108 protein-coding genes and 1 tRNA gene (2 of these 109 cut by a window edge) are annotated in these 111881 nt (G+C 64.0%); 46 read left to right on the top strand and 63 right to left on the bottom strand.

The window, feature by feature from the left end; translation table 11 throughout:
- On the bottom strand, nucleotides 1–84 hold the 5' portion of the coding sequence (locus N7E70_RS23020) for a hypothetical protein (RefSeq protein ID WP_269441419.1). The gene continues 150 nt to the left of window position 1, outside the view; the window shows 84 of its 234 coding nt (coding positions 1–84); it begins with the start codon at nucleotides 82–84; its stop codon lies off the left edge, out of view.
- 481 nt (nucleotides 85–565) lie between these two features.
- Here N7E70_RS23020 and N7E70_RS23025 point away from each other — a divergent pair, with 481 nt between their 5' ends.
- Nucleotides 566–1096, top strand: a complete 531-nt coding sequence (locus N7E70_RS23025) for a GNAT family N-acetyltransferase (protein WP_154385022.1) — start codon at nucleotides 566–568, stop codon at nucleotides 1094–1096.
- Between the two features lie 100 nt (nucleotides 1097–1196).
- Here N7E70_RS23025 and N7E70_RS23030 read toward each other — a convergent pair whose 3' ends face one another.
- A complete protein-coding gene (locus tag N7E70_RS23030) occupies nucleotides 1197–1940 on the bottom strand; it encodes an SDR family oxidoreductase (protein WP_263007753.1) in 744 nt (247 codons plus the stop codon).
- 98 nt (nucleotides 1941–2038) lie between these two features.
- On the opposite strand from N7E70_RS23030, the gene N7E70_RS23035 reads away from it, so the two are divergent.
- The gene (locus tag N7E70_RS23035) at nucleotides 2039–2956 is read left to right on the top strand and encodes an AraC family transcriptional regulator (protein WP_067964227.1); all 918 of its coding nucleotides are present in this window, start codon (nucleotides 2039–2041) and stop codon (nucleotides 2954–2956) included.
- 292 nt (nucleotides 2957–3248) lie between these two features.
- Nucleotides 3249–3554: a hypothetical protein gene (locus N7E70_RS23040; RefSeq protein WP_115732927.1), complete on the top strand. Its 306-nt coding sequence runs from the start codon at nucleotides 3249–3251 to the stop codon at nucleotides 3552–3554.
- A 27-nt stretch (nucleotides 3555–3581) separates the two neighbouring features.
- Here the strand turns inward: N7E70_RS23040 and era are convergent, their stop codons facing one another.
- The 7 genes from era to rpoZ all read right to left on the bottom strand — a co-directional run bounded on the left by era (nucleotide 3582) and on the right by rpoZ (nucleotide 10126).
- The gene (era, locus tag N7E70_RS23045; RefSeq protein ID WP_067964230.1) at nucleotides 3582–4511 is read right to left on the bottom strand and encodes a GTPase Era; all 930 of its coding nucleotides are present in this window, start codon (nucleotides 4509–4511) and stop codon (nucleotides 3582–3584) included.
- A complete protein-coding gene (gene rnc, locus N7E70_RS23050) occupies nucleotides 4508–5230 on the bottom strand; it encodes a ribonuclease III (protein WP_067964232.1) in 723 nt (240 codons plus the stop codon). The genes era and rnc overlap by 4 nt, the downstream gene beginning before the upstream one ends.
- A 2-nt stretch (nucleotides 5231–5232) precedes the next feature.
- Nucleotides 5233–5979, bottom strand: coding sequence for a signal peptidase I (gene lepB / locus N7E70_RS23055; RefSeq protein ID WP_263007754.1), 747 nt, complete (start codon nucleotides 5977–5979; stop codon nucleotides 5233–5235).
- Between the two features lie 103 nt (nucleotides 5980–6082).
- On the bottom strand, nucleotides 6083–6499 hold the full coding sequence (gene acpS / locus N7E70_RS23060) for a holo-ACP synthase (RefSeq protein ID WP_154385018.1): 417 nt from the start codon (nucleotides 6497–6499) through the stop codon (nucleotides 6083–6085).
- Nucleotides 6500–6599: 100 nt separating this feature from the next.
- On the bottom strand, nucleotides 6600–7178 hold the full coding sequence (pyrE, locus tag N7E70_RS23065) for an orotate phosphoribosyltransferase (protein WP_263007755.1): 579 nt from the start codon (nucleotides 7176–7178) through the stop codon (nucleotides 6600–6602).
- A gap of 48 nt (nucleotides 7179–7226) precedes the next feature.
- Complete coding sequence (locus tag N7E70_RS23070; protein ID WP_067964235.1) at nucleotides 7227–9461, bottom strand: RelA/SpoT family protein; 2235 nt, start codon at nucleotides 9459–9461, stop codon at nucleotides 7227–7229.
- A 269-nt stretch (nucleotides 9462–9730) separates the two neighbouring features.
- Nucleotides 9731–10126, bottom strand: a complete 396-nt coding sequence (gene rpoZ / locus N7E70_RS23075; RefSeq protein ID WP_067964237.1) for a DNA-directed RNA polymerase subunit omega — start codon at nucleotides 10124–10126, stop codon at nucleotides 9731–9733.
- A gap of 276 nt (nucleotides 10127–10402) precedes the next feature.
- Between rpoZ and N7E70_RS23080 the strand changes: the two genes are divergently transcribed.
- Together N7E70_RS23080 and N7E70_RS23085 are read left to right on the top strand one after the other, a co-directional pair.
- Nucleotides 10403–10984: a LabA-like NYN domain-containing protein gene (locus N7E70_RS23080; protein WP_182574381.1), complete on the top strand. Its 582-nt coding sequence runs from the start codon at nucleotides 10403–10405 to the stop codon at nucleotides 10982–10984.
- Nucleotides 10984–11664: a uracil-DNA glycosylase gene (locus N7E70_RS23085; protein WP_182574380.1), complete on the top strand. Its 681-nt coding sequence runs from the start codon at nucleotides 10984–10986 to the stop codon at nucleotides 11662–11664. Before N7E70_RS23080 ends, N7E70_RS23085 begins: the two co-directional genes overlap by 1 nt.
- A 168-nt stretch (nucleotides 11665–11832) precedes the next feature.
- On the opposite strand, the gene N7E70_RS23090 is transcribed toward N7E70_RS23085, so the two are convergent.
- The 4 genes from N7E70_RS23090 to dapA form a co-directional block, all read right to left on the bottom strand.
- Nucleotides 11833–12054, bottom strand: a complete 222-nt coding sequence (locus N7E70_RS23090; protein WP_263007756.1) for a hypothetical protein — start codon at nucleotides 12052–12054, stop codon at nucleotides 11833–11835.
- A 475-nt stretch (nucleotides 12055–12529) separates the two neighbouring features.
- Entirely contained in the window at nucleotides 12530–12883 is a 354-nt protein-coding gene (locus N7E70_RS23095; RefSeq protein ID WP_263007757.1) for a hypothetical protein, read from the bottom strand.
- An 85-nt stretch (nucleotides 12884–12968) separates the two neighbouring features.
- Nucleotides 12969–13448 (bottom strand): SsrA-binding protein SmpB, encoded by a 480-nt coding sequence (gene smpB / locus N7E70_RS23100; protein ID WP_067964246.1) that lies wholly within the window; start codon nucleotides 13446–13448, stop codon nucleotides 12969–12971.
- Between the two features lie 232 nt (nucleotides 13449–13680).
- Entirely contained in the window at nucleotides 13681–14562 is an 882-nt protein-coding gene (gene dapA / locus N7E70_RS23105) for a 4-hydroxy-tetrahydrodipicolinate synthase (protein ID WP_192317847.1), read from the bottom strand.
- 231 nt (nucleotides 14563–14793) lie between these two features.
- Here dapA and N7E70_RS23110 point away from each other — a divergent pair, with 231 nt between their 5' ends.
- On the top strand, nucleotides 14794–16836 hold the full coding sequence (locus N7E70_RS23110; protein ID WP_263007758.1) for a lytic transglycosylase domain-containing protein: 2043 nt from the start codon (nucleotides 14794–14796) through the stop codon (nucleotides 16834–16836).
- A 142-nt stretch (nucleotides 16837–16978) separates the two neighbouring features.
- Nucleotides 16979–17899, top strand: a complete 921-nt coding sequence (locus tag N7E70_RS23115) for an alpha/beta fold hydrolase (protein WP_263007759.1) — start codon at nucleotides 16979–16981, stop codon at nucleotides 17897–17899.
- Nucleotides 17900–18104: 205 nt separating this feature from the next.
- Here N7E70_RS23115 and N7E70_RS23120 read toward each other — a convergent pair whose 3' ends face one another.
- Both N7E70_RS23120 and N7E70_RS23125 read right to left on the bottom strand, forming a co-directional pair.
- The gene (locus N7E70_RS23120) at nucleotides 18105–19076 is read right to left on the bottom strand and encodes a porin (RefSeq protein WP_067964249.1); all 972 of its coding nucleotides are present in this window, start codon (nucleotides 19074–19076) and stop codon (nucleotides 18105–18107) included.
- Between the two features lie 147 nt (nucleotides 19077–19223).
- Nucleotides 19224–19314, bottom strand: a tRNA-Ser gene (locus N7E70_RS23125).
- A 451-nt stretch (nucleotides 19315–19765) separates the two neighbouring features.
- Between N7E70_RS23125 and N7E70_RS23130 the strand changes: the two genes are divergently transcribed.
- From N7E70_RS23130 to N7E70_RS23165, 8 genes are all read left to right on the top strand, one after another.
- Nucleotides 19766–20821 carry a porin gene (locus tag N7E70_RS23130; protein WP_263007760.1) on the top strand — a complete coding sequence of 352 codons (1056 nt, stop codon included), beginning with the start codon at nucleotides 19766–19768 and terminating at the stop codon, nucleotides 20819–20821.
- 295 nt (nucleotides 20822–21116) lie between these two features.
- Nucleotides 21117–21992, top strand: a complete 876-nt coding sequence (locus tag N7E70_RS23135; RefSeq protein WP_067966886.1) for a tyrosine-type recombinase/integrase — start codon at nucleotides 21117–21119, stop codon at nucleotides 21990–21992.
- A gap of 282 nt (nucleotides 21993–22274) precedes the next feature.
- Nucleotides 22275–23384: a pyridoxal phosphate-dependent aminotransferase gene (locus tag N7E70_RS23140; RefSeq protein WP_263007761.1), complete on the top strand. Its 1110-nt coding sequence runs from the start codon at nucleotides 22275–22277 to the stop codon at nucleotides 23382–23384.
- 195 nt (nucleotides 23385–23579) lie between these two features.
- Complete coding sequence (locus N7E70_RS23145) at nucleotides 23580–24809, top strand: CAP domain-containing protein (RefSeq protein ID WP_067964254.1); 1230 nt, start codon at nucleotides 23580–23582, stop codon at nucleotides 24807–24809.
- 83 nt (nucleotides 24810–24892) lie between these two features.
- Nucleotides 24893–26632, top strand: coding sequence for a type I secretion system permease/ATPase (locus N7E70_RS23150; protein WP_067964256.1), 1740 nt, complete (start codon nucleotides 24893–24895; stop codon nucleotides 26630–26632).
- A gap of 2 nt (nucleotides 26633–26634) precedes the next feature.
- Nucleotides 26635–28062 (top strand): HlyD family type I secretion periplasmic adaptor subunit, encoded by a 1428-nt coding sequence (locus N7E70_RS23155; protein ID WP_263007762.1) that lies wholly within the window; start codon nucleotides 26635–26637, stop codon nucleotides 28060–28062.
- Nucleotides 28063–28153: 91 nt separating this feature from the next.
- Nucleotides 28154–28798 carry a TetR/AcrR family transcriptional regulator gene (locus tag N7E70_RS23160; protein WP_263007763.1) on the top strand — a complete coding sequence of 215 codons (645 nt, stop codon included), beginning with the start codon at nucleotides 28154–28156 and terminating at the stop codon, nucleotides 28796–28798.
- Nucleotides 28764–29924: an isovaleryl-CoA dehydrogenase gene (locus N7E70_RS23165; protein WP_067964260.1), complete on the top strand. Its 1161-nt coding sequence runs from the start codon at nucleotides 28764–28766 to the stop codon at nucleotides 29922–29924. The genes N7E70_RS23160 and N7E70_RS23165 overlap by 35 nt, the downstream gene beginning before the upstream one ends.
- Nucleotides 29925–29941: 17 nt before the next feature.
- Here the strand turns inward: N7E70_RS23165 and N7E70_RS23170 are convergent, their stop codons facing one another.
- Nucleotides 29942–30334 (bottom strand): hypothetical protein, encoded by a 393-nt coding sequence (locus N7E70_RS23170; protein WP_067964261.1) that lies wholly within the window; start codon nucleotides 30332–30334, stop codon nucleotides 29942–29944.
- Nucleotides 30335–30675: 341 nt separating this feature from the next.
- On the opposite strand from N7E70_RS23170, the gene N7E70_RS23175 reads away from it, so the two are divergent.
- The 6 genes from N7E70_RS23175 to N7E70_RS23200 all read left to right on the top strand — a co-directional run bounded on the left by N7E70_RS23175 (nucleotide 30676) and on the right by N7E70_RS23200 (nucleotide 36353).
- The gene (locus N7E70_RS23175) at nucleotides 30676–31014 is read left to right on the top strand and encodes an AbrB/MazE/SpoVT family DNA-binding domain-containing protein (RefSeq protein WP_067964264.1); all 339 of its coding nucleotides are present in this window, start codon (nucleotides 30676–30678) and stop codon (nucleotides 31012–31014) included.
- Nucleotides 31011–31388 carry a type II toxin-antitoxin system VapC family toxin gene (locus N7E70_RS23180; RefSeq protein WP_246786995.1) on the top strand — a complete coding sequence of 126 codons (378 nt, stop codon included), beginning with the start codon at nucleotides 31011–31013 and terminating at the stop codon, nucleotides 31386–31388. The genes N7E70_RS23175 and N7E70_RS23180 overlap by 4 nt, the downstream gene beginning before the upstream one ends.
- Nucleotides 31389–31540: 152 nt before the next feature.
- Complete coding sequence (locus tag N7E70_RS23185) at nucleotides 31541–33148, top strand: carboxyl transferase domain-containing protein (RefSeq protein WP_263007764.1); 1608 nt, start codon at nucleotides 31541–31543, stop codon at nucleotides 33146–33148.
- A gap of 14 nt (nucleotides 33149–33162) precedes the next feature.
- On the top strand, nucleotides 33163–35118 hold the full coding sequence (locus tag N7E70_RS23190; protein WP_263007765.1) for an acetyl-CoA carboxylase biotin carboxylase subunit: 1956 nt from the start codon (nucleotides 33163–33165) through the stop codon (nucleotides 35116–35118).
- A gap of 206 nt (nucleotides 35119–35324) precedes the next feature.
- Nucleotides 35325–35945 (top strand): YitT family protein, encoded by a 621-nt coding sequence (locus N7E70_RS23195; RefSeq protein ID WP_182575500.1) that lies wholly within the window; start codon nucleotides 35325–35327, stop codon nucleotides 35943–35945.
- Between the two features lie 243 nt (nucleotides 35946–36188).
- Nucleotides 36189–36353, top strand: a complete 165-nt coding sequence (locus N7E70_RS23200; RefSeq protein WP_263007766.1) for a hypothetical protein — start codon at nucleotides 36189–36191, stop codon at nucleotides 36351–36353.
- A gap of 268 nt (nucleotides 36354–36621) precedes the next feature.
- On the opposite strand, the gene N7E70_RS23205 is transcribed toward N7E70_RS23200, so the two are convergent.
- The 3 genes from N7E70_RS23205 to N7E70_RS23215 form a co-directional block, all read right to left on the bottom strand.
- On the bottom strand, nucleotides 36622–37284 hold the full coding sequence (locus N7E70_RS23205) for a peroxiredoxin (RefSeq protein ID WP_263007767.1): 663 nt from the start codon (nucleotides 37282–37284) through the stop codon (nucleotides 36622–36624).
- 254 nt (nucleotides 37285–37538) lie between these two features.
- Entirely contained in the window at nucleotides 37539–38660 is a 1122-nt protein-coding gene (locus N7E70_RS23210) for an ABC transporter substrate-binding protein (protein ID WP_067964270.1), read from the bottom strand.
- A 411-nt stretch (nucleotides 38661–39071) separates the two neighbouring features.
- Nucleotides 39072–39338 (bottom strand): sel1 repeat family protein, encoded by a 267-nt coding sequence (locus tag N7E70_RS23215; RefSeq protein ID WP_067964272.1) that lies wholly within the window; start codon nucleotides 39336–39338, stop codon nucleotides 39072–39074.
- 438 nt (nucleotides 39339–39776) lie between these two features.
- Between N7E70_RS23215 and N7E70_RS23220 the strand changes: the two genes are divergently transcribed.
- The gene (locus N7E70_RS23220) at nucleotides 39777–40118 is read left to right on the top strand and encodes a DUF2147 domain-containing protein (protein WP_067964273.1); all 342 of its coding nucleotides are present in this window, start codon (nucleotides 39777–39779) and stop codon (nucleotides 40116–40118) included.
- A gap of 87 nt (nucleotides 40119–40205) precedes the next feature.
- On the opposite strand, the gene N7E70_RS23225 is transcribed toward N7E70_RS23220, so the two are convergent.
- Nucleotides 40206–40928 carry a glutathione S-transferase family protein gene (locus N7E70_RS23225; RefSeq protein ID WP_182575501.1) on the bottom strand — a complete coding sequence of 241 codons (723 nt, stop codon included), beginning with the start codon at nucleotides 40926–40928 and terminating at the stop codon, nucleotides 40206–40208.
- Nucleotides 40929–41255: 327 nt separating this feature from the next.
- Here N7E70_RS23225 and N7E70_RS23230 point away from each other — a divergent pair, with 327 nt between their 5' ends.
- Nucleotides 41256–41450 carry a hypothetical protein gene (locus N7E70_RS23230; RefSeq protein ID WP_067964277.1) on the top strand — a complete coding sequence of 65 codons (195 nt, stop codon included), beginning with the start codon at nucleotides 41256–41258 and terminating at the stop codon, nucleotides 41448–41450.
- A 64-nt stretch (nucleotides 41451–41514) separates the two neighbouring features.
- Nucleotides 41515–43017: an AMP nucleosidase gene (locus N7E70_RS23235; RefSeq protein WP_067964278.1), complete on the top strand. Its 1503-nt coding sequence runs from the start codon at nucleotides 41515–41517 to the stop codon at nucleotides 43015–43017.
- 26 nt (nucleotides 43018–43043) lie between these two features.
- Here the strand turns inward: N7E70_RS23235 and N7E70_RS23240 are convergent, their stop codons facing one another.
- Together N7E70_RS23240 and N7E70_RS23245 are read right to left on the bottom strand one after the other, a co-directional pair.
- Nucleotides 43044–44204: a hypothetical protein gene (locus tag N7E70_RS23240; protein WP_263007768.1), complete on the bottom strand. Its 1161-nt coding sequence runs from the start codon at nucleotides 44202–44204 to the stop codon at nucleotides 43044–43046.
- A gap of 127 nt (nucleotides 44205–44331) precedes the next feature.
- Nucleotides 44332–44934, bottom strand: a complete 603-nt coding sequence (locus tag N7E70_RS23245) for a DUF922 domain-containing Zn-dependent protease (protein ID WP_067964284.1) — start codon at nucleotides 44932–44934, stop codon at nucleotides 44332–44334.
- Between the two features lie 210 nt (nucleotides 44935–45144).
- Here N7E70_RS23245 and N7E70_RS23250 point away from each other — a divergent pair, with 210 nt between their 5' ends.
- Nucleotides 45145–46179 (top strand): endonuclease/exonuclease/phosphatase family protein, encoded by a 1035-nt coding sequence (locus N7E70_RS23250; RefSeq protein WP_263007769.1) that lies wholly within the window; start codon nucleotides 45145–45147, stop codon nucleotides 46177–46179.
- A gap of 85 nt (nucleotides 46180–46264) precedes the next feature.
- Here the strand turns inward: N7E70_RS23250 and N7E70_RS23255 are convergent, their stop codons facing one another.
- A complete protein-coding gene (locus N7E70_RS23255; RefSeq protein ID WP_263007770.1) occupies nucleotides 46265–47947 on the bottom strand; it encodes an electron transfer flavoprotein-ubiquinone oxidoreductase in 1683 nt (560 codons plus the stop codon).
- A 290-nt stretch (nucleotides 47948–48237) separates the two neighbouring features.
- On the opposite strand from N7E70_RS23255, the gene N7E70_RS23260 reads away from it, so the two are divergent.
- Together N7E70_RS23260 and N7E70_RS23265 are read left to right on the top strand one after the other, a co-directional pair.
- Nucleotides 48238–48852, top strand: a complete 615-nt coding sequence (locus N7E70_RS23260; RefSeq protein ID WP_246340960.1) for a hypothetical protein — start codon at nucleotides 48238–48240, stop codon at nucleotides 48850–48852.
- Between the two features lie 37 nt (nucleotides 48853–48889).
- Entirely contained in the window at nucleotides 48890–49747 is an 858-nt protein-coding gene (locus N7E70_RS23265) for a uracil-DNA glycosylase (RefSeq protein ID WP_182575504.1), read from the top strand.
- Nucleotides 49748–49760: 13 nt separating this feature from the next.
- Here N7E70_RS23265 and N7E70_RS23270 read toward each other — a convergent pair whose 3' ends face one another.
- A complete protein-coding gene (locus tag N7E70_RS23270; RefSeq protein WP_263007771.1) occupies nucleotides 49761–50165 on the bottom strand; it encodes a hypothetical protein in 405 nt (134 codons plus the stop codon).
- A 132-nt stretch (nucleotides 50166–50297) separates the two neighbouring features.
- Here N7E70_RS23270 and N7E70_RS23275 point away from each other — a divergent pair, with 132 nt between their 5' ends.
- The gene (locus N7E70_RS23275; RefSeq protein ID WP_182575506.1) at nucleotides 50298–51092 is read left to right on the top strand and encodes a helix-turn-helix domain-containing protein; all 795 of its coding nucleotides are present in this window, start codon (nucleotides 50298–50300) and stop codon (nucleotides 51090–51092) included.
- Here N7E70_RS23275 and N7E70_RS23280 read toward each other — a convergent pair.
- From N7E70_RS23280 to N7E70_RS23290, 3 genes are all read right to left on the bottom strand, one after another.
- A complete protein-coding gene (locus N7E70_RS23280) occupies nucleotides 51070–52077 on the bottom strand; it encodes a Stealth CR1 domain-containing protein (protein ID WP_182575507.1) in 1008 nt (335 codons plus the stop codon). The two genes, N7E70_RS23275 and N7E70_RS23280, sit on opposite strands and share 23 nt — an antisense overlap.
- 80 nt (nucleotides 52078–52157) lie before the next feature.
- On the bottom strand, nucleotides 52158–53105 hold the full coding sequence (locus tag N7E70_RS23285) for a DMT family transporter (RefSeq protein ID WP_182575508.1): 948 nt from the start codon (nucleotides 53103–53105) through the stop codon (nucleotides 52158–52160).
- Nucleotides 53102–55411, bottom strand: a complete 2310-nt coding sequence (locus N7E70_RS23290; protein ID WP_263007773.1) for a xanthine dehydrogenase family protein molybdopterin-binding subunit — start codon at nucleotides 55409–55411, stop codon at nucleotides 53102–53104. The genes N7E70_RS23285 and N7E70_RS23290 overlap by 4 nt, the downstream gene beginning before the upstream one ends.
- A 149-nt stretch (nucleotides 55412–55560) precedes the next feature.
- Between N7E70_RS23290 and pepN the strand changes: the two genes are divergently transcribed.
- Nucleotides 55561–58206 carry an aminopeptidase N gene (pepN, locus tag N7E70_RS23295; protein WP_263007774.1) on the top strand — a complete coding sequence of 882 codons (2646 nt, stop codon included), beginning with the start codon at nucleotides 55561–55563 and terminating at the stop codon, nucleotides 58204–58206.
- 234 nt (nucleotides 58207–58440) lie between these two features.
- Entirely contained in the window at nucleotides 58441–60771 is a 2331-nt protein-coding gene (locus tag N7E70_RS23300) for a PAS domain-containing sensor histidine kinase (RefSeq protein ID WP_263007775.1), read from the top strand.
- Between the two features lie 3 nt (nucleotides 60772–60774).
- On the opposite strand, the gene N7E70_RS23305 is transcribed toward N7E70_RS23300, so the two are convergent.
- From N7E70_RS23305 to N7E70_RS23370, 14 genes are all read right to left on the bottom strand, one after another.
- Entirely contained in the window at nucleotides 60775–62163 is a 1389-nt protein-coding gene (locus N7E70_RS23305) for a serine hydrolase domain-containing protein (RefSeq protein ID WP_263007776.1), read from the bottom strand.
- 138 nt (nucleotides 62164–62301) lie between these two features.
- Nucleotides 62302–62754, bottom strand: coding sequence for an EF-hand domain-containing protein (locus N7E70_RS23310; protein WP_263007777.1), 453 nt, complete (start codon nucleotides 62752–62754; stop codon nucleotides 62302–62304).
- A 66-nt stretch (nucleotides 62755–62820) separates the two neighbouring features.
- Nucleotides 62821–65784 (bottom strand): bifunctional [glutamine synthetase] adenylyltransferase/[glutamine synthetase]-adenylyl-L-tyrosine phosphorylase, encoded by a 2964-nt coding sequence (locus N7E70_RS23315; RefSeq protein WP_331461844.1) that lies wholly within the window; start codon nucleotides 65782–65784, stop codon nucleotides 62821–62823.
- Nucleotides 65785–67221, bottom strand: a complete 1437-nt coding sequence (locus N7E70_RS23320; protein ID WP_067964314.1) for a sensor histidine kinase — start codon at nucleotides 67219–67221, stop codon at nucleotides 65785–65787.
- Nucleotides 67221–67895, bottom strand: a complete 675-nt coding sequence (locus N7E70_RS23325; protein ID WP_067964316.1) for a response regulator transcription factor — start codon at nucleotides 67893–67895, stop codon at nucleotides 67221–67223. Before N7E70_RS23325 ends, N7E70_RS23320 begins: the two co-directional genes overlap by 1 nt.
- Before the next feature lie 186 nt (nucleotides 67896–68081).
- Nucleotides 68082–69611, bottom strand: coding sequence for a Do family serine endopeptidase (locus tag N7E70_RS23330; RefSeq protein ID WP_263007778.1), 1530 nt, complete (start codon nucleotides 69609–69611; stop codon nucleotides 68082–68084).
- Between the two features lie 117 nt (nucleotides 69612–69728).
- A complete protein-coding gene (locus N7E70_RS23335; RefSeq protein ID WP_263007779.1) occupies nucleotides 69729–70196 on the bottom strand; it encodes a cytochrome c-type biogenesis protein in 468 nt (155 codons plus the stop codon).
- Nucleotides 70193–72178, bottom strand: a complete 1986-nt coding sequence (locus N7E70_RS23340) for a heme lyase CcmF/NrfE family subunit (protein WP_269441420.1) — start codon at nucleotides 72176–72178, stop codon at nucleotides 70193–70195. Before N7E70_RS23340 ends, N7E70_RS23335 begins: the two co-directional genes overlap by 4 nt.
- Nucleotides 72179–72194: 16 nt before the next feature.
- Nucleotides 72195–72635: a cytochrome c maturation protein CcmE gene (ccmE, locus tag N7E70_RS23345; RefSeq protein WP_067964325.1), complete on the bottom strand. Its 441-nt coding sequence runs from the start codon at nucleotides 72633–72635 to the stop codon at nucleotides 72195–72197.
- A gap of 3 nt (nucleotides 72636–72638) precedes the next feature.
- Nucleotides 72639–73775, bottom strand: coding sequence for a c-type cytochrome biogenesis protein CcmI (gene ccmI / locus N7E70_RS23350; protein ID WP_154384991.1), 1137 nt, complete (start codon nucleotides 73773–73775; stop codon nucleotides 72639–72641).
- A gap of 99 nt (nucleotides 73776–73874) precedes the next feature.
- A complete protein-coding gene (locus N7E70_RS23355; protein ID WP_331461845.1) occupies nucleotides 73875–74318 on the bottom strand; it encodes a hypothetical protein in 444 nt (147 codons plus the stop codon).
- Nucleotides 74319–74423: 105 nt separating this feature from the next.
- Complete coding sequence (locus N7E70_RS23360) at nucleotides 74424–75824, bottom strand: ATP-binding protein (RefSeq protein ID WP_067964329.1); 1401 nt, start codon at nucleotides 75822–75824, stop codon at nucleotides 74424–74426.
- A 22-nt stretch (nucleotides 75825–75846) separates the two neighbouring features.
- Nucleotides 75847–76512 carry a response regulator transcription factor gene (locus N7E70_RS23365; protein ID WP_067964332.1) on the bottom strand — a complete coding sequence of 222 codons (666 nt, stop codon included), beginning with the start codon at nucleotides 76510–76512 and terminating at the stop codon, nucleotides 75847–75849.
- Nucleotides 76513–76578: 66 nt separating this feature from the next.
- Nucleotides 76579–76875, bottom strand: a complete 297-nt coding sequence (locus N7E70_RS23370; RefSeq protein ID WP_067964334.1) for a hypothetical protein — start codon at nucleotides 76873–76875, stop codon at nucleotides 76579–76581.
- Nucleotides 76876–76910: 35 nt separating this feature from the next.
- On the opposite strand from N7E70_RS23370, the gene N7E70_RS23375 reads away from it, so the two are divergent.
- From N7E70_RS23375 to N7E70_RS23390, 4 genes are all read left to right on the top strand, one after another.
- Nucleotides 76911–77291, top strand: a complete 381-nt coding sequence (locus tag N7E70_RS23375) for a hypothetical protein (RefSeq protein ID WP_263007781.1) — start codon at nucleotides 76911–76913, stop codon at nucleotides 77289–77291.
- Nucleotides 77292–77320: 29 nt separating this feature from the next.
- Nucleotides 77321–79474 carry a transglycosylase domain-containing protein gene (locus N7E70_RS23380; protein WP_263007782.1) on the top strand — a complete coding sequence of 718 codons (2154 nt, stop codon included), beginning with the start codon at nucleotides 77321–77323 and terminating at the stop codon, nucleotides 79472–79474.
- A 115-nt stretch (nucleotides 79475–79589) separates the two neighbouring features.
- On the top strand, nucleotides 79590–80174 hold the full coding sequence (locus tag N7E70_RS23385; RefSeq protein WP_182575519.1) for a DUF1214 domain-containing protein: 585 nt from the start codon (nucleotides 79590–79592) through the stop codon (nucleotides 80172–80174).
- Nucleotides 80167–80709: a DUF1254 domain-containing protein gene (locus N7E70_RS23390; RefSeq protein WP_067964339.1), complete on the top strand. Its 543-nt coding sequence runs from the start codon at nucleotides 80167–80169 to the stop codon at nucleotides 80707–80709. The genes N7E70_RS23385 and N7E70_RS23390 overlap by 8 nt, the downstream gene beginning before the upstream one ends.
- A 60-nt stretch (nucleotides 80710–80769) precedes the next feature.
- On the opposite strand, the gene N7E70_RS23395 is transcribed toward N7E70_RS23390, so the two are convergent.
- Nucleotides 80770–80958, bottom strand: a complete 189-nt coding sequence (locus N7E70_RS23395) for a hypothetical protein (RefSeq protein ID WP_067964341.1) — start codon at nucleotides 80956–80958, stop codon at nucleotides 80770–80772.
- A gap of 393 nt (nucleotides 80959–81351) precedes the next feature.
- On the opposite strand from N7E70_RS23395, the gene N7E70_RS23400 reads away from it, so the two are divergent.
- Nucleotides 81352–82359 (top strand): DUF2336 domain-containing protein, encoded by a 1008-nt coding sequence (locus tag N7E70_RS23400; RefSeq protein ID WP_182575521.1) that lies wholly within the window; start codon nucleotides 81352–81354, stop codon nucleotides 82357–82359.
- Here the strand turns inward: N7E70_RS23400 and N7E70_RS23405 are convergent.
- From N7E70_RS23405 to N7E70_RS23415, 3 genes are all read right to left on the bottom strand, one after another.
- On the bottom strand, nucleotides 82346–82693 hold the full coding sequence (locus N7E70_RS23405) for a DUF1491 family protein (RefSeq protein WP_067964346.1): 348 nt from the start codon (nucleotides 82691–82693) through the stop codon (nucleotides 82346–82348). The genes N7E70_RS23400 and N7E70_RS23405 overlap by 14 nt on opposite strands.
- A gap of 83 nt (nucleotides 82694–82776) precedes the next feature.
- Nucleotides 82777–83571 carry a peptidoglycan-binding domain-containing protein gene (locus N7E70_RS23410; RefSeq protein WP_263007783.1) on the bottom strand — a complete coding sequence of 265 codons (795 nt, stop codon included), beginning with the start codon at nucleotides 83569–83571 and terminating at the stop codon, nucleotides 82777–82779.
- A complete protein-coding gene (locus N7E70_RS23415; protein WP_263007784.1) occupies nucleotides 83546–85321 on the bottom strand; it encodes a sensor histidine kinase in 1776 nt (591 codons plus the stop codon). Before N7E70_RS23415 ends, N7E70_RS23410 begins: the two co-directional genes overlap by 26 nt.
- Nucleotides 85322–85773: 452 nt before the next feature.
- Between N7E70_RS23415 and N7E70_RS23420 the strand changes: the two genes are divergently transcribed.
- Entirely contained in the window at nucleotides 85774–86175 is a 402-nt protein-coding gene (locus N7E70_RS23420) for a DUF5330 domain-containing protein (RefSeq protein WP_263007785.1), read from the top strand.
- Between the two features lie 212 nt (nucleotides 86176–86387).
- Nucleotides 86388–86816: a SufE family protein gene (locus N7E70_RS23425; RefSeq protein WP_182575523.1), complete on the top strand. Its 429-nt coding sequence runs from the start codon at nucleotides 86388–86390 to the stop codon at nucleotides 86814–86816.
- Nucleotides 86817–87143: 327 nt separating this feature from the next.
- Here N7E70_RS23425 and N7E70_RS23430 read toward each other — a convergent pair whose 3' ends face one another.
- From N7E70_RS23430 to N7E70_RS23470, 9 genes are all read right to left on the bottom strand, one after another.
- Nucleotides 87144–87569, bottom strand: coding sequence for a MucR family transcriptional regulator (locus tag N7E70_RS23430; protein WP_154384984.1), 426 nt, complete (start codon nucleotides 87567–87569; stop codon nucleotides 87144–87146).
- A 266-nt stretch (nucleotides 87570–87835) separates the two neighbouring features.
- Nucleotides 87836–88210 carry a monovalent cation/H(+) antiporter subunit G gene (gene mnhG / locus N7E70_RS23435; protein WP_154384983.1) on the bottom strand — a complete coding sequence of 125 codons (375 nt, stop codon included), beginning with the start codon at nucleotides 88208–88210 and terminating at the stop codon, nucleotides 87836–87838.
- A complete protein-coding gene (locus N7E70_RS23440; protein WP_083948784.1) occupies nucleotides 88207–88521 on the bottom strand; it encodes a cation:proton antiporter in 315 nt (104 codons plus the stop codon). The genes mnhG and N7E70_RS23440 overlap by 4 nt, the downstream gene beginning before the upstream one ends.
- The gene (locus tag N7E70_RS23445; RefSeq protein WP_067964359.1) at nucleotides 88521–88994 is read right to left on the bottom strand and encodes a Na+/H+ antiporter subunit E; all 474 of its coding nucleotides are present in this window, start codon (nucleotides 88992–88994) and stop codon (nucleotides 88521–88523) included. The genes N7E70_RS23440 and N7E70_RS23445 overlap by 1 nt, the downstream gene beginning before the upstream one ends.
- Complete coding sequence (locus tag N7E70_RS23450; RefSeq protein WP_263007786.1) at nucleotides 88991–90565, bottom strand: Na+/H+ antiporter subunit D; 1575 nt, start codon at nucleotides 90563–90565, stop codon at nucleotides 88991–88993. Before N7E70_RS23450 ends, N7E70_RS23445 begins: the two co-directional genes overlap by 4 nt.
- Nucleotides 90566–90569: 4 nt before the next feature.
- Complete coding sequence (locus N7E70_RS23455; protein WP_067964363.1) at nucleotides 90570–90947, bottom strand: Na+/H+ antiporter subunit C; 378 nt, start codon at nucleotides 90945–90947, stop codon at nucleotides 90570–90572.
- Nucleotides 90947–91366 (bottom strand): Na+/H+ antiporter subunit B, encoded by a 420-nt coding sequence (locus N7E70_RS23460; RefSeq protein WP_067964367.1) that lies wholly within the window; start codon nucleotides 91364–91366, stop codon nucleotides 90947–90949. The genes N7E70_RS23455 and N7E70_RS23460 overlap by 1 nt, the downstream gene beginning before the upstream one ends.
- Nucleotide 91367: 1 nt before the next feature.
- Nucleotides 91368–93680 (bottom strand): putative monovalent cation/H+ antiporter subunit A, encoded by a 2313-nt coding sequence (locus tag N7E70_RS23465; protein WP_269441421.1) that lies wholly within the window; start codon nucleotides 93678–93680, stop codon nucleotides 91368–91370.
- Nucleotides 93681–93840: 160 nt separating this feature from the next.
- Nucleotides 93841–94203: an SH3 domain-containing protein gene (locus N7E70_RS23470; RefSeq protein ID WP_067966909.1), complete on the bottom strand. Its 363-nt coding sequence runs from the start codon at nucleotides 94201–94203 to the stop codon at nucleotides 93841–93843.
- A 125-nt stretch (nucleotides 94204–94328) separates the two neighbouring features.
- Between N7E70_RS23470 and N7E70_RS23475 the strand changes: the two genes are divergently transcribed.
- Nucleotides 94329–96428 (top strand): S9 family peptidase, encoded by a 2100-nt coding sequence (locus tag N7E70_RS23475; RefSeq protein WP_154384979.1) that lies wholly within the window; start codon nucleotides 94329–94331, stop codon nucleotides 96426–96428.
- Between the two features lie 43 nt (nucleotides 96429–96471).
- On the opposite strand, the gene N7E70_RS23480 is transcribed toward N7E70_RS23475, so the two are convergent.
- The 4 genes from N7E70_RS23480 to N7E70_RS23495 all read right to left on the bottom strand — a co-directional run bounded on the left by N7E70_RS23480 (nucleotide 96472) and on the right by N7E70_RS23495 (nucleotide 99662).
- Complete coding sequence (locus N7E70_RS23480; RefSeq protein WP_192317927.1) at nucleotides 96472–97425, bottom strand: cytochrome c; 954 nt, start codon at nucleotides 97423–97425, stop codon at nucleotides 96472–96474.
- A 10-nt stretch (nucleotides 97426–97435) separates the two neighbouring features.
- Entirely contained in the window at nucleotides 97436–97873 is a 438-nt protein-coding gene (locus N7E70_RS23485) for a c-type cytochrome (protein ID WP_067964374.1), read from the bottom strand.
- Nucleotides 97874–98079: 206 nt separating this feature from the next.
- Nucleotides 98080–98676 carry a superoxide dismutase gene (locus N7E70_RS23490; RefSeq protein ID WP_067964376.1) on the bottom strand — a complete coding sequence of 199 codons (597 nt, stop codon included), beginning with the start codon at nucleotides 98674–98676 and terminating at the stop codon, nucleotides 98080–98082.
- 107 nt (nucleotides 98677–98783) lie between these two features.
- A complete protein-coding gene (locus N7E70_RS23495) occupies nucleotides 98784–99662 on the bottom strand; it encodes a branched-chain amino acid aminotransferase (RefSeq protein ID WP_067966913.1) in 879 nt (292 codons plus the stop codon).
- Nucleotides 99663–99802: 140 nt separating this feature from the next.
- Between N7E70_RS23495 and N7E70_RS23500 the strand changes: the two genes are divergently transcribed.
- The gene (locus N7E70_RS23500) at nucleotides 99803–100465 is read left to right on the top strand and encodes a haloacid dehalogenase type II (RefSeq protein ID WP_263007787.1); all 663 of its coding nucleotides are present in this window, start codon (nucleotides 99803–99805) and stop codon (nucleotides 100463–100465) included.
- A gap of 178 nt (nucleotides 100466–100643) precedes the next feature.
- The gene (locus N7E70_RS23505; RefSeq protein ID WP_067964380.1) at nucleotides 100644–101384 is read left to right on the top strand and encodes a L,D-transpeptidase; all 741 of its coding nucleotides are present in this window, start codon (nucleotides 100644–100646) and stop codon (nucleotides 101382–101384) included.
- Nucleotides 101385–101459: 75 nt separating this feature from the next.
- Here N7E70_RS23505 and N7E70_RS23510 read toward each other — a convergent pair whose 3' ends face one another.
- A complete protein-coding gene (locus N7E70_RS23510) occupies nucleotides 101460–103016 on the bottom strand; it encodes a helicase HerA-like C-terminal domain-containing protein (RefSeq protein WP_263007788.1) in 1557 nt (518 codons plus the stop codon).
- A 158-nt stretch (nucleotides 103017–103174) separates the two neighbouring features.
- On the opposite strand from N7E70_RS23510, the gene N7E70_RS23515 reads away from it, so the two are divergent.
- Together N7E70_RS23515 and N7E70_RS23520 are read left to right on the top strand one after the other, a co-directional pair.
- Nucleotides 103175–103396 carry an AbrB/MazE/SpoVT family DNA-binding domain-containing protein gene (locus N7E70_RS23515; protein ID WP_263007789.1) on the top strand — a complete coding sequence of 74 codons (222 nt, stop codon included), beginning with the start codon at nucleotides 103175–103177 and terminating at the stop codon, nucleotides 103394–103396.
- Complete coding sequence (locus tag N7E70_RS23520) at nucleotides 103393–103779, top strand: type II toxin-antitoxin system death-on-curing family toxin (RefSeq protein ID WP_263007790.1); 387 nt, start codon at nucleotides 103393–103395, stop codon at nucleotides 103777–103779. Before N7E70_RS23515 ends, N7E70_RS23520 begins: the two co-directional genes overlap by 4 nt.
- Here N7E70_RS23520 and N7E70_RS23525 read toward each other — a convergent pair.
- The 4 genes from N7E70_RS23525 to N7E70_RS23540 all read right to left on the bottom strand — a co-directional run bounded on the left by N7E70_RS23525 (nucleotide 103776) and on the right by N7E70_RS23540 (nucleotide 107280).
- Nucleotides 103776–104246, bottom strand: coding sequence for a GreA/GreB family elongation factor (locus tag N7E70_RS23525; RefSeq protein WP_263007791.1), 471 nt, complete (start codon nucleotides 104244–104246; stop codon nucleotides 103776–103778). The genes N7E70_RS23520 and N7E70_RS23525 overlap by 4 nt on opposite strands.
- A gap of 65 nt (nucleotides 104247–104311) precedes the next feature.
- The gene (locus N7E70_RS23530) at nucleotides 104312–105316 is read right to left on the bottom strand and encodes an asparaginase (RefSeq protein ID WP_263007792.1); all 1005 of its coding nucleotides are present in this window, start codon (nucleotides 105314–105316) and stop codon (nucleotides 104312–104314) included.
- 72 nt (nucleotides 105317–105388) lie between these two features.
- Entirely contained in the window at nucleotides 105389–106120 is a 732-nt protein-coding gene (locus tag N7E70_RS23535) for an SDR family NAD(P)-dependent oxidoreductase (RefSeq protein WP_263007793.1), read from the bottom strand.
- Nucleotides 106117–107280, bottom strand: a complete 1164-nt coding sequence (locus N7E70_RS23540; protein ID WP_263007794.1) for an acetyl-CoA acetyltransferase — start codon at nucleotides 107278–107280, stop codon at nucleotides 106117–106119. The genes N7E70_RS23535 and N7E70_RS23540 overlap by 4 nt, the downstream gene beginning before the upstream one ends.
- Nucleotides 107281–107481: 201 nt before the next feature.
- On the opposite strand from N7E70_RS23540, the gene betI reads away from it, so the two are divergent.
- The 4 genes in view from betI to betA are tightly spaced (each overlapping or abutting the next) and all read left to right on the top strand, a layout consistent with a single transcriptional unit that may run on beyond the window.
- Nucleotides 107482–108072, top strand: a complete 591-nt coding sequence (gene betI / locus N7E70_RS23545) for a transcriptional regulator BetI (protein WP_154384975.1) — start codon at nucleotides 107482–107484, stop codon at nucleotides 108070–108072.
- A complete protein-coding gene (gene betC / locus N7E70_RS23550) occupies nucleotides 108069–109598 on the top strand; it encodes a choline-sulfatase (RefSeq protein ID WP_263007795.1) in 1530 nt (509 codons plus the stop codon). The genes betI and betC overlap by 4 nt, the downstream gene beginning before the upstream one ends.
- Nucleotides 109598–110596, top strand: a complete 999-nt coding sequence (locus N7E70_RS23555; RefSeq protein WP_442866526.1) for a threonine/serine dehydratase — start codon at nucleotides 109598–109600, stop codon at nucleotides 110594–110596. The genes betC and N7E70_RS23555 overlap by 1 nt, the downstream gene beginning before the upstream one ends.
- Nucleotides 110589–111881, top strand: the 5' portion of a protein-coding gene (betA, locus tag N7E70_RS23560; protein ID WP_154384973.1) for a choline dehydrogenase. Its footprint extends 360 nt past the window's final position; the window shows 1293 of its 1653 coding nt (coding positions 1–1293); it begins with the start codon at nucleotides 110589–110591; its stop codon lies beyond the right edge, outside the window. The genes N7E70_RS23555 and betA overlap by 8 nt, the downstream gene beginning before the upstream one ends.

A 111881-nucleotide genomic window follows, 5' to 3' on the forward strand; every position in this document is an offset into this window, starting at 1 on the left:
AAACGGTCCGAGATCCCTCCGAAAGCTTTCGACTTCAGCTCCGGCGACCTTTTGGCCTTCGGATTTGACTACTGGTTCAGCCATGCCTCAACTTCATTCGATTGGCGGCAGGCAGCAGCTAACGGGCAACGTTTGGAGCCGTGCGGAGTTATTGATGCGAGTGCGAGCACGAGGCTATGACCTGCGTCGCTGACGTCTTGCCGAACAAGAAGCGCAAAATTACCGCCACGCCCGCTCTTGAAAGCGTTGATTAATACCAGCGACCGCGGCCAAACCAGCCGCCGCCCAGCAGAACAAGTACGATAAGGATGATGAGAAGAGTGGTGGTATCCATGTCAGTCTCCTGGGAGTGCTCGTGCACCTCACGGAGCGGTGCATTGCCCGCTCATCGCACTCCAACACTAAACAACGTTTCACATGCTTTCTTGTTCCAACGAAACAGCGACTCTGGCGCTCTATTCGCGCGAACATTTTTATCGTTCAACCGGCAACATTGAGTTTTAAGGATCACACCTTCCAAAACATCAAAGCATCCTTTATTCGCTGCTTGCTCTTAGCGGACAGAATGGATCGAGACGTGATCAGGCCGGCCAACTTGACGGATGCCTCCAGCCTCGCAGCACTCGGGCTGGAAGTCTGGCTGAACACCTACATCCGCAACGGTGTCAGTGCCTTCTTCGCCGACTATGCGCTCGAGCATTTCACCGCCGCCGGTTTCGAGGAGATCTTGGCGCGGACAGACCAGACAATCCTGGTCTCGCAGAACACCGTCGGGATCGACGGCTTCATCCAGATCACATCGGGCGCCCCCTCCCCTGTGCCCGGCTGTTCCGATCTCGAAATCGCCAAGCTCTATGTCCAGCCCCGCCACCAGGGCTCGGGCGCCGGCGGCAGGCTGCTTGAGGCGGCACTGCGCATCTGCGCCGGCACCGGCCGGCCCGACGTCTGGCTTGCGGTCAATGCCGAAAACCAGCGCGCCACCGACTTCTATCTGAGGAAGGGTTTTGCCAAGGCCGGCGAAACCCGCTTCCAGATCGACGACCAGTTCTACCCCAACCACGTGCTGCGCTACGATCTGACTCTTGTTGGAGCATGATCTTTTCCGAAAACCGGCACCCACTTTTCGGGATCATGCTCTTGTCGCAGCATGATCTTTTCCGAAAACCGGCACCCACTTTTCGGGATCATGCTCTGACTCAGCCCGCCTGCGCCAGGGCCACCGCGTCGGGTCCCGCCGGAAAGCGCAGCTGCCCCGACACATCGTTCGCGGCCAACCACACGGCTTCGGCGACGTCGGTTTCCTTCGTCACCATTTCAGGTGTCGCAAACCCGGCGAAGATCGGCCCGGCAAAGCCGGCATAGGCTTCGGGAATGAGATCCTCGACCCGCAGCTCGGTGTTGTGGGCAAAACGCGTGCTTGGCGCATAGCCCGGCTCGACCAGCTTGACCCTGACATCGAAGGCGCCGAGCTCATGCGCCAGCGAGCCGGTGAACCCCTCGATCGCCATCTTGCTTGCGGTGTAGGCGGCGGCCAGCGGCATCGGCGCCAGCGTCACACTCGACGTCACGTTGACGACGACGCCCGACCGGCGCGCGCGAAACTGCGGGATGACCGCCTGGGTCATCGCCATCACGCCAAAGGTGTTGGTCTCGAACAGCTTGCGCACATGCACCATCGGCATCGCCTCGAAGGCGCCGACGAGGCCGATGCCGGCATTGTTGACCAGCACGTCGATCGGGCCGCAGGCGGCGAGCGCCGCAGCGATGCTGTCCTCATTGGTAACGTCGAGCGCAACCACCCGCATCCGCTCCGAGCGCGGCAGGATGTCCTGGCGTGGGCTGCGCATGGTGGCAACGACGTTCCAGCCCCCGGCATGGAAGTGACGGGCGGTCTCCAGGCCATAACCCGAGGAGCATCCGGTGATCAGTACGGTTTTCATGACATTTTCCCTTGATGATGTTGACGCCACGAAAATACCGTCCAATATCAGGACTATCATCAATCCATAGTCCGTATTTTATTGGCAACAGTCCTGAAATGGCAGACACTCTCACCACCGACCCGCTCGCCCAGGTCATCGAGCTGCTGCAGCCGCGCACCGTGTTCTCGAAGGGGATCAGCGGCGCCGGCGCGTGGGGCGTGCGTTATTCGGAATTCGGCCAGCCCGGCTTCTGCGCCGTGCTCGAAGGCCGATGCCGCCTCGCCGTCGATGGGGAAGCACAGGTTGTACTCGAACAGGGCGATTTCGTGCTGTTGCCGGCCACCCCTGCCTTCACCATGTGCGGTTTCGAGCCGGTGACGCCACGGCGCATCGATCCAAAGACTGCACCGGCGCCGACGGAGGAGGTTCGCCACGGCCGGCAGGACGGCCCCGCCGATGTCCGCCTGCTCGGCGGCTATTTCGTCTTCGGCTCGCCCGATGCGGCACTTTTGGTGTCGCTGCTGCCAGCCATGATCCATATCAGCGGTGTCGAGCGGCTTTCGACGCTGGTGCGGCTCGTCGGCGAGGAGGCGAGCCGGGACAATGCCGGCCGCGAGCTGGTGCTCGGCCGCCTCGTCGAGATCCTGCTGATCGAAGCGCTCAGGGCAAGCCGGGCCAAGGGCTCGGCCCCCGGCTTCCTCAGCGGACTTGCGGATGCCAGGATTTCAGCGGCGATCAGGCGGATGCATGGCGATCCGCAGCGGCCGTGGACGGTGGCCGACCTGGCCGGCGCGGCCGGCCTGTCGCGCTCGGCCTTCTTCGACCGCTTCACCCGCACGGTCGGTATCAGGCCGATGGAATATCTGCAGGCCTGGCGCATGGCGCTGGCCAAGAACCTGCTCGCCGGCAAGGACATCGCGCTCGACGAAGTCGCCCGCCAGGTCGGCTACGGCTCGGCCAGCACCTTCAGCACCGCCTTCAGCCGCCATGTCGGGCAATCGCCGGGCCGCTACGCGCGCGGCGATCGGGAGTGATGAAAGGGCGGTCATGTGCATGTCGCACCACCTCGCCCCGATTCAGAAAAAGCATTGCGAGAGCGATAGTTCCAGATCGGTAACCAGCCCAAGCTGAACTTGTTGCTCCAACACGAACTTGTTCCTTAGACTGTCTTGCGTGGAAAAGCCTGCGAGGTTTGGCCAAAATGAGCCTGTCCATGCGAACAACAGAGCAGGCTCCGCGGTGAGGCGAGCCCTGGTATCCTGCGCAACATATACTCTGCTGACGATAGGGTTTTACTTGGCCCTACGGGCGGGCGACAGGCTTGGCATGTGGGGCATCATGGCTTGGCCGCTGCTGCTCGCGCCGATCATTTTTTGCGCCTATTCACTTGTGAAATGGCGGACAATCCAGCGCCTTGGAACCCGTGGCTCGATCATTGCAGCGGTTTCGGCGGCGATATGGACGGGCGCAGCGCTCGTGGTCGCCGCCCTCATGGCGTTGGGCCTGCTGATCGCAGGCGAACATCCTCTGTTCGCCATCGCCATGCTGCTCATGGCCGCCCCATCTGCGGCGGCCATTCCGATCAGCGCCCTGGCGGGCTTTGCAGCCCACAGGATCGCAGGGCTGAACTGATCGTGCCTTGCTGCGCAAGAAAATGCGCTAGCGCGGGAAATCCAGCCCCATCTCGCGATAACGCTCGGGGTCGTCGCCCCAGTTTTCGCGCACCTTGACGAACAGGAACAGGTGCACCTTCTGCTCGAGGATGCCGCCGATTTCCATGCGCGAGGCCTGGCCGATGGCGCGGATGGTCTCGCCCTTGTGGCCGAGCACGATCTTCTTCTGGCTGTCGCGCTCGACATAGATGACCTGCTCGATGCGCACCGAGCCGTCGGGCTTTTCTTCCCACTTCTCGGTCTCGACATGCGAGGAGTAAGGCAATTCCTGGTGCAGCCTGAGATAGAGCTTTTCGCGGGTGATCTCGGCCGCCAGCTGGCGCATCGGCAGGTCGGAGATCTGGTCTTCCGGGTAATACCACGGCCCCTCGGGCAGCCGCCTGGCGAGATAGTCGAGCAGATCCTTGCAGCCTGAGCCGGTCAGCGCCGACACCATGAAGGTGCGCTCGAAGTCGACGCGCTCATTGGCGGTTGCGGTCAGCTTCAACAGCTTTTCGGGATCGACCCGATCGACCTTGTTGAGGATCAGCACCTTGGGTTGACGCACATCCTTGAGCCGTTCGAGGATGGCGTCGGCATCGCCCTTGATGCCACGCTCGGCATCGATCAGCACCAGGATCAGGTCGGCATCCTTGGCGCCGCCCCAGGCAGTCGTCACCATCGCGGTGTCGAGGCGGCGCTTCGGCTTGAAGATGCCCGGCGTGTCGATGAACACGATCTGGGCGGTGTCGTGAGTGGCGATGCCGCGCACGATGGCGCGGGTGGTCTGCACCTTGTGGGTGACGATCGACACCTTGGCGCCGACGAGCTGGTTGACCAGCGTCGACTTGCCGGCATTCGGCGCACCCAGCAGGGCGACGAAACCCGAGCGGGTGCCGCCCGTTGCGGGCAGTGTGGTTTCAGGGGCATCGGTCACGATGCGGTCTCCTCATTCTTCCATACGCCCTCGCGCACCAGCAAGGCTGCGGCAGCGCTCTGCTCGGCCTCGCGCTTGGAGCGTCCGGTGCCGGTGGCGGGCAAAAATTGTCCGACCCGCACGATCACCGAAAAGACGGGGTCGTGATCAGGGCCGGTGCGGCTTTCGATCTCGTAGGCAGGCACTGAAGTCGACGCCTGGTGCGCCCATTCCTGCAGTTCGGTCTTGGGGTCGCGGCGTGCCGCCCCCACGGCCTTGGCGCGCGGCTTCCAGAATTTGTGGATGAAGCGCTTGGCCGCGTCCAGCCCGCCGTCGAGATAGATGACGGCGATCAGCGATTCCAGCGCGTCGGCACGCAGGTTGACGCGTTTGCGCTCGGCCAGATTGCGCACTTCCGAGCCGGCGCGGATCAGTTCGGCAAGGCCGATCTCGTCGGCGATCTGGGCCAGCGCCTCGGCGTTGACCAGCGCGTTGAGACGGACCGACAGCTCGCCTTCGGGCGCATCGGGAAAATCCGACACAAGCATGTCGGCAACGGCGAGGCCGAGCACCCGGTCGCCCAGGAACTCGAAACGCTCGTAGTCGACGCCGGCATTGGCGCTGCGCGCGCTGCCATGCGTCAGCGCCCGTTGCAGGCGCTGATGGTCGCGGAAATTATGGCCGGTGCGGAGTTGCAGCGCGTCGGCGAGTTCCGTGGCGGTGAGCCGTTTGCCTGCCATGCCTATCGGACGAAGTTGAACAGGCGCGAGGCGCGCATCTCGGTCGGCCACTTCCAGATCTCGAGCGGGCTTGCGCCGCTGGCGATCGAGAAGAAGACGATGTTGGCGCGGCCGACGAGGTGATCGGCAGGCACGAAGCCGACATTGAAGCGGCTGTCGGTCGAGTTGTCGCGGTTGTCGCCCATCATGAAGAAGTGGCCTTCGGGCACGACGAATTCACGCGTGTTGTCGCCGATCGCATCCGGCGTCAGGTCGAGCGTGTCGTAGGAGACGCCGTTCGGCAGCGTCTCGCGATAGACGTCGACCGGACGGTTGACCTCGGTGATATCGGGGTTGTCGATCTGGCCGACCTTCTCGCGCGGCACGGCGGTGCCGTTGATGTAGAGCTGGCCGTCCTTCATCTGGATGCGGTCGCCGGGCAGGCCGACGACGCGCTTGATGTAGTCGAGCGACGGATTGGGCGGGAACTTGAAGACGACGACGTCGCCGCGCTCGGGATCCGAGCCGAAGAGGCGGCCCGAGAACAGGTCCGGTGAGAACGGCAGCGAATAGCGCGAATAGCCATAGGCCCACTTGGTGACGAACAGATAGTCGCCCTCGAGCAGCGTCGGCCGCATCGAGCCCGACGGAATCGAGAACGGCTGGAACAGCAGCGACCGGATCACCAAAGCGAGCAGCAGCGCCTGGACGATGACGCTCACGGTCTCGCCGAGCCCGCCGGACTTCTTCTGTTTTTCAGCCACGCTCATGTCGTCCTCGTTTTCAACCACGCCCTTGTCGTCACCGATTGGGGGCGCGATGGGTATAAGGGCTCACCGCCCCAGGAGCAATGTCCAAGCCGGTGCCAAAAGCCTAAGATAGTGGCGGTTGTTCGACCGGCAGCGCCTCGATGATCACAAAGGCTTGCGCAAGCGGAAAATCATCCGTGATGGTCAGGTGCACCACCGCGCGATGGCCTTCGGGCAACATCGTCGCCAGCCGGTGCGCGGCGCCGCCGGTCAGCTCCATCGTCGGCCGCCCGCCCGGCAGGTTGACCACGCCCATGTCGCGCCAGAACACACCTTCTGATATACCGCAGCCGAGCGCCTTGGAACAGGCCTCCTTGGCGGCGAAACGCTTGGCATAAGACGCGATCCGCCCCCGCCGCCCCTCGGCGCGCGCCTGCTCGGCATCGGTGAAGATACGCTGGATGAAGCGCTCGCCATGACGGACGATCGATTTCTCGATCCGCCTGATGTCGACAAGATCGCTGCCGATGCCGAGGATCATATTTTCCCTCTCGGGGCAATTGGCCCAAGCTGCTGATCTCCCCCCTTGCGGGGGAGATGGCCGGCAGGCCAGAGGGGGGTGACCGGGCTCAACTGAAGCCTCAGATATTCCGGCTGCCCGGCTTGATCGCCGGGATCGCCGCCAGTTCCGGCGGCAGCTGGTCGGCCGGATAGGCCGGCACTTCATATTCGGCAAGGGCTACCAGCGGCACGCCGACATCGGTCTTGCCGCCCGAGCGGTCGATGATGCAGGCGGCGGCCACCACCTCGGCGCCGAGTTCGTTCAGGCAAGCGATGGTCTCGCGGATCGACAGGCCCGTCGTGACGATGTCCTCGACGATGACGACACGCGCGCCTTTCTCGATCTCGAAGCGGCGCAGGCGGAAGGTGCCCTGCTCGCGCTCGACCCAGATCGCCGGCACCTTGAGGTGCCTGGAGGTCTCATAGGCCGGGATCAGCCCGCCGATCGCCGGGCCCACGACATAGTCGATGTCGCCCTTGACCTCGGTGCGGATCTTCTCGGCCAGCGCCTTGCACAACGCCTCGGTCTTGTCGGCATGCATGAAGACGCGTGCCTTCTGCAGGAACACCGGGCTGCGCAGGCCCGAGGTCAGGATGAAATGGCCTTCGAGCACGGCGCCGGCCGAGCGGAAAATGTCGAGAACGTCTTGTGTCTGCATCGTCGTCTTTCCTGTCTTCAGTCCAGCGCGCCTGCCTCAGCCCCTGCCTCAGCCGTTAACGCGGCGGGCATCGCTGACGCTGGAGTTGTCCTTGAGCTGGGAGATCAGCCGGTTCAGGTGCTTCAGATCCCAGACTTCGAGATCGAGCAGCATTTCGGTGAAGTCGGGTGCGGTGCGGATCATCGACAGCGTATGGATGTTGGCGTCGTTGGCCGCCACCACCTGGGCGATGTCGGCGAGCGAGCCCGGCGCATTGATCGCGGTCACCGAAAGCCGGGCCGGGAAACGCTCCTTCGAGCCCTCGTCGAGGTCCCAGCGCACGTCGATCCAGCGCTCCGGCTGGTCGTCAAAGGCCATCAGCGACGGCGACTGGATCGGGTAGATGGTGATGCCGGAGCCCGGCTGCATGATGCCGACGATGCGGTCGCCCGGCACCGCCCCCTCGGGGGCGAAACGAACCGGCAGGTCGCCGCTGACGCCGCGGATCGGCACGGCACTGCCTTGCGCCTTCTGTTCCTTGCGCGACGGCGCGGTCGAGCGGCCGGGAATCTGGAACAGCATGCCGGCGGCGTTGCGGATCTTCGACCAGCCCTCCTCGCGCGGCTTGGCCGGATGGGTGGCGCGCTCTTCCTTGTAGTCGGGGAAGACGGCGCGGACGACGTCGTTGGACGACAGCTCGCCACGACCGACGGACGCCAGCACGTCCTCGATGTCCTTGCGCGCCAGGCGGTGCAGCACCGACTTCAGGCTGTCCTTGGAGAACTTCTTGCCGGCGCGCTCGAAGGCGCGTTCGAGGATGCGGGCGCCGAGGCCGGAATATTGCTTGCGGATGGCGTTCTTGGTCGCCCGCCGGATCGCCGAGCGCGCCTTGCCGGTGACGACGATCGATTCCCACGCCGCCGGCGGCACCTGCGCCTTGGAGCGGATGATCTCGACCTCGTCGCCATTCTTGAGCTCGGTCATCAAAGGCATCACCCGGCCGTTGACCTTGGCGCCGACGCAGGTGTCGCCAACGTCGGTATGCACCGCGTAGGCGAAGTCGATCGGGGTCGCCCCCCTGGGCAGCGCGATCAGCATGCCCTTGGGCGTGAAGCAGAAGACCTGGTCCTGGAACAGCTCGAGCTTGGTGTTTTCGAGGAAATCCTCGGGATTGTCGCCGTCGGCGAGCTGCTCGATGGTGCGCCTGAGCCAGCCATAGGCATTGGTTTCCTTGGAGATGGTGTGGCCGGCGCCATTGGTGGCCTTGCCGGCATTGTCCTTGTAGATCGAGTGCGCGGCGACGCCATATTCGGCGATCTTGTTCATCTCGCGGGTGCGGATCTGCAGCTCGATGCGCTGGCGCGACGGACCGACGATGGTGGTGTGGATCGAGCGGTAGTCGTTCTGCTTCGGCGTCGAGATGTAGTCCTTGAACCGCCCCGGCACCATCGACCATGTCGTGTGGATCGAGCCGAGCGCACGATAACAATCCTCGACGGAATCGACGACGACGCGGAAGCCGAAGATGTCGGACAGTTGCTCGAACGACAGCGCCTTGGTCTCCATCTTGCGGAACACCGACCACGGCTTCTTCTGCCGGCTCTTCACCTCGGCCTTGATGGCGTATTTCTCGAACTGCGCCGACAGCGCCTTCTCGATGTCGCCGAGCACGCCCTTCGAGCGCTCCGACATCTCGGCCAGCCGTTCGGTGACGGTGCGGTAGGCCTCGGGATTGATGTAGCGGAAGGCGAGCTCCTCGAGCTCCTCGCGCATGCCCTGCATGCCCATGCGCCCGGCGAGCGGCGCATAGATGTCCATCGTCTCCTCGGCGATGCGCAGGCGCTTGCTCTCGGGCACGTGGTGCAGCGTGCGCATGTTGTGCAGCCGGTCGGCGAGCTTGACCAGGAGCACGCGCACGTCCTCGGAGATGGCCAGCAGAAGCTTGCGCAGGTTTTCCGCCTGCTCGGCCTTCTTGGAGACGAGGTCGAGCTTCTTGAGCTTGGTCAGGCCCTCGACAAGCTTGCCGATGTCGGGACCGAACAGCTCGTCGATCTCGGCGCGGGTCGCCGAGGTGTCCTCGATGGTGTCATGCAGCAGGGCGACCGCGATGGTCGCCTCGTCGAGATGCATGTCGGTGAGGATCGCCGCCACTTCGAGCGGATGCGAGAAATAAGGATCGCCAGAGGCGCGGCGCTGATGGCCATGCTTCTGCATGGCGTAGACATAGGCCTTGTTGAGCAGCGCTTCGTTGACGTCAGGCTTGTAGCGCTGCACGCGCTCGACAAGCTCATACTGACGCATCATGGGCGGCTTCCCGGAATTCGAAATGAATCATGCGCCGCAAGGGCTTGCGACGCATGTCATAGATAAACACAGATATGGCGGCGCGGAAGTGCCGATAAGCCGGTTTGGCAGCGTTTTGGCACGCCGCGAGACCTTTTTGAGAATTCGCCCTGCCGAGTCAGATGGCGTGGCTTTCGAGAACCGGAGCGGAGCGGACTTTCGGGTCCGTGAGCACCGGAAGCGGTGAAAGCCGCGTCAGGTGGCCGGCAGGGTAGAATTCTCGATAGGTCTCAGTAGTCGTCGCTCTTTTCGGGAGCGACCAGGCTCTCGATGCCGGCGAGCAGGTCTTCTTCCGACATGCGGTCGAAGTTGATGTTCTCTTCCGGCTCGTCCGCGTCGATCGCCGAGGCGGTCGTCTGGTCGGCGGGCTCCGGTGCCTCGGGCTCCGGCTCGTCGACTTCGACATGCTTCTGCAGCGAGTGGATCAGGTCTTCCTTGAGATCGTCGGGCGACAGCATCTCGTCGGCGATTTCGCGCAGTGCCACGACGGGGTTCTTGTCGTTGTCGCGCGGCAGGGTAATCTGCGCGCCCTGCGAGATCTGGCGGGCGCGGTGGCCGGCGAGCAGCACCAGCTCAAAGCGGTTGTCGACCTTGTCAATGCAGTCTTCAACGGTTACGCGGGCCATGAAGTGCCCCTTTCATGCATGGATTTGACGGAAAGCTGACGCGTGCCATAACCTGAACGGCCGCGCAATTCAAGCATCAAGCCGGCTTTGCCACCGACGCGTCGGATTTCGGACAGCCATCCACCCACAATTAATTTACCGCTCCGCGACCCTGCCCCCTTGGAATGAACCATCGCGAGCGATATTTGCCGCAGTGGGGTAAGTCATTGATTTGGGGGAACGGGCGCTCGGTTCAGCGCATGTGGCGTCAGCCTATTTCAACAAGGAAATTTTCCTATGTTTGATCCTCGCGAGAAAATCGCACTTTTTATCGACGGAGCTAATCTCTACGCAACCTCCCGCTCCCTCGGCTTCGACATCGACTATCGCAAACTGCTTTCCAGCTTCCAGAAGCGCGGCTATCTGTTGCGCGCCTATTATTACACTGCACTCGTCGAGGACCAGGAATACTCCTCGATCCGCCCGCTGATCGACTGGCTCGACTATAACGGCTTCAAGGTCGTCACCAAGCCGGCCAAGGAATTCACCGACGCCTCGGGCCGGCGCAAGATCAAGGGCAACATGGACATCGAACTGACAGTCGATGCCCTGGAACTAGCCGATGTCGTCGACCACTACGTCATCTTCTCCGGTGACGGCGATTTCCGCACGCTTGTCGAAGCGCTGCAGCGCCGCGGCCGCAAGGTCTCGGTCATTTCGACGATGGCCTCCCAGCCGCCGATGATCTCGGACGATCTGCGCCGCCAGGCCGACCACTTCATCGACCTGATGACGCTGAAATCCGAGATCGGCCGCGAGCCGTCGGAGCGTCCGGTGCGCAAACCCGACCCCGTCGATCCGACCACCGACGACGCTTGATGTCCGGCACCACGCTTCAAGCCGGCCGCCCGGCCTTGCCGGTCGATCCCGACCGGGACTGCCCGCTCTGCCCGCGCCTGCACGACTTCATCGCCAGTTGGCGCGCCCGCGAGCCGGGCTGGTACAACGGACCCGTCCGCTCCTTCCTTCCTCCCGAAGGCGAAGCGGCGGTGCGTTTCCTGATCGTCGGGCTGGCGCCGGGCGTGCGCGGGGCCAACCGCACCGGTCGCCCCTTCACCGGCGACTATGCCGGCGAACTGCTCTACTCGACGCTCAAGCGCTTCGGCATGGCCCGCGGCGTGTTCGAGGCGCGGCCCGACGACAGCCTGGAACTGATCGGCACGGCGATCACCAATGCCGTGCGCTGCGTGCCGCCCGACAACAAGCCGGTGGGCGCCGAGATCAACACCTGCCGTTCCTTCCTGGTGCCGACGATCGCGCGCTTTCCCAACCTCAAAGCCATCCTGACGCTGGGCTCGATCGGCCACCAGTCGACGGTCAGGGCGCTCGGCGCGCGTGTCGCGGCCGTGCCCTTCAAGCACGGCGCGCGATGCGATGTCGGCAACATCGCGGTGTTTTCGAGCTATCACTGCTCGCGCTACAACACCAATACGGGCGTGCTGACCGAAGAGATGTTCGTCAACGTCTTCCGTGACGTGGCCGAATTCCTGCAGCAATAGACGGCCCATATAGACCGCCTTTCCACCGCGCATGAAAAAAAGCCCGGTTGCGCTGAGAGCACAACCGGTCAAGGGGCACTTGCAAATGGAACGGCTGGCTACTGCGCCAGCCGGTAGATGGTGCGGTCGCTGGCGCGGGGGCCTGCCTTGGCCCCGCCCGCGACAGGATCAGCCGAAGCCGAAACCGCGGCCCGGAATGAGGCCGTTGCTCCTAGGCAATCCGATGCTTCCGGACCTGTTGCGGCCGGCGGCCAGTTGGACTGCCTCGTCCTTGGTCGCCTGCGCGCTGATTGCGGCCTCTCCACCGTCCTCATTCGCCACCGGCGCTGCGGCATAAGCCGTCGGCACCAGCAGCAGCGACACCGCCGCCGCCGTCATGATCGTCTTCATTTCTGCTCCTTTCACCGGTTATCCGGCCTCAAGGCGCTCAGGCACCGCCCCCGGTGCCAAACCACGCCGCGCCGCTCGTGGTCTGCGTAGAGAAGTGGCAGCAATGCGCTGACTTGTGCATACGGCAAATGGCGTATTTCGACGGGACGTCGGCAGGGGAATCAGCGCGTTGGTTAAGCGATTTTGCGCCGAGCTTCGCACCCAAGGATGGCGCCGGTCGCGCTCATTCGCACCCCCCTCTGGCCTGCCGGCCATCTCCCCCACAAGGAGGGAGATTAGTCACTCCGCCGGTGCCGCCCATCCTGCAACGTCGTAGTGATAAGCCTTGCAACGTTGGTGATTGGGCGAGGCGGCGACGAGACTAATCTCCCTCCTTGTGGGGGAGATGGCCGGCAGGCCAGAGGGGGGTGCGAAGGATCGGGACACAGAATGTTGGCATCGCAAGACACCACGCGATCCTCGATCGCTGCCGGGCTTAGACGCCTATTGCCAGCTGCACTTGAAATTGGGATGCCCCAATCGATTTAGGGACATTCTTCACCCGCGGCAAATTCGCGAAGGCCTGAGAGATAAACCTGCCCAGTTCAACCGAGACGTTGCCCTTGACGACCTTTACGTTGGTGATCGAGCCGTCGGAATTGATTCGAAATGTGACGGTGGCGATCTTCGGATCGCTCGATGGCCGGGCCGCTGCCTGAACGACAATCCTGTCGTAACGAACCGCGTCAACGTGCTCGCGCACACGCTTGATGTAATCCGCCTTCGATTCTTCAGAAAAGCCGGAAACAACACTTAACAGCAGGAAGAAAAACGCAAAAATTGCACGCATTCCATGTCTCCGATCTTCGCTCGGCAGAAAACTGGAAACGCACTTGCTGTCAATCTACCGCCAAGGGAGAAGGCAGCGCAGCCCCCTACCCCCGCTCCTTCAGCAGCCGGCCCTTTTCGCGGTTCCAGTCGCGCTGCTTTTCGCTTTCGCGCTTGTCGTGCAGCTTCTTGCCGCGGCTGACGGCGAGCAGCATCTTGGCCATGCCGCGATCGTTGAAATAGATCTTGAGCGGGATCAGCGTCATGCCTTCGCGCTCGATGTTCTGGGCGAGCCTGGCCATTTCGCGCTTGCTGACCAGAAGCTTGCGGCGGCGGCGTGTCTCGTGGTTGAAGCGGTTGGCCTGCAGATATTCCGGGATGTAGGAATTGATCAGCCACAATTCCCCACCCTCGAACGAGGCGTAGGAATCCTGGATATTGGCCTGGCCCAGGCGCAGCGCCTTGACCTCGGTGCCGCTCAGCACGATGCCGGTCTCGAGCGTGTCGAGAACCTCATAGTTGAAGCGCGCCTTGCGGTTTTCCGCGGCGATCTTGTTGTTGGGGTCGGATTTCTTGCCCTGGCTCATGACGTCGCTACTTTTCTGGTGCGTCCACCGATGCTCGGCCGCCGGGCACGCATCTCAGGATGGGAAAGCACTGCGCGCCCACAACCCTGCGCCAACAGCGCATCAGATCCCGGACGCCATGTGCTGACTGCCCCTCTCCCGAGGCACGAGCTCAACAGCAAGCCTCGAAGGACGCACAATTCGAAGAGCGCTTACATGGCTGCGAAGCGGCTGTTTCGCAACCCTTGGGCACTCAGTTGATGAGGCCGGCAAATTTCATTGCCGCGTCGATCTTGTCGGCCGTCGACTGCTCGATCGTCACCAGCGGCGAACGCAGCACGTTCTCGATGCGGCCGAGACGCGACAGCGCATATTTCGCGCCCGAAGCGCCCGGCTCGATGAAGATCGCCTTGTGCAGCGGCATCAGGCGGTCCTGCAGCTCGAGCGCCTTGGCGTTGTCGCCCGACAGGCTGGCGTTCTGGAACTCGGCGCAAAGGCGCGGCGCGACATTCGAGGTCACCGAAATGGCGCCGACACCGCCATGGGCGTTGAAGCCGAGCGCCGAGGCATCCTCGCCCGACAGCTGGATGAAATCGGTGCCGCAGGTGATGCGCTGCTCGGAGACACGCTCGACCTTGCCGGTCGCGTCCTTGACGCCGGCGATGTTCTTGAAGTCATGGGCCAGCCGGCCCATCGTCTCCGGCGTCATGTCGATGATCGAGCGCGGCGGGATGTTGTAGATGATGACGGGCAGCGTCGTTGCCTGGGCAACGGCTGCGAAATGCGCATAAAGGCCGCGCTGCGTCGGCTTGTTGTAATAGGGCGTAACCACGAGCACGGCGTCCGCGCCAACGCTCTGGGCATACTTGACCAGACCGACGGCCTCTTCGGTGTTGTTCGAGCCGGCGCCGGCAATGACCGGCACGCGGCCGCGCGCAACCTCGACGCACATCTTCACGACATGGCGGTGCTCGTCATGGGTCAGCGTCGGCGACTCGCCCGTGGTGCCGACCGGCACGAGGCCCGTGGTGCCCTCGGCGATCTGCCATTCGACGAGTTCGCGAAAGGCTTTCTCGTCGAGACGGCCATTCTTTTCGAATGGTGTCACGAGCGCGGTAAGTGAGCCTCTCAGCATGTCGTCCAACTCCGGGAATCCTACGGTTTCACAGCCTTTTCAATGCCGCCGGCTTTCTAGCCGAAAGCAGGGCCGGGCACCATAGTCTCGACACCAATTTGCGGCAAGTGTGGCTGCACCCCATATCCGACCGAATCGAACGACCGCGCTAACCTTTCATTAACCCGCTCTTCACCACATGAACCTAGGCTCGAAAGCCCTGCTCCCGATCGTCACCCGCAAGGATAAGGAATGACTAGGATCATTCCGGCTGCCAGGCCGCATCATATCGCGCTGTTGAGCGCCTTCATCGCCCTGGCGCCCGTCCCCGCCGGCAGTTCGGCGCTCGACCCGCAGGCAACCTCGGCCATCCCCTTCGCCAGCATCGGCAAGGGTGACGCCGCACGCGCCGCCTTCGGCACCATCGACCAGCTCAAGAGTGGGCTCGACGCGCTGTCGAGCGGCGATCTGGCGCAGGCGCGCGCGGTTCGTGACGCCCTGCCCGCGACAGCGCTCGACCGCCACATATTGATGTGGGCGATCGCCATCAATGGCGGCGACCAGGTGCCGAGTGCCGATATCGCCGCCGCAGCCCAGGCCATGCCGGGCTGGCCGGGCCTTGCCACATTGCGCCGCAACAGCGAGCGCGCCATGGCGCGCGAAACGCCTGGGCCCAATATCGTGGTTTCGGCCTTTGCCGGCAGCGAACCGCAAACCATCGAAGGTGCGCTTTTGCTCGCCCGCGCCCACAAGGAGCTCGGAAATGCAAAGGCGGCACTTGCCGTACTCCAGCCCTTTTGGCGCACCGAAAAACTGGATGCCAAATATGAGGTGGCGATCCTCCAGGATTTCGGCAGCCTGATCCCGGCCGCCGACCACCGCATCCGCATGGAACGCATGCTTTATGCCGACCGGGTCAATTCCGCCGCGCGTGTCGCCGAGTTCGCCGGGGCAAAGCCGCTGGCCGACGCCTGGGCTGCCGTCATCAAGGGCGACAAGAAGGCACAAGCGCTGCTCGATGCGGTGCCCGCAAGCCAGCGTTCGGCCGGCTATGTCTTTGCCAAGGCGCGCCTCTTGCGCAAGCAGGAGAAGTTCACCGAAGCCGCAGCCGTCATGCTGAAGGCGCCTGGGGATCGCGCCAGCCTGATCGACCCCGACACATGGTGGGTAGAACGCCGCGTGCTGTCGCGCGAACTGCTCGACGAGGGCGACGTCAAGACCGCCTACCGGATTGCCGCGGCCCATTCGGCCGAAAACGCGACGAATGCCGCCGACGCCGAATTCCACGCCGGCTGGTATGCGCTGCGCGGCCTCAACGACGCCAAGCTGGCATCAGGCCATTTCGAGCGCATCGCCAAGATCGCCGGCAGCCCGATCTCGCTGTCGCGCGCCTATTATTGGCTCGGCCGCAGCGCCGAAGCCGGCGGTCCCGGCAATGCCAAGGACTATTTCGCCCGCGCCGCCACTTATGGCACGACCTTCTACGGCCAGCTTGCCGCCGAACGAATCGGCCGCAAGGCGCTCAATGTCGTTTATCCTGCGCCGACTTCGGCCGACCGCCAGGCCTTTGCGCAGCGTGAGGCGGTCAGCGCGATCACCCGGCTCGAAAGCGCGGGTTATGCCGCTTACGCCGAGATGCTTTATCGCGACCTCGCCTCGCAGTTGAACAGCCCGGGCGAACTCGCGCTGCTCGCCGTCATGGCCGAGAAGCAGGACAACCATTATCTGGCGCTGCGCGTCGGCAAGATCGCCGCCCAGCGCGGGCTCGACGTCGGCGCCCTGTCGCATCCGATCGGGGTCATCCCCGGCTCGGCCAACATTTCGGGCTCCGGCAAGGCGCTCGCCTATGCGATCGCGCGGCAGGAAAGCGAGTTCAAGGTCTCGGCCGTCTCGAGCGCCGGGGCGCGCGGCCTGCTGCAACTGATGCCGGGTACAGCAAGGGATCTGGCGAAGAAAGCCGGCATGGCGTTTTCGCAGGAGCGCCTGACGTCGGATGCCGGCTACAACGCCACATTGGGCGCGAGCTTCCTCGGCGAGCAGCTCGGCCGCTTCAACGGCTCCTATGTGCTGACCTTCGCCGGCTACAATGCCGGCCCGCGCCGTGCCGACCAGTGGATATCAAGATATGGCGATCCTCGTGGCAAGGATGTCGACACCGTCGTCGACTGGATCGAGCGTATCCCCTATGCGGAGACGCGCAGCTACGTCCAGCGCGTGATGGAGAACTATCAGGTCTACAAGATGCGGCTGTCGGGCAGCTACGACATCAATGGCGACCTGGTGAATGGCCGCTAGGCTTGCCCAGGCAGGTCTCGGTGCATCCAGCCACATTGCGGCGTCGCCCCCGCAGATCGGCGGCGGGTTTGACCGCGCCCCATGGCTTCGTTAGCTAGGTCGGGCCGACACGAGGTCGTGTCGGGAGCGGAGAGGCAGCCTGATGACCGATGCGCAAGGCTTTGCGGACTTCTTCTACACCTCGCAGGACGGGCTCAGGCTGCACGCGCGACTTTATGGCGCCGAGGCTGGTCACGAAGATACCGCTCGCCGCGGCAACCGCCCGGTCGTCTGCCTGCCTGGCCTGACCCGCAACGCCAGGGACTTTCACGAGCTGGCACTGCATCTTGCCAACGACGTCGAAAACCCTCGCCGAATCATATGCTTCGACTATCGCGGCCGGGGACGGTCGGCCTATGACCCGAACTGGCAGAACTATAATGTCGGCATCGAAGCGACCGACGTCATCGCCGGCCTCGACGCCCTTGGCGTCACTGAAGCAGCCTTCGTCGGGACGTCGCGCGGCGGGCTCATCATCCATGTGCTGGCGATGATGCGCCCTGCCCTGATCAAGGCGGTCGTGCTCAACGACATCGGCCCGGTGATCGAGACGGCAGGTCTTGCCCATATCAGGTCCTATCTGGAAAACGCCCCTCGCCCCGTTGATTTCACCGATGCCGTCCAGATTCAGAAGGCGGTCCATGGCGAGGCGTTTCCGGCGCTGTCTGATACCGACTGGCACCGCTTCGTCCACGCCATCTATCGCAACGAGGCGGGTGTGCCCGTCGCCGATTACGACCCGGCCTTGCTCAACACCGTGCGGGCGCTGGATCTCAGCCAGCCGCTGCCGGATCTCTGGCCGCAGTTCGAAGCGCTTGCGTCCGTGCCGGTGCTGACGATCCGCGGCGCCAACTCGCGGCTGCTGACGGCAGAAACCATTGATGAAATGGGCCGACGCCATCCGCGCCTTGAAGCGGTCACCGTCGACGGACAGGGCCACGCGCCGGCGCTGGAGACGGGAAACCTGCCGGCGACAATCACTGGCTTTCTGCGACAAGCAGAGGCGAAGGCTGTGAAAGCCTGATCGGCGGCGGGGCCGACCGAATATCGGGCTGGCTTCGCCGCCAGATTGTCGACTTGCCATAGAGCACACAACGAACAGGCATGGTTGGAGCAAACTGGCAACGGTTCGCCCTGCACGCTGTGATGCGTCACCCGACCACCGCGACAAAACGAAAAAACCCGGCGGTTGCCCGCCGGGTTTTCCCTGGATCAGCCTTGTGAGCTGATTAGAACGAAGCGTCGAGACGCAGGAAGCCCGAGAACGAGCCGTCTGCATAGTTGTCGCCATCGTCGTAGTTGACGGCGAGCTTGGCGTTCAGGTTCTCGACGACCTTGTAGTCGACCACAGCGCCGATAGCCCAGTCGTCCTGGCTGTTGACGAAGTCGTCGCCGAAGAACTGACCACCAGCACCAATGCTCAGACGGTCATTGACGGTGTACTTGGCGTAACCGCCGACCGACCACTCGTAGCCGAAGCTGTAGAAGCTGGGGCCGGAGTTGTAGGTTGCCAGAGCTTCCAGGGTCAGAGCGTCGGTTGCCTTGAACTTGGCGACGGCCTTCAGGCCGTACTCTTCAGCGGTCGCATCGTAAGCGGCGAACAGGTCGACCGAACCCCAACCCTGGGCGATCGACAGCTTGCCGGCGACGTTCGGGGTGTAGTCGTAGTCGTAGTCGGCCTCTTCAAGTGCCACCGACGCTGCGATGCCGTTGCCGGCGTCGAAGGTGTAGCGAATCGAGTTGATGAAGTCGCCGCCGCCGCTGTCGAACTCGCCCGAAAGCGCGCCATCCCACAGGGTGTCGTTACGACCGATCATCAGGCCGCCGAGTTCGAAGTAGGCGTAGCGAATCCACACAGCCGTATCATCGTATGCCGACTGGTTCTGGAAGTGCAGCTCGATGAAACGACGGAACGTGCCGTATTCGGTCTCCGAACGCGCGTCGAGGTTCAGACGAGCAGCAGCCGTCTTGCGCCAGCCATCATCGTTGTCGTCCCAGTCGATCTGGTAACGAACGAGGCCGCCGACCTTAAGGCAGGTCTCGGTGCCGGGGATGTAGTAGAAGCCCGCGCCGTAAACGTCGCAGATGCGGACATATTCCATGGGTTCCGGCTCAGCGACGACGACAGCGTCGGCCGCACGAGCGCCGGAGACTGCGAACAGAGCCGCAGCGGAGCCGAGAAGAAGGCTCTTAATGTTCATTTTCTGACCTCCAGTCAGAATCGCGGCTGGAGATCGAGGAATTCAGGCGGAAAGCCATGAAAATCAGGCTTCACCGCGCGCAATGGCGCCGCAAGCGATTGAAATGTCTAGGCATTTTGAGATCTGAAAGGGAAGGTAGCCTGAGGCTGGCGGAGAGGATGGGATTCGAACCCACGAGAAGCTTTTGACCTCTACTCCCTTAGCAGGGGAGCGCCTTCGACCACTCGGCCACCTCTCCGTTGCGCCGCTGGATAAAGAAAAGGCGCGGCACAATCAATAAGCCATTCTACATATCGGCATGAAAAAGCACCGCCTGGCGAGCTCGGCGCACGAATCGTCCGCTTAGCCGGGCTCCCGAAGAATCGGATCACCCACGATTCTGCGGAAAGAGACCTCGATCAGGATCTGTGCCAGGCGCAAAAGCTGCGCTGGAATGGCTCCATTTCTTAATGACTTCTTTATGGGGGGTATCAAATCGTGTCATTTGTGCAACATGCCCCGGCGATCCAGCGTTGCGGGAGGCTTGCGGGCCGTGTTGGCTGTTGAACCGCGAACGCTCATGGGTAATGTCGGGGTCGAAGAGGGAGCGCGGTGCGCATCTTTTTCAAACGGGGATGGGGCAGGGAACGCTGTCCTTCAGCAAAAAATACCCAGACCCTCTTTTGAAACTTTTGACTGGAGGTCAGAAAATGAACATTAAGAGCCTTCTTCTCGGCTCCGCTGCGGCTCTGCTCGCAGTCTCCGGCGCTCGTGCGGCCGACGCTGTCGTCGTCGCTGAGCCGGAACCCATGGAATATGTCCGCATCTGCGACGTCTATGGCGCGGGCTTCTACTACATCCCCGGCACCGAGACCTGCCTCAAGATCGGCGGCCTCGTTCGCTACCAGATCGACTGGGACGACCAGGATGAAGGTTGGCGCAAGACCGCTGCTGCGCGCGTGAACCTGGATGCTCGCTCGGAAACCGAATACGGCACCTTCCGCCGCTTCATCGAGCTGCACTTCCAGCACAACGGCCAGGAATACATCGTTAACACGCCCGATGGCTCGTCCGAGTGGTCAGACACCCAGGGCTCCTGGATTCGTTATGCCTTCTTCGAACTCGGCGGCCTGATGATCGGTCGTAACGACACCCTGTTCGACGGCGCCCTGTCGGGTGAATTCGACGCCGGCGGCGGCGACTTCATCAACTCGATCCGCTACACCTTCGACGCCGGCAACGGCATCGCAGTGTCGGTGGCTCTCGAAGAAGAAGACAACAACTTCGACTACGTCCCGCTCGTCGTCGGCAAGGTTTCGGTTGCCCAGGGCTGGGGTTCGGTCGACCTGTTCGCCGCTTATGACGACCGCTTCTCGGAGTTCGCTCTGAAGGGTGTCGCCAAGATCAAGGCAACCGATGCTCTGACGCTCGAGCTGCTCGCAGCTTATGAGTCGGGCGCCACCTGGTTCGGTCTGGCTGACTTCTATGCCGGCTACGAATGGTCGGTCGGCGGTTACCTGAAGTATGCCGTCAACGATCGCCTGACCGTCGGCGCCGGTGGTCAGTACTTCGCTGACAGCCACTTCGGCAACTTCCTCACCAACACCACGACCGAAGTCGGCAACGACGACTGGTCGATCGGCGCGGTCATCGACTACAAGATCGTCGAGAACCTGAACGCCAAGCTGGCTGTCAACTACGACGACGGCGACAGCTTCACGGACGGCTCGTTCAACGGCTTCCTCCGTCTCGACGCATCGTTCTAATCGACTGACGTCTTAAGCATAAGCGGCCCGGGTTTAGACCCGGGCCGTTTTTCTACCAGCGGAAAGCGGCTGGGACATCGAACCGAAAGGGAGAAGCACGACGCTGTCAGGCGATTGAAGCCGAGCCCGGGTCGATCTGCCCCCTGCCCGTTCAACAGCCCGAAGCTTGATCCATTAGTCCCCTTGCCTTGGCGGCCCGAGTGCGTAACTTTGCGCGCGGGGGAGTTGCCGAGGACTTATGAAAAAAGCAACTTCAAAGGACGATATTGTGAGCGGCCACATTTCAGCCGCCCTGATGACTGATTGCAAGGTAACTTACAATTTCAATACAATTAAAGAAGTAAAGTCATTCAGGGTCATAGACCTTTTTAATTCTTACAAAGACATTCTCTGGGACGACGGCAAGCACAAATACAACGTCAGCTCCTTCATCGGCGAGATCGACGAGATTCTTCTAGGCGAGCGCTTCAGCGCTTTCTCCCAGGAGACACTCGACGGCCTGATAGGCTCCCTGCGCCAACGCGGTAACAGCAACGCGACCATCAATCGGAAGATGGCCGCTTTGAGCAAACTGCTGCGCAAGGCCTACAAGATGGGAGATGTCCATAGCCTGCCCGAGTTCCGCCGCCAGAAGGAGCGGGCGGGACGAATCCGTTTTCTCGAGCTCGAGGAAGAGGACAGGCTGTTTGCTGCCATCCGGGCCAAGAGTGAAGACGCCTACCGGCTTTCCGTTTTCCTGGTCGATACCGGTTGCCGCCTCGGCGAGGCGATCGGATTGATCTGGAACGACATCCAGGACACACGCGTCAGCTTCTGGATCACCAAATCCGGGCGCAGCCGGACGATTCCCCTGACCGCACGCGCCAGAGAAACGGCCAAATGGCCGGCTGATCGTGGGCCGCGTCCGAAAGGACCGTTCGCCATGCTGACGCAGCCGCAGTTCCGGGCCATCTGGAACGAGGCCAAGGCGGAAGTGGGTCTCGGCGCCGACGATCAGGTGGTGCCGCATATCCTGCGCCACACCTGCGCCTCGCGCCTGGTCCAGGGCGGCATCGACATCCGCCGCGTCCAGATGTGGCTCGGCCACCAGACGCTGTCGATGACGATGCGTTACGCGCATCTCGCGACCAACGATCTCGATCGCTGCGTCGTGGTGCTGGAGCGGCACTGAATCAGGCCAATGATTCGTACGATGCGCCCGGTTTCGGGCCGCATCTGCACGCCCGCCGGCAGCAACGTGGTCGTGACGGCTCGCGGGCTTGCTCATTGTCACACTGAGACGACCGTTCGGGCTTTGCCGGATCGCCACGTCGCGGTGGCGTGAAGCCGGTCGGCTGGCGCGCAAATAGGCTCACAAAGCATATCCCTGCCCGGCTGCTTTTGTCGTATAGGCAAAACATCCAGAGATTGCCGCGCCCGGCCAGGGCCGGATGACGCCATCGAGTATGCTGCCATGACCAACCGCCCTGCCCTCACCCCCGTCATCGACGCCCTGCCTGTTACCGTGCCGTTTGTCGGGCCGGAGGCGCAGGAGCGCGACCGCGGCGCGCCGTTTCGGGCCCGAATCGGCGCCAATGAGAGCGGCTTTGGTCCTTCGCCGCGCGTGATCGCGCGGATGGCCGAGGCGACAGCCGAGATGTGGAAATATTGCGACCCAGACAATTACGAACTGAAAGTCGCGCTGGCGCGTCATCTCGGCATAGGCATCGAGAACGTCGTCGTCGGCGAAGGCATTGACGGCCTTTTGAACCTCGTCGTGCGCATGTATGCCCGCGAGGGTACACCAGTGGTGACCTCGCTCGGCGCCTATCCGACCTTCAATTTCCACGTCGCCAGCGTCGGCGCGCGCCTGGTGCCGGTGCCGTTCCGCAACGACAAGGAAGATCTCCAGGGCCTGCTCGACGCGGTGAAGCGCGAGAATGCGCCTGTCGTCTATCTGTCCAACCCGGACAATCCGATGGGCAGTTGGTGGGAAGCGGAGGAGATTCTTCGCTTTGCCGAGGCCTTGCCCGAGACGACGATGCTGGTGCTCGACGAAGCCTATGGCGAGACGGCGCCAGCCTCGGCGCTGCCGCCGGTCGACATTGCGCGCCTCAATGTCGTGCGCATGCGCACCTTCTCCAAAGCCTATGGGCTTGCCGGCATCCGCTGCGGTTATGCCTTTGGCGATGCCGAGGTGATCGCGAACTTTGAAAAGGTGCGGAACCACTATGGCGTCAGCCGGATGGCGCAGATCGCGGGCGAGGAAGCGCTCGCGGACCAGGCCTATCTTGCCGAGGTCGTCGCCAAGGTCGACGCCGGACGCAAGCGGATCGCTGGAATCGCTGCGGACAACGGGCTGAAGCCGCTGCCGTCGGCGACAAACTTCGTCACCATCGACTGCGGCGGCGATGCTGCCTTCGCGCTTGCCGTGATGCGCAACATGCTTGCCCGCGACGTCTTCATCCGCAAACCGATGGCGCCGGCGCTCGACCGCTGCATCCGGGTGAGCGTCGGGCTCGACCATGAGCTCGACATCTTCGCCGAAGAACTGCCCAAGGCGATCGCTGCCGCCCGCGGCTGATCACGACACGGGATTTTCAACCGTCGATAGACGGCGCATCCGCGCCCTGTCGTCTCGCGCGAAGATATATGCGTATATCCTAATTTATTCATTTCAGCGCCGCATCATCAACACACTTCCTGCCTAGGCCGGACGTGGGACGGACGGGACATTTGGGGGTTCATCAGCAATCAAGAACCAAACCGGGGAGACCCTATGCCTCAGCACAGCGCCAACGAGCAGTATTTGCTCGAGCTCATCAACGCGGAGCGCGCCAAAGTCGGCGCCCAGCCTCTGGCATTCGACAACGACCTAAGCGAAGCCGCCGAAAACCACGACAAGTGGATGCTCTCGGCAGATGTCTTTTCACACACAGGCTCCGGCGGCTCGTCGCCGACGACACGCATGAAGGCGGCCGGCTACACGCTCAGCGGCTCCTGGGCGACGGGCGAGAACATCGCCTGGGCCACGACCCGCGCGCCGACCGGCTATGTCGACGAAGTGAAGCTGCTTCACACCAACCTGATGAACTCCTCCGGACATCGGGCGAACATTCTCAACCCGAACTTCCGCGAGGTCGGCCTCGGCTTCGAGGTCGGTGACTACAAGGGCCGTTCATCCGCCTTCGTGACCGAAGATTTCGGCAAGACCGGTTCCGACCTGTTCCTGACCGGCGTGACCTTCGACGACAAGGACGGCGACCGCTTCTACGATCCCGGCGAAGGGCTTGGCGCGATCACCGTGACAGCCAAGAACGCCGCCGGCCAGACCTTCAAGACCACGACCTCGGCGGCAGGCGGCTACGACCTGGTGCTGAAGCCCGGCACTTACACGGTGACCTTCACTGGCGCCAACATCGCGACCTCGACGCAGACGGTCACGATCGGCACCAAGAACGTCAAGAAGGACCTGATCGACCCGGTGATGAAGTCGGGCACGCTGGCAGCCACCGCTTCGGTCGACGATGCCGGCGCAACAGCACCGACGACGCCGACCAAGACGGTCGACGTCGCCGACACCACCGATACCGGCGGCGACAATACCGGCGCAAACCTTGCGAACAACTGGCTCGCCGACTTCTTCAAGAAGATGGACCATTTCGGCCAGGACCAGGGTACGCGTAGCGACCCGGGTACGCGTGGCGTACGCGAGGTGGCCGGCTCCACTGAGACTTCTGCCAAGAAGACGGTGGCGTTCGATGGCGACCACTTCAACTTCAGCTCGAAGGTGGCAGCACATGTGAATGCCGATCATGTCAACGACATCGTCGATGGCGGCCATGTGCAGCAGGCCATCGACCACGTTGTCGCGACGCTGCAGGCCCATCTGCCGGCGGATGGTCACGCGGTGGCAGATGCGGGCGACGCAGCCCAGGCGGCGGTCGCCAAGATCCTGGCGCAGATGGCCGCCCATTCGAGCCATCAGAATGCCGACGTCGTCGCCTGATTTTCTGGCGATTCCAAAAAGGCGGGCTTCGTTCGGCGAGGCCCGCCGTATTGCAGTCAATCAATTGACCGCCATCAAGGGGAATGACCCTGTCTCACCCGTCCACTGACCTGAACCGCACGTCAGAGCTTTTCAAGGCGCTGCATTCGTTCAAGGGCGCCTTCGTCGCCGTTGCCGGCTTCAGCGGCCTGATCAACATCCTGATGCTGTCGGGCTCGCTGTTCATGCTGCAGGTCTATGACCGGGTGCTGCCGAGCCGCAGCGTGCCGACGCTTGTCGCGCTGATCATCCTGGTGGCCGTGCTCTATGCCTTCCAGGGCGTGCTCGAAGCCGTCAGGGCACGGGTGCTGACGCGGATCGGCGCCGGCATCGACGAAATCATCAGCGGCCGCGTGTTCAACTGCATCGTCAGGCTGCCGCTGCGCACGCGCGACCGCGGCGAAGGCCTGCAGGCGCTGCGCGACCTCGATCAGGTCAGCGGTTTTCTCTCCGGCGCGGGACCGGCAGCCTTGTTCGACCTGCCGTGGATCCCGATCTATGTCGGCATCTGTTTTCTATTCCATCCCTGGATCGGCGTTGCCGCACTTGCCGGTGCTGTGCTGCTTGTCGCGCTCACCGTCCTGACCGACCGCCTGGTGCGCGGGCCGACCAAGGCGATGTCGGGCTTCAGCACACGGCGCAGCGCGATCGCCCAGGCCGGCGCCCGCAATGCCGAGGTGCTGGCCGCGATGGGCATGGGCGACCGGCTGGCGCAGCGCTGGGCTAAGGCGAATGGCGACTTCCGCGAGGCGCAGGAACGCGCCAGCGACCTGACCAGCGGCTTTGGTGCCGTGTCGCGCATCCTGCGCATGATGCTGCAGTCGATGGTGCTGGCGCTCGGCGCCTATCTCGTCATCTACCAGCAGGCGACGCCCGGCATCATCATTGCCAGCTCGATCCTGACGTCGCGCGCATTGGCGCCGATCGAACTCGCCATCGCGCATTGGAAAGGCTTTCTCAACGCACGCCAGAGCTGGCACCGGCTCGACGCATTGTTCGCAGCAATGCCGGCGTCGGAAGGCGGCATGGAGCTGCCGGCGCCGACAGACGAACTCACTGTCGAGGGCATCAGCGTGGTCGCGCCCGGCGATCGGCGATTTGTGCTGCAGGACGTCGAATTCTCGCTTCGGGCGGGAGCCGGCATGGGCGTCATCGGCCCCAGCGGCTCCGGAAAATCCTCGCTGGCGCGCGCGCTGGTCGGCGTCTGGCCGCTGATGCGTGGCAAGGTGCGGCTCGATGGTGCGGCGCTGGAGCAGTGGCCGGCGCTGGCGCTCGGCCGCCATGTCGGCTACCTGCCGCAGGATGTCGAACTGTTTGCCGGAACCGTCGGCCAGAACATTTCGCGTTTCGAGGATAGCGCTCCTTCCGAGACGATCATCGCGGCGGCGAAGGCTGCGGGTGTGCACGACATGATCCTGCGTCTGCCCGAGGGCTACCAGACCGAGATCGGCGAGAGCGGTGCTGCCCTGTCCGCCGGCCAGCGCCAGCGCGTGGCGCTGGCCCGCGCGCTCTACCGCGATCCGTTCCTGGTCGTGCTCGACGAACCCAATTCCAATCTCGACGCATCGGGCGACCAGGCGCTGACGCAGGCCATCGAGCGCATCAAGGCGCGCGGCGGCATCGTCATCGTGGTGGCGCACCGGCCGAGCGCGCTGGCGGCACTCGACCATCTGCTGGTCCTCGGCGGCGGCAAGCAGCAGGCCTTCGGCCTGAAGAGCGAGATTGCAAGGCAGGCACTGCAACCGGTGCCGGTGCCGCTGCATGCGGTGGGAACGGCGGGCTGACCATGACACTGGTGACCAACCATTTTTCGGCAGACCGGCTGAAGGCAGCGAGAGATCTTGCGACCTCGGCAAAGACGCAAATGCTCGCCCTGCTCGACAAGGGCGCGATGCCGGTTGCCGGCGCCACTCCGCAACAGCAGCGGCTCCGCAAGGACATCAGGCGCAACGTCCGCCTGGGCGGCTTCGCCGCGCTGGCGCTTGTCGGCGGCCTCGGCCTGTGGGCGGCAACAAGCAGCCTGTCGGGCGCGGTGGTGGCGGCGGGTCACCTTGTCGTCGATTCCAACGTCAAGGCGGTCCAGCATCCGCAGGGCGGCGTCGTCGGCGCGCTCAACGTGCACAATGGCAGCATGGTGTCGGCCGGCGAGGTGCTGGTGCGGCTCGACGACACCGTCGCCAAGGCCAATCTCGCCATCGTCGACAACGGCCTGGACGAGCTGATGGCGCGACGCGCCCGGCTGATCGCCGAGCGCGACGGAACCGAGGCGGTCGCCTATCCGGCCGAACTCACGGCCCGCGCCGCCGATCCGGCGATCGCGCAACTGATCGAGGGCGAGAACAAGCTTTTTGCGCTGAGGCGGCAGGCCCGCGACGGGCAGGTGTCGCAATTGCGCGAACGCATCGCCCAGTTCCGCGAGGAGATTTCCGGCGTCGAGGCCCAGCAGAAAAGCAAGAAGCAGGAGATCGCCCTGATCAAGGTCGAGCTCGCGGGCATGGAAGAGCTGTGGAAGAAGAAGCTGGTGCCGATCTCGCGGCTGGCCGACCGGCAGCGGGCCCAGGCGCAGCTTGACGGCGAGGACGGCCAGCTGACGGCGGCGGCGGCGCAGACGCGCGGACGGATCAGCGAGACCGAGCTCGCCATCATCCAGATCGACCAGGACATGCGCAGCCAGGTGGCCGGCGAGCTGCGCGAGATCGACGCCAAGGCCGGCGAACTCAGGGAACGGCAGGTCGCCGCCGAGCAGTCGCTGAAGCAGATCGACATCCGCGCGCCGCAGGCCGGCCGGGTCCACCAGCTGGCGATCCACACCGTCGGCGGCGTGGTCACGCCGGGCGAAGCGATCATGCAGATCGTGCCGACGGCGGATGCGCTGGTGGTCGAGGCGCGCGTTGCGCCACAGGATATCGACCAGGTGCGCATCGGCCAACCGGCGACGCTCAGGCTGTCGGCCTTCAACCAGCAGACCACACCTGAGGTGGAAGGCACGGTCGACCGGGTTTCGCCCGATATGATCGAGGACCAGAAGGCCGGGCTGTCCTACTATGGGGTGCGCATCACCCTGTCGGCCAAGAGCCTGGAACAGGCGGGCTCGCCGGAACTCAAGCCGGGCATGCCGGCCGAGGTGTTCCTCAAGACCACCGACCGGACGGTGCTGTCCTATCTGTTCAAGCCTTTGACCGACCAGGCCAGCCGCGCCTTCCGCAGCGACTGACGCCGGCCGTCATCCACAGACGGCGTTTCGTACCCCTTGAATTAATTAAACGTTCGTTTTATTAATCCAGCCATTCGGGAGGAATGGCTGGATGGCGCGAACGGCGGGTTCGGACGGCGGCAGGACGGAAGCGGCGATCCGCGAGGCGGCGGTGCAGTTGATCGCGCGCCACGGCTTCGAGGCGGTGACGATGCGCCAGCTCGCCGCCGAAGTCGGCGTCCAGGCTGCCGCGCTGTACCGCTATTTCCCGACCAAGGAAGACCTGCTCCACACGCTCATGCGCGAGCATATGGAGGCGCTGCTCGGCGCCTGGGAGGCGGCGCGCCCCGACAATGACGATCCGTTGGCGCGGCTGACCAGCTTCGTCGCCAACCACATCCGTTTCCATGTCGAACGCCGGCACGCCACCCATGTCTCCAACATGGAGCTGCGCAGCCTTTCGCGCGATAATCTGACCAGCATCCTCAAGCTCCGCTCGGCTTACGAGAAGGAGCTCAGGACCATCCTGCGCGACGGCGCGGATGCCGGCCTGCTTGAGGTCGACGACACCGGCCTGACGGCGATGGCGATCATCCAGATGATCACCGGCGTCATCGTCTGGTTTCGCCCCGATGAGAGACTGTCGGTCGATGAAGTCACCGCGACCTACCTTGCCATGACGATGCGCCTGACCGGCGCCAGGACCAATGCGGAGGACCGCCATGTACGACAAGACGCTGAACTTCGGGCTCGGTGAGGACATAGACAGCCTGCGCGAGATGGTCCGGCGCTTCGCCCAGGAGCGCATTGCCCCCATCGCCGCCGACATCGACCGCAGCAATGAATTTCCCGCCCATCTGTGGCAGGAGCTGGGTGCGCTCGGCCTGCTCGGCATCACTGCCGAGGGCGAATATGGCGGCTCGGAAATGGGCTATGTCGCCCATGTCGTGGCGGTCGAGGAACTCTCCCGCGCCTCGGCCTCGGTCGGCCTGTCCTATGGCGCGCATTCGAACCTCTGCGTCAACCAGATCAAGCGCTGGGGCACGCCGGAGCAGAAGGCGAAATATCTGCCCAAATTGTGCTCGGGCGAGAATGTCGGCGCGCTCGCCATGTCTGAAAGCGGCTCCGGCTCCGACGTCGTGTCGCTGCGCCTCAGGGCCGAGAAGCGCAACGACGTCTATGTGCTCAACGGCTCCAAGATGTGGATCACCAACGGGCCCGACGCCGACACGCTGGTGGTCTATGCCAAGACCGATCCCGAGCGCAAATCGCGCGGCATCACCGCCTTCATCATCGAGAAGACGATGAAGGGCTTTTCGGTGGCGCAGAAGCTCGACAAGCTCGGCATGCGCGGCTCCAACACCGGCGAGCTGGTGTTCGAAAATGTCGAGGTGCCGTTCGAGAACGTGCTGCACGAGGAAGGCCGAGGCGTCGAAGTGCTGATGTCAGGCCTCGACTATGAGCGCGTGGTGCTGGCCGGCGGGCCGATCGGCATCATGGCGGCGTGTCTGGATGTCGCCGTGCCTTACGTGCACGACCGCAAGCAGTTCGGCCAGCCGATCGGCGAGTTCCAGCTGGTGCAGGGCAAGCTTGCCGACATGTATTCGACGATGAATGCCGCGCGCGCCTATGTCTATGCCGTGGCCGCTGCCTGCGACCGCGGCCAGACGACCCGCAAGGACGCCGCCGGCTGCGTGCTGTTTGCGGCGGAGAAGGCAACCTTGATGGCGCTCGATGCGCTGCAGCTGCTCGGCGGCAACGGCTACATCAACGACTATCCCACCGGCCGGCTGCTGCGCGACGCCAAGCTCTACGAGATCGGCGCCGGCACCAGCGAGATCAGGCGCTGGCTGATCGGCCGCGAGATCATGGCGGAAGGCTGATGAAGCCTCCCGCCCGGTCACTGGAAAGCCCTTGGCAGATCGGCCGTCGGCTTCGACACGATCTGATGGGCGTCGCGCCAGATGACCTCGCGCTGACCGGCCGTCTTGATCGTGCGCACGGGCAGACCGCCCTCTCCGATCAGCCAGGCGCAGTAGCGCGCACGGCTGATCGCCTCGGCGGCGTGCGGGTCGAACCAGCAGATGCCCCAGATCGAGTTACGCCGCTTGAAGTGGCGACCGATCCTGCCGGGTATCGGCAAATGCTCGTTGAACCAGTCGAACTGCTCACGCAATTCGGCCAGGATCCAGTCCGGGCAGCCATTCCTGTAGAGATACCAGGACGCGCGGAAGAAGCCGGCCTCCACCCGGCTGTTCGGGTGGATGAGCGGCGTAACGAAACGCACATACATGATGACAACCGCGCGGCCTCGACGGCGGCGCGCTCCCCTGCAACTTCGGTGAATTCAAGCTGTGAAAGTGCCGCCCTTCGGCGGCCTCAGCCTTTTGCCGAAGGGAGACGGAATGTCAGGCGCATGTCGATGCGTCTCATCGGTCGTCTCCAAGAGGACGGGTTGCGGAGCATGCGGACGAGCCAGCGGCTCGTCCAATCGGGAGCGGGCAATTACACGCAATCCGGATCGATATCAAGCCAAAACAATCAGAGGTTTCCGCAACTGCCTGGCAGCCTGTTTGCCGCAAATGGTCATTCATGGCACAATCTCTCTTTCTGCCACAGATCGGGGTTTGCGCCATGACTGAGCCAGAGACGCCCAAAGGCTTCGCCGAGGAGCCGCAGAAGCCATACAACTCCAGGATCCGGGCCGAGTTGCTGCGCAAGCCGCCGAAGTTCGAGCGCTTGCGCGTGGGCGACGGCGGCCGCGTCGTCATCCCCGCCGCCATGCGTGAGGAAATGGGCATCAAGCCCGGCGACGATCTCGTCGCCCATGTCGAGAACGGAGAGCTGAGGCTGATCTCGCACCAGATGGCCCTCACCCGTGTGCAGCAAGAGATGGCCAAGTACAAGAAGCCGGGAGAAAGCGTTGTCGACGAGTTCCTGGCCGAACGCCGCGCGATGTGGGGTGAAGAGTGATCGTGCTCGACGCCTCGGCCGTGCTGGCGGCGATGTTGCAGGAGCCCGGAGCCGACCGGGTCCATGCGCTCGTCGACAAGAGCGTGATCTGCGCCGTCAATGTCACGGAGGTCATCTCGAAGCTGACCGACAAGGGCTACGACGAAGTTGACGTACGCCAGCAGTACGAGAACTTGAGTCTCGATGTGGTGTCGTTCGACCAACACCTGGCGCTGGTCGCCGGGCACCTGCGCGCATCGACGCGCCACAAGGGCTTGTCGCTGGGTGACCGCGCCTGCCTGGCGCTGGCGATACTGACGGAACGAACGGCCGTCACCGCCGACAGGAAATGGGCCGACCTGGATGTCGGCTGCAAGATAGAGGTCATTCGCTGAGAGGCGATCGAGAGCGGAGATGGCTCGACAGCAACAAACCGACGTCTGGACTTCGCCGAAATTACGAGGCTAGTGCGTTAGATTCGCCACCCACCATGACTGCTTCGCGCTCTTGCGCGCTGCATCGCATGGGTATCACTCCAAGAGGAAAAATGCCGACGCTTCATTCCCAGCTTTCCCCCTCCTCCGAAAGCTTCAAGGCCAATGCGGCGCGCCTGCGAACGCTGGTGGCCGACATCAGCGAGAAAGCTGCGACGGTGGAGCGCGGCGGTTCGGAGGATGCGCGCAAGCGGCATGTGTCGCGCGGCAAGCTGTTGCCGCGTGAAAGGTTGGCGCAACTGCTCGACGCCGGCTCGCCCTTCCTCGAGGTCGGCCAGTTCGCCGCATTCGGCCTCTATGGCGGCGACATCGCCTCGGCCGGCGTGATCGCCGGCATCGGCCGCGTCGAGGGCACCGAGGTGATGGTGGTGGTCAACGACGCCACGGTGAAGGGCGGCACCTATTATCCGATGACGGTGAAGAAGCATCTGAGGGCGCAGGAGATCGCGCTGCAGAACAATCTGCCCTGCATCTATCTCGTCGATTCCGGCGGCGCCAACCTGCCCAACCAGGACGAGGTGTTTCCCGACCGCGATCATTTCGGCCGCATCTTCTTCAACCAGGCCAACATGTCGGCGGCGGGCATTCCGCAGATCGCCTGCGTCATGGGCTCGTGCACGGCGGGCGGCGCCTATGTGCCGGCGATGTCCGACGAGACCGTCATGGTGCGCAACCAGGCGACCATCTTTCTCGCCGGCCCGCCGCTGGTCAAGGCGGCGACGGGCGAAGATGTCAGCGCAGAAGAACTGGGCGGCGCCGACCTGCACACGCGGGTGTCGGGTGTCGCCGACCACTATGCCGTCGACGACGAACACGCTTTGGCGATCGTCCGGCGCATCGTCAAAAACCTGAATCGGAAGAAGGACATCGGGCTGGTCCTGAAGACATCGATTCCGCCCGTTCATGCGCCGGAAGAGGTCTATGGCGTCATCCCGGCCGACCTGCGCCAGCCCTATGACGTGCGCGAGGTGATCGCGCGCGTCGTCGACGGCTCCGAATTCGACGAGTTCAAGCAGAACTACGGCACCACACTGGTGACGGGCTTTGCCCATGTCCACGGCATGCCGGTCGGCATCATCGCCAACAATGGCGTGCTGTTTTCGGAGAGCGCGCTGAAGGGCGCACATTTCATCGAGCTGTGCTGCCAGCGCAAGATCCCGCTTGTCTTTCTGCAGAACATCACCGGCTTCATGGTCGGCGCCAAATACGAGGCCGGCGGCATTGCCAAGGACGGCGCCAAGCTGGTGACGGCGGTGGCGACCGCCCAGGTGCCGAAGGTCACCATCATCATCGGCGGTTCGTTCGGCGCCGGCAATTACGGCATGTGCGGCCGCGCCTACTCGCCACGTTTCCTGTGGATGTGGCCGAACGCGCGCATCTCGGTGATGGGCGGCGAGCAGGCAGCGACAGTGCTTGCCATGGTCAAGCGCGAAGGCATCGAGCGCAAGGGCGGCAACTGGAGCAAGGAAGAAGAGGCCGAGTTCCGCGCGCCGATCCTCGAGAAATACGAGCGCGAGGGACACCCGCTCTATTCGTCGGCCAGGCTGTGGGACGACGGCATCATCGACCCGGCCAGGACGCGCGAGGTGCTGGCGCTCAGCCTGTCGGCAGCGCTCAACGCGCCTGTGCCAGACACCAAATTCGGCGTGTTCAGGATGTGATGGGGGATCAAGGAATGTTTTCAAAAATCCTCATCGCCAATCGCGGCGAGATCGCCTGCCGCGTCATCCGCACCGCCCGCAGGATGGGCGTTAAGACGGTGGCGGTCTATTCGGACGCCGATGCGCGCGCGCTGCATGTCGCCATGGCCGACGAGGCCGTGCATATTGGCGGCTCGCCTGTCGCCGAGAGTTATCTGCGCGGCGACGTCATCATCGCGGCGGCCAAGGCGACCGGCGCCGAGGCGATCCATCCCGGTTACGGCTTCCTGTCCGAGAACCCCGGTTTCGTCGACCATGTGACGCAGGCAGGCCTCGTCTTCATCGGCCCGTCGGCAGATTCGATCCGCGCCATGGGGCTCAAGGATGCCGCCAAGCGGCTGATGGAAAAGGCCGGCGTGCCGGTCGTTCCAGGCTATCACGGCGAGGCGCAGGAGATCGTCATCCTCGCCAGCAAGGCGCGTGAGATCGGCTATCCCGTACTGATCAAGGCGCGTGCCGGCGGCGGCGGCAAGGGCATGCGCCGCGTCGACCACCCCGACGAATTCGCCGACGCGTTGTCCGGCGCACGGCGCGAGGCCAAGGCCGCCTTCGGCGACGACCGCGTGCTGGTCGAGAAATATGTCGACAAGCCGCGCCACATCGAAGTGCAGGTGTTCGGCGACAATTTCGGCAATGCCGTGCATCTGTTCGAACGCGACTGCTCGGCGCAACGCCGCCACCAGAAGGTGATCGAGGAAGCCCCTGCCCCCGGCATGACCGCCGAATTGCGCGCGGCGATGACCGTTGCCGCCGTCAAGGCCGCCAAGGCGATCCAATATTCCGGCGCCGGCACGATCGAGTTCATCGTCGATGCCTCGGACGGGCTGAAGCCGGATCGCTTCTGGTTCATGGAAATGAACACGCGGCTGCAGGTCGAGCACCCGGTGACCGAGATGATATCGGGCGTCGACCTTGTCGAATGGCAGCTTCGGGTCGCCTCGGGCGAGCCGATACCGCTGGCGCAGGAGGACATCACGCTATCAGGCCATGCCTTCGAGGCACGGCTCTATGCCGAGGATCCCGCCAAGGGTTTCCTCCCGGCGATCGGCACGCTGCATCATCTCAGCTTCCCCGGGGAAGCCGCGGCGGGCACCGAACTCCGCATCGAGACCGGCGTGCGCCAGGGCGATGCGATCTCGCCCTTCTACGATCCGATGATCGCCAAGGTGGTGACGCACGGGCCTGATCGCACAACCGCGCTCGCAGCACTCGCCGACGCAGTCACCCGCACCGAAGTGGCGGGCTCGACGACAAATGCGGCGTTCCTGGCTGCCCTTGCCCGTGACCCCGACTTCGCCTCAGGAGATGTCGACACCGGTCTGATCGGGCGCAAGCAGGACGAGCTGACGGTGACCGCGCCGCCGAGCAGCCGGGCCGTGGCGCTTGCCGCACTGGCTGCCACCGGAGCCATGGCATCTGCTGCCTCTGACGATCCGTGGTCCAGCCTCACCGGCTATGCCCATTTCAACCCGCTGGCGCGGCGGGCGACTTTGTCGTTCGGCGGCGCCGACATTGTCGCCCACATCACGGCGCGGCCGGACGGGCGTTTCCAGGTCAGGCCGGAGGGCGGCGAGGCCTTCGTGCTAAGCGCGGGCGCGGGCGAGGCGGGTGCGACCGTCGCCGCCTGGCCCGGCCATGTCACGGTGTTCGAAAATGGCCGCTCCTTCGACTTCGCCATCAGCGATCCGTTCGCACGCGCTGCCGAAATCGGCGAAGGCACATCAAGCATGCGCGCGCCGATGCCGGGCCTGGTCAAGCTCGTTCGCGCGACAAAGGGCGACAAGGTGGCAAAGGGCCAGCCGCTGCTGGTGCTGGAAGCGATGAAGATGGAGCACACCATCACCGCCACCCATGACGGGGTGATCAGCGAGATCGCCGTCGAGGGCGCGCAGGTGACCGACGGAACGGTGCTGGTGCGCTTCGAGGAGTAGTCAGTCTCCGCTTTTCTTCGAAACGCGGAAGCGCTCCATCTTCTTGTTTTGCGCAATTCCCGGGAAAACCACTGCACAGTTCTCCCGGGAATTGCCCTTACGCGAGCCTTGCTGTTTGCGCATGCCAGACCAGCCCGAAAATCTGTATCGGATTCCGGGCTGGTGCCGTATTGCTGCGATGCAGCAAACATGGACAGGCACGCGCAGTGACCAATATCAGCAACAGTGATGCCCTCCCGCATCGCCAGTACGAGGACGTGCTGGCACTGCTCACCGGTACCATGATGGTGGCGCTCGGGCTGGTGCTCTACACCAATGCCGGGCTGATCACCGGCAGTTCGGCCGGACTGGCGCTGCTTGTCCAATACGCCACCGGCTACGGCTTCGGCGCCATCTTCTTCGTCATCAACCTGCCGTTCTATTATCTCGCCGTGAAGCGCATGGGCTGGCCGTTCGCGCTGCGCACCTTTGCCGCCGTGGCGCTGATTTCGCTGCTGTCGCGGCTAGTGCCCGACTGGATCGGCATCGGCCACCTCAACCCGCTCTATGCAGCGATAGCGGGCGGCGGCCTGATGGGCATGGGCCTACTGGTGCTGTTCCGCCATCGCGCCGGGCTCGGCGGCTTCAACATCCTGGCCTTGTACCTGCAGGACAATCATGGCATCCGCGCCGGCTATTTCCAGCTCGCGGTCGACCTTGTCATCCTTGTCGTGTCGCTGTTTTACCTTGAGCTCGACAAGGTCGCACTTTCGGTGCTGGGTGCCGCGGTGCTCAACCTGATCATCGCCATCAACCATCGCCCCGGCCGTTATGTCGGCATGAGCTGAACAGGCACATGAAGCATCGACGCCGGCGCAATGTTCGTGCGCTGTGGCAAGCAAACGCGCGTCATCCCGGGCACGCAGACGCGCGTCATCCCGGCCGAGCGCAGCGAGAGCCGGGACCTATTGGTCGCAGCATCGTGTGGCACGGCCGGGTCCTCGCCTCGGCAATCGTCATGAACGTCTCGGCAAACCCGGAACCCGGCCGCGCCAGTCAATAGGTCCCGGGTCTCGCTGCGCTCGCCCGGGATGACGTCGGTTGGTTCTCAGCTGGCGGTCGGTCTCGTCATCCTGGTCGTGTCGCTGTTCTGTCTCGACCTCGACAAGGTCGCACTTTCGGTTCTGGGTGCTGCGGTGCTCAACCTGATCATCGCCATCAACCATCGCCCCGGCCGTTATGTCGGCATGAACTGAGCGGCGCGATGAAGCGGCGACGCCGGCGCAATGTTCGTGCGCTGTGGCAAGCAAACGCGCGTCATCCCGGGCAAGCAAACGCGCGTCATCCCGGCCGAGCGCAGCGAGAGCCGGGACCTATTGGTCGCAGCATCGTGTGGCACGGCCGGGTCCTCGCCTCGGCAATCGTCATGAACGTCTCGGCGAACCCGGAACCCGGCCGCGCCAGTCAATAGGTCCCGGGTCTCGCTGCGCTCGCCCGGGATGACGAAGCTTGGTTGGCCTCTTCTCAACTGGCGGTCGGCTGCTTGGTCTTCCTGAGATAGGGCAGGACGCGCTCGAACGAGCCGAAGCGCTTGATCGCGTCCTCGTCGGAGACGGCTGCGGTGACGATGACATCGTCGCCCTGCTTCCACTGCACCGGCGTTGCCACCTGGTATTTGGCGGTCAGCTGGATCGAATCCAGCGCGCGCAGGATCTCGTCGAAGTTGCGGCCGGTCGACATCGGATAGGTCAGGGTCAGCTTGACCTTCTTGTCGGGGCCGATGACAAACACCGAACGCACCGTGGCATTGTCTGCCGGGGTGCGGCCTTCCGAGCTGTCGCCGGCCGTCGCCGGCAGCATGTCGAAAAGCTTGGCAATGGCAAGCGTCGGGTCACCGATCATCGGATAGTCGACCTTGTTGCCGGAGAGCGTCTCGATGTCGGCCTTCCATTTGTGGTGGTTCTCGACCGGATCGACCGAAATGCCGATGATCTTGGCATTGCGCTTGGCAAAGTCGGCCTTCAGCCCGGCCATGTAGCCGAGTTCGGTGGTGCAGACGGGCGTAAAATCCTTGGGGTGCGAAAACAGCACGGCATAGCCGTCACCGATCCAGTCGTGGAAGCTGATCGCGCCTTCCGTCGTGTCGGCCTTGAAATCCGGGGCAGTGTCATTGATGCGAAGGCTCATGGTCGGTTCCTCCTGAATGCGACGCACACGGCTTGCGCCGGCCAGAACGGCCTGATTTCGGCGTCCACGTGCGAAAATCTCATTTTGCGCCAAGCGCGTGAAAACGACAATGGCCGGGACGTGCCCGGCCATCGAATGCATCTCTGTGGCTTACTGCCACAATGGCCGGGACGTGCCCGGCCATTGAATGCATCTCTGTGGCTTACTGCCACAATGGCCGGGACGTGCCCGGCCATTGAATGCGTCCAGACGGCTTACTGCTTGATCGGCGCGTATTTGCCGTCGTGCCACTGGTTGATGTCATAGCTGGCGTTCTTGAGATCGCCCTTCTCGTCGAAGACGACATCGCCGACGACGGTGCTGATCGGCTTGCCGTCCTTGAGCGCCTCGGCGACCTTCATCGGATCATCCGTGCCGGCACGCTCGATGCCCTGCGCGAAAGCCTGGATGGTGGCGTAGGAGAACAGCGTGAAGCCTTCCGGCACGAAACCGCCGGCTTTGATCTTCTCGACAGCTTCCTTGGCCTCGGGCTTGGCCTGCGGGTCGGAGGGGAACACGAACAGCGTGCCCTCGCCGGCCGGGCCGGCGATCTGCCAGAACTCGGGCGAAGCGATCGAGTCGGGCATGATCAGCTGATACTTGAAGTTCTGCTCGGCCGACTGGCGCAGGATGAGGCCGGCCTCTGGGTGGTAGCCGCCGAAATAGACGACGTCGGCCTTGAGCTCCTTGAGCTTGGTGACCAGCGCCGAATAATCCTTCTCGCCGGCATTGATGCCTTCGTAGAGAACTTCGGTCAGGCCACCGGCATTCATCGTCGCCTTGACGGCGTCGGCGACACCCTGGCCGTAGGCGCTCTTGTCGTGCAGCACGACGACGTTCTTGCCCTTGTACGTCTCGGCGATCCACGGGCCGATGAAGGCGCCCTGGGCGTCGTCACGCGTGTAGAGACGCATGATCGTCGGCCAGCCCTTCTTGGCGGCGTCGTCGGTCAAGACCGGGTTCGAGGATGCCGGCGACATCATCAGCGCGCCGCTCTCGGCATAGACGGCGGAGGCCGGAATGCTCGAACCCGAGCAGGCGTGGCCGTCGATGAACTTGATGCCGTTGGCAACGATGCGGTTGGCGACCGAAACCGCCTGCTTGGGATCGCAGACGTCGTCTTCGATCGACAGCTTGAGCTGGCGCCCGAGAACGCCGCCCTTTTCGTTGATCGCCTTGACGGCGGCTTCCGCACCTTGCTTGAACTGGTCGCCGATATTGGCGAGCTGGCCGGTCATCGGGCCGGCGACCGCAATGCCGATATCCTGCGCATAGGCAGCGCCGGCGCTGAGCGACAGGCCGACCAGTGCCGCGCCGAATGTACGTTTCAAATGCATTGTTACCCTCCCTGGGACGCTCCGAATTTCCCGGATCGCGTCATGCGTGCAATCGCCGAAAGCTGTCATTGCGACCGGGGCTTGTCTTGGCGCATCGGCGTCAGGATGTTGTGCCTGCAAACGCGGGTGCGGGCAATGCGGTGGCCGAACGATGCTGCCACGCTTGGCCTCGCCAAAACAAAAAGGCCGCGCCGATCTTATGCGATCGGTCACGGCCTTTTTCGTGGAGAGCGCCCGCGAGCATCTTCGGCCCGTCGGACATTCGCCTGCCCTGTCTAACTCGGTTCAGCTGGTGATGAGACATGCTGGAGGTCATGTCCCTGGCACATCTTGCTCGTCCTTCAAGCAGTGCGCTCTTGGAATTGGGGGCTGCCATCCCGGCGCCCCGGCTCTTCCCCCGAAGAAGCTTGGTCAGTGCATCGTCATCCATTCGCGCGCTTCGCGCAGCGCCTTGACGATGTCGAGCTTGGACATCGTGCCGGAGAGCTCCGAGCGCAGGGCGGCCGCCCGGGCCGAACCCTTGATCGCGGCGATGTTGAACCATTTGTGGGCGGCAACCACGTCGACCTCGCAGTCGCGGCCGGTCGCATACATCATGCCGAGTTCGAGAAGAATGTCGGCCTGAGCGGTGGTTCCCATCGCGCCGAAGCCAGCGTCAAAGATTTCGAAACGTGCCATTTTCTTATCCCCTGCCTGTCTCCTGAGAGCCGGCCCGGTGGTGTTCCGGAGCTGCCCTTTCGATGCTTCCGAGAATGCCGGGGAGCCTTGAATCCGCCGTTAAATGGCTTGCTTAACTCGAAGAAAACAAACTGAAAACAAAGGGTAAAGCTCGGAATTCATTAAGGATAGGAGTCCTTGCGGCAGCTGGAATTTGCAGAAAATGCGATGAAAATTCTCAAGTCGCCGGATAAGTCTTTGATAACCACGCGGCACATTGATCGATAGCCAGGGATGAACTTCGGCACCCGGATGGCGCTTTTCGGCGGTCTCAAAAAGGCTCAAAACTTACCCAGCGGCACCACTTTCGTTTTGCCGACGGCTGCATTACGCTTACGTTTGCGTAAACGTCAGGCAGGGAGAGTGCCTGTGAGCGACAATTCAACCGGGAGGACTTCAATGCTTCGCAAGATGAGCCTGGCCATCGCGGCCACCCTGATGATGGCGGGTGCGGCCTATGCCGATCCGATCGAAGGCAACTGGAAGACGGAAGCCGGATCGACTGCCGCGATCACGCCCTGCGGCGGCGGCTTCTGCATCACGCTGAAGGACGGCAAGCACGCCGGCAAGAAGATCGGCACCTTCAATGCCAATGGCGGCACCTATGCCGGCAAGATCACCGACCCGGCCAATGACAAGACCTATACCGGCAAGGCCTCGGTCGCCGGCTCGACGCTCAAGATGAGCGGCTGTGTGCTCGGCGGCCTGATCTGCAAGACGCAGAACTGGAAGAAGCTGTAAGGCGACCAGGAAACAGTCGTCAGTATCAGGGGGAGGCAGTGCCGGCGGGCCCTGCCTCCCCCATTCGTTTTTGCGCTGTCTGCGCGTTCAGGCCCTGGCGCGCTGGCCGAACAACACCTTCTGGGCTTCCTTGTCGTCGGCGAGGTTGCGGCGGTGGTCCTCACCGACGGCGAGGCCACGGCTCACTGCCGGACGAGCCAGCAACGTGTCGAACCAGCGCTTGAGATGCGGGAAGTCCTCGAGCTCCTGGCCCTGGTTCTTGTAAGGCTTGACCCAGCCGAGCGAGGCGATGTCGGCGATCGAATAGTCGCCGGCAAGGAATTCGCTATCGGCGAGGCGCTTGTTCATCACGCCATAGAGCCGGTTGACCTCATTGGTGTAGCGATCGATGCCATAGGCGATCTTCTCCGGCGCATATTGCCGGAAGTGATGGGCCTGGCCGGCCATCGGGCCGAGGCCGCCAACCTGCCAGAACAGCCACTGATCGACCTCGGCGCGGCCGCGCTCGTCCGAGGGATAGAGCTTGCCGAACTTGCGGCCGAGATATTGCAGGATCGCCCCGGATTCGAAGATCGAGATCGGCGCGCCGCCCCATTTGCCGTCAGCGGTCGGCCCTTCCGGGTCGATGATCGCCGGCATGCGGTTGTTGGGCGCGATCTTGAGGAATGACGGCTCGAACTGCTCACCCTTGCCGATGTTGATGTATTTGACGGTGTAAGGAACGCCCAGTTCCTCCAGCATGATCGAAATCTTCCAGCCATTGGGCGTCGGCCAGTAATAGAGTTCGATCGGCAATGTCTGGCTGGTCATTCCGCAGTCTCCGTTGGTGAGCGTTGCTCAGGAGATATGCGCAGCGGGGCGAAACACAACCCTGCGGACCCATTAAGGCTCGTCAATAAATTTGAACCGAAGATGAACGGAGGTCTCAGAACCCGTTCAGTCGCAGCTTGGCATAGTCCGATCCATCGAAGGAGAAGACACCAATGCTCGCCCGCCGGTTCACCATCGTCTGCCTGCTCAGCGCCCTGTTCGGGATCATGTTCGCAACGCTGGTGGCAGAGACCAGCCGCCCTGCCCGCTCCTGGGAAATCGTGAAGAAGTAACGACGCAACACAAGATCGAAAAGAAGCAACGCCAATGACCCGCACCGCAACCCAGATCAAGAAGACGCTCCGGCTGCTGCCGCGCGCCGCCATGATCCTGATGGTCCTTGCCGCTCCGGTGCTGGCCGTTCCGCAGCTTCGCGCCGATTACGGCTCGACCATCGAGGCACCTGCCGCCCGCAAGAGCGGCGTCGGCTTCGTGCTCCTGGTCAGCCTGCAGCGCACCTGAGAGATTTGAAAGGACGCGCCGCGAGACCTCTCGCAGCCGTCATAATTGATCTCTATAATAGGTCATGGAAAAGCGAATCTATCCTCAACCTATCGAATCGATCTCTTCGCCGCTGCCGTTTCCTCGGCAGAGCTTTACTGATGCCGACAAGGCGGTTGCTGCCTTGCAGGCGCTTTACGAGCGCAACACCGCCTTCCTGCGCGACGCCTTCGCCTCGCTGGCAGCCGGCGCCGACACCAATGTCAGGTTCCGCGCCTGCTATCCCGAAGTCGGCGTCACCACGACATCCTACTCCCAGGTCGACTCGCGCCAGGCCTATGGCCACATGCCGACCCCGGGGCATTTCTCGACCACGATCACCCGGCCGGACCTGTTCCAGAGCTACCTCACCGAGCAGCTCAAGCTGATCATGCGCAACCATGGCGGCCCGGTGACGGTTTCGGAATCGACGACGCCGATCCCGCTGCATTTCGCCTTCCTCGAAGGCACCCATGTCGACGGTGCCGCCGCCGACCGCATCCAGCGGCCGATCCGCGACCTGTTCGACGTGCCGGATCTCGACGGCACCGACGACCACATCGCCAACGGCACCTTCGAGATCATGCCGGGCGAATCCCGCCCGCTGGCCGTGTTCACCGCCCAGCGCATCGACTATTCGCTGCACCGGCTGGCGCATTACACGGCAACAACGCCGCATCACTTCCAGAACTTCGTGCTGTTCACCAACTACCAGTTCTACATCGACGAGTTCGTCGTGCTCGCCCGTGACCTGATGGCCAAGGGCGGCGGCGGCTATACGGAATTCGTCGAGCCGGGCGGCGTGGTGACCAAGGCGGGCCAATCGGCGCCATCGGAAGGCACGCCGGCGGCACGGCTGCCGCAGATGCCGGCCTATCACCTGAAGAAAGCAGGCCATGCCGGCATCACCATGGTCAATATCGGCGTCGGTCCGTCCAACGCCAAGACCATCACCGACCACATCGCCGTGCTCAGGCCGCATGCCTGGCTGATGCTCGGCCACTGCGCCGGCCTGCGCAACACCCAGGCGCTGGGCGACTATGTGCTGGCGCATGCCTATGTCCGCGAAGACCACGTGCTCGACGACGACCTGCCGGTGTGGATCCCGATCCCGCCGCTGGCCGAGGTGCAGGTGGCGCTGCAGGAGGCCGTCGCCGAGGTGACGGGGCTCTCCGGCTATGACCTCAAGCGCATCATGCGGACGGGAACCGTCGCCACCATCGACAACCGCAACTGGGAACTGCGCGACCAGCGCGGGCCGGTGCAGCGGCTGTCGCAGTCGCGCGCCATTGCGCTCGACATGGAGTCGGCGACGATCGCCGCCAACGGCTTCCGCTTCCGCGTGCCCTACGGCACGCTGTTGTGCGTGTCCGACAAGCCGCTGCATGGCGAGCTCAAGCTGCCGGGAATGGCGACCGAATTCTACAAGCGGCAGGTGGCGCAACATCTGACCATCGGCATCCGCGCGATGGAAAAGCTGGCCGAAATGCCCAATGAGCGGCTGCATTCGCGCAAGCTGCGCAGCTTCGCCGAGACGGCGTTCCAGTAGGGTGCGGACCGAGAGCTCAGCGCAGCCTAGTGCTTGCGGCCGAAGACGGCGGTGCGTCTGACAAAGCCGCCGCCGAAACGCGGCGGCGATCCTGCAGGCGGCTCGTCCGAGCCGCCCTCGCCCTTGCGGTAGAGCTGCAGGCTGTTGCCCACGGCCTTTGCCGTGCGCTCCTTCTGCTCCCAACCGGCGATCAATTCGCGCCGCTTGTCCCGGTCAGGCTCGACCGAGGCGGCGACCGAGCGCATGCCGCCTGGGACCAGCGTGCGGCTCTCGTGTTCCATCGTGGTGTAGCTGTGCTGCCGGGAGAAGCGCAGGGTCAGCGCGTAGCACGGCTCGCGCATGCCGATCGGGTGCTGCTCGGCAGGGAGATGCCTGACGCGATAGGAATAGTCGCCGTTTTCGGGACCGAAGGTCTCGTCGTCGGGGACGACATAGCCATTGGGCTGAATGGCGACGCGGATGAAGGCAAGCGCTGCGTCGTAAAGATCGATCCACGGAATGGGCGCCGGTGCGACATAGACTTCGCGGCCGATATAGTCGGCGCCGCCCAGGGTCAGCAGGCCAGCCGGCTGTTCGTTGAAACCGGGCACCGGCTCGCCGGCGAAAAGCTTGGGATGGACGGTCAGCATGCTGGGCTGCGGCTGGTCCAGAAACGCCGTGAACTGCTCGCCGGCGATCAGCATGTTGCTCTGGGTCCAGTGAATGGCGCTGGCGGGCTGCAGCTTGAGCAGGTGGCGGCAGACCTCGCCGAGGATCTCGACGCGCATGTTGAATTCGCGCAGCGTCGCCCCCGGGCGCTGCATGCCGATCTGGCTGAAGAAGCCCGCAATGTCAGGAATGTCGGTGACGCCGCCGAGGACACCATGATGGACTTCGACAAGCACATGCGCCGTGTGCCGGCGCACGCGCTCCCGGGCATCCGGCATCAGCAGCGTGGTTGCCGCGGAGCCGAGGGTCGGGGCGAAAACCGCCGCATCGGCGGGCCGGGGAAAATAGGTGACGAGGATCTGGAATTCGCCGGGGCCCCTCATCAGGACGAAATGGCGGTCCTCCTGGACGACGTTGAGCGGCAATTGCCTCTCGAGCATCGCCTTGCGGAAGGCGTTGAGATGCAGCGACGGATAGATCTCGTCGCCGCCCTCATAGAGGATCGCTGCCTGGATGTTGTTGGTGTACCTGCCGGTCATGGTTGCACCTCGCCTCACCGCAACGGTGCCATTTGGCCGCAAAAGCAAGGTTAACTTCCAGCGCAACCACAAGCTGTGGTTAAGAATCCCCTTGCGTCATGCAGCTTTGCGCCCGAGGCGGGCAAGATCACTGCCCGTTGACGAAGGACAGGATCAGGCGATGGACGTTGCCGCCATCGTTGAGCTCGACGCGGTCGAAGTCGCTGCTCTGCTGGCGTTGCGCCAGCGACGCCTCCGACAGCGGCTTGATGATCTCCTGCCTGATCTTTTTGCAGCCGGGATCGCCCGGCACAGAGAGGCCGATGGTGGTCCGCTCGATCGTCGCCACCATGTCCTTGATCATCTGGCCGTGCACCAGCTCGTGGCGGCGGACGCCTTCGTAAAAGACGTCCCAGCGCTGCTTCAGCCCGTCCGGCAGGCGTCCGGACGGTTTGGGCAAGGTGTAGGTGATGATCAGCTTGGGCTTTGCCGAAACCAAGGTGCAGCCGTCGCCTTGCGGCACGTAGTTGCGCTGCCATGTAAGCTTGAAATTGGTGTGGGCGATGGCGCGGCCGATGCCGGCCTTCGGGCCGCGCTCGCCGATCGAGGCGTAGAGCTCGGGGGCCGTGCTTCCCGAGATTGCGTAGGTCTTGACCTGCTCGACCACCTGCCCCTCGGCATGCGCGGCAAAGGGAGCCATGACGAACAGCGCCGCACATGCGCGCAGCCAGCGATGGGCGGTCGAATTCATTCCAGTCTCCACAAGGCCGATCAGTTGCGCATCACGAGCGCATCGATGCCGATTTCCCGGCCATCGGTCTCACAAGTCGCCCGGCATTTCAACCGCCGGTCGCCAGCGCTGCCACCTTGCCCGTCCTGCGCCGACGGAGCTTTCCAGCAAAGCGCAAGCGGCCCATAATCGATCATCAATGGGCCGCATTTGTTGCTACATGAAACTGGAATGACGACGTTCTACAGACTGGGCAGGATCGCCTGCTTCCTGGCGATGATGATCTTGTCGGCGCCGCTGGTCGCCGGCTTCTTCGGCGCCTGGCATCCGGCGCTCGACTCCTTTGCGCATTTCAGGGTGCACCTGGCGGTGGCGATGATGCTGGCGGCATTGCCGCTGCTGTTGACCTCGCTGCGCTGGCAGGCCGTTGCTGCGCTGGCGTTCGGTGCCGCAGCCCTGTCCACCACCTCGAGTTCGCTGCCTTTGCCCGGGCTCGGGCCGGTGCATGCGGCGTTCCAGCCGCGCGCCGATGGCCGGCCGGTCTACAAGATGCTGCAGATGAACCTGCGCTTCAAGAACACCCAGCCTGAGAAGGTGCTGTCGCTTGTCGGTCGCTGGCAGCCCGACGTCATCACCTTCCAGGAGGTGTCGGCGATGTGGGAAGGCAAGCTGCAGCCGCTGTTTGCGCGCTACCCCTACCGCATGATGTGCCCCTATCCGAACGGCATCTTCGGCTCGGCGATCCTGTCGCGGCGGCCATTTGTTGAAGGCAGTCAGCCGCAGTGCTTTGGCGGCGGCGCGCTGGCAACGGCCAAGGTCGATTTCGGCGGCCGGGCAAGCGACGTGGTTTCGATCCATCTCGGCTGGCCCTGGCCGTTCGAACAGTCGGAACAGATCGATCAATTGGGCGGCAATTTCGCCGCCCTGGGCCAGAACGCCATTCTCGGCGGTGATTTCAACGCCACGCCATGGAGTGCCGCGGTCGCCCGTGTCGCCCGGCTTGGCGGACTGACGCCGATGCCGGCTGCCGGCCGCACCTGGCTGACCTTCATGCTGCCCGACTTCATGCGCTTCGCCGGGCTGACCATCGACCACGTCATGGCCAAGGGCGACGTGCTGGTCCACGCGGTGACGATGGGCGAGGATGCCGGTTCGGACCATCGGCCGCTGCTGGTCGAGTTCTCGTTCCGTGACACGGCGACCCATCCGGAAGACAGCGAAACGGAGACGGTGTCGAGCGAAGGCGCAGCAACACCCCGCAGCTAAACGAAACGGCCCGGAAATCAGGAGATTTCCGGGCCGTTTGGTTAGTCAGCCAGAGGTCAAGCGGCCCCGATCATATTGGGCCCCATCACATGTTGGGATAGACCGGCCCTTCGCCGCCCTGCGGCGGCACCCAGTTGATGTTCTGGTTGGGATCCTTGATGTCGCAGGTCTTGCAGTGGACGCAGTTCTGCGCGTTGATGACAAACTTCGCATCGGCATGGCCGGGATCGCCGGCGATCGAATTGCCGTCCTTGTCGACCCATTCATAGACGCCGGCCGGGCAGTATCGGCTCGACGGGCCGGCGAAGACGCCATATTCCGAGCGCTTCTGCAGTTCCATGTCCTTGACCTGGAGGTGGACCGGCTGGTCCTCCTCGTGGTTGGTGTTGGACAGGAACACCGACGACAGGCGGTCGAAGGTCAGCACGCCGTCGGGCTTGGGGTAATCGATCTTCTTGTGCTTTGCGGCCGGCTCGAGTGACTGGGCGTCCGACTTGCCGTGCTTCAGCGTGCCGAAGGGCGAGACGCCGAACAGCGTGTTGAGCCACATGTCGAGGCCGCCGAGGCTGACGCCGAGGATGGTGCCGAAGCGCGACCACAGCGGCTTGACGTTGCGGACCTTCTTCAGATCCTTGCCGATGTCGGTCGAGCGCCAGGCGGCTTCGTAGGTGGCAAGCTCGTCATTGGCACGGCCGGCGCCGATGGCCTCCGCCACGTGCTCGGCGGCGAGCATGCCCGACAGCACGGCGTTGTGCGACCCCTTGATGCGCGGAACGTTGACCAGGCCGGCCGAGCAGCCCATCAGCACGCCGCCGGGGAACGAAAGCTTCGGCACCGACTGGTAGCCGCCCTCGGTGATGGCGCGCGCGCCATAAGACAGGCGCTTGGCGCCGTCGAAGGTGTGGCGGATCGCCGGATGCGTCTTGAAACGCTGGAACTCCTCGAAGGGCGACAGATAGGGGTTCTTGTAGTTGAGGTGGACGACGAAGCCGACCGCAACCATGTTGTCCTCGAGGTGATAGAGGAACGAGCCGCCGCCGGTCTTGAAATCGAGCGGCCAGCCGAAGGAGTGCTGGACGAGGCCCGGCTTGTGATGCTCGGGCGCGACCTGCCACAGTTCCTTGAGGCCGATGCCGAATTTTTGCGGCTCCTTGCCGGCGCCGAGATCGTATCTGGCGATCAGCTGCTTGGCGAGCGAACCGCGGGCGCCCTCGCCGATCAGGACATATTTGCCCATCAGCGCCATGCCTGGCGCGAAGGACGGGCCGTGCGAGCCGTCGCGCTCGACACCCATGTCGCCGGTGTAGACGCCGGTAACGGCGCCTTGGTCGTTGTAGATGAGGCCGGCAGCGGCGAAGCCGGGATAGATCTCGACGCCGAGCGCCTCGGCCTTCGTTGCCAGCCAGCGGCAGACATTGCCGAGCGAGACGATGTAGTTGCCGTGGTTGCTCATCAGCGGCGGCATGAACATGTTCGGCAGCTTGACCGAACCTGCCGGCCCGAGGACCAGGAAGTGGTCGTCGGTGACGGGCGTCTTGAACGGGTGGTCGCTGTCGTCGCGCCAGTCGGGCAGCAGCCGGTCGATGCCGATCGGATCGACGACGGCACCGGACAGGATGTGAGCGCCGACCTCGCCGCCCTTTTCGAGCACGACGACGGACAGTTCGGGATTGACCTGCTTGAGCCGGATCGCCGCCGCCAGACCCGCCGGACCTGCACCGACGATGACAACGTCGAATTCCATGCTCTCGCGTTCGATATCGCTCATCAATCCCTCCGCGTTGGCTAGCCCTGTCCCAGGGGCAATCTGTAGCTAAGCGCTGCATAGCGCATCGTCGGCAAACGTCAAACGGACCAATCCGCACATCGGCTGTTTGGCCTAACGACGCTCTCCTCCGAGCAATGAATTATCTTACGTTAACGTAAAGGTCAAAAGATTTCACCTTTCGGCTGTGGGTTATGGCCCGTACTGTCACGAAACAGGTGTTGTTCAACAGCCTTTTCGTCCATTGATTCCATATGCGCCAACACGTGCCTTGCAGGACCGGACTGGAGCGCTTGCACCCCAAACGCCACATCCTGGCTGGGGCTGCCCTTCTTATTGCGACATGTCTTGTCAGCGAAGGTCGCTCGCAGGAGACCGAGGCCGGTCAAAAGGTCTGGAATGCCGGGGCCTATTCGTTTTCCGATGAACTCGGCGGCTTCCAGATCACCGGCGTTTCGGGAACCGGCACCAGGGAAGACCCCTTCGTCATCAGGGAAGAACTGGATTCGTCGACGCCGGTGACGCTGACGATCCGCACGACCCGGCCGATCCGGCCCTTCGACAGCTCGGGCTTCTATGCCAATGGCATCATGTTCATGCGCATCGAGGCGCTGAACAACAGCGGCCAGGCGTGGGTGGAATTCGAGTTCGAGCTGCAGGAGCAGCAAGGCCAGGCCAGCGTGTTCGGCGACGGGCTGTCCTTCGACCAGCGCCGCACCGACAACGTCAACATCTCCTCCGACAGCTTCGCCCAGTACAGCCGCGACTTCGAACCATATGACCGGCTGCGCTTCATCGACGGCAAGGTCGACCCGCTGGCAATTGCCGGCTTCAGCTTCCTGGTCACCGACTACACACCACGCTGGCGCTTTTATCTGGTGCAGGACCCGCGCATTCCGTCCTCGTGAACTTGCAAACCGGCGGCGTAACGCCGTAACTGTGCCAATGGCCTCACTTTCGGGAAACGAACCTCCGGATCTGCGCGATCTGCTCGCCTTCTATGCGGCGGCGGGGGTCGATGATGCGCTTGTCGACGACCCGATCGACCGCTTTGCCGAAAACGCCCAGCAGCGCCTGGCGGCATCACGGCAGCTGGCGGACAGGGCGGCCGAGGCGCCCCGCCCCGGCGCCGCCCCTGCCACGGCACCGCCTCAGCCGCGACCGGCAGCGGTTGCCGCCGTGCCTGACGAGGCGCAGGCCGCCGCGGCACGCGAACTTGCCTCCAAGGCAGCAACGCTCGACGAGCTCAAGCAGATCATGGAAGGTTTCGAGGGCTGCAATCTGAAGGCCACGGCCAAGAGCATGGTCTTTGCCGACGGCAACCCCGAAGCCGATCTGATGCTGGTCGGCGAAGCGCCCGGCCGCGACGAGGACCTCGAAGGCCTGCCGTTCGTCGGCCGCTCGGGCCAATTGCTCGACCGCATCCTTGCAGCGATCGGGCTCGACAGGACATCAGCCTATATCGCCAACGTGATTCCGTGGCGTCCGCCCGGCAACCGCACGCCGACCCCGCATGAAACGGAGATCTGCCGGCCATTCGTCGAGCGCCAGATCGCCCTTGCCAGGCCCAAGGTGCTGGTGACGCTTGGCGGCCCCTCGGCCAAGCTGCTGGTCGGCTCGCAGGACGGAATTCTGAGACTGCGCGGCAGCTGGAAAAACCATGTCACGGCAGACGGCACCGTCATCCCTGTCATGCCGACGCTGCACCCGGCCTATCTGCTGAGAAATCCCGCCCACAAGAAGCTTGCGTGGCGGGATTTCCTCGAGGTCAAGGCGAAGCTGCGGCAACTCGGCAGCCTCTAGCTTTTGTCGCCGATCAGGCAGCCGCGACCACTGACGTGGCGCGGCGGATGCCGATGAACTGCAGTTCGGCGAAGACCGCGACCGCCAGCGCCTGGGCAACCACGAAGGCGATGCCGACTGCATTCGGCGCCACGACACCGCTGACGAGCAGGCCGAAGCTGGCGACCACCCACAGCACATTGATGGCGATGATGTCGATCATGACGAGCTTCGACACCGTGGCGCGGCGGGCGATGACCACCAGCATGGCAACGAAGGGCACCAGCACCAGGCCTGCCCAGAACAGCAGTTGCGCCGGCAGTTCGAGCAGCGGCGACAACAGCGGGGTGCCAAGCATCATCAGCAGGCCGGCCGCGCCGCTGATCAGCGCATCAGCATGGAGGACGTTGCGAAGGAAGGGGGTGACGGTGATGGACATGGCTGGCTCCTGTTCGGTTGTGGAGGCCGTCTGCGACCGCCTTCCTGAAACCGAACATCTCACCGCCGCTGAACCAATGCGATTACGCTTGAGGTAATAGCAATCAGAATTGCCTCTGCTTAGTGTGGCGGCATGACAAACACACAAAACTCCGTAGGCGACCTCATCCGCGAATGGCGCACCAGGCGGCGCATGAGCCAGCTCGACCTGGCGATGGAAGCTGAAATCTCGCAACGGCATCTGAGCTTCATGGAAAGCGGGCGCTCGGCGCCGTCGCGCGAGATGGTACTGCATCTGGCCGAACAGCTCGAAATCCCGCTGCGCCAGCGCAACCAGCTGCTGCTCGCCGCCGGATACGCACCGAGCTTCAGCGAAAAACCGCTCGACCACCCCTCGCTGGCACCCGCCATGGAGGCGGTGCGCATGGTGCTGAAGGGGCATGAGCCCTACCCCGCCATCGCGGTCGACCGGCATTGGAACCTGATCGAGGGCAATGCGGCGCTCGGCCCGATGCTTGCCGGCGTCGATGCCGCCCTGCTCGAGCCGCCGGTCAACGTGCTCCGGCTCAGCCTGCACCCGAAAGGCGTGGCGCCGCGCATCGTCAACCTGCATGAATGGCGCTCGCATCTGCTCGAACGGCTGAAGCACCAGAACGACACGGCAGGCGACCCGGTGCTCAAGGCGCTGGAGCAGGAATTGCTGACCTATCCCGACGGGCCGCGCCAGGGCCGGCCGCTGCAGGCCGATCCGCTGGCGATCGCCCATCCGCTCCGGCTGCGCGTCGGGGACGACGTGCTGTCCTTCATCAGCACGATCACCGTGTTCGGCACGCCGCTCGACGTGACTCTGTCGGAAATCGCCATCGAATCCTTCTTCCCCGCCGACGAAGAGACGGCGGCGCGGCTCAGGTGCCTGGCCGTTCAATAGCGTCAGGCCGCGATAAGACACGATCCTTTTCGAACGGCGACGGGTCCGGAAAGATCGCCGCCAGGGCTGCCTGCATCTCCACGGCCCTGACACCGGCACGCGCCTCGTCGTCGATCTCGTCATTGAGACAGAAAAAGGCCGGCGGTGCTGCGACCAGGCCTGCCAGCGACCGACTGAACGCCTCGTCGTCCCGGACGGCCACGACATTCTCCTGTACCAGCTTCACCTGCACGACGCCGTCGGCGCGGCCGCGATCACGCTCGGCAATGGCATTGATGTAGAGCACCTTCGCCGACGCGTCCGTGCTCTGGCGGAAACGATGCCGCGCCGTGCGGCGCAGCCAGAAGCCGAAGCGGTCGTGCAGCCAGGCCAGCTTGTCGAGTTCCAGCAGCAGCGGGACATGCGGCGGGTAGGACCAGCGCCTGCGGCGGAACGCCAGGCACAAAAGCAGATTGTTGAAGGCGAGCGTCCTGATGTAGCGATCCGCCCGCAGCCGAAACCGTGGCAGCCTCGCCGCCATGACGTGAAGCCGCGCACGACCATCGGGCAAGACGAACTCTTCCTTCGATACCATCTGGCCGACGAAGAAGTCGTCGTTGAACAGCAGGAAGCGATTGGCGACACCGGCCCTCCCGATGCCGTGCAGATTGGCTTCGATGGCGCTGGAACTGAACACCGGCAGGCCGGAAGGCTCGGCGAAGAATTCCGCATGGGTGACGAGGTTGATGCCGGGACGATCGAGGTCGAGCCATGACGGCACCTGACCGTTGGTGACGAGATGGATGGTGCGGACCCAGGGCAGATGGAAATGGATCGACCGCAGCGCATAACGCAACTCGCCATTCTCGCGAAAACGACAGGATGCCGGCCTCAGCCATGGCCGCTTCGGCCAGTGGCGCAGCAGGCTTTCACGGTGGACAGGATCGCTGCCGTCGACCCAGGGCATGACGACGTCGATCGGGTCGGAAAATGCGTTCAAAGTCATGGCTCGCCCTTCGACGGGAATTCGGTCGCCTCAGATCAGTCCGAGGAGCGGGCAGGCTCCGGATGCATTGCCGTCGCCGCCTATTGCGGCGAGGACGCTTTCTTGACCGCCTGGCGTTCCAGGCCAAGGCGTTGTTCGCGCCAGATGATGAAGATGCCGGCGGCGATGACGATGATGCCGCCGACCAGCGTATGGATGGTCGGCAGGTCGCCGAAGACGAGATAGCCGACGGCGATGCCGAGCAGCAGGGAGGTGTATTCGAAGGGCGCGACGGTCGAGGCCTCGGCGTGGCGGTAGGCCTCGGTCATGAACAGCTGGGCGATACCGCCGCAGAAGCCGCCGGTGACGAGCAGCGCCGTCTGCTGCCAGCTCAGCGACTGCCAGCCGAAAGGCAGGCTGAACAGGGCCATGACGCTGGCGGTCAGCGAGAACCACAAAACGATGGTTGCCGTGCGTTCGGTGTGGACGAGGTTGCGCACCAAAAGCATGGCGATGGCCGACAGGCCCGCGCCGATGATGGCGGCGACAGCTCCCATCGCCGCCTTGTCGCTGACGCCGCCGGGAGAGGTGAACAGCGTCAGGTTGGGCCACGACACGATCAGCACGCCGACGAGACCGACGGCAACCGCGGTCCAGCGATAGGCGCGAACGTTTTCGCCGAGGATCAGCGCGCTGAAGACGACGACGAGCAGCGGCTGGGCATAGTTGAGCGTGATCGCCTCGGGCAGCGGCAGTTGGGTCAGCGCATAGAAACCGAAACCCATGGCGGTGACGCCGGCGAGCCCGCGCATGATGTGGCCGAATGGCCGCCTGGTGGTGACCGCCGTGCGCAGCTCACCGCGGCAGGCGAGGAAGACGAGGATCGGAAAGATGGCGAAGAAGGACCGGTAGAAGACGATCTGGCCGGCGGGCACCTGGCCGGCCAGCTTGATGGCCGTCGACATGCCGACGAAGATCGCCACCGAAATGACCTTGAGAGCGATACCTGTAAGCGGCGACGACGCCGCCTGAACCACGTTTTGCTTCACTGCTGCCGTGCCGCCTCTATCGCCGCCCAGATGCGCAACGGCGTCGCGGGCATTTCAATGTGGGTGATGCCATAGGCGCGGTGGAGCGCGTCGGTGACCGCGTTGAGCGCCGCCGGCGTGGCGCCGATGGTGCCGGCCTCGCCCGCGCCCTTCATGCCCATGGCATTGGTGGTCGAGGGCACGTTGCGCGTCTCGAAATGAAAGGACGGCACGCTGTCGGCGCGCGGCATGGTGTAGTCCATGAAGCTGGCCGTCAGCAGCTGGCCGTCCTCGCCGTAGACGGCCTCCTCCTGCAACGCCTGGCCGATGCCCTGGACGACGCCGCCATGGACCTGGCCGGCAAGCAGGATCGGGTTCACGGTTGCGCCGAAATCGTCGACGATGGTGTAGGCGACCACTTCGGAGGTGCCGGTTTCCGGATCGATCTCGACCTCGCAGATATGCGTGCCGTTGGGATAGGTCGCCTCGTCCTGAACAAATTCGCCCATCGCCTTGAGATCGTCGGGGTTTTTCGCCGCTGCATGGAGATCGGCGAAGGCCATGGCGCGGTCGGTGCCGACGATGCGCGCCTCGCCATTGCCAAGCTCGATATCGGCGGCCGCCGCCTCCAGCTCGTCGGCTGCGATCTTCTTCAGCTTCTCGGCAAGGGCTGCACCAGCGCGGGAGGCGGAAACGCCGCCAAGCGGGATCGAGCGCGAGCCACCGGTGCCGCCGCCCTTGGCAAGCTGGTCGGTGTCGCCCTGGTGGACACTGATGCTGGCGACGTCGAGATTGAGCTTTTCCGAGACGAACTGGGCATAGGCAGTGGCATGGCCCTGACCGTTGGACTGGGTGCCGATGAACACCGAGACGGTGCCGTCGGCATTGAGTTCGACCCGCGCCGGCTCGGAGCCGGCGAAGGCGCAGGCCTCGATGTAGGTCGCCATGCCGAGGCCGCGGATTTTCCCACGCGACCGGGCTTCGGCAAGACGTGCGGGGAAATCAGTCCAGCCGGCGCGTTGCATCGACAGCTCCATATGCGCTGCGAATTCACCGACGTCGTAGAGCCGGCCGGTCTGGGTGCGGTAAGGAAACTGCTCGGGGCGGATGAAATTGCGGCGGCGGATTTCGTCGACGGTGAGGCCGAGGTCGCGGGCGCAGGCATCAGCCAGCTTCTCGACCAGCAGTGCGGCTTCCGGGCGTCCGGCACCGCGATAGGCATCGACGGGACAGGTGTTGGTGTAGACACCTTCGATCGTCACATCGAGCGCCTGGATGTCGTAGACGCCGGTCGACATGCTGGCGCCGATATAGGCGATGACAGGGCCATATTGCGAGACATAGGCGCCGACATTGGAGAGCAGCCTGACGCGCAGGCCGAGGAAGCGGCCGTTCCTGTCCATGGCCATCTCGGCTTTGACGACATTGTCGCGGCCTTGCGCGTCGGTGAGGAAGTGTTCGGTGCGGTCGCTCGCCCATTTGACCGGCCGGCCAAGCCGCCTGGCCGCTTCCAGCACCAGCGCATGCTCGCGGTAGACGAAGGCCTTGGTGCCGAAACCGCCGCCGACATCGGGAGTGACGACGCGCAGCTTGTCGCTCTCGATGCCGAACACCTGGCCGGTCAGCACGGTGCGCATCGAATGCACGCCTTGCGAGCCGGTGGTGAGCACGAAGCGGTCTTCGTCGTCGCGCCACTCGCCGATCGCCGAGCGCGGCTCCATGTAGTTGCAGATCAGGCGGTTGTTGATGAATTCGATGCTGGTGACGTGATCGGCTTTGGCAAAGGCGCTGTCAGCCCTCGCCTTGTCGCCGAGATGGTAGGTGAAGGCGCGATTGCTGCCGAGCTCAGGCCAGACCAGCGGCGCCTCGGCGTCGAGGGCGGTCGCCGTGTTGGCGGCGGCGTCCTCGCCGTCATAGTCGACCTCGATCAGTTCGGCGGCGTCCTGGGCAAGCGCGCGGCTGTCGGCAACGATGAAGGCCACCGCGTCGCCGACATAATGGACCCGGTCGCGGCACAGGATCGGAATGTCGCGCGTCGGCGCACGGGTGCCGTCGGGCTGCTTCTGCATGACTGTCGACTTGAGGGCGCCGAGATGGGCGACATCGGCGCCTGTCAGCACCAGATGGACTCCAGGTGCTGCGCGCGCGTCCTCTAGCGAGCCGATGGTGAAGCCGGCCTTGGCGACGGGCGAGCGCAGGACGTAGCCATGCAACTGCGCAGCGGCCGCGATATCGTCGGTGTAACGGCCCTTGCCGGTGATGAAGGCGCCGTCCTCGACACGCAATACGGACGCGCCCATTCCGAATTTCGGCGTGACGACTGTCATATCTGCCTCGTGAGGATTGGTGGGGAGCGCAGCGAATGTGCGGTCTCCAACAGTTTTGCCGAGGGGGCGTTTCGTGTAAAGAGCAGCGGCCGCATATTTATTCTGCCAGGCTGCGGCCAGCATCCGGAAGTCGACAGGAAGGCCATCACATGCGCACTGATACTGGACAGGTGTTTCGTCTCGAAGACTACCGGCCCAGCGACTACCTGATCCCGAGGACCGAACTCGACTTCCGGCTCGGCGAGGACAGCACCAGGGTGGTGGCGCGGCTGACGATCGAGCGGCGTGCCGGCATCGACAAGCCGGTGCGGCTCGAGCTCGACGGCGACGGCCTGACCATGCGCCGCATCGAAATCGATGGCGAAGCCGTCGATGCCGCCGATTTCGACGCGACGCCCGACCGGCTGGTCATCTACAATCCGCCCGCATCCGGCCGCTTCACGCTTTTGATCGAGACCGAGCTGGCGCCGTCGCGCAACGAGGCGCTGATGGGCCTCTACCGCTCCAGCAACGTCTATTGCACCCAGTGCGAGGCTGAGGGCTTCCGCCGCATCACCTATTTCCTCGACCGGCCCGACATCCTGTCGGTCTATACGGTGCGGATGGAGGGGCTGCGCAGCGAGGCACCGCTGCTGCTCTCCAACGGCAATCCGGTCGAGCATGGCGACCTCGAAGACGGCTGGCACTATGCCGTCTGGCACGACCCCTTCCCCAAGCCGTCCTATCTCTTTGCGCTGGTCGCCGGCGATCTCGGCTGCATCAAGGACCGCTTCGTCACCGCCTCGGGCAAGCAGGTGGAGCTCGGCATCTATGTCGAGCGCGGCAAGGAGAACCAGGCCGGCTACGCCATGGACGCGCTGCGCCGCTCGATGACATGGGACGAGGAGGTGTTCGGCTGCGAATACGACCTCGACGTGTTCAACATCGTCGCGGTGTCGGACTTCAACATGGGCGCGATGGAGAACAAGGGCCTCAACATCTTCAACGACAAATATGTGCTGGCCGACGAAGAGACCGCGACGGATACCGATTTCGCCAATATCGAGGCGATCATCGCGCATGAATATTTCCACAATTGGACAGGCAACAGAATCACTTGCCGCGACTGGTTCCAGCTCTGCCTCAAGGAAGGCCTGACGGTTTTCCGCGACCATGAATTCTCCGCCGACCAGCGTTCGCGGCCGGTCAAGCGCATCGCCGAAGTGCGCACGTTGCGCGCCCACCAGTTCCCTGAGGACCAGGGCCCGCTGGCCCATCCGGTCCGCCCCAGGCGCTATCGCGAGATCAACAACTTCTACACGCCGACCGTCTACGAAAAGGGCTCGGAAGTGGTGCGCATGATCCGCACCATCCTGGGCGCCGAGACCTTCCGCCGTGGCATGGACCTCTATCTCGAGCGTCATGACGGCGATGCCGCGACCATCGAGGATTTCGTCAAGGTGTTCGAGGACGTGTCGGGCCGCGACCTGTCGCAGTTCGCGCTCTGGTACCATCAGGCCGGCACGCCCAATCTGAGCGTGACGACCAAGCACAGCCCTGCCACCGCCGAGTTCATCATAGAGGTCGAGCAATCGGTGCCGCCGACACCGTCGGAAAGCCGCAAGCGGCTGATGCACATCCCGCTTGCCTTCGGCCTGGTCGGCAGCGACGGCAAGGACATGGCCTATGGCGGCGCCGAGGGCGCTGTCGTCGAGGACGGCGTCATCCATGTGCGCAAGCGCAAGCATGTGGTGACCTTCTCCGGCGTCACCGAGCGGCCGGTGCTGTCGCTCAATCGCGGCTTCTCGGCGCCGATCACGTTGAGCATCGAGCAGCGGCCGGAAGACCAGATCTTTCTTGCCTCCCATGACAGCGACGCATTCTCGCGCTGGCAGGCGTTCAACACGCTTTTGACCGATGCGATCATCGCGGCATTCAGGAACATCCTCGGCGGCAAGCAGCCGAAATTCGGCGCCGAGCTGACAGGACTGGCCGGGCGCATCGCGGTCGACGACACGCTCGAGCATGCCTTCCGCGCTTTGGCGCTCGCTCTGCCCGGCGAGGCCGACATTGCCCGCGAGATCGGCAAGAACATCGACCCCGACGCCATCTTCGCCGGACGCGAGGCGCTGGCACGCAGCATCGCCGAAGCCAATGCAGGCGTCTTTTCGCAGCTTTACGACGAGCTGCTGATATCAGGTCCGTTCTCGCCGGATGCGGCGAGCGCCGGACGGCGGGCGCTGCGCAACACGCTGCTCGACTATCTCGCGATCCTGCCCGATGGCGCCAAGCGCGCGTCGGCACATTTTGCTTCCGCGACCAACATGACCGACCGGGCCGCGGCCCTTGCCGTGCTGGCGCATCGCCATGCCGGCAGCGCGGAAGCCAAGGCAGCACTTGCCGAGTTCGACAAGCGCTATCGCGGCGACCCGCTTGTCATGGACAAGTGGTTCATGATCCAGGCGACGGCGCCGGGCGCCGGCGCGGTCGATGCGGTGCGGGCGCTGACCGAACACCCGGCCTTCTCGATCGCCAATCCCAACCGGGTGCGCTCGCTGATCGGCGGTTTTGCCAGTGCCAACCAGACCGGCTTCCACCGCGCCGACGGCGCCGGCTACACCTTCTTCACCGAGACGGTGCTGACGGTGGAAAAGCGCAACCCGCAGGTCGCGGCGAGGCTGGCAACGGCACTCAGGTCGTGGCGTTCGCTCGAGCCCAAGCGCCAGGCCAAGGCCCGCGATGCCTTGCTGGCGATACAGGCCAAGGAAGGTCTGTCGGCCGACCTGCGCGACATCATCGAGCGCACGCTGGCCTGACCGGGCCGGCTTGCCACCGACATCGCCCGAAATGAGGCGGCTTCCGAAACCGGGGGCCGCCGCTTTCATTTGCGCGCTACCACGCCGCCAATTCGTCAGGCTTTTAGTCGAACTTTAATCTTTTTCGCGCCGGCCACTGGACAAGGCGAATCAGCTTTGATTCTTTAGTGACGATTCGGATGTTCGGCGTATTCCGCATCGAGTTACCAGGAAACGGGATTTGGGGAGCCATTTATGGCAAAGGCGGACGCGTGGGGCGCGCCCGATGAGACTGCTATTGGCCGTCGCAGGCAGGCGCGCAGCGCTGGCCTGGCGGGCAATGCACGCCTCATCGCCGAACCCGCATACCGCCGCCTGCTGGCCGCCGAGCCGCTGCTGCGCCGCTCGATCCCGACGCTGATCGTCGTCTTCCTGATCGTGATCGCCGGCACACGCTTCCTGTCGCTGATGGCGCAGCGCGACGACGTCGAGCGCAACGCCAAGGCGATCCTGGCGCTGTCGGCCGGCGAGTTGGTCAACGCGCTGATGGTCGGCGCCACCACCGAGCGGCCGCTTGCCGCCGCAAGCCAGGACCTGCTCGAACGCACGAGCCAGCAAGGCACGCTGAGCCGCAGCCATGTGGTTGCTTTGACCGACCAGAATTTCCGCATCGTCGCCGTCAGCCCGCAGTCGACCGGCTGGCAGGGCCAGGCGCTCGACGGCCTCGTCTCCGGCGGGCAGCCGCTGTTCATGTTCGGCGACCGCGCCGGCGTGATGGAGGTGCGCATCGGCGGCCGGGACTGGCTGGCAGCGGTCAGCATCGCCGACGACAAGCGCGCCGCGGCCGCCGCCATGGTGCCGCAGGATGCGGTGTTTGCCGACTGGCGCAAGACGGTGTCGCTCAATGTCGCGCTGTTCGTGATGACCGCCGGGATGCTGATCGTCATCCTGTTCGCCTATTTCAGCCAGGCGGCGCGCGCCCAGGCCGCCGACGGCATCTATCTGGAGGCGCATGAGCGCATCGACCTGGCGCTGGTGCGCGGCAAATGCGGGCTGTGGGACTGGGACATGGTGCGCGGCAAGATGTACTGGTCGCGCTCGATGTACGAGTTGCTCGGCTACGAGGCCTGCGAGGCGATGCTGTCGTTCGGCGAAGTCGCCCGCATCATCCATCCCGAAGACGGCGACCTGTTCGAACTGGCCAACCAGGTGATCATGCGCGAGGTCGACCATATCGACCGGGTGTTCCGCATGCGCCATGCCGACGGCCGCTGGGTGTGGATGCGCGCCCGCGCCCAGGTTGTCGATCCGGAAGCGCCTGAGATCCAGATGACCGGCATTGCCGTCGACATCACCGAGCAGCGCCACCTCGCCTTGCGCTCGGAGGCCGCCGACCAGCGGCTTCGCTCGGCGATCGAAAACATCACCGAATCCTTCGTGCTGTGGGATGCCAACGGGCGACTGGTGATGTGCAATTCGAAGTACCAGCACGACAACGGGCTCGCCGACCGCGACGTGCTGCCGGGCACGGCGCGCGAGGAGATCGAGGAGCGCATGGTCGCGTTCGCCTCCGAGCGGCGGCTGGCCAATGCCAACGGCCCGCGCGGCGGCGCCACCTATGAGCGGCAGCTGGCCGACGGCCGCTGGCTGCAGGTCAACGAGCTCACAACGCGCGATGGCGGCATGGTGTCGGTCGGCTCCGACATCACCCAGATCAAGCAGCACCAGGACAAGCTGATGGAGAGCGAGCGCCGGCTGATGGCGACGATCCACGATCTCAGCCTGGCGCGGCGCTCCGAGGAAGAGCGCTCGCACGAACTGGTCGAGCTCAACCGCAAATACATGAAGGAAACCGAGCGCGCCGAGGCGGCCAACCGGGCCAAGTCGGAATTCCTCGCCAACATGTCGCACGAGCTGCGCACGCCGCTCAATGCGGTGATCGGCTTCTCCGAGCTGATGGAAGGCCGCCTGTTCGGCCCGATGGGCTCGCCGCGCTACGAGGAATATGCCCGCGACATCAACTCCAGCGGCAAATACCTTCTGGGCGTCATCAACGACATCCTCGACATGTCGAAGATCGAGGCCGGCCAGTTCTCGATGGACCGCGAGGAGATCGATCTCTGCCCGCTGATCCGCGAGACGGTCCGGGTGGTGTCGCTGCAGGCGGCACAGAAGTCGATCACCGTGGAGACGCAGATCGCCGACTCGATGACGCTGTTCGCCGACCGCCGCGCGGTCAAGCAGATCGTCATCAACCTGTTGTCCAACGCGGTGAAGTTCACCGGCGAAGGCGGACGCATTTCGGTGCGGGCGCGCAACGCCTCGGGGGCGCTGACGCTGTCGATCGAAGACAATGGCTGCGGCATTCCCAAGGACGCATTGGGCAAGCTCGGCCGGCCGTTCGAGCAGGTGCAGAACCAGTTCTCGAAGAACCATGCCGGCTCGGGCCTCGGCCTTGCCATTTCGCGCTCGCTCGCCGAACTGCATGGTGGGGCGCTGAAGATCCGCTCGACCGAAGGCGTCGGCACCATCGTGTCGGTGCGCATCCCGGTGAAGAAGGTCGAGCGCCTGGCCAAGGCCGCCTGAGCATCACGGCATTTCAGGCAACCGCGCCTCGATGAACTCCAGCGGCCGTGTGCTGGCAGGCGGATCGAGATTGGACAAGGACACCAGCACATAACCCAGCTTGGGGAACACATGCAGGTCCCCGCTCATGCCCGGCGCGCCGCCATTGTGGCCAAACCCCTTCCAGTTGCCCTCGCCGACAACCGCGAAGCCAAGGCCGAACATCTGGACCTGCGTGCTGGTCGCCTGATCGAGCATGTTCTTCGAAATCAGCCTGCCCGTCTGTAGCGCGTCGACGAAACGCCAGAGGTCGCTGACGGTCGAATAGCCGCCACCGGCGGAGGTTCCGCGCCAGGGCAGCGTGGCCGTGTTGGGCGCAAGCCTGCCGCCTTCATTGAGATAGCCGATCGCGCGACCGGGGACAGTCTCGCTTTCCGGCAAAGAGCCCGTCGATGTCATGCCGGACGGCTCGAAAACGTTCTTCTCGACATAGTCGTCATAACTCATCCCGCTGACCTTCTCGATCAAGGCGCCGAGCAGGATGAAGCCGTAGTTCGAATAACGCTGCGTGGCGCCGGGCGCAAACAGCGGGGCGCGCGCACCATAGAGCGCGATGTAGTCGTCAACAGCTTTGAGCTTGAGCCGGTTACGGTCGAATTCGGGACCGAAGATATCTCCGGTACCGCCGGTGTGGGTCAGCAAATGGCGAACGGTGACCTTCCGGGCAATGTCCTTGTCGGGATAGTCGGTGAGATGTTTGCCGACCGGGTCGTCGAGGCCGAGCCTGCCGGCTTCGACGAGCTGCAGGATTGCCACCGCCGTGAACATCTTGTTCATCGAGCCGATGCGGAAGCTGCTATCGACCGTCACCGGCAGGCTGCGCTCGCGGTCGGCCAGACCCCAGGCTTTCTCCAGCACGACCTTGCCGTCCCTGGCGACCAGCACCGCGCCGGAAAAGCTGTCGGCAACAGCCGCCTCGTCCTGGCGTTTGACAAGTGCTGCGAGCGCCTCCGTCAAGGACAGGCGCTTGGGGCCCAGACCAGGCGGCGGCGCCACCGGGTCGAGGCGGAAGCCCGTCAGTTTGTGGTCCGAGCCGTCGCTCAACGACAGGTGCAACCGGGCAAAGCGGTCGCCGGCCTTTTCCCGGAGAATGGCGGTGAGCGCGGTGGCGTCGCTGGTCTCGACCTTGACCAGTTCGAAGCCGCCCGTCTGGGCGCGCAGGGCAGTCATGCCGGCGATCGGGTCGCTGGGCCGATAGGCGCGGTCGAAGGCCTCGGCCTTGGCCGCATCGCCGCTGTTGAACGCCTCCAGCAGTTCGGCCAGCACCTTGCCCGCCGGCGTCGGCGGCAAGGCCGATTGCGCCAAGGCGCCGGTAACAATGAACATCGAGAGAATGGCGGCGATCCAGCCCATGACGGGTCCTCCTGTGCAGGAGGCAAGCAGAGGCCGGCTTGATTGCGACAAGGTTGCGCGAGGCCGTGTCCGGACAAAACAAAACCTCCCGGAGAGGCAATCTCCGGGAGGTTCCTCAGCTCAGGTCACGCGTCGACGTCAGCGCTTGCCGTCGCGGCCATGCCAGCCGCGAACCGGCATCTCGTCCTTGACGATCTTGCCGTCGTCGTTGCGGTCGAGCAGCGCAAACAGCTTCTTCTGGCGCCCTTCGATCTCGGCCTTGGTCAGCTCGCCATCGCCGTTGGCGTCGAAGCGCTTGATCAGGCGCGCGGCCATGCGCTCGGCGCGCATACGCTGGATCTGGTCCGCCACCTCGGCAACGGTGATCTTGCCGTCGGTGTTCTCATCGGCATCCAGCAGCCGCGTATTCATGGCGGCAGTGAACTCCTCGAAGGTGACGTCGCCGCTCTTGTCGGCATCGGCCCTTTCGAAGCGCATCTCAGGCTTCATGTTCTGGCCGCGCGGCCCTTGCCCGTTGGCGGCAAAGGCTGAGGTTCCGGCCGTGCCCACGAGGGCGAGAAAGGCGATCGCGATCCTTGTTGACGTGTTCATGGGGTTTCTCCTGTTGCATCGACACCCCCGATGCTGATCGAAGTGCTCATGCGGCGTCCCATCGCCTCATTTGCCCTTCGCACGGAGCAGAAGGTCAAAGTGGCCCCTGACCTTTTGCGACGTCTCCTTGAGATGTGCCTCCAGCACGCTGAAATCGGGAAGGTCGGTTGCCGCAAGCAAAAGGTCCGACAACCCCGGCGGAACGTCGTTCCGCTCGAACGCACCGGTGAGACACAGCCTCGTCATCTGTGTGATCGCCTGATAGAGCCCGTAGGCATCGATGAGATCCTGCCGTACCTGCGCATCGGCAAAGCCAGGCGCAAGCCGGTGTAGCGTCTCGGCCGTTCCGGTGGCGTGGCCTTGGCCCTCGATCCGGCCGGTCAGGACCGCGACCTGAGCGATGAATTCCAGGTCGATCAGCCCGCCGGGCACAAGCTTGATGTCCCAGAGATCGTGCGGCGGCTTTTCGTCCTCGATCATCTCACGCATCTCGCGGGCCTCGGTCGTCACCTTGGCGGCATCACGCGGCAAGGCGATGATGGCGGCGACCTCGGCTTCGACCTCGGTGCAGAGCGAGGCGTCGCCGGCGATCGGGCGGGCGCGGGTCAGCGCCATATGCTCCCAGGTCCAGGCTTCGCCGCGCTGATATTTGCGGAACGAGTCGATATGGGTGGCCACCGGCCCCTTGTTGCCAGAGGGGCGCAGCCGGAGGTCGAGCTCATAAAGCACGCCTTCGGCCGTCGGCGCGGACACCGCAGCGATCAGGCGCTGGGTCATACGCGAGAAATAATGCGACGGCGCCATCGGCTTGTCGCCGTCGGACTCCTCCGCGGTCTCGCTGTGGTCGTAAAGCAGGATCAGGTCGACGTCGGAGCCGGCGGTCAGTTCGCGGCTGCCGAGCTTGCCCATGCCGAGGATCGCCACCCTGCCGCCGGCAACCTTGCCGTGGCGGCGGGCGAATTCGGCCTCGACGGCCTCGAGCGCCGCTCCGACCGTCAGGTCGGCGAGATCGGAAAAAGCCTTGCCGGCACGGGCGGAGTCGATCGCGCCGGCGAGCAGGCGCACGCCGATCAGGAATTTCTGTTCGGCGGCGAAGATGCGCAGGCGGTCGAGCACCTCCTCATAGAGCCGGGTGCTTTCGAGGAAGGCCGCAAGGCGCGCGGCAAGATAGGCGCGGTCGGGCAGTTCGGACAGCAATGCCGGGTCGAGCAGGCCATCGAAGACATGCGGCCGGCGGGTGATGATGCCGGCCAGCCGGGGGGCTGCGCCCATGATTGTGGCGAGCAGCTTGAGCAGGGCCGGATTGGACTGGAGCAGCGAAAACAGCTGGATGCCCGCCGGCAGGCCGGCGAGGAACTCGTCGAAACGCATCAGCGCCTCGTCGGCGCGGCGGGTCTTGCCGAAGGCTTCGAGCAGTGCCGGCGTGAGCTCGGTCAGCCGCTCGCGCGCCTCGGCCGACTGGGTCGCGCGGTAGCGGCCGAAATGCCAGCTGCGGATGACGCGGCAGATGTCGGAGGGGCGCTGGAAACCGAGCTGGCGCAATGTGTGCAGCGTGTCGGGATCGTCGACGTCGCCGGTGAAGACCAGATTGCCGACGCCGGAGGAGAGTTCGGGTGCCGCCTCGAACAGCGCTGCATAATGGCGCTCGACCTCCTGCAGCGAAGCGCGAAACGCCTTGGAGAAGGCATCCGCATCGGCAAAGCCGAGCATATGGGCGATGCGCTGGAGGCCTTCGTCGTCCTCCGGCAGCATGTGGGTCTGCTCGTCGGCGACCATCTGGATGGCGTGCTCGACGCTGCGCAGGAACCAGTATTGCCGTTCGAGCGCGTCGCGCGCCTCGGGCGTAATCCAGCCGCGCAAGGCAAGCTGCGTCAGCATCGGCACCGTCGCCTTGCCGCGCAATTCAGGGAAGCGGCCGCCGGCGATCAGCTGCTGGGTCTGGACGAAGAACTCGATCTCGCGGATGCCGCCGCGGCCGAGCTTGACGTTGTGGCCCTTGACCGCGACCTCGCCATGGCCCTTGTGGGCGTGGATCTGGCGCTTGATCGAATGGACGTCGGCGATCGCCGCGTAATCCATGTATTTGCGCCAGACATAAGGCTGGAGCTCCTTGAGGAAGGCCTCGCCGGCTGCGATGTCGCCCGCCACCGGACGCGCCTTGATCATCGCGGCGCGTTCCCAGTTCTGGCCACGGCTCTCGTAGTAATGCAGCGCGGCCAGGACCGGAATGGCGAGCGGCGTCGAGCCGGGATCGGGACGCAGGCGCAAATCGGTGCGGAAGACATAACCGTGCTCGGTGCGGTCCTGCAGGATGCGGACAAGCCGCCGGGTGAGCCGCGCGAACAGCTCCGTTGCTTCATACGGGTCGGCAATCGCCGGCGCCTCGGGGTCGAAGAACACCACGAGGTCGATGTCGGAAGAGAAATTCAGCTCATGGGCGCCGAGCTTGCCCATGCCGAGCAGGATCCAGCCGGAGCCGACAGTCGGGTTTTCGGGATCGGGCAGCTTGAGCTTGCCCTGGTCATGGGCGTCGCGGAGCAGGAAATTGACCGCCGCACCGGTGCACAGGTCGGCCAGGTCGCTCAGCCGGCGCACGCTATCCGCTGCACTCGCCTCGCCCGACAGGTCGGCAAGCGCAATCAGGAAATGCGCCTCGCCCTTGAGCCGGCGCAAGCGCATCATCAGGGCGTTTTCGGCGATGCCGTCCTCGAACGGGATAGCGGCAATCGCGATGCCGATGTCTGAAAGCCGCTGTTCGATAGTCTGGTCGAACAGCCTGTCCAGCATCTCCGGCTGGCGTCGGGCGCTGTCGCGCATGAATTCGGAAAGATCGAAGACGGCAGCGAGAAAGGACTGGGCCGGGCCTTTCGCCTTGAGGAACGTGGCCAGACGGTCGAGCCCCTCCTCCTTGGCCGTGCCGGCAAACTCCGCCAGCTCGCCTTGCGCGCGTGCCGGATCGAGCGGGGCGACGGTGCTTACCGGCTCCAGGCGCCACTCGATCGCTGTCTTCTTGGCGGCCTCGATCTTCATCTATGCGTCCTTCGATCCGGGAAAGCCCATCAGGACCGATAATCCGGGATTGCCGGGCAGAAGATCAAGCCGCCCATTGTGAAACTTCATCACCGCCTTGGCGAGGCTGAGCCCGAGGCCCGAGCCCGGCTGCGAGCGGCTCTTTTCCAGCCGCACGAAGCGTTCCGTGGCGCGCGCCCGATCGCCTTCGTCTGGAATGCCGAGGCCGTTGTCCGACACCTGCAGCCTGACTTCGTCGCCGTCGCGCTGCAGGGTGACGCCGACATGCGGCTTTTCGACCGCGCCGGCGGAATATTTGATGGCGTTGTCGATGATGTTGGACAGCGCCTGAGCGATCAGCTCGCGATTGCCGTTGACGACGACCGGACCGGCGACGGACGCCTCTAAGCCAACGCCCAGTTCCTCGGCGACCGGCTCGTACAGTTCGACGACGTCGTGAACCACGGCGGCGAGATCGACCTTGTCGGTGGATTCGGCGGAGTAGCCGGCCTCGAGGCGCGAGATCATCAGGATGGCGTTGAAGGTGCGGATAAGCTGGTCGGACTCGGCAATGGTGCCTTCGAGCGCCTCGCGATAATCGGCGCCGGTCTTCTTGCCCGACAGCGCCGCCTCGGCGCGGTTGCGCAGGCGCGTCAGCGGGGTCTTCAAATCATGGGCGATGTTGTCGGAGACCTGCTTCAGCCCATCATTGAGATGGGCGATGCGGGCCAGCATGGCATTGAGGTTTTCCGAGAGCCGGTCGAATTCGTCGCCGGCGCCTGTCACCGGCAGGCGGCCGCTGAGGTCGCCGGCCATGATGCGGCGGCTGGCCTCCGAGACGCCGTCGATGTGCTTGAGGGCGCGGCGGCCGACGAAATACCAGATCAGCAGCGCGCCGAAGCCCATCATGGCCAGCGCCAGCATCAGCGAGCGCTGGATCACGTCGCGGAACCGTTCGGGTTCGCCGAGGTCGCGGCCGACCATCAGGATCATCTGGTTGGGCAGGCGCAGCACCACCGCGATGGCGTTGTGGCCGACCTCGGTCGGTGTTTCCGTCTCGGCAGACTGGCGCCTGCCGGCAGCTTCGCCGTAGCGCTCATAGGAAAAGGGCAGTTCGGTCCAGCCTTCGCGCTGCAGCACGCCCGGCTGGATGCTCTGGACGTTGCCCGACAGGATCTGGCCGTTGGGGTCGGCAAGCAGATAGAGGTTGGCGCCGGGCTGGCGCGAACGCTGCTCGACCACGCGTACCAGCACCGGGATGCCGCCGCGCTGGTAGCCGCGGGCAAGGCCCTGGACCTCTTCGTTGATGGTTTCCTGGGTCTGGACCATCAGCATGCGTGCCGACAGCGACGTCATGTAGAAGACAAGCAGCACCGCGCAGAGGGCGAAAAGCAGGAGGTAGAGCGCCGAAAGGCGCGCTGCGGTCGTCTTCATGATGGCCGGCAGCCTGAATGCCATCAGCCCGCCTTGAGCATGTAGCCGGCGCCGCGGATAGTGTGCAGGATCGGCTTCTCGAAGCCCTTTTCGATCTTGCCGCGCAGGCGCGAAATGTGGACGTCGATGACGTTGGTCTGGGGGTCGAAATGATAGTCCCAGACGTTTTCGAGCAGCATTGTGCGCGTCACCACCTGGCCGGCATGGCGCATCAGATATTCGAGCAGGCGATATTCGCGCGGCTGCAGCACGATCTCCTGCGCAGCGCGCCGCACCGTATGCGACAGCCGGTCGATCTCGAGGTCGCCGACCCGGTAGAGCGTCTCGGATTCACGCGTCGGCGCACGCCGGTTGAGCACTTCGACACGGGCCAAAAGCTCCGAAAACGCATATGGCTTGGTGAGATAGTCGTCGCCGCCGGCGCGCAGGCCGGTGACCCGGTCGTCGACCTCGCCGAGCGCCGACAAGATCAGCACAGGTGTCGTGTTGCCGCGCGAGCGCAGGCCGGCAATCACCGAAAGACCATCGCGCCGCGGCAACATGCGATCGACGACAAGCACATCGTATTCGGCAGCATCGGCAAGGGCGAAACCTGAATCGCCATCGCCCGCGACATGGGCGGTGTGGCCGGCTTCCGCGAAGGCCTTCTGCATGTAGTCGGCGGCCTCACGGTCATCTTCGATGACAAGAATCTTCATGCCGTCGTTATACGCGATTTTGCGGGATGTCAGAGGCGACATGTCGTTTCCTCTCAACGTGAAAGCGGCAGCGGGCTGATGGGAGTCCGCTGCCGCCGGGCCGGAATAGAAGACTGACAGACTATCCGGCCGTCATCTCCCGTCATGCGGTCGGGGGTGATGAAACCACGCGACGGGAGCGACCGATCAGCCCTGGTTCAGCGGCAGGGCGACGAAGCGGTTGGAGTCTTCGCGGCTGATCTGGAACAGCACCGCCTTGCGGCCCGCCTTCTCCGCCTGGTCGAGCGCCTTGGTGACGTCGGCCGCCGACTGGACCTCGACAGCGTTCACCGCGGTGATGACGTCGCCGGCCTGGATGCCGCGATCGGCGGCGTCGCTGGAGGGATCGACGTCGGTGATGACAAGGCCTTTGCCATCCTCCGAGCGGGTCACGGTCATGCCGAGATCGGCCAGCGTGCTCGGCTCGGATGGCGATGCCGGCTGGTCGGCGGAGGCCTTCTTGTCGCCGCCCGGGATTTCGCCGAGGTCGACCTTCAGCGTCTCGGCCTTGCCGTTGCGCCAGACAGTGATGTCGACCGACTTTCCTGGCGTGATGCCGGCGATGAGGCGCGACAGTTCCTTCGGCGAGGCGACGTCCTGGCCGTTGACCCCGGTGATGATGTCACCGGCAGCAATGCCCGCCTTCTTGGCCGGGCCGGCGTCCTGGGCGCTTGCAACGAGCGCGCCCTTCTCGTCCTTGAGACCGAGGGACTCCGCGACATCGGCAGTGACCGGCTGGATTTCCACGCCGAGCCAGCCGCGCTGCACGCTGCCGTTCTTCATCAGATCCTGCACCACCTGCTTGGCGGTCGAGGCGGGAATGGCGAAGGCGATGCCGACATTGCCGCCCGAGGGCGAGAAGATGGCGGTGTTGATGCCGACGACTTCGCCGTTCAGGTTGAAGGCGGGACCGCCCGAATTGCCGCGGTTCACCGCAGCGTCGATCTGCAGGAAGTCGTCATAGGGGCCGGCACCGATGTCGCGGCCACGGGCCGAAACGATGCCGGCAGTGACGGTGCCGCCGAGACCGAACGGATTGCCGACGGCGACGACCCAGTCGCCGACACGAACCTTGGCGTCGTCGGCAAAGCCGACATAGGTGAACTTGGTGCTGGCATCGACCTTGAGCACGGCGAGGTCGGTGCGCGGATCGGTGCCGATCAGCTTGGCGTCATATTCCTTGCCGTCATTGGCGACAACGGTATAGGCGGTGCCGTCCGAGACGACATGGTTGTTGGTGACGAGATAGCCGTCCTCGGAGATGAAGAAGCCCGAACCCTGCGCCACCGGCCGCGGCTTCTGGCTGCCGTCGCGACGGTTGAAGCGCGGACGGTTCTGGTCGCCATAACCATCCTGGCCGAACTGACGGAAGAAGCGCTTCAGCGGGTGGTTGTCGGGGAGATTGTCAAAACCCTGCTGGTCGGAGAAAGGCGACATGCCACGGTCGGAAGCCGCATCGATCCGGGCCTTGACCTGCACGCTGACCACGGCCGGCGAGACCTGCTGGACGACATCGGCAAAACCGGGCGCCTGGGGCGCTTCGACGCGCACGGCCTCGGCATAGACGGGCGCGGTTCCGCTGGTGACGGCGCCGAGGCCGATCGCGCCCGCCAGGGCGACGGATGCGGCGGCAGCCATGAGACGCTTGCGAGAACGCGAAAGGGGGGTGGTGCTCATTGTCTCTGATCCTCTTGAACAGGATGCCGGGGTGCGCATCCGTTGGTTCAAGAGATAGAGGAGCTCACATTACGCGATCATTTCCGAAGCATGAAACTTTGGTAATGTTGACGTGGCTCAGGCGTCCTTGTTCAGGATCGCGTCGAGTGCTGCCTGCTCGTCCTTTGTCAGGCCGGCCGGCTCCTGCCTGCGCCGCGAGCGGGCCTGCAGGACGACAAAGGCGCCGCCGCCGAGCAGCAACAGCACCGGCGTGCCCCACAACAAGGCATTGCGCAGATTGAACTGCGGCTTGAGCAGCACGAACTCGCCATAACGCGAAACGATATAGGCCATCACCTGCTCGTCGCTGTCGCCGGCCAGCAACCGCTCACGCAGCAGCACGCGCAGATCGCCGGCCAGTTCGGCATCGGATTCGTCGATGGACTGGTTCTGGCAGACCATGCAGCGCAGCTCTTCCGAAAGCAGCCGCGCGCGCGCCTCGAGCTTCGGATCGGCGAGCGTTTCGCTGGGCTTCACCGCAAGCGCGGTTCCCGCAAACAGCAGTGCGGCGACAAATCCGGCAAGCGCCGCCAGCCGGGTCTTCATGGCGTCACCGCAGCTGGTTTGGCGGCGGACTTGCGCCGCGCCGGCGCGCCCACCCGCAGGCGGCGGTCGAGCAGCGAGACGAAGCCGCCCAGCATCATGACAAGCGATCCGCCCCAGATCAGCGTCACCAGCGGCTTCCACCAGACACGCACGACCACGGAGCCGTCTCCCGCTTCATCGCCGAGCGAGATGTAGAGCTGGCTGAGCCACATCGTCTTGATGCCGGCCTCCGTCGTCGGCATCTGCCGCACCGGATAGAAGCGCTTGGACGACATGATGACATCGCTCGGCTGGCCATTGGTGCCGAGCAGGGAGAAATGGCCCTGATCCTCGGTGAAGTTGGGTCCACGCACCGGCGTCAGCCCGTCGAAGCGCAGGCGGTAGTCGGAGATCTCAACCACCTGCCCCGGCTTCATGACAAGGATCGCTTCCTTTTCGAAGGAGAGCACGCCGACGATGCCGAGCAGCGTCAGGCCAAGGCCGAGATGGGCGATCGCCGTGCCGAACACCGAGCGCGGCAGGCCGACGAAACGGCGCAGCGCCATCCTGGGCGCGACATTGCCGATGCCGGCCTTCAAGGCGAGGTCGGTGAGCGCGCCGAGCACCAGCCAGGCCGAGAGACCGGCGCCGAGGGCGGCGAAGACGGAGGCGCCGTCGATGAACAGGTAGGTCACCAGCACCGCCAGCAAGGCAGCACCAAAGGCAAACATCAGCCGCTGCGCCACGGCAAAGACATCGCCGCGTTTCCAGGCCAGCAACGGACCAAACGGCACGACGACCAGCAGCGGGATCATCAGCGGGCCGAAGGTGAGGTTGAAGAACGGCTCGCCGACGGAAATCTTGTCGCCGAACAAGGCTTCGACGACCAGCGGATAGAGCGTGCCGATCAGCACGGTCGCAGTCGCCGTGGTCAGGAACAGATTGTTCAGCACCAGCGCGCCTTCGCGCGAGATCGGATGGAAGATGCCGCCGGCCGCAAGCTGCGACGCCCTGAAGGCAAACAGCGCCAGCGAACCGCCGATGAACAGCGTCAGGATGCACAGGATGAACACGCCGCGGCTCGGGTCGCTGGCGAAGGAGTGGACCGAGGTCAGCACGCCCGAACGCACCAGGAAGGTACCGAGCAAGGACAGCGAAAACGTCAGGATGGCGAGCAGCAGCGTCCAGATCTTCAGCGCCGAGCGCTTTTCCATGACGATGGCCGAGTGCAGCAGTGCGGTGCCGGCCAGCCAGGGCATGAAGGACGCGTTCTCGACCGGATCCCAGAACCAGAAGCCGCCCCAGCCGAGCTCGTAATAGGCCCAGTAGGATCCCATGGCGATGCCGCCGGTCAAAAACACCCAGGCGGCAAGCGTCCACGGCCGCACCCAGCGGGCCCAGGCCGCGTCGATGCGGCCTTCGATCAGGGCTGCGACCGCAAAGGAGAAGCAGACGGAAAAGCCGACATAACCGAGATAGAGCAGCGGCGGATGAACGGCGAGGCCGATGTCCTGGAGGATCGGGTTGAGGTCCTTGCCCTCGATCGGCGCCGGCACGAGGCGGGCGAACGGGTTGGAGGTGATCAGGATGAACAGCAGGAAGGCCGTGCCGATCCAGCCCTGGACGGCGAGCACATTGGCGCGCAGCGTGGCCGGAAGGTTGCTGCCGAAGGCCGCGACCAGGGCGCCGAAGAAGCTGAGGATCAGCACCCACAACAGCATCGAGCCTTCGTGGTTACCCCAGGTGCCGGTGAACTTGTAGATCAGCGGCTGCAGCGAGTGCGAATTCTCCCAGACATTGGCAACCGAGAAGTCGGACTGGACATAGGCCATGGTCAAGGCGGCGAAAGACAGGGCGATCAGGGCAAAACCGGTGACGGTCACCGGACCACCGACCGCCATCAGCCTGGTGTCGCCCTTATAGGCCCCATAAAGCGGGACCAGCGACTGCACCAGCGACAGGGCGAACGCCAGGATAAGCGCGAAGTGACCCGTCTCGACCATCAGCGCTGCCCGCCATTCATTGCGTCGTTTCCTGCCATACACCCTTTGCCTTCAGGCTGTCGGCGACTTCCTTGGGCATGTAGTTCTCGTCGTGCTTGGCCAGCACGCTGTCGGCGATGAACTCGCCGTCGGGGCCAAAGCTGCCTTCGGTGATCACGCCCTGCCCCTCGCGGAAGAGGTCGGGCAGGATGCCTGTATAGCGCACCTTCACCGTCTTTTCGGAATCGGTGACGCCGAACTCGACCTGGGTGCCCTGCCCGCGCAGGATGCTGCCGTTCTCGACAAGGCCGCCGAGGCGAATGCGCTGGCCGGGCTGCAGGGTCGCCGTCTGCAGGTCGGCGGGCATGTAGAAATAGGACGCCTTCTGGCCAAGCGCGTAGAAGGTCAGCGCGGTGGCGGCGCCCAGGAAGGCCAGCGCGCCCGCGATCACCGAAAGCCGTTTTTGCTTGCGCGTCATCGTCTACTCCGTGACATCAAGGCCAAGCGAGCCTGCAAGTTCGGTCAGCTTGCGGCCGTCCTCGCTGTCGCGGCCCAGCGCCGCATAGGCGCGGCCGAGCGCATCCTGCGCCAGATCGGTCTTGCCGAGCACCTGGTATGAACGCACCAGCCGGACCCAGCCTTCCGGATCGCGCGGGTTCTGGCGCAGCTTTTCGTCCAGCGTCGCCACCATGCCCTCGATCATCGCCGTGCGATCGCCCGACGACATGGATGCGGCGGCGTCGATGTCGTCCTGGCTCGGTGCAGGCGCGCCGGCGGCCTCCTTGACCGGTGCGGTACGCACCTCCGCCTGGGCTATCGCCTGCTCGGTTGCCGCACGCCACGGCGAGTCGGCAGGCAGGCTTGCGGCCAGCAGCCGCCAGGCAGCGGCGGCGTCTGAAATCTTGCCCTCCTGGGCGAGCGCCAGCGCCAGGAAATAGCGGGCCTTGGCATCGGTGGGCTCGAGCTTGAGCGCGGCCTCGAAGGCGATACGCGCGTCCGACGTGACGATGCCGCCCGCGGAGGCGGCAATCGCCTCGCCGAGGCCGGCCTGGCGCGCAGTGGTCGAGCCGAGGATGCGGATGGCGTTGCGATAGGCGGTGACGGCGTCGTTGGCGCGCCCGATCCTGAGATAGACAGGGGCGAGCACGTCCCAGCCGCGGCCGTCGGACGGATTGGCCACCAGATGCGCCTCGGCGCGGGCAATCAGCTCGTCGACCGAGCTGTCCGCCGGTTTCTGCGACAGGCGCGCACTCAATGGCTGGGAAGGAACGGTGGGCGAGCCGATCGCGGTGTAGACGCCCCAGCTCAGCAGCGGCACGGCCAGCACGGCGATCATGCCGACGAGACGAGGCCCAAGCTGCGATGCCTTCTTTGGCTCGCGCGCATTTTCGGCATCCAGCCTGATGATCCGGCGCGCGATCTCGGCGCGGGCCTGTTCGGCATCCGCGGCGGCAATCAGCCCGCGCGCCGCATCCCTGTCGACCTCGCCAAGCTGGTCGCGATAGACTTCGAGGTCATGGCTGGCATCGTCCCTGGCCCTGGTCTGCCGCGTCAGCGGCAACAAGACCGCAAGGCTTGCACCAAGCGTCAGAACAGCGGCTATGATCCAGAACAGCATGTCACCTAAATAGCCAGCAGCCTCCAAGCTGCCAACATCTCCGTGCTGCGGCTTATTGACGGTTCGAACGCCCCTGCCAAAGCAACAACACGTGAAGACTTAGGTCAGCGGCGTCCAGCTTCCATCAGCATTGCGGCAGGCCGTGCCGCGCGCGATCAACGGCGTGCCGGTGGTGAACACGGTCTGCGAATACTGGCGGCAGTCCTGAGAGCCGACGCGATAGGGCTGCGCGGCCACGACTTCGCCGGAACGATCGCCGCCCTTCCAGGCGACCGCCTGTCCACCCTGGCCATATTCCAGCGCGCGGTATTCGGCTTCCAGCGCCTTGCGCCGGTCGTCGCCGTTCAGGCCATTGCCGATCGTGCCGCCGATGAGGCCGCCATCCATGGCATTGATGATGCGCGTGGCAACCTTGCCGCTCGAGCCATCGTCACCGCCGCCAAGCGCCGGCACCACGCCGCCACCGCTGCTCAAGCTGGTGGTCGTGCAGCCTGAGCCGGCAAGCAATGCTGTAACCAGTGCCACCCGAAATCTCATGCTCATCACCGGTCCCGAATTTGCGTCCGCTTACAAGGGCTTGGCGCCGCGTTAGATTGCATCTTTGGCCGAAATGGGGCCGATTCGGCCAGCCATTTCTCCTGCTATTCCCTACTGGACGCCGCGCAACTCGACGACGGCCTTCAATCCGCCCATCGTCGAGCGCTCGAGCCGAAGCGTGCCGCCATATTCCTTGACCAGATCGGCGACGATCGCCAGCCCGAGGCCGGTACCCGGCTTGGTCTCGTCGAGACGCTTGCCCCGCTGCAACGCCTCGCGCGCCTTGTCCTCCGGAATGCCCGGACCGTCGTCCTCGATGAGGATCGAAAACCGTGGCGGCTCCTCATTCGCCGGCTCGGCCGCTTCGACTGAAATCCTGACCGCACTGTGCGCCCATTTCATCGCGTTTTCGAGCAGATTGCCGACGACCTCCTCGAGATCTTCGCGTTCGCCGGCGAACACCACCTCGGTCGCCGGCAAGTTCAGCGAAAACGCCGTCCCCCGCGAGAGCTTCTCCATCACCCGCACCATGCGCTGGAGCAAAGGCGCCACCGGCGTGCGGTAGACCACGCTTTCGCGCTGTGCGGCCACCCGGGCGCGCTGGAGATAATGGTCGATCTGCTTCTGCATGGCGGTGGCATGGTCGGCGAAAAGCTGCCCCTTGGGCCCGCCCAAGGCGCGGCCCTCGTTCAGCATCACCGCCAGAGGTGTCTTCAGCGAATGCGCCAGGTTGCCGACCTGGGTCCGTGAGCGCTCGACGATGCGGCGGTTGTTTTCGATCAGCGCATTGGTTTCGTTGGCGAGCGGCTGGATCTCGGCGGGAAACCGCCCGGTCAGGCGCTGCGCCGTGCCTTCTCGCACCATGGCCAGCGCGTTGCGCACGCGCGCCAGCGGCTGCAGGCCGAGCAGGATGGCGATGGCGTTGATCGCGATCATGCCGAGGCCGAACAGCGAGAGATAGGTGAACAGGCGCCATTCGAAGCCGCTGATCTCGGCTTCGAGCTCGGAGCGGTTGCCCATGACGCGGAACCGCGCGATGCGGTTCTGCGCATCGAGCACGAACTCGGTCTCGAAGACCTCGAGTTCCTCGCCGACGATGCCGGCGACGCGATAATGGCGCTGGAACTCGGCGTTGAACGGCACGTCGGCGACGTCAGGCGATGTGACCGGCTCGGTCATCGACGACGACCTGAGCTGGCCGACGAGGCCCTTGGACACCGGCTCGACAGACCAGTACCAGCCCGATTCAGGCTCGGAGAACCTGAGATCGCCGAGATCGGGGCCGCCGGTCAGCGTGCCGCTGTCCGAAACGCCGACAGAGCCGATGAGATTGAACAGATGCGCCGACAACAGGCTGTCGAAACCACGCTCGCTGGTCTGGCGGTAGAGCGAGCTGATGACGGTGAAGATCAGGGCAAAGGCGAGGATCGCCCAGACGGTCGAGAACGCGATGACGCGAAACGCGAGGGAACGCGGTCCGAGCCCGAGTGCGTAACGCTTCCAGCGCCCCAGTCGTTTGGCCAGCTGTTCCGCCTTACGCCTCCGGCTCGCGCATGCGGTAGCCCATACCGCGGACGGTTTCGATCATGTCGATGCCCATCTTCTTGCGAAGACGCCCGACAAACACCTCGATCGTGTTGGAATCCCTGTCGAAATCCTGGTCGTAGAGATGCTCGACAAGCTCGGTGCGCGAGACGACTTCGCCCATATGGTGCATCAGATAGGCAAGCAGCCGGAACTCGTGCGAGGTCAGCTTGAGCGGCACGCCGTTGACGTCGGCCTTGGAGGCCTTGGTGTCGAGCCGGAGCGGCCCGCAGGACAGTTCGGACGAGGCATGGCCGGCGGCGCGGCGGATCAGCGCCCTCACCCGCGCCAACACTTCCTCGATATGGAACGGCTTGGTGACGTAATCGTCGGCGCCAGCGTCGATGCCGGCAACCTTGTCGCTCCAGCGGTCGCGCGCCGTCAGCATCAGCACCGGCATCTTGCGGCCCTCGCGGCGCCAGCGCTCGACGACGCTGATGCCGTCCATCTGCGGCAGGCCGATATCGAGCACGATGGCGTCATAAGGTTCGGTGTCGCCGAGGAAATGCCCCTCCTCGCCGTCAAAGGCCTTGTCGACGACGTAGCCTGCATCGGTCAGCGCCTCGGAGATCTGGCGGTTCAGGTCCTTGTCATCTTCGACGACGAGTATGCGCATGCGGTTTTGCGACCAGTGAAAAGATGATGGAGATATAGGCGATTCCGGAGTTGCGGGAAATCCAGACTAGTTGGCCGGCACCACGACCTCGACGCGACGCGGACGCTGGCCGTCCTTGGCCGGAACCAGCACCACGATGACGCAGACCGACTGGCCGCCCTGGTTGGATTCGGACGCCCGCGCCAGGGTGCCGCCATGCTCGTCGGCCACTTGCTGGCCGATCGAGTAGCAATCCGCGGCAGCCACGAGATACTCGCCACCTTCCGCCGACGGCATCGGCGCCGCTGCCGCCGAGGTGGCAAACAGGCCAAGCGCGCAGACCGCAGTCATGGCAGGCCGGAATATGGAGCGAAGCGTTTTCATGGCAGGATTTCTAATACGCCAGTGCTGAACGTGGAATGAACAATGAATTCATGCAAACACGCGCATATGCAAGTCTGCTCATTCTCGCCGATCCGCTCTTTGCCGACATCCGGGCGAAGATCGCAACCGGCGCCGGATGCCCAGGGATCACCCGCATCAGGGTATCGGTCATCGCCGCATCGTCGACACCGCCAAAAAGCCTGCCCCGATCGGCATGGTCATGGCGGCGGCCCGGATCGCAGATTTCGGGGGTTCGGGTTCAATATGTTCATGATCTCAGGGGTAAAACAGCTTGCCTGCTAATCGCTGGACTGTGTTCAACTTGCTCTTGTCGCGGCAACAAAAATCGGGGACAAGTCGAAGCTGGGCCGAGGGACGCGCGCCCTGAATTCGCCAGCAAAAGCGTTTTGGTGTAAGCTGCAGTCACGTGCCGGGCTCGTCTCGAATGGAAAATCCCATCCCACCGCGCAGGAAAAGAGGCCGCATCTCGGCGGGTCTGCTGGCATTCGACGCCTGGCTCGACTCGTCGCTGTATGAACTCCGCTTCCGGGCGCAGCAGTTCTGGGAAAATGCCACTATCTTCTTCCGCCGCTTCCGCGTCAAAGGCTGGCGCCGCGGAGTCATCGAGGTCCTGAGCGAATCCTTCACCATGGCCGCAGGCGGCTCGGTGGTGATGCTGGCGCTGGCCATGCCGGCCTTCCAGGAAACCACCGGCAACTGGCGCAACCAGGACGACTTCGCCGTCACCTTCCTCGACCGCTACGGCAACGAGATCGGCCAGCGCGGCATCATCCAGCGCGACTCGGTGCCGGTCGACGAGATGCCGGACCATGTCATCAAGGCGGTGCTGGCGACCGAGGACCGGCGCTTCTTCGAGCATTACGGCATCGACTTTCTCGGCCTTGTCAGGGCCATGTCGGAAAACGTCCGCGCCAATTCGGTGGTCCAGGGCGGTTCGAGCCTGACCCAGCAGCTGGCCAAGAACCTGTTCCTGACCAACGAACGCACCGTCGAGCGCAAGGTCAAGGAAGCCTTCCTGTCGATCTGGCTCGAATCGAACCTGTCCAAGAAAGAGATCCTGCAGCTCTATCTCGACCGCGCCTATATGGGCGGCGGCACCTTCGGCATTGCAGCTGCGGCCGACTTCTACTTCGGCAAGCAGGTCAAGGACCTCAACCTCGCCGAGGCGGCGATGCTTGCCGGCCTGTTCAAGGCGCCGACCAAATACGCGCCCCACATCAACCTTCCCGCCGCCCGCGCCCGCGCCAATGTCGTGCTCAGCAACCTGGTGCAGGCAGGCTTCATGACCGAAGGCCAGGTGCTGTCGGCACGGCTGCATCCGGCCGACATCGTCGACCGTGGCGACCGCAAGAGCCCCGACTATTTCCTCGACTGGGCCTTCGACGAGGTCAAGAAGATCGCAGCGAAATCAGGCATCCACTCGCTGGTCGCCCGCACCACCATCGACATGAACATCCAGAAGGCGGCGGAAGAGTCGGTCGAATTTCACCTTCGCCAGTTCGGCAAGGAGTATCACGTCACCGAAGGTGCGGTCGTCGTCATCGAGACCAATGGTGCGGTGCGCGCCATCGTCGGTGGGCGTGACTATGGCGCCAGCCAGTTCAACCGCGCCACCAGGGCGCAGCGCCAGACCGGCTCGTCGTTCAAGCCCTATGTCTATGCCACCGCCATGGAAAACGGCTTCACGCCGGAATCGGTCATTTCGGATGGCCCGATCAGCTGGGGTGCCTGGTCGCCGAAGAACTACACCCGCGGCTATTCCGGGCGCATGACGCTGTCGACCGCGCTGATCAAGTCGATCAACACCGTGCCGGTACGCCTTGCCAAGGACCATCTGTCGATCCCGCCGATCAAGGCGATGGCCGAGGCGATGGGCGTCGAATCTCCTGTCAGCTCGCACAAGACGATGGTGCTCGGCACCTCGGGCCTGACCGTCATGGATCAGGCGACCGGCTACAGCGTGCTGGCGCAGAACGGCATCGTCGGCACCCGCCACGGCATCACCCAGCTCGTCACCCATTCCGGCCAGCTCATCTACGACTACAGCAAGGATGCGCCGCCGCCGCACCGCGTGCTGTCCGAGCAGGCGGTCGCCTCGATGAACTCGATCATGGTGCAGATCCCCGAGGTCGGCACGGCGCGCAAGGCGGCGCTGCCCAACATCCGCTCCGCCGGCAAGACGGGAACCACCCAATCCTATCGCGACGCCTGGTACATCGGCTACACCGGCAACTACACAGCCGCCGTCTGGCTGGGCAATGACGACTTCTCGACCACCAACAACATGACCGGCGGCTCGCTTCCTGCCATGGTCTGGCAGCGCTTCATGGCCTACGCCCACCAGAACATCGACCTCAAGCCGATCCCCGGCATCAAGGATCCCTATGTCGATCCGGCGGCCATCGCCAAGGCCGAGGACGCCGCCAAGAACGGGCCGCAGCAGGCCGTCGATACCTCCGACCGTCCTCCCGTCCTGTCCAGCACGACCACCCGTGCGCTGCGCGACATCGCCGACGTCTTCCACAAGGCGCCCGCGATCGTTGCACCGCCCGAACCCGAGACGCTGTCGGCACTGTGACATCGGGGCAAGGATCCAGCCAGCACATGTTCGCCCACCGGTTGCAGCCGCTGCCCGCTTGCCTTCCTGTCAAAGGGCAGGATATTCCTCCGCCAACTCCATCCTGCGGCGGCTCATGCTGAAACAATCGATCCTGATCGCCCTCGCCATCGCCATCGCTGTCGGCGGCGGCGCTGCCAGTGTCGGCATGGTGCTGAACTCGCAGGAGGGCATCGGCGCCGTGTCAGTCGGCCCCTGGACCGCCTTTCCCGACATCGGCACCCCGGAAGCCGACCCCTATTCGAAAGCGCGTGTCGCCCGCGACGGCGTTCTGGCGCTGGGCCGCGCCGAAGGCCTCAGCTTTGTCGCCGACCGCGACTCCGCAGGCGTTACCCTGAAGAGCGAATGCAACTACCGCATCGAAGGGTCGCTGCCGGTCGCCCGATTCTGGACGCTCTATGCGACCGACAGGGCGCATATCCCGCTCAAATCGGGGATACGCCGCGATGCCACGCTGCATTCACTGGAAGTGCTGCGCCAGCCCGACAACTCGATCAGCGTCGCGGTCGGCACGCGGCCCGAACCAGGCAACTGGCTCTCGGTCACAGGTGTCGGCGCGATGAACCTGGTGCTGACCTTCTACGACACGCCCATTGCCAGCAGCACCGGCCTCTCCGGCATCGAGATGCCGCGCATCGTCAGGGTCCAGTGCAATGCGTAGGCTGCTTCATGCCCTGGCGATCGGCCTGATCGGCGCCGGCATCGCCCACATCGTCATCCTGCTTCTGGTGCCGAGCTTCTCCGAGCGCGATGCCTGGTCGCGCCTTGCCATGGTCGCCGGCCCCAACAAGGTCGTCCGTCTCGACCAGGAGATCGGCGGCACGCCGGTGGTGAAGGCGCTCGATCCGTCCTTCTTCGAGGCCGCCTGCCGCTTCGATCTCGACGAAGGTGTCGTCCGCATCGACAATGCCGGCAAGGTCCCCTACTGGTCGGTCTCGGTCTACGACCGCAGCGGGCAGAACATCTACAGCTTCAACGACCGCACCGCGACCGACGGCACCCTCGATTTCGTTGTGCTGACACCGGCACAGATGATCGACCTGCGCAAGGAGCTGCCAACCGAGTTCGAGAAATCGATTTTCGTCGAAACGCCCATCGATGAAGGCATCGTCGTCGTTCGCGTCTTCGTTCCCGACGACAGCTGGAAGCCGACGGTGTCGCGCTTCCTCGACGGCATCAACTGCGACATCCAGTAAGGGTGCGCAGCAAGCCGGGCGTGCAATGCCTAGCCTTGCGGATGCTCCGCTCCGTTGCCTTCAGTGACGCGGCACCGGATCGTTGCGGCGGGGCGCATCGTTGCGCAACTCACCGGCACCCGAAGCCGGGCCCTTGGTCCGCTCGTAGCGCACGCCTGGAAAGATGATGATGGATGCCGAAGTTTCCGCTGTCCGGGGAGACCGGCGGATGGCCGCCTGACGCGGCATGAATGACACAACACTGCCCATGGTTCGCGATTTCCCTCTCGGTTCGACCGGAGTAAGCACGCAACGCCTCCGCTTCGATAAGGCCAGCAGAGAGGTTAACAGACCGTTACTGCCAAGGATTTGATTCAATTCCTGGTTCTCGCCTGCGCCCTTGGCACCCCCTTGATATCCGATCGCCGTTAGACGCGCGTGAAAGCAGCAGCATTGCCGATGACGCGGGCCTGGTGCGGCCCGCTTTGCCCGGTTTCGCTGGAAAATCCGCGTAACCAATTGGTAACAAACGGATTCCTTAACGCCAGAGTTAACAGTGCGCTAACAAATCCTCGCTAAGTTTATGTTCACCTTAGGAAGCCATGGCGCGTGGGCGTCAGACGATCCAGGGCAGTGTCGAGTTTTTGTCAGGCGTACCCGTTCGTGTCAGCATCGGACTTCAGGCAGATTGCCATCGGACGCGAAACCGGTAAGCCAGAGCGGCTGTTCCGAGCAGCAGTCTCAGCCTTCTGCGCCCTGCCCCGGCCTTCGCGCCGCGAGATCGCCCAACTGGAAGACCTGACCCTGCCGCTGTTCGACAAGGTGTCGGTGGAAGCCCGCCGGTTTGTCGCCGCAGCCCTTTCGGAAAGCGAATACGCGCCGTTCGGCCTGGTCCGCAAACTCTGCGACGAACCCGTCGACATCGCAGCACCGCTGCTCGTGCGGTCACCTGTTCTGTCCGACGTCACGCTGATCGCGCTGATCGGCCGTCACGGCCTGCCGCATGCGCGCGCGATCGCCCGCCGCCCGAACCTGCACAAGACCATTGCCGACCTGATCCGGGTGCTCGAGCGCCCACGCCTGGTGTATCCCGAAGTGACCAGACAGCAGGAGACGGCCGCCAACGCGTCGCAAGCCGCCGAAGCGATCGCTGCACCCGACATGTCCAATGGCCCCGTCCCCGGTGAGCTTGCCGAGAATGTCCGCCGCAAGCTGCGCGCGATGATGACGCCGGCCACGCCCCGCCAGGCAATGCCGGATGAAGAGCGCGCGCCGGCCTACGACAGGCTCAAGACGACGGCGCTGACGGGCAACGACAGCTTCTTCCAGACAGCGCTTGCCGACGCGCTGGAAATCGACCTTCTCGCCGCTCGCTCGATCACCGAGAAGTCTGGCTATTCCCAGCTCATCGACGCGCTCAAGGCGCTCGACCTCGCCGAAGAGCAGGCATTCCTGCTCGCCGCCGCCATCCTGCCCGGCCAGTTCGCCCATGCGGAATCGGTCAGGCTGTTCCTGGAGCGCTATCGCGCCCTGCATCGCGACGTGGCACTCGACCGTGTTCGCGACTGGAAGGCCGCGTCGGTCGGTGCCCGCATCCGCAGCAATGCCGAGCGCCTGCAGACGAGGGTCAAGTCCTCTACGCCCAAGGGCGACCGGCTCAAGGCGTCGTAATCGCAACGAGGTCGACGATCCCGGTCTTGCCGGGCTCGATCTCGACCACCCAGATGTCGGGGTCGAAACGCCGCTCGCGTTCGAGCCGCTTTTCGATCGCCGTGCCGTCATCATCGCTTTCAAGCAGGCTGAACTGGCGTTCGCCGGGTCGGGCCATGTCGTAGCTGGTCTGCGGTGCCGGGCCGTAGAGGTTCGAGCGGCCGAAACGATCGCGGGTGAGGATGAAGACGGCACCGGCTTCCAGCGCGCCACGGTTGAGGATCGCGCCAAACCCGCCTTCGCCGAAGACGCGACGCAAAAGGGCCGACACCCAGAAGTCAGTGGTGAGACGCATAGGACCGGCCCGATCGCAGTTTCGACGAAGCCTCTATAGCGGCTCGGCGCGCACAGGCCAATCCGAGCCAATGCTGCCCTGCTTCAGTTGGTCAGGCCGATCTCGCGCATCTTGGCATAGACGCCAGGGTCGGGCTCGCCCGTTTCCGGCAGCCCGAACAGAGCCTGGAATTCACGGATTGCGGACTTCGTCCGTGCCCCGGGGACGCCGTCGATCTCGATGCCGTCATTGCCGAAAGCCTTCAGCCCGGCCTGGATCTTCATGATCCGTGCGCTGGTATCTGCGGCAGGCTCGGCACGTGCCGGCGTCGCAGCCTGTGTTGCCCTTTGTGCCGCTGCAGGCATCACCTGTTCACGTGGTGTCGGTCGCGGGGCTATGCCTGCGGTGGTGTCGGCCGCGCCCAGTTGCTCGAGCAGCTGCGCGTCGATTTCGCCTGATGCCGCCATGCCGACCTTCTTCTGGTAGGCCTGGATGGCGCCGCGCGTTGCCGGACCGTTCAACCCGTCGACGTTGCCGTCGTAGAACGCAAGGTCCTTGAGAATACCCTGCACCCGTTCGATGCGCGGATCGCCCTGCGGGCGCACGGCCTCCGCAGCCTCCTCGGGACGTTCGATCTTGATCGTCGTCTCGGGCGCGTTCTGGTTCATGTCGGGAAACTTGACCGCTTCGCGGGTCGAGAAGAAGGCGCCCTTGTGCGCATAGGGCTGATACCAGAGCGCATTCGCCGAGACATAAAACAGCGCCACGATGAACGCCGTCGATCCGCCCACCAGGACCGGGTTGCGGGCAATCAGCCCGCCGAGCGCCAGGACGCCGTCCTGCAGCGGGCTACGTTCCTCAATGACCTGCCGTTTAGCTTGCTTTGCGGAGCGGGCCACTGCGCATCTCCTTGTTCCTGCCGGCAGGAAGCTTCATCAACTCGCCCCGCGCAGGCTCGGGCCGGTAGGCGGGGCCCTCGATGGGCAGGCTGATGGTGACGGTCGTTCCTTCGTCCGGCGCGCTCTCGATCGACATCGTGCCGTCGTGCAGGGCAACCAGTCCCTTGACCAGCGACAGTCCGAGGCCGGTGCCTTCGAAGCGGCGGGTATAGTCGTTCTGGATCTGCGTGAACGGCGTGCCCAGCCGCGACAGGTCGTCCTGTGCAATGCCGATGCCCGTGTCCGAAACCCAGAAGTGCAGGCGCGAACCGAGACGCTTGGCGCCGATCTCGACCCTGCCGCCATCGGGCGTGAACTTGACCGCATTGGAGACGAGGTTGATCAGCATCTGCTGCACGGCGCGCCGGTCAGCCTTCAGTTCCCCCGTTCCGGCCGCCACCTCGACCGCCAGGTCGAGCGACTTGGCCTGCGCCTGCAGCGCCAGCATGGAGGCGCACATGTCGACAGCATCGCGGAACCTGAACGGCTCAGGCGTGATCGCATAGCAGCCCGATTCGATCTTGGTGACGTCGAGGATCGAGTTCACCACGTCGAGCAGGTGCTGGCCGGAATCGCGGACGATACTGACATATTCCTTCTGGCGCGGCTCCTTGAAGCCACCGAACATCTCGTGCAGCAGCATGTCGGAAAAACCGATGATGGCATTCAGCGGCGTCCGCAGCTCGTGGCTGACGGCAGCCAGGAAATTGCTCTTGGCGAGTTCGGCGCTCTTGACCGCGTCAGCTGCGGTGGCCAGCTGATCGCGCAGTTCGGCAACCGTGTCGTTGTTGCGGACGACGGCAACGAAGGCCTGGCCGTCGGCCTTCATCAGCTCGAGCGCGAACGGCCGGAAATTGTCACCGGCGTCGCCCTCATTCTGCCTGGGCAGGCGCAGGCGCAATTCAACCTCGCGCAGTTGCGCACCGTCGCGCATGTCAGCCAGCGCGCAGAGATAGCCGACACGATCGGCAACATGGATGCGGTCGAAAAGCGCCGTTCCCAACAGCAGCTCCGGCTGCAGCCTGAGCATGGTCCGAGCCTGCTCGGAGACGTCGGTCACGTCGCCATTATGGGCAATGCGCAGCACGACCGCCTTGAGGATCGTTTCGAGAGAACCAGCGGGCGCGTCTTGCTGTTCGACGCGGCGATCGAGGAAAGCACCGGCACGAACGGCAAATGTGGCAAGCCAGGCAACCGGCAGAAGCCACTGCCAGGCCGAGACGGCTGCGCCATCTGCAAAAGGCATGGAACCGAGAGCAGCCTGGGACAGCAGCGCGACGGCGGCCGCCACAGTGCCGAGCTTTGCCGCCTTGCGCGTCCGCCAGACCCACAGCGCCTCGAGCGGGAGTGCCGCGACAAGCAATGTCGCCGGCGACGTCAGTCCGCCCGCCGCGGCAACGATCGCAGCGATCGCAGTCGTTGCGACAACAAGGGATGTCGCGCCGATCTGTCCGGTCTTGCCGGTCGCAGCAATCAGCAATGCAGCAAGCCAGCTCAGGCTGAAGGCCGCGAAAATGACGGCAAAGGTCGAGGCTGCGCCGAGATTGGCAGAGACCAGGAACACACCCGCGCCGGCAACCAGGAAAGGCGCCGCCAGCAGCAAGCCGACGAGGCGCCGCTGGCGCGAACGCTCGATGCCATCTGCTGACGGATGGACCAGCCGGTCGCAGCCGCCGGCCATCGCGCCGGAAAACTCACCGTATCTGGTCATGACAAAACTCAACGCTACGCACTCTTCCGTGGCTCGCTTTGCGGCTCTTCTGTAGTTGTCCCAAACTCGCACCGAGCCTTTAATGAAGGGATAAGGCTGGCCGACCGAAACCCGGCTACGCGGCGAATATCGGGATCACAGCGCCGACATTCGAGAACAGTTATCGCCATGGTAAACAGGGGGTTATTTGCCGACTTGGCGCCTGCGAATCTGTCCTGGCCGCATTTGCCCGCGGTTTTTCAATTTAAATCAATTGCTTACGGAAACCGTGAGACATCGCCTGCGAAACCACCTGCGCAAGCCGAGCCAGTCCGTTAAACTTTGGTGAAAAGCCTGCGCAAAATGCCACCGTTTGCAGCAATCGCTCCTTTGTTCCTCCATGTCATTGTCGGCTCAACAAGATGTGGGTCGACAAAAAACAAACAGGCCCGCCACTCAGTAAGAGGCACACCATGGGCTTTCTCATCAGGACCGCATTCTGGTTCTCGCTCGTCCTTCTTCTTCTGCCGCTCGGCACCGGGCCGAATGGCGAGAACAGCGTGAGCCCGCTGCAGGCGATCTTTGCCGCCCGCGAAGCCGTCGGCGACCTCGCCGGCATCTGCGAGCGCAAGCCTGACGTCTGCGAGACGGGCAAGGCCGCGATGCAGACCATCGGTGTCAGGGCCCGTGAAAGCGCCCGCATCGCCTATCAGGCGCTCGATGAGCAGTTCGGCCAGCCCGACACGGCAACGCAGACCGGCAGCGTTCCCGAGGCTGCTCCAGAGGCTGGCCCGGAAGCTGGCCCGGAGGCTGGCATCGTGCCGGCCGAGGCTGCCGCCGTGCCGACCCCGAGGCCCGCGGCTCCGGCCAACTGATTTCCGACACAAGGCATTGCCGCGAACGGAGCAGGCGTTCGGGCAGCCAATCCCTTTCGGTTCAGCGCTTCGGCTCAGCCAGCCCGGCTGCAAGCTCAAGGCGCCAGGCCCCACCGCAGGTCGCCCGCCTCTGGCGCCTGCGGTGTCTTTCTTTGTTCGTGACGGGCTTTTTTCGTGACGGGCAGCGATGCTGCGACTATATCCAACCCATCATGACGGCTTCGATCGACACCATTCGCGACGACTTCTCATTCCTCGAGGAATGGGAGGACCGCTATCGCTATGTTATCGAATTGGGTGAAGCGCTGCCGCCCTTTCCGGAAAGCGCCCAGACCGACAGCAACAAGGTGCAAGGCTGCGTCAGCCAGGTCTGGCTGGTGACCCATCTTGGCGACGGGACCGACCCGGTCATCCATTTCCAAGGCACTTCCGACGCCCATATCGTGCGCGGCCTGGTTGCCATCATGCTTGCGCTCTTTTCAGGCCATCGCGCCAGCGAGATCACGGCCATCGACGCCGAGGCGACGCTGAAGGAGCTTGGCCTCAACGAGCATCTGTCGCCCCAGCGCGCAAACGGCCTGCGTTCGATGGTCAAGCGCATCAAGCGTGATGCCGAGGCAGCGCTCCACCAGATCGCCTGAGCCTCCGTCTCAGCCGCATCTCGGGCGCCTCCGTCCCTTGATGCTGGGCAGCACCTTTTCAGCTCGGCAGCACCTTGCGGTGACGTCGACGCATTGTCGTGCGGCGAGCACCGCATCGGCCGAGCAGGCGATCGAACGCGAGAGGCCCAGAGGATCGCCACCGGAGCGATGATCTCGATCGCCGCATCGTCCTCAGGCAGGTGCGCGACCGGCTGACGAGCGTCTTTCCTGGCCAGCCGGACCAGCTGTCGCTGTGCCGCACCATCCCAGGCCAAAACGCAATGCGGCGCCCGCGGGCGCCGCAAGCTGAAACTCTTTCGAAGGGCGTTACTTGCTCTTGCGCTTGCGGCCGAGGCCCATCTTCTTGGCGAGTTGCGAACGCGCAGCCGCATAGTTGGGCGCCACCATGGGATAGGCGGCGTCAAGGCCCCACTTCTCGCGATACTGGTCTGGGGTCATGTTGTAGTGCGTCATCAGGTGACGCTTCAACGATTTGAACTTCTTACCATCTTCAAGGCAAATGATGTAGTCGTCATGCACCGAGCGCTTGGGATTGACGGCCGGCTTCTGCTTGTCGGCTGGCGGCGTCTCGGTGACATTGCCAACGCGGCCGAGAGCTGCGTGGACATCTGCGATCAGGCCCGGAAGTTCTCCCACCGGAACTGGATTGTTGCTGACATAGGCAGCCACCACATCGGCGGTCAACTCGATCAGCGTGTCATTGTTGGTTGCAGGCGTTTCGGAAGTATCCATATGCTTAGGCCCCAATGTGACTGGATGTTTTTTTGCCCGATATTCCGATCGGGATGCGGTGCGTTCTTGTATCGTAGATTGCCTCTGCGACTCGCACTCCATCACTTTAATGAGCCCGTCTCCAGAACAAGTCAATTCACTATTCTTTGTGAACTACAACAACAATGATTTCATCACTTCTCTAACAAATGAACCTTTTTGATACGCTGACGCCTTCAAATGAGATGATTTTTGACAACGCTGAAAGTTGTCCCGAAAGGTCATTATCAACCTTCAGTGCCAGAGGGGCCGTTCTTCTTTGCCACGGCAGCCGTTTCAGCCAAATCGTCGCTCACTGCCCCCTCCCACATGCGATAACCGGCCGAATATGCCGCCTTGGCAAGCAGATGGGCCGAGATCGGCGCTGTCAGCAGGAAGAACACGACCCCAGCCAGCGCCCGCAATGCGGTTGCCGGTTCGCCGATGTGCGCAGCAAGCGCGATCAGCATCAGACAAGATCCCACCGTGCCGGCCTTCGACGCCGCATGCATGCGCGTGTAAAGATCAGGAAGTCGCAACAACCCGACAGATGCCACAAGCGCAAACAACGCGCCGACGATGATGAGACCTCCGGCCAGATAGTCGGCTGCTCCGTCGATCATGGCCTGTCCTCTTCGGCTTCTTCTTTCTTCGCATCGATGCCGCCGCTCAACACGAAACGCGCGAAGGCAACCGTCGCCAGGAAGCCGACAAGACCAAGCGCGATGGCGACATCGACATACAATGTGAAGCCCGAACGCACGCCAAGAACGGCAATAAATCCGATAGCAACGGCAACAAGCATGTCGAGCGCCAGGATCCGGTCCGGCAAGGACGGCCCCTTCACGACGCGCACCACCACCAGCAGAAACGAGATGGTGAGAACGCCCAACGCAAAGATCGCGCTGATGTTGAGGAAAGCAGTTCCAGACATCATCTGAATGCCTCCAGTATTCTGCGCTCGAAGCCTTGGGCGATGTCGCGCCGCGCCTGGTCCAGGTCGGAACAGTCCATCCCATGAATAAACAGCGTGCGCCGGTCATCGGAAACGTCGACTGACAAGGTGCCGGGCGTGAGCGTGATCAGATTTGCGAGCAAGGTGATCTCGAAATCCCGGTCGACCTTCAAAGGATAGGCGAAGATGCCGGGTTTGATGTCCATGCGTGGCGACAGCACCAGCTTTGCAACCCTGAAGGCCGAGAGGAAAAGTTCCTTGATGAACAAGGCAATCAGCAGAAGAAGCGCCACCGGGCGGATGACGGCCCTGGTGGCCTGGATCTGGTCGCGCACCAGGAACAGGACCACCCATCCGACGGCAAAACCAAAGACCAGATTGGGGATCGAGTAGCTTCCCGAGACAGCGACCCAGACAAGCGCCAGTATCAATTCGTTGCGGAAAGGGATCATGATCCACTCCCCGCCGGGAAGACTGCCTGTATATAGGCCGAAGCGTCGAGCAGTCCGCTGGCCGCCGCCGTCGAGAGCCGAATGAAGGGCTCCGGCAGGACGCCCATCGCGAGCATCGCCGCAACAAGAACGACAAGGGCTGAGCAACCCGGCGCCGACATCGGACCAGCGGCCGCTGTCTTGTCACTTGAAGCTTTGTCACCTGGAGCCTCGCGCCAGAAAGCGAGGATGAACACACGACCAAGGGCCACGGTCGCCAGGAAGCCGCTCACCAGGATAGCGGCCGCAATCTGCCAGGCGCCACTGTCGAGCGACGCCCGCACCAGCATCACCTTCGGCCACAGTCCCGAGCCGGGAGGCAGGCCGGCTACCGCGAGCGAGATGATGAAGGCGAGCGCGGCGAGAAATGGACTTGCGCCATAGAGCCCTGACAGGCTGTGCAGCGAAAAACTGCCGCCGCGCTGGCGCATCAGCCCGCCGAGCAAGTACAGCGCCGACAGCGCCAGCATCGAATGCAGTGCGTAGAAGATCGCGCCCGACAGCCCGCCATTGCTGCCCAGCGCGATGCCGGCAAGCATGATCCCGACGCCCGAGATGACCAGGAAGCCGGCGATCCTGCGGATGTCGGATTGCGCCAGGGCGCCAAGCGCGCCGATAAGCATGGTCGCCACCGCCACCCAGCCGATGAGACCGGCCAGCACCAACCGTTCGGCGGCGAAGATCATCACCAGCGTCCGCAACAGTGCGTAGATGCCGACCTTGGTCAAAAGACCGCCAAACAGCGCGCCGGTGATGACGGGCGGCGTGTGATAGGACGCCGGCAGCCAGAAATTGAGCGGAAAGGCCGCCGCCTTCATGCCGAAGGCGAGCAGATAGAGCGTGGCCAGCGTCATCAGCGGCGCAGCCGTGCCGATCTGGCCTGCGCGTGTGGCAAGGTCGGCCATGTTCAGCGTGCCGAACGTGCCATAGAGATAGCCGGTCGCGATCAGGAACAAGGTCGTGCCGACCAGGTTCAGGATCGCATATTTGGTGGCGCCGTCGATCTGCGCCTTGTCGGACCCCAGGATCAGCAAGCCGAAGGACGAGATCAGGAAGACCTCGAACCAGACATAGAGGTTGAACATGTCCCCGGTCAGGAAGGCGCCGCTGACGCCGGCCATCATCAGCATCAGGAACGGATAGAAGCCGTAGCGCCTGCCGGTCGCGTCGATGTCGCGCAGCGAATAGGCGCAGCAGACGAATGCGACGAGCGAAGCCGTCAGCGAAAATGCAGCCCCCAGCACGTCAGCGGTAAAGGAGATGCCGAATGGCGGCAGCCAGCTTCCCATCGTCATCGACACCGGGCCTGTTGCCAGCACGCGCTGCAGCAGCAGGCCATTGGCGCCGACCATGACCACGAGCACAACCAGCGCCAGCACCGCATGCCAGCGAATGCTGTGCCGGATCAACAGAAGCACGGCCCCCCCAATGATCGGCAGTACGACCGGGGCAATGACCAGCCAATCGACTGATGCAATCGGCCCGGCAACCATCGCAGCGGCCTTGTCGACGATCTCACCTTGCACGGCCATGGTCTCAGTACCCCATCGGCGGCAAGCCGTCGTCCACGGGCTCGGCGACACGCATGCTGTCGGTGTCGTCGGTACCGATCTCCTGATAGGCGCGATAGGCAAGCACCAGCAGGAAGCAGAAGAAGCAGAACGAGATGACGATTGCCGTCAGGATCAGCGCCTGCGGCAACGGATTGGCCACGGCGCCCGCCGGCACGTCGAGACCTTCCGCGATGATCGGCGGCACCTCGCGGATGATGCGGCCATTGGTGAAGATCAGAAGATTGACCGCGTTGCCGAACAGCACAACGCCGAGCAGGATGCGGATGATGTGCCGCGACAGCATCAGATAGATGCCGGCAGCGAAGAACAGGCCGACGAGGATGGCGAACACGGCTTCCATCAGTCGTGCTCCCTATCTTCGAGCGCCAGAGCGATCGAGGTGAACGAGCCGACCACGACCAGATAGACGCCGATGTCGAAGACGATGACCGTCGACAGGTCGATAGACATCCCGAAGAAGGCGGGCGACATCCACAGCCCGGTCAGGAACGGCACGCCGAACAGAAGCGACGGCAGACCAGCCGCAGCGGCGGCAAACAGCCCAAAGCCTGATATCGCCATGGGGTGGAAGTAGAGTGCCCGGCGCACCGCCGGCACGCCAAAGGCGATGCCGTGGATGGCGAAGGCGGATGCCGCGATCAGGCCGCCGGTGAAACCGCCGCCCGGCTCATTGTGGCCGCGCAACAAGACGAACACCGAAAACATCAGCATCAGGCCGGTGAGGTAGGGTGCGGCGGTGCGGAAAATCAGCGTCTGCATGTTACGCCTCCTTCCTGACCGGGGCATGAACGTCCGCCTTTTTCGAGCGGATGCGTATCAGCGCAAGGATGGCGAGGCCCGTCACCATCACCACGGCGATTTCGCCCAGCGTGTCGAGGCCGCGGAAATCGACGATGATGACGTTCACCACATTGCGGCCATGGGCGATGGTCTTGGCGTAGGTGTTGAAGAACTGCGACAGCCGGTCGTCGAACGGCAGTTGCGTCACCTTGAGCAGAAGCAGCGCGAAGGCCGTACCGCAAGCTGCGGCAATTGCCATGTCCAGAAGCTTCTGCGCATGCGGGCGGCGGTCGGTCGGCGCAAGCCTGAGCCGCGTCATGACCAGCGCCAGGATCACCACCGACAGCGTCTCGACCATGAACTGGGTGAAGGACAGGTCTGGCGCGCCGAACAGCATGTAGAGCAAGGCGACGGCAAAACCCTGGATGCCGAGCGAAACGATGGCCGTCAGCCGGCTGCGCGCCTTGACCACGGCAGCGATGCCGATCACGGCGATGGCCAGAACGCCCCATTCATAGAAGCGCAATGCCGGCACATCAGGCATCGAGGGCAGCTCGCCGAACAGCACCATCGGCAGCAGCAGCGCTGCCGCCACCGCGACGAAGGTAACGGTCATGTAGATGTCGAGGCGGCCGTTGTGGATGATGCGTGTCAGACCTGTCGCGAGCCGCAAGAGGCCGCGCAGCACCTGGTCGAAGCCACGGTCCGGGCCCCAGCCGATCGCCTGGAGAACGCCAGCCGTCGCGCCGCGCAAGCTGTCGAGCCTGACATAGGCGGCGATGCCCAGCGCGACCGTCAGGCCGGACAGCAACAGCGGCACGCCGATGTGCGGGATCGTCGAGATGGTGACCTCGATGGGGCTGCCGGCAACGGCGCTCGCCGCGGGCGACGACAGGAACCGATGCGTGATCGGCGCGGCAACGGCCGCAGCCAGTCCCAAGGCTCCGAGCACAGCCGGCCCCAGCCACAGCGATATCGGCCCTTCATGCGCCGCCTTCGGCGTCCTCAAGGCATCGCCGAGGAAAGGCCGAAGTGCCACCGCAAATCCGATGGCAAACATCAGCGCATTGCCGCAGACGGCTATGACGAGCAGCACGGCCTGCCAGCCCTCCGGCGAACCAAGTGCATAATAAATCTGTTCCTTGGCCAGAAAGCCTGAGAACAGCGGCAGCCCGCCCATCGAGAGTGCTGCAAGCATCGCTGCCGCGAAGGTGATCGGCATGGCCTTGCGCAGGCCGCGCAGGCAGGTGATGTCGCGCGTACCCGCCTCATGGTCGATCAGGCCGGCGACCATGAACAGCGCGCCCTTGAACATCGAATGGGCGATCAGATAAAGCGCCGCCGCCTCGATCGCCTTGTCGGAACCAAGGCCTGTCAGCATCACCAGCAGTCCGAGAGAGGAGACCGTGGTGTAGGCGAGCATCAGCTTGAGATCGGTCTGCCTGACAGCGAGCAACGTGCCAATCGCAAGTGTCGCGCCGCCGAACACTGGCAGGATCGTCTCCCAGGCCGCAGTGTCGCCCATCACGGGATTGAGGCGCATCAGCAGATAGACGCCTGCTTTCACCATGGTCGCCGAATGCAGGTAGGCCGAGACGGGCGTCGGCGCTTCCATGGCGTTGGGCAGCCAGAAATGGAACGGAAACTGCGCCGATTTGGTGAAAGCGCCGCCCAACACGAGCAACAGGGCAGCAAGGTAGAGCGGGCTGTTGCGCAAGGCGTCGCCGGAGCCGAGCAGCGACGAGAGCTCGCTCATGCCGGTTGCCTGGGCGATGACCAGCAGACCTGCCAACAGGGAAAGCCCGCCAATGCCGGTGACCAGCAGCGCCTGCAGTGCTGCGCGCCGCGAAGCTTCCCGCCCGTGGTCGAAGCCGATCAAAAGGAACGACGTGATCGACGTCAGCTCCCAGTAGACGAACAGCATCAGGAACGAATCCGAGACGACAAGTCCCAGCATCGCCCCCATGAACAGCAGGATGAACGAGAAAAAGCGGCCCTGATGCGGGTGCCCTTTGAGATAGCCGCCGGCATAAATCACGATCAGCGTGCCGATGCCTGATATCAGCAGGGCAAAGGTCAGTGACAGGCCATCGAGAAACCAGGAGAAGCGAAGACCGAGACTCGGAGCCCAGTCAAATCCACCAGAAATCGAACTGCCTTTGCTGACCGCATCGAGCATGCCGGCAAGATGCAGAAAAACGACCAGTGGAATGGCGGCCAGCAGCCAGCCGGCATTGTGTTTCATCACGCGAACGAGCGCAGGTGCAAGCAACGCTCCCGCAAACGGCAGCATGAGTATCAGGAAGGTCAGCGGACGGGCCCTCTTTGTGTCTCACGTTGTTGACCTGAGGGCATAGACGTCGGGCAGCCAAGGGGCAAGCGCAATCGGACCTTGTCAACGACAACCGCTTTCCGCCGTTGCGGCAGCTGCGGCAATGTCGCCTGGAAACGCGTCAGTACGGGGTGATGTAGCGACCATAGACCCAGCCGGTGACGTAGTTGCCGTTCTGTGCGGGGTCATGCCAGACCTGGCACCAGCTGTAGCGGACCCGCTGCTCCTGCTTCCACACGGGCAGACGGCTGATGTCGCGCAGATCGACCCCGCCGGTGCAACGGCCGGTCATCTGCAGCACCTTGCCGTTGGGATAGGCCGCCTGCTTCTGCGAGCCGTTCGACGGGAACTTGCGGATGTTGAGCGTATCGCCCCACGGCACCCTGGCAACTTCCCAGGCGGAAAAGGCAGCGGCATGGGATTCGGCCGCGAAAACGGCGACTGTCGAGGCAATGGCAACTGCTGCGGCTGTCTTCTTGAACATCTGGTCTTCTCCTTCGGCATGGCCGGTCACATATACGTTGCCGCCACACTGCAACTCCGCCCTTGAACCCGACCTGATCGACGTGTTCATTCGGCATTCAAGATTCAGCACCCACGCGAGACCTAATGACCCGACCCAAGATCTTCGCCGACATCGCCGCGCCCGTGACCGACAAGCGCCCCGTCTCCGACACGCGCCACGGCATCACGCGCGTCGACGAATATGCCTGGCTGCGCGCCGACAACTGGCAGGAGGTGTTCCGCGACCCGAGCGTGCTCGATGCCGATATCCGCAGCCATCTCGAGGCGGAAAACACCTATCAGGCCGAACTGATGGCCGACACCGTCGAGCTCAGGAAGGCGCTGTTTGCCGAGATGAAGGGCCGCATCAAGGAAGACGATTCCTCGGTGCCGATGAAGGATGGCCCTTTCGCTTATGGCTCCTCGTTCAAGAAGGGCGGCGAGCAGCCGCGCTACTTCCGCATTCCGAGCGAAGGCGGTCCGGAAGAGATCATCCTCGACGGCGACAAGGAAGCCGACGGCCACGCCTATTTCCGCCTCGGCGGCATCGACCACTCGTCGGACCACAAGCGCCTGATCTGGGCCTTCGACGACAAGGGGTCGGAATTCTACACGCTGCGCGTGCGTGACATCGGCAGCGGCGCGGAACTTGACGACGTGGTCGGCGACACCGGCGGTTCGGGCACATGGGACGCGGCGAATACCGGCTTCTTCTACACCCGCCTCGATCCCAACCACCGGCCGTCAAAGGTGTTCTACCATGGGCTCGGCACGGACGCCGCAGCGGACCGGCTGGTCTATGAGGAAACCGACCCCGGCTTCTTCATGAATGTCGGCGGCACGCGCTCCAACGAATGGATCATGATCTCCATCAGCGACCATGAGACATCGGAGTACCGCCTGTTTCCGGCGACCGATCCGCTGGCGGCGCCAAAACTTGTGGCAGCGCGCGAGATCGGCCTGCAATACGACCTCGAAGAAGGCGGCGACATCTTCTTCGTGCTGACCAACGCCGATGGCGCCAAGGACTTCAAGATCATGACGGCGCCGGTCAGCGATCCGGCGCGAAGCAACTGGAAGGAGCTGGTCGCCCATGAACCTGGCCGCCTCATCCTGTCGGTGGTCGGCTTCAAGGACTTCATGGTCCGCCTCGAGCGCAAGGAGGGCCTGCCCCGCATCGTCGTCCATGAGCGCGCCACGGGTGCCGAGCACCTGATCTCCTTCCCCGAAGAGGCGTTCTCGCTCGGGCTGTCGGGTTCCTACGAATACGACACCGACACCATGCGCTTTTCCTATTCGTCGATGACCACCCCGTCGCAGCTGTTCGACTACAACATGCGGACACGCGAACGAACCCTGCTCAAGACGCAGGAAGTGCCGTCGGGCCACAACATCGAGGACTATGTCACGCGCCGCCTGATGGCTCCGGCGCCGGATGGCGAACTGGTGCCGATCTCGCTGATCCATCACCGCGACACGCCACTCGACGGAACAGCACCCTGCCTGCTCTATGGCTACGGCTCCTACGGCATGACCATTCCGGCTTCGTTCAACACCAACTGTCTGTCGCTGGTCGACCGCGGCTTCGTCTATGCCATCGCCCATATCCGCGGCGGCAAGGACAAGGGTTATGCCTGGTACGAGGACGGCAAGCGCGCGACCAAGGTCAACACCTTCACCGACTTCATCGCCTCAGCCCACCATCTCGTCGCCGAGCGCTACACCGCGCATGAGCGCATCGTCGCGCAAGGCGGCTCGGCCGGCGGCATGCTGATGGGAGCGGTGGCCAACATGGCGCCCGAGGCCTTTGCCGGCATCATCGCCGAAGTGCCCTTCGTCGACGTGCTGACCACCATGCTCGACGACACCTTGCCGCTGACGCCGCCGGAATGGCCCGAATGGGGCAATCCGATCGCCTCGGAAGCGGACTACAAGACCATCGCCGCCTACTCGCCCTACGACAATGTCGCTGAGGTCGACTATCCGCCGATCCTGGCGGTGGCCGGCCTGACCGATCCGCGCGTCACCTATTGGGAGCCGGCCAAATGGGCGGCACGGCTGCGCGAGCGCAAGTCGGGCAACAGCCCGGTGCTGTTCAAGATCAACATGGATTCGGGCCATGCCGGCGCCTCCGGCCGCTTCTCCAGGCTCGAGGAAGTCGCCTTCAACTACGCTTTCGCTCTGAAGGTGGCCGGGCGCGCCTGACATCGCGATGGAGAGACCGGCGGCCTCTGGCCGCCGGTGGGGCTCAACCCGCGGGCTTCGGCTGCTGCGCCGGGTAACCGTTGGCCTGTGGCGGGATCGCCTTGAGATAGGCGGCGATCGCCTCCCGGTCGGCGGCAGTCAGTCTCGCCATGTTCTTCTGCACCTCGACCATGGTGCCGCCCACGGAATCGAACTCCGGCGTGAAGCCGGTTTCGAGATAGCCGGCGATATCGGCTTCGGACCAGCCGCTGATGTCCTTGCCTTCGGGCGTGATGTTGGGCACGACGCCGTCGCCTTCGGCTGCCCTGGCGCCGGCCAGCCACTGGCCCTTTTCGGTGCCGCCGGCAAGGCTGCGCGGCGTGTGGCATTCGCCGCAATGGCCGGCACCCTCTACCAGGTCACGCCCATGCAGCACCTTGTCGGGCGTGCCCTCGGCAAAGGCGACCACCGGCTGATCGCTGAGATAGAGCTGTTTCCACAGTCCCAGCCCGCGCCGTATGTTGAAGGGGAAGCCAAGTTCGTGATCGGGCGCCCTGCCCTCAACCGCCGGCAGCGTCTTCAGGAAGGCGTAAAGGTCGGCGACGTCAGCCGGCTTCATGCGGGCGTAGGAGGCATAGGGAAATGCCGGGTAGAGATGCTGGCCCTCGCGCGACACGCCTTTCAGCATCGCATTGGCGAAATCTTCGAGCGACCATGCGCCGATGCCGTCATTGGGATCGGAAGAAATGTTCGGCGCGACGAAGGTGCCGAACTGCGTCTTGAGCTCGACGCCGCCGGCGAGCTGCAGCCGCGCGTCGCCTTCGGATTTCGGCCTGGCGTGACACGAGGCGCAACCGCCGGCGTCGAATATGCGCTGGCCGCGGCCGGTGTCGCCGGTTCCCAACGCAGCCAACATGTCAGGCGCCAGCCTCTCCGGCACCGTCAGCCACCAGAAAATTGCGGCCCCGGCGCCGCCAAGCGCCAGAGCCGCAACTGCGATTTTCCTGAAAACAGCCATCCGCGAGGGGTCAGCCCTTCTTCACGCGGAACGCCTCGTGGCAGGTGCCGCAGGTCTGGCCGATGGTGCCGACCTGCGCCTTCAACGCATCCAGATCCGCAGCCGGGCTGGCGACTGCGGCGGCAGTGACTTCCTTGAACTTGTCGACCTGGGCCTGGAAGCCGGCCAGGTCTTCCCAGATCTTCGGCGAGGCGGTGGTGTCGCCCTTGTCGCTGCCGGCGGGGAACGACGCTGCCACGTCGATCTTCTGGACGTTGTCGTTGAGCGCGGTCAGGGCGGCGACGACAGCCGCCGCATCGAACGGCGCCTCGCCCTTCACCATCTTAACCAGTGTGCCGACTTGCTTCGCATTTTCCTTCATCACTGCCTGGCGGTCAGCAATCACATCGGCGAATGCTGCGGTGGTGGCGAGCGCGAGCGCTGCGACGGCAAACACAATCTTTTTCATCAGGTCCTCTCTCGGTTGCAACAGCTGCCTAGGGCCAACGGCGAAACTGGCCGAATTCGTCCTGAAATTCTCTTCACGCTTCCGTGACTGTTAGAGTTTTTCGAACATTTCCACCCAAACGCAAAAACCCCGGCGGTTGCCGGGGTTTCAGATGCGTCGGCCGGTCACCGGTCACATCAGGGGATGCGACCGGGCGGGTCTGCGGCTCAGGCCTTTTCGTAGAGCTCGAGCACGTAGTCCCAGTTGATCAGGCTGTCGACGAATGCCTCGAGATACTTCGGACGGGCATTGCGATAGTCGATGTAGTAGGAGTGCTCCCAGACGTCGACGCCGAGGATCGGGGTCGCGCCGTGAACCAGCGGGTTCTCGCCGTTCGGGGTCTTGGAGATGGCGAGCTTGCCATCCTTGACCGACAGCCAGGCCCAGCCCGAGCCGAACTGCGTGGTGCCGGCAGCGATGAAGTCGGCCTTGAACTTGTCGTAACCGCCGAGATCGGCATCGACAGCCTTCTGCAGTGCGCCCGGCAGCTTGTTGCCGCCGCCGCCCTTCTTCATCCACTTCCAGAAGTGGACGTGGTTGTAGTGCTGGGCGGCGTTGTTGAACAGGCCGGCGTTCTTGCCGAACGACTGCTTCACCACCTCTTCCAGCGACAGCTTGTCCATGCCCGCTTCGGCAGCCAGCTTGTTGCCGTTGTCGACATAGGCCTTGTGGTGCTTGTCGTGATGGTACTCGAGCGTCTCCTTCGACATGAAGGGCTGCAGCGCCTCGTAGTCGTAGGGCAATTCGGGCAATTCAAAAGCCATGGATCATACTCCCTTGCTGGCAATTTCGCGGCATGACTATGCCGTCTACAGATAGGTCGTCGTCATCTTGGAAACAGATGAGAGGCACTGTTTTTTCTTCGCTGCACTCAGGCCTTGCCGGTAGAGTGAGCCCACTCCCAATATAGCTCGCGAGACTTTTTTGCTACCGGTCCCGGCTGCAGATTTCGGTCTTCGATGCGCGTCACCGGAACGACCTTGGAATGGTTTCCGGTCGAGAAAATCTCGTCGGCTTCGAGGAATTCGCGCACCGAAAGCGTCTTCTCGATAACGGTGTGGCCGCTCTCGGCAAGCAACGACATTGTCCGGCTGCGGGTGATTCCGGACAAGAAAGTTCCATTCGGCGCCGGGGTGAACACCTGGCCGTTCTTGACCAGGAAGATGTTCGACGATCCGGTCTCGGCGACGTTACCCAGCATGTCGAGCACCAGCGCATTGTCGAAACCGCGCATCTTGGCATCGAGGATGGCGCGGCCGTTGTTCGGATAAAGGCAGCCGGCCTTGGCGTTGGTCGGCATCGTTTCCATGCTAGGCCGGCGAAACGGCGACAGGCCGATCGAAAATCCGGTCGGCGGCAGCATCGGTGATTCGTAGAGGCAGAGGCAGAACCGCGTCGAAGACGGGTCCGCCGGGACACCCATGTAGCCGCCATGCTCGGCCCAATACATCGGCCTGATGTAAACCGCCGTCTTGCCGTCGAATTTCTTGAGCCCATCCCAGGTCAGCCCGACGATCTGCTCCGGGCTCATCGTCGGCTTCAGACCGAGCGCGATCGCCGAGGAGTTGACCCGCCGCGAATGCGCTTCAAGATCGGGCGCCACGCCCTCGAACCAGCGGCCGCCGTCGAAGACGCTGGACCCAAGCCACATGGCGTGGCTGCGCGGGCCGATGAGCGCGACATTGCCCTCGTGCCAATCGCCATCGACATAGGTCCAGGTCGTGGATTGTGCAGCCGCAGCGAGCGTCATGGTCTTTTCCCGTCGCATCTTGTTGGTGTCGGGCATCGAAAAGGCTTTGGCCGGCCCCGTCAACCGGCAGCAGGCCTAAATGTTGGAGCCAGCCGATAGTTGTGCTTGCGCTCGCCGCCAAGCCGTTGGAAAACCAAAGCATGCGCCACGCCGCCTACATATTCGACGCCTATGGCACGCTGTTCGACGTGCACGCCGCCGTTCGCCGCCATGCCGCCGACATCGGCCCGGACGGCCAGCTGCTGTCCGAGATCTGGCGGGCCAAGCAGCTCGAATATTCCTGGGTCCGCACCCTGATGGGCGCCTATCTCGACTTCTGGCAGCTCACCGAACAGGCGCTCGACTTCGCCTTCCGCAAGGTGCCCTCCGTCGATCCGGCCATGCGCAGCAAGCTGCTCGACGCCTATTGGCGGCTCGATTGCTATCCGGAGGTCCCTGCCGTCCTGCGCAATCTGAAGGACAATGGCGCCAGGCTGGCGATCCTGTCCAATGGTTCGCCCGCCATGCTCGAGGCAGCCACCCGTTCTGCCGGGCTCGACCTCATCCTGGACGAGATCTTCTCCGTCGACAGTGTGCGCCGCTTCAAGACGGACCAGTCGGTGTATGATCTGGTGGCCAGCAGCTGGCGCCTCTATCCCGAAGCGATATCGTTCCAGTCGTCCAATCGATGGGACATTGCGGGTGCCGCCAAATTCGGCTGCCGCACCGTCTGGATCAACCGCGCCGACCAGCCGGACGAGTACCGCGACTTCCCGCCATCCCTGATCCTGCCGTCGCTGGAAGGTTTAGTTACAATTGGTTAGCTAACCATAGGTCAGGCATGTTGCCATAACGCAACAGTGATTGGCGCGTCACATCGTTGCCATGCTTTGTCCACCCTAAGGTCTGATTTTGACCTGCCTATCTCCGTGAGCGTTAAGGGAACGCGACCGTTTCCTTGAATTCACCATTTCTTTCGAACTGGACTCCTAGATCGCAGCCATGCCCATATCACATGATTCATCCCGCCCTCTGACGAGGCGCGGCTTTCTCAATCTGGCGGCCGCAGGTGCTGCCACGGCAGCGCTTTCGGCCTGCTCGACCGTCAGCGGCGGCGGCCAGTTCGTGCAAGCGCCTCAGATCGTCCCGCCGACGCCGACCATCGATCCGGCCTTCGGCGACTACGTCAACATGTATGGCCCGGTCAGCGACGAGGGCTATGAGGTTCCCGGCATTCCGGTCAAAAAGGTGAAGCCCCAGTTCCTTCGCCAGATCGTCGCCGATCCGACCGGCGAACGTCCCGGCACGCTGGTCGTCGATACCTCGACCCACTTCCTCTATCTCGTGCGCGAAAACGGCCAGGCGATCCGCTACGGCGTCGGTCTGGGCCGCGCCGGCTTTGCCTGGCAGGGCCGCGCCGTCATCCAGTGGAAGCGCAAGTGGCCGAAGTGGACGCCGCCGGACGACATGATCGGCCGCCAGCCGGAACTCGAGAAGTACAGCGTCCGCAATGGCGGCATGGCCCCGGGGCTCAACAACCCTCTCGGCGCCCGTGCGCTCTACATCTTCCAGAACAACGAAGACACGCTCTACCGCGTCCATGGTTCGCCGGAATGGTGGACGATCGGCAAGTCGGTGTCGTCGGGCTGCGTGCGCCTGATGAACCAGGACATCATCGATCTCTACGACCGCGTGCCGTCCAAGACGCCGATCCTGGTCACCAACGGCCTCGGCATGGCCTGACCAGCCCAGGGCGGCCCATCAACGAAAAACGGCGCGTCATCGACGCGCCGTTTTTCTTTGGAGCCTCAGGGTGTTTCAAAAGCCCTTCTTCAGGCTGCCCAGAATGCCGCGCACCAGCGCACGGCCGACCGACGAGCCGACGGAGCGCACGACCGACTTCAGCGCAGCTTCCGTCACCGTCTGCCGGTTCGAGGTTCGCGGCCTGGGCGCAGTGCCGGTGTTGCGACCACTGGGCGCCGGCGCATCATTGCCAAAGCCCGGAATGGTCCAGCCGCTGCCGCCGCCGGTATTCGCCTGCTGCTGCGCCTGCTCCTGGGCCTTTTGCGCCTCGAGCGCTTTCTTCTGCAGCATCTCGAAGGCCGATTCGCGGTCGACCGTCTGGTCGTACTGCCCGGCGACAGGGCTTTCGTTGATCAGCTTCTGGCGCTCTTGCGGCGTGATCGGCCCGAGCCGCGATGCCGGCGGCCGGATCAGCGTCCGCTGCACCATGGACGGCACACCCTTGGCCTCGAGCGTCGAGACCAACGCCTCGCCGGTGCCGAGCTGGGTGATGGCGGTGGCGCAGTTGAAGTCGGGGTTCGGACGGAAGGTATCGGCAGCGGTCTTTACCGCCTTCTGCTCGCGCGGCGTGTAGGCGCGCAGCGCATGCTGGACACGGTTGCCGAGCTGGGCGAGCACGGTTTCGGGGACGTCGAGCGGGTTCTGGGTGACGAAATAGACGCCGACGCCCTTGGAGCGGATCAGGCGCACGACCTGCTCGACCCGGTCGACGACGATCTTGGGTGCCTCATCGAACAGAAGGTGGGCTTCGTCGAAGAAGAACACCAGCTTCGGCTTGTCGGGATCGCCGACCTCGGGCAGCACCTCGAACAGCTCCGACAGCAGCCAGAGCAGGAAGGTGGCATAAAGCCTGGGGTTCATCATCAGCTTGTCGGCGGCCAGCACGTTGATCGCGCCGCGGCCGTCGCGCGTCGTGCGCATGATGTCGGCGATCTTCAGCGCCGGCTCGCCGAAGAAGTGGTTGCCGCCCTGCTGCTCGAGCACCAGCAGCGACCGCTGGATCGCGCCGACCGAAGGTTTGGTGATATTGCCGTAGCGGGTACCGATTTCGTCGGCGCGATCGGCGATGTTGGCCAAGAGCGACTGCAGGTCCTTCATGTCGAGCAGCAGCAGGCCTTCCTCGTCGGCAATGCGGAAAGCGATGTTGAGCACGCCTTCCTGCGCCTCCGTCAGGTTCATCAGCCGCGACAAAAGCAGCGGGCCCATTTCGGAAATGGTCGCGCGGATGGGATGCCCCTGTTCGCCGAACAGGTCCCAGAAGATGACAGGGAATTCCTGGAATTCATATGGGTCGAGCTTGATCGCCTCGGCGCGGGCAGTGAGAAAATCCTTGGCCTCGCCGATCATCGAGATGCCCGACAGGTCACCCTTGATGTCGGCGCAGAACACCGGAACGCCGGCATTCGAGAAGCCCTCGGCCAGTATCTGCAGCGTCACCGTCTTGCCGGTGCCGGTCGCGCCTGTAACCAGGCCGTGGCGATTGCCGTATTTCAACAGCAATTCTTCGGGTCGTTGATAGCTATTGTCCGGCTTGCGGCTGGCACCAATGAAAATGCTGTCGTCCTGCGCCATGGGCGTTGTCTCCGGCAATGCTATTTTCCGACCGCATCGGCGGCCACCCGCAAGGTATAGTGGCGGTCTACGCAAGCGACAATGGGTTGGTTCCAGCCGGGGGCTTGGTCCCGGAGAGTCGGCATGTTATACATAAGTTATAACATGGAGACTTGGCCATGAATGTGACGGTGCGCAAGATCGGAAACTCGGAAGGCGTGATCCTGCCGAAGGAAGTATTGGAGCGGCTCAACCTCAAGGCAGGAGACACGCTTGAGGTAATCGAATCCAATGGTGGCCTGACGCTCAAGCCCACTGACGACGCTTTCGAGCGCCAGATGGAAGCGGCCGGCAAGTTCATGGACAAATACAAGGTGGCGCTGCAGAAGCTCGCCGAATGACCCAATTTCTCAGCAGGCGCGTGGTCGAGGCCATGCATGCCGAGCAACTCCGTCGTCATGGCGGAGCGCAAGGGCTTCGCGACGAGAACGCGCTGGAATCAGCACTTGCCCGCGCAGAGAACAAGGCGGCCTATGATCATCCAACCGTCGCGGAAATGGCGGCTGCGTATCTGTTCGGGCTCGCACGAAATCACGCCTTTGTTGACGGCAACAAACGAACCGCAATCGTCGCCGCAGGCACGTTTCTGGCGGTAAATGGCTATGAGCTGACGGCTGACGACGGTGCGCTCTACTTGTTTGTCATGGGCGTCGCAGCCGGCGAAATCGATGAAGCCGGTGCGGCTGCCTTCTTCCGCGACCATACGGTTCCGGTCGAAACCTAGCTGCCCAGTTCGACGATTTCCCATTCATGGCCGTTGACCGAGGCGAGGTCGCCAACGGATTTGCCGAACAGTGCGACTGCCATCGGCGAGGCATGCGAGATGCGACCCTTGGCGGCGTCAGCCTCGTCTTCGCCGACGATCTGCCAGACGTTGCGCTTGCCCTTGTCATCCTCGATGACAACCTTCATTCCGAAGCGAACGACCGTGCTGTCAGGTTCGGGAATGGACACCTCTGCCGTCTCGCGGCGCGACTGCCAATAGCGCAGGTCGCGCGACACGGTCGCAATGCGCTCGCGGTCGGCATCGGCCTCGGCCTTGGCCAGATCTTCACGCAGGCTGGCGAGCTGGGCTTCGATATGGGCGAGGCCTTGCTCTGTGACCAGGTTTCGCGACGTGCTGACCGGCCGCTCGCCGATGTCGGCGATTACGTTTTCGCTATCGTCTTCGCGGGTAAAAGCTCTGCTCATCAACCGAACCTAGGTGTTCGCTGCATGGATAACAAGCCAGCCAGGCTGACCCGCCCATTGCGTCCTCAGCCGAATGCAGCGCTGGGCCGAAGTGACGCAACTTGAATGCCGTTCCAGTTCTTGAGCACAGGATTGGCAGCCTTTTTCATGGTGCCGGACAGCGCTTCGTCAACGGCCAGAAGCCTGGCCAGGGCCGCCGCGATCATGACCTCGGCCGCCCTGCCGGCGCCGTCGTCGCATTTCAACGCAATGCCGAGCCCAAGTTCGGGCACGGCCGCGCAAAACACGCCTTCGGCGCCGACCTTGACGAAGATCCGTCCGGGTGCAGTCTGCATCAACTCCGTATCGGCCCTGTCGGTTCCAGCGACCAGAAAAGGTTCGCTCATACAGGCCGACATCAATCGGCGTGCAGCCACTGCCCGTTCCGCGCCGAGACCATTGCCGGTGACCATGCGCGCGAACCCCAAGGCAAGGTTTTGCAGCGGCACGGCAAAGGTCGGGATCGAACAGCCGTCAATGCCGCGATTGGCCTCGTCGTGCCGGGCCCCTGTTACCGCTTCCATCGTCTCGCGAACCATCTCCTGGAAACGATGCTCGGGCCTGACATAACCCTGATGCGCGATGCCGAGATGGCGGCAGGTGCAGACGAAGGCGGAATGCTTGCCCGAGCAATTGTTGTGCAGCGCACTTGGCGAGGCGCCGCTGCGTGCCAGCGCGATGGTGGCGCCGTGATTGGACGGCCAATGCGCGCCGCATTCGAGCGCGTCGACGTCGAGGCCGGCCCTGGCCAGCATGGCATTGGCGAGTTCGGCATGGGCGACCTCGCCGGAATGCGAGGAACAGGCCAGCGCCAGTTCACGATCGCCGAAGCCATATGCATCGGCCGTGCCGCTTTCGACGAAAGGCAGCGCTTGGATCGCCTTGACCGCCGAGCGCGGGAAGACCTGTTGCTGCGCATCGCCCATGGCCCAGACCTGCTTGCCGTCGCCGTCGACGACGACCACCGCACCACGATGCACGCTTTCAACGAGGTCGCCGCGCAGCACCTCGACAAGAACCGGATTTGCCATTTTCAACGTGCCTTCATGCGCTAGCGGACGATTTTTGCCGGGCGTGACGCCTGCCCGACTAGCCGTGCAGCATCATGCTTTGTCACCCGATAGCGCGGCGGCGAGGAATCCGCCATCCACTGCGAGCGTATGACCGTTGACATAACTTGCTTCCGGCGACAGCAGGAAGGCAACCGCGGCGGCGATCTCCTCGGGCTCGGCATAACGGCCCTGCGGCATCAGCCGCGGCGCGATCCCGCTGCCATTGCCATCCGCTTCGATCTCGGTCGGCCCGGCTGCGACGGCGTTGACACGAACGCCACGATTGCCGACCTCCAGCGCCAGCACCTCGGCCATCAGCTTCAGCCCGGCCTGCGAGGCGGCGACGGCGAGCCTGCCGCGATGCGCGCGCAGGCCGGCGACCGAACCGACATTGACGATGGACAGGGACGCCCCCATCCGCTCGAGCGCGGCATGGGCGGCGATGAACGGCCCGACCAGATTGACGTCGAGCGCTTCGCGCAGCATTTCAGCACTGGTGTCTTCGGCACTTGCATGCCGGTCGAAGCCGGCCACCGCCACCAGTCCGCCAATGAGACCAAGGCTGTCGACCACCTGGTCGAACGCTTCGGCGACATTGTCCTCGTCTGTCGGGTCGGCCTCGATAAAGAGGACATCGTCATTGTCGATTGCGTCTGCGGCAGCGGCAAGGGCTGCCGCATCGCCATCGATCATTGCCACCGGCCATCCATCTGATACCAGGCGCTCGGCCACGGCAAGGCCGATGCCCGACGCACCGCCGATGACGACGGCCGAATGCCTCATCTGATGCGGTCCAGGATCGACACGTAGTTGGCGACCGCGGCACCGCCCATGTTGAAGATGCCGCCGAGCCTGGCGTCCTTGACCTGGATGCCGCCGGCCTCGCCGGCAAGCTGCATCGCGGTCAAGACATGCATCGACACGCCGGTCGCGCCGATCGGATGGCCCTTCGCCTTGAGACCACCCGAGGGATTGACCGGCAGGCGGCCATCCCTAGCGGTGATGCCTTCCATGACGACGCGGGCACCCTCGCCGCGCGGCGCAAGCCCCATCGCCTCATATTCGATCAGCTCGGCGATGGTGAAGCAGTCATGCGTCTCGACGAAGGACAGATCGTCGAGCGAAACGCCAGCCTGCTTCAGCGCCTGGTTCCAGGCCAGCTCGCAGCCTTCGAACTGCAGGATGTCGCGCTTCGACATCGGCAGGAAGTCCTGCACATGCTCGTTGGCGCGGAAGGCAATCGCACGCTTCATCCCCAACGCCGTCGTGGCGTCGGTCAACACCAGCGCCGCCGCCCCGTCGGAGACCAGCGAACAGTCGGTGCGCTTCAGCGGGCCGGCGACAAAGGGGTTCTTCTCGCTCTCCTGGCGGCAGAAGTCGAAGCCGAAATCCTTGCGCATCTGGGCGTACGGGTTTTCGACGCCGTTCTTGTGGTTCTTGGCGGCGATCATCGCCAGCGCGTCCGACTGGTCGCCGTACCGCTGGAAATAGGCCTGGGCGATCTTGCCGAAGACGCCGGCAAAACCTGCCGGGGTGTCGCCATCCTCGGGCAAATAGGAGGCGCGCAACAGGTTCTTGCCGATCTCGGGGCCCGGCGTCGTGGTCATCTGTTCGGCGCCGACCACCAGCACGATGCGCTGGCCGGCATTGACGGCACGGATGCCCTGGCGCACGGCGGCAGAGCCGGTGGCGCAGGCATTTTCGACACGCGTCGCCGGCTTGAAACGCAGGCGGTCGTCGGCCTGCAGCACAAGGCTCGCGGTGAAATCCTGGGCGGAGAAGCCGGCATTGAAATGGCCGAGCACGATCTCGTCGACATCTTCCGGCCCGACGCCCGCGTGCGCCAGCGCCTCGGTGGCAACCTGCGTGATCAGGCTTTCCAGCGTCTCGCCTTCCAGCTTGCCGAAACGCGAATGCGCCCAGCCCACGATGCATGCGGTCATCTTCGTCTCCATCGTCATTGGTATGTTGCGCCATTTGGCGGGCGATTCCAACGCCCTTCAATTCCGTTCAAATATGAACAGTTTTCGACAACATTCAATGGTCCAGATGGGGGTTCCATGACGCATTCGAGACGACATGCGCCGTGATTTTTATTGATTGACGAGTCAATTAAAAATACTTTGGCCACTGGAGGATCCCGCATGCCCAAAGTCGGAATGGAGCCGCTGCGCCGCAAGGCGCTGATCGACGCGACGATCTCGGCGATCGGCGAGCGCGGCAACCTGGACGTGACCATGTCGGAGATCGCCGGACGCGCCGGCGTCTCCTCCGCGCTTGCCCATCACTATTTCGGCGCCAAGGACGAACTGCTTGCCGCGACCATGCGGCACCTTCTGTCCGAACTGCTGATCGACACGACCGCCGCACTTCGACAGGCGGAAACCGCGCGCGCCCGCGTCTCCGCCGTCATCGCGGTCAACTTCTCCGACAAGCAGTTCCGGTCGGAGACGATCGCCGCCTGGCTTGCCTTCTATGTCGAGGCGCAGAAATCGCCGGCGCTGCGCCGGCTGCTGCGTGTCTACGCCCATCGCCTGCATTCGAATCTGATGAGTGGCCTGACCCGGCTCCTGCAACGCCATGAGGCTGAGCGCGTCGCCGAGGCGACAGCGGCGCTGATCGACGGTCTCTACATTCGCCGGGCGTTGCGGGAGGGAATTCCCAATGCCGCCTCGGCCATTGCACTGGTCGAGGACTACCTCGAAACCAAGCTCTCGCAGGCGGGCAACGCATGAAGACCAGTCAGCCCAACATCCTCATCGTCATGGTCGACCAGTTGGCCGGGACGTTCTTCCCCGACGGTCCAGCCGACTTCCTGCACACCCCGCATCTCAAGGCGCTCGCTGCGCGCTCGGCACGTTTCCGCAACAACTACACCGCCTCGCCGCTCTGCGCGCCGGGCCGCGCCGCCTTCATGTCCGGGCAGTTGCCATCGCGCACCGGCGTCTATGACAACGCCGCCGAATTCACCTCGTCGGTCCCGACCTTTGCGCATCACCTGCGCGGTGCCGGCTACCACACCGTGCTGTCGGGCAAGATGCATTTCGTCGGCCCGGACCAGATGCACGGTTTCGAGGAGCGGCTGACGACCGACATCTATCCGGCCGATTTCGGCTGGACGCCGGACTATCGCAAGCCGGGCGAACGCATCGACTGGTGGTACCACAATCTCGGCTCGGTCACCGGCGCGGGCACTGCCGAAATTTCCAACCAGATGGAGTATGACGACGAGGTCGCTTTCCTGGCTGCCCAGAAGCTTTACGATTTCGCCCGCGTCTCCGATCAGGCCGAGCGCCGTCCCTGGTGCCTCACCGTCTCCTTCACCCATCCACACGACCCCTATGTCGCGCGCCGCCAGTATTGGGACCTCTATGAGGACTGCCCCGCCCTCGACCCCGAGGTCGGCTTCATCCCCGAGGACCTGCAGGACCCGCATTCGCAGCGCCTCTACCTCGCCAGCGACTATGCCAGCTTCGACATCACGCCGGAGCAGGTGCGCCGCTCGCGTCGCGGCTATTTCGCCAACATCTCCTATATCGACGACAAGGTCGGCGAGCTGCTGTCGGTGCTCGAACGCACGCGCATGCTCGACGACACCGTCATCCTGTTCTGCTCCGACCATGGCGACATGCTCGGAGAGCGCGGCCTGTGGTTCAAGATGTGCTTCTACGAAGGCTCGGCGCGTGTCCCCCTGATGGTCGCGGGCAAGGGCCTGCCGGCGGGCCTGATCGCCGAACCGACCTCCAATCTCGACGTGCTGCCGACGCTGTGCGACCTCGCCGGCATCGACCTCTCCGCCATCGCGCCCTGGACCGACGGGCAGTCTTTGCTGCCATTGGCGCGCGGCGAACAGCGCAACGCGCCGGTGCTCATGGAATACGCCGCCGAAGGCTCCTATGCGCCGCTGGTCGCCATCCGCGACGGCCGCTTCAAGTTCGTCCACTGCGAGATCGACCCGCCGCAGCTGTTTGATCTGGAATCGGACGCCAGCGAACTGCGCAACCTCGCAGTTGACCCCGCTTATGCCGATCTGGTCACCGACTTCATGGCAAAAGTCCGAGCCCGCTGGGACATGGCGGGCTTCGACGCCGCCGTGCGCGAGAGCCAGGCGCGGCGCTGGGTGATCTATCCCGCGCTGCGCAACGGCGCCTACTACCCATGGGATTTCCAGCCGCTGCAGAAAGCGTCGGAGCGCTACATGCGCAATCACATGGACCTCAACGTGCTCGAAGAGAGCAAGCGTTTCCCGAGGGGTGAATGATGAGCACCGAAGTTCCAGGTCTCGACCGGCTGCGAGAAGCCTATGCCGAGACGTCGCAGGCGACGCAGTTGACGCCGCTGCTCGAATCCGCCGTCCTTGCCCGTGAGACTGGTGCTGCGCGTGTCTTCGTCAAGGCGGAGTCGCTGCAATGGTCCGGTTCGTTCAAGGCGCGCGGCGCCTATTGGCGGCTGAAGCAGCTTTCACCTGAAGAAGCCGGACGCGGCGTTGTCGCCTTCTCCTCCGGCAATTTCGCCCAGGGCCTTGCCGCGGCCGGCCAGTCGCTCGGCATACCCGTCACCATCGTCATGCCCATCGACGCTCCCGCCGCCAAACGCGAGGCGACCAAGGCCTATGGCGCACGCGTGGTCCTGACCGACCATGGCGACCGCGCCCGCGAAGAGGTCGCTGCCGCCAGGGCACGCGAAATCTCCGAGACGGAAGGGCTCGTCCTGCTTCACCCGTTCGACGATCCCGAGATCGTCGCCGGCCAGGCCGGCGCCGGCCTCGAAGCGCTCGACCAACTGGCAGCAAAGGGTGTGGTCGCCGACATCGTGCTCTGCCCCGTCGGCGGCGGCGGGCTGATCGGCGGCGTGGCTTTGGCCTTCCATCACCTTTCACCGTCGACCGAAGTGTTCGCCGTGGAGCCCGAGGGCTTCAACGGGCTGGGCGCATCGCTCGCCAATGGCGTGCTTTCCGCCGTGCCGCTGGCGGAGAAATCGATCTGCGACGGCCTGATGGCGCGCCGGCCGGGCGAAGCGCCCTTTGCCGCCATCACGACCACCAATGTTCGCGCGCTGACCGTCGACGATGCCTCTGTCCGCCGCGCGATGACCACGGCCTTCGAGCGGCTGAAACTCGTGCTCGAGCCGTCGGGCGCCTCGTCGCTGGCGGCACTTCTGGGAGGAAAGGTCGACGTGACCGGCAAGACCGTGCTCGTCGTCGCAACCGGCGGCAACGTCTCGCTCGCCGATTTTTTGGTCCATGTGAACAATGCTTGAAGCAGATTACGTAATCGTCGGCTCCGGCTCGGCCGGCTCGGCCATGGCCTATCGCCTGTCGGAAGACGGCAAGCACTCCGTCATCGTCATCGAATATGGCGGCACCGATTTCGGCCCGCTGATCCAGATGCCGTCGGCACTGTCGATCCCGCTCAATATGAGCCGCTACGATTGGGGCTTTGCCAGCGAGCCGGAGCCGCATCTCGGCGGCCGCGTTCTCGCCACCCCACGCGGAAAGGTTCTCGGCGGCTCGTCCTCGATCAACGGCATGGTCTATGTCCGCGGCCATGCCCACGACTTCGATCACTGGGCAGAACAGGGCGCCACCGGCTGGGGCTATGCCGACGTGCTGCCCTACTTCAAGCGCATGGAGCATTCGAATGGCGGCGAGGAAGGCTGGCGCGGCACCTCGGGTCCGCTCAACGTGCAGCGTGGGCCGCGCAAGAACCCGCTCTACCAGGCCTTCGTCGAGGCCGGCCGTCAGGCCGGTTTCGAGCTGACCGAAGACTATAATGGCGCCAAGCAGGAAGGCTTTGGCGCGATGGAGCAGACCATCCATGGCGGGCGCCGCTGGTCGGTCGCCAATGCCTATCTCAGGCCGGCGCTGAAACGCGGAAATGTCCGTATCGTCAATGGCTTCGCCCGGCGCGTGGTGATCGAGAACCAACGTGCCACCGGCGTCGAGATCGAGACTCGCAGGAAGATTCAGGTCGTTAAGGCACGACGTGAGGTGATCGTCGCCGCCTCCTCCATCAACTCGCCGAAACTGCTGATGCTGTCGGGCATCGGACCGGCCGAGCATCTCAAGAAGCACGGCATAGCAGTCGTCGCCGACAGGCGCGGCGTCGGCCAGAATCTCCAGGACCACATGGAGCTCTACATCCAGCAGGAGGCGACCCAGCCGATTACCCTGCACTCGGTCTTCAACCCGTTCTCCAAGGCGCTGATCGGCGCGGAGTGGCTGCTGTTCAAGACCGGCCTCGGCGCCACCAACCATTTCGAAGCCGCAGCCTTTGTGCGCTCGAAATCAGGCGTCGACTACCCAGACATCCAGTTTCACTTCCTGCCGGCGGCCGTACGTTACGACGGCAAGGCGGCGGCCAAGTCGCATGGCTTCCAGGCCCATGTCGGGCCGATGCGGTCGAAGTCGCGCGGCGCGATCACGCTTCGCTCAAACGACCCGTGGGACAAGCCGGAGATCCGCTTCAACTACATGTCGCATCCCGACGACTGGGAAGACTTCCGGCACTGCATCCGCCTCACCCGCGAGATCTTCGGCCAGGCC

This window comes from Aminobacter sp. NyZ550 (assembly GCF_025628925.2).
GTDB classification, from domain to species: Bacteria; Pseudomonadota; Alphaproteobacteria; order Rhizobiales; family Rhizobiaceae; genus Aminobacter; species Aminobacter ciceronei.

Bases quoted from the DNA above. Each gene is read 5' to 3' on its own strand.
- acpS (WP_154385018.1), bottom strand. From the start codon at position 6,499: ATGATCCTCGGCATCGGCAGCGATCTTGTCGACATCAGGCGGATCGAG.
- N7E70_RS23035 (WP_067964227.1), top strand. From the start codon at position 2,039: ATGGCAGACACTCTCACCACCGACCCGCTCGCCCAGGTCATCGAGCTG.
- N7E70_RS23140 (WP_263007761.1), top strand. From the start codon at position 22,275: ATGACCAACCGCCCTGCCCTCACCCCCGTCATCGACGCCCTGCCTGTT.
- N7E70_RS23310 (WP_263007777.1), bottom strand. From the start codon at position 62,754: ATGAACACGTCAACAAGGATCGCGATCGCCTTTCTCGCCCTCGTGGGC.
- ccmE (WP_067964325.1), bottom strand. From the start codon at position 72,635: ATGACGCGCAAGCAAAAACGGCTTTCGGTGATCGCGGGCGCGCTGGCC.
- N7E70_RS23425 (WP_182575523.1), top strand. From the start codon at position 86,388: ATGACGGCTTCGATCGACACCATTCGCGACGACTTCTCATTCCTCGAG.
- smpB (WP_067964246.1), bottom strand. From the start codon at position 13,448: ATGAGCCAGGGCAAGAAATCCGACCCCAACAACAAGATCGCCGCGGAA.
- N7E70_RS23470 (WP_067966909.1), bottom strand. From the start codon at position 94,203: ATGTTCAAGAAGACAGCCGCAGCAGTTGCCATTGCCTCGACAGTCGCC.
- N7E70_RS23130 (WP_263007760.1), top strand. From the start codon at position 19,766: ATGAACATTAAGAGCCTTCTTCTCGGCTCCGCTGCGGCTCTGCTCGCA.
- N7E70_RS23200 (WP_263007766.1), top strand. From the start codon at position 36,189: ATGACGTCGGTTGGTTCTCAGCTGGCGGTCGGTCTCGTCATCCTGGTC.
- rnc (WP_067964232.1), bottom strand. From the start codon at position 5,230: ATGGCAGGCAAACGGCTCACCGCCACGGAACTCGCCGACGCGCTGCAA.
- N7E70_RS23515 (WP_263007789.1), top strand. From the start codon at position 103,175: ATGAATGTGACGGTGCGCAAGATCGGAAACTCGGAAGGCGTGATCCTG.
- N7E70_RS23095 (WP_263007757.1), bottom strand. From the start codon at position 12,883: ATGCGTGCAATTTTTGCGTTTTTCTTCCTGCTGTTAAGTGTTGTTTCC.
- N7E70_RS23415 (WP_263007784.1), bottom strand. From the start codon at position 85,321: ATGACCAGATACGGTGAGTTTTCCGGCGCGATGGCCGGCGGCTGCGAC.
- betC (WP_263007795.1), top strand. From the start codon at position 108,069: ATGAAGACCAGTCAGCCCAACATCCTCATCGTCATGGTCGACCAGTTG.
- N7E70_RS23305 (WP_263007776.1), bottom strand. From the start codon at position 62,163: ATGGGCTGGATCGCCGCCATTCTCTCGATGTTCATTGTTACCGGCGCC.
- N7E70_RS23335 (WP_263007779.1), bottom strand. From the start codon at position 70,196: ATGAAGACCCGGCTGGCGGCGCTTGCCGGATTTGTCGCCGCACTGCTG.
- N7E70_RS23070 (WP_067964235.1), bottom strand. From the start codon at position 9,461: ATGATGCGTCAGTATGAGCTTGTCGAGCGCGTGCAGCGCTACAAGCCT.
- N7E70_RS23455 (WP_067964363.1), bottom strand. From the start codon at position 90,947: ATGGAAGCCGTGTTCGCCATCCTCGTCGGCCTGTTCTTCGCTGCCGGC.
- mnhG (WP_154384983.1), bottom strand. From the start codon at position 88,210: ATGATCGACGGAGCAGCCGACTATCTGGCCGGAGGTCTCATCATCGTC.
- N7E70_RS23520 (WP_263007790.1), top strand. From the start codon at position 103,393: ATGACCCAATTTCTCAGCAGGCGCGTGGTCGAGGCCATGCATGCCGAG.
- N7E70_RS23300 (WP_263007775.1), top strand. From the start codon at position 58,441: ATGGCAAAGGCGGACGCGTGGGGCGCGCCCGATGAGACTGCTATTGGC.
- N7E70_RS23220 (WP_067964273.1), top strand. From the start codon at position 39,777: ATGCTTCGCAAGATGAGCCTGGCCATCGCGGCCACCCTGATGATGGCG.
- ccmI (WP_154384991.1), bottom strand. From the start codon at position 73,775: ATGCTGTTCTGGATCATAGCCGCTGTTCTGACGCTTGGTGCAAGCCTT.
- N7E70_RS23155 (WP_263007762.1), top strand. From the start codon at position 26,635: ATGACACTGGTGACCAACCATTTTTCGGCAGACCGGCTGAAGGCAGCG.
- N7E70_RS23440 (WP_083948784.1), bottom strand. From the start codon at position 88,521: ATGTCTGGAACTGCTTTCCTCAACATCAGCGCGATCTTTGCGTTGGGC.
- N7E70_RS23170 (WP_067964261.1), bottom strand. From the start codon at position 30,334: ATGTATGTGCGTTTCGTTACGCCGCTCATCCACCCGAACAGCCGGGTG.
- N7E70_RS23500 (WP_263007787.1), top strand. From the start codon at position 99,803: ATGCGCCACGCCGCCTACATATTCGACGCCTATGGCACGCTGTTCGAC.
- N7E70_RS23330 (WP_263007778.1), bottom strand. From the start codon at position 69,611: ATGAGCACCACCCCCCTTTCGCGTTCTCGCAAGCGTCTCATGGCTGCC.
- N7E70_RS23210 (WP_067964270.1), bottom strand. From the start codon at position 38,660: ATGCATTTGAAACGTACATTCGGCGCGGCACTGGTCGGCCTGTCGCTC.
- N7E70_RS23250 (WP_263007769.1), top strand. From the start codon at position 45,145: ATGACGACGTTCTACAGACTGGGCAGGATCGCCTGCTTCCTGGCGATG.
- N7E70_RS23420 (WP_263007785.1), top strand. From the start codon at position 85,774: ATGGGCTTTCTCATCAGGACCGCATTCTGGTTCTCGCTCGTCCTTCTT.
- dapA (WP_192317847.1), bottom strand. From the start codon at position 14,562: ATGCTGAGAGGCTCACTTACCGCGCTCGTGACACCATTCGAAAAGAAT.
- rpoZ (WP_067964237.1), bottom strand. From the start codon at position 10,126: ATGGCCCGCGTAACCGTTGAAGACTGCATTGACAAGGTCGACAACCGC.
- N7E70_RS23290 (WP_263007773.1), bottom strand. From the start codon at position 55,411: ATGACAGTCGTCACGCCGAAATTCGGAATGGGCGCGTCCGTATTGCGT.
- N7E70_RS23555 (WP_442866526.1), top strand. From the start codon at position 109,598: ATGAGCACCGAAGTTCCAGGTCTCGACCGGCTGCGAGAAGCCTATGCC.
- N7E70_RS23085 (WP_182574380.1), top strand. From the start codon at position 10,984: ATGTCCGGCACCACGCTTCAAGCCGGCCGCCCGGCCTTGCCGGTCGAT.
- N7E70_RS23090 (WP_263007756.1), bottom strand. From the start codon at position 12,054: ATGAAGACGATCATGACGGCGGCGGCGGTGTCGCTGCTGCTGGTGCCG.
- N7E70_RS23510 (WP_263007788.1), bottom strand. From the start codon at position 103,016: ATGGCGCAGGACGACAGCATTTTCATTGGTGCCAGCCGCAAGCCGGAC.
- N7E70_RS23355 (WP_331461845.1), bottom strand. From the start codon at position 74,318: ATGAGCATGAGATTTCGGGTGGCACTGGTTACAGCATTGCTTGCCGGC.
- N7E70_RS23255 (WP_263007770.1), bottom strand. From the start codon at position 47,947: ATGAGCGATATCGAACGCGAGAGCATGGAATTCGACGTTGTCATCGTC.
- N7E70_RS23535 (WP_263007793.1), bottom strand. From the start codon at position 106,120: ATGAGGCATTCGGCCGTCGTCATCGGCGGTGCGTCGGGCATCGGCCTT.
- lepB (WP_263007754.1), bottom strand. From the start codon at position 5,979: ATGAGCGTGGCTGAAAAACAGAAGAAGTCCGGCGGGCTCGGCGAGACC.
- N7E70_RS23160 (WP_263007763.1), top strand. From the start codon at position 28,154: ATGGCGCGAACGGCGGGTTCGGACGGCGGCAGGACGGAAGCGGCGATC.
- N7E70_RS23185 (WP_263007764.1), top strand. From the start codon at position 31,541: ATGCCGACGCTTCATTCCCAGCTTTCCCCCTCCTCCGAAAGCTTCAAG.
- N7E70_RS23120 (WP_067964249.1), bottom strand. From the start codon at position 19,076: ATGAACATTAAGAGCCTTCTTCTCGGCTCCGCTGCGGCTCTGTTCGCA.
- N7E70_RS23450 (WP_263007786.1), bottom strand. From the start codon at position 90,565: ATGGCCGTGCAAGGTGAGATCGTCGACAAGGCCGCTGCGATGGTTGCC.
- N7E70_RS23325 (WP_067964316.1), bottom strand. From the start codon at position 67,895: ATGAAGATTCTTGTCATCGAAGATGACCGTGAGGCCGCCGACTACATG.
- N7E70_RS23480 (WP_192317927.1), bottom strand. From the start codon at position 97,425: ATGGCTGTTTTCAGGAAAATCGCAGTTGCGGCTCTGGCGCTTGGCGGC.
- N7E70_RS23525 (WP_263007791.1), bottom strand. From the start codon at position 104,246: ATGAGCAGAGCTTTTACCCGCGAAGACGATAGCGAAAACGTAATCGCC.
- N7E70_RS23385 (WP_182575519.1), top strand. From the start codon at position 79,590: ATGCTGAAACAATCGATCCTGATCGCCCTCGCCATCGCCATCGCTGTC.
- N7E70_RS23370 (WP_067964334.1), bottom strand. From the start codon at position 76,875: ATGAAAACGCTTCGCTCCATATTCCGGCCTGCCATGACTGCGGTCTGC.
- N7E70_RS23230 (WP_067964277.1), top strand. From the start codon at position 41,256: ATGACCCGCACCGCAACCCAGATCAAGAAGACGCTCCGGCTGCTGCCG.
- N7E70_RS23235 (WP_067964278.1), top strand. From the start codon at position 41,515: ATGGAAAAGCGAATCTATCCTCAACCTATCGAATCGATCTCTTCGCCG.
- N7E70_RS23380 (WP_263007782.1), top strand. From the start codon at position 77,321: ATGGAAAATCCCATCCCACCGCGCAGGAAAAGAGGCCGCATCTCGGCG.
- N7E70_RS23030 (WP_263007753.1), bottom strand. From the start codon at position 1,940: ATGAAAACCGTACTGATCACCGGATGCTCCTCGGGTTATGGCCTGGAG.
- N7E70_RS23150 (WP_067964256.1), top strand. From the start codon at position 24,893: ATGACCCTGTCTCACCCGTCCACTGACCTGAACCGCACGTCAGAGCTT.
- N7E70_RS23540 (WP_263007794.1), bottom strand. From the start codon at position 107,280: ATGACCGCATGCATCGTGGGCTGGGCGCATTCGCGTTTCGGCAAGCTG.
- N7E70_RS23240 (WP_263007768.1), bottom strand. From the start codon at position 44,204: ATGACCGGCAGGTACACCAACAACATCCAGGCAGCGATCCTCTATGAG.
- pepN (WP_263007774.1), top strand. From the start codon at position 55,561: ATGCGCACTGATACTGGACAGGTGTTTCGTCTCGAAGACTACCGGCCC.
- N7E70_RS23340 (WP_269441420.1), bottom strand. From the start codon at position 72,178: ATGGTCGAGACGGGTCACTTCGCGCTTATCCTGGCGTTCGCCCTGTCG.
- pyrE (WP_263007755.1), bottom strand. From the start codon at position 7,178: ATGCAGACACAAGACGTTCTCGACATTTTCCGCTCGGCCGGCGCCGTG.
- N7E70_RS23025 (WP_154385022.1), top strand. From the start codon at position 566: ATGGATCGAGACGTGATCAGGCCGGCCAACTTGACGGATGCCTCCAGC.
- N7E70_RS23225 (WP_182575501.1), bottom strand. From the start codon at position 40,928: ATGACCAGCCAGACATTGCCGATCGAACTCTATTACTGGCCGACGCCC.
- N7E70_RS23205 (WP_263007767.1), bottom strand. From the start codon at position 37,284: ATGAGCCTTCGCATCAATGACACTGCCCCGGATTTCAAGGCCGACACG.
- N7E70_RS23390 (WP_067964339.1), top strand. From the start codon at position 80,167: ATGCGTAGGCTGCTTCATGCCCTGGCGATCGGCCTGATCGGCGCCGGC.
- N7E70_RS23495 (WP_067966913.1), bottom strand. From the start codon at position 99,662: ATGACGCTCGCTGCGGCTGCACAATCCACGACCTGGACCTATGTCGAT.
- N7E70_RS23490 (WP_067964376.1), bottom strand. From the start codon at position 98,676: ATGGCTTTTGAATTGCCCGAATTGCCCTACGACTACGAGGCGCTGCAG.
- N7E70_RS23315 (WP_331461844.1), bottom strand. From the start codon at position 65,784: ATGAAGATCGAGGCCGCCAAGAAGACAGCGATCGAGTGGCGCCTGGAG.
- N7E70_RS23280 (WP_182575507.1), bottom strand. From the start codon at position 52,077: ATGACTTTGAACGCATTTTCCGACCCGATCGACGTCGTCATGCCCTGG.
- N7E70_RS23460 (WP_067964367.1), bottom strand. From the start codon at position 91,366: ATGCAGACGCTGATTTTCCGCACCGCCGCACCCTACCTCACCGGCCTG.
- N7E70_RS23430 (WP_154384984.1), bottom strand. From the start codon at position 87,569: ATGGATACTTCCGAAACGCCTGCAACCAACAATGACACGCTGATCGAG.
- N7E70_RS23145 (WP_067964254.1), top strand. From the start codon at position 23,580: ATGCCTCAGCACAGCGCCAACGAGCAGTATTTGCTCGAGCTCATCAAC.
- N7E70_RS23375 (WP_263007781.1), top strand. From the start codon at position 76,911: ATGAACAATGAATTCATGCAAACACGCGCATATGCAAGTCTGCTCATT.
- N7E70_RS23165 (WP_067964260.1), top strand. From the start codon at position 28,764: ATGTACGACAAGACGCTGAACTTCGGGCTCGGTGAGGACATAGACAGC.
- N7E70_RS23265 (WP_182575504.1), top strand. From the start codon at position 48,890: ATGGCCTCACTTTCGGGAAACGAACCTCCGGATCTGCGCGATCTGCTC.
- N7E70_RS23175 (WP_067964264.1), top strand. From the start codon at position 30,676: ATGACTGAGCCAGAGACGCCCAAAGGCTTCGCCGAGGAGCCGCAGAAG.
- N7E70_RS23110 (WP_263007758.1), top strand. From the start codon at position 14,794: ATGACTAGGATCATTCCGGCTGCCAGGCCGCATCATATCGCGCTGTTG.
- N7E70_RS23040 (WP_115732927.1), top strand. From the start codon at position 3,249: ATGTGGGGCATCATGGCTTGGCCGCTGCTGCTCGCGCCGATCATTTTT.
- N7E70_RS23505 (WP_067964380.1), top strand. From the start codon at position 100,644: ATGCCCATATCACATGATTCATCCCGCCCTCTGACGAGGCGCGGCTTT.
- N7E70_RS23445 (WP_067964359.1), bottom strand. From the start codon at position 88,994: ATGATCCCTTTCCGCAACGAATTGATACTGGCGCTTGTCTGGGTCGCT.
- N7E70_RS23190 (WP_263007765.1), top strand. From the start codon at position 33,163: ATGTTTTCAAAAATCCTCATCGCCAATCGCGGCGAGATCGCCTGCCGC.
- N7E70_RS23395 (WP_067964341.1), bottom strand. From the start codon at position 80,958: ATGGGCAGTGTTGTGTCATTCATGCCGCGTCAGGCGGCCATCCGCCGG.
- N7E70_RS23115 (WP_263007759.1), top strand. From the start codon at position 16,979: ATGACCGATGCGCAAGGCTTTGCGGACTTCTTCTACACCTCGCAGGAC.
- N7E70_RS23485 (WP_067964374.1), bottom strand. From the start codon at position 97,873: ATGAAAAAGATTGTGTTTGCCGTCGCAGCGCTCGCGCTCGCCACCACC.
- N7E70_RS23530 (WP_263007792.1), bottom strand. From the start codon at position 105,316: ATGGCAAATCCGGTTCTTGTCGAGGTGCTGCGCGGCGACCTCGTTGAA.
- N7E70_RS23080 (WP_182574381.1), top strand. From the start codon at position 10,403: ATGTTTGATCCTCGCGAGAAAATCGCACTTTTTATCGACGGAGCTAAT.
- betI (WP_154384975.1), top strand. From the start codon at position 107,482: ATGCCCAAAGTCGGAATGGAGCCGCTGCGCCGCAAGGCGCTGATCGAC.
- N7E70_RS23215 (WP_067964272.1), bottom strand. From the start codon at position 39,338: ATGGCACGTTTCGAAATCTTTGACGCTGGCTTCGGCGCGATGGGAACC.
- N7E70_RS23245 (WP_067964284.1), bottom strand. From the start codon at position 44,934: ATGAATTCGACCGCCCATCGCTGGCTGCGCGCATGTGCGGCGCTGTTC.
- N7E70_RS23320 (WP_067964314.1), bottom strand. From the start codon at position 67,221: ATGGCATTCAGGCTGCCGGCCATCATGAAGACGACCGCAGCGCGCCTT.
- N7E70_RS23465 (WP_269441421.1), bottom strand. From the start codon at position 93,680: ATGCTGCCGTTTGCGGGAGCGTTGCTTGCACCTGCGCTCGTTCGCGTG.
- N7E70_RS23405 (WP_067964346.1), bottom strand. From the start codon at position 82,693: ATGCGTCTCACCACTGACTTCTGGGTGTCGGCCCTTTTGCGTCGCGTC.
- N7E70_RS23135 (WP_067966886.1), top strand. From the start codon at position 21,117: ATGACTGATTGCAAGGTAACTTACAATTTCAATACAATTAAAGAAGTA.
- N7E70_RS23275 (WP_182575506.1), top strand. From the start codon at position 50,298: ATGACAAACACACAAAACTCCGTAGGCGACCTCATCCGCGAATGGCGC.
- N7E70_RS23365 (WP_067964332.1), bottom strand. From the start codon at position 76,512: ATGCGCATACTCGTCGTCGAAGATGACAAGGACCTGAACCGCCAGATC.
- N7E70_RS23475 (WP_154384979.1), top strand. From the start codon at position 94,329: ATGACCCGACCCAAGATCTTCGCCGACATCGCCGCGCCCGTGACCGAC.
- N7E70_RS23270 (WP_263007771.1), bottom strand. From the start codon at position 50,165: ATGTCCATCACCGTCACCCCCTTCCTTCGCAACGTCCTCCATGCTGAT.